This window comes from Enterobacter chuandaensis (genome assembly GCF_003594915.1).
GTDB classification, from domain to species: Bacteria; Pseudomonadota; Gammaproteobacteria; order Enterobacterales; family Enterobacteriaceae; genus Enterobacter; species Enterobacter chuandaensis.
In genome coordinates, this window is record NZ_QZCS01000005.1 from 172800 (window position 1) to 286891 (window position 114092).

A 114092-nucleotide genomic window follows, 5' to 3' on the forward strand; every position below is an offset into this window, starting at 1 on the left:
CCTGCATCATCTCTGCGCTGTCGCCCGGATCGCGGGAGCGCTTGTGCTGCACCGGCAGAAGATTCACGTAGCCTTCTTTCGCCATATCAAACTGATGTCCCTGCGGACAGGCATAACTTTTATCTGAGCGCGTCAGGGGCGCGTGGCAAAGGGGACAGCTGAAGGACATGGCAACTCCGGGACATAAACCAAAGGGCGAAGTGTACCGCTATTCGCCCCGCTATAAAACGACTCGATCACCGCATGACGATAAGGTGGTCAGAACCGGCCGGAAGGCCATCGGGTTTGATATTCTCCAGGCGCAGCACGTTACCCATGATTTCGCTGAAGACCGGCGCTGAAACCGCACCACCGTAGTAGGCCCCGTTTTGAGGATCGTTGATCACCACCACCAGGGCGAAACGCGGATCGCTGGCGGGCGCAACGCCCGCGGTGTAGGCGACGTATTTATCGACATATTTGCCGCTATCATCAATTTTCTTCGCCGTCCCGGTCTTCACCGCCACGCGATAGTCGCGCACGGCGGCCTTAACGCCGCCTCCACCGGGTAGCGCGACGCTCTCCATCATGTGCTCCACTTCATGCGCGATCTCCTCCGGCATAACGCGGTGCCCGATAACGGGCGGATCGATGCGGGTGATCGAGAGGGGGCGCTCAAGCCCGAAGCCGCCAATCGTCGCGTAAACGTGGGCCAGCTGGAGCGGCGTGACCATCAGGCCGTAACCAAAGGCAAAGGTTGCGCGGTCAAGCTGGCTCCAGTATTTACGCTGTGGCAACAACCCTGCGCTCTCGCCCGTCAAGCCCAGCCCCGTATTTGTGCCAAACCCGAAGTTTCGATAGGTATCAATCAGATGCTGGACAGGCATCGCCAGCGAGAGCCGGGAGACACCGGTGTCGCTCGATTTTTGCAGGATCCCGGTCATGGTCAGTTCAGGATAATAACCCACGTCGCGGATATGATGCCCGTCAAGTGTATACGGGTGGGTATCAATGACGCTGTCCGGCTGTACCAGCCCCTGCTGCAGAGCCGTCATCAGCACCAGCGGTTTGACGGTCGAACCGGGCTCGAACGTATCGCTGATCGCCCGGTTGCGAAAATCGTTTATCGTCGCGCCTTCCCGGTTATTGGGGTTGAAATCCGGGTAGCTCGCCATGGCGAGAATTTCCCCGGTGGGGATATTAATCAGCACCGAAGCCCCTGACTCGGCCTTGTTCCAGGCCACGGCGTTATCGAGCGCATCCTCGGTAATGGTTTGCAGACGCTCGTCAATACTCAACTGGATGTTATGCGCGGGCGTAGGCGCCACTTCCGTCAGGTTTTCAACCACGCGCCCGTAGCGATCCTCCCTGACCTGTCGGACACCCGCTTTGCCCGTCAGCTGAGTATTGAAGCTTTTCTCCACCCCTTCGATACCCTGCCCGTCAATATTGGTGAAGCCAATCAGGTTCGCCGCCACGTGGCCTGCCGGGTAAAAACGGCGGGATTCATCGCGCAAATTAATGCCGGGTAAATTGAGCTTATCAATCCACTTTGCCTGCGCAGGATCGACCTGACGCGCCAGGTAGATGAAGCGGCCCTGGGGGTTAGCGTTAATCCGTGATGAAAGGGTGCTCAACGAGAGATGCAGCGCGCTCGCCAGCGCCTGCCAGCGTTCATCAAACCCAACGCCCCCTTTTGCCAGCACCGTTTTTGGATCGGCCCATACGGCTCTGACGGGTACGCTGACCGCCAGCGGTCGGCCTTCACGATCCATAATCATTCCGCGCGGCGCATCAATCGCCAGCTGGCGGAGGGAGCGCATATCCTCCTGCTTCACCAGATTGTCAGGTTTGATGATTTGTAGCCAGGCAACACGGCCAAGCAAAAAGGCCAGACTGCAGAAAATAGCGAAACAGAGCAGCGCAAAACGCGCCGGCGTAAAATTGCCAGCGGTCATTATCAATTTCTTCTTCACCTGAACCCCAGGACTGTTAAACAACGCCCTGATTTAACGGGAAAAGATGCGCTGAGGGAGGCGAAACTGTGCTACTAACCTCGCAGCTTTGCAACAAGTTGCTAACAAGACGGGAGACAGTAATATTTTGAAAGATACGGAATAAAAAAGCCCCGCATTGCGCGAGGCTTTATGTCTGAGAGTGAAGTGCTATGCGCTTCAGTCAGCAGCGATTCGATCAGATAGCAGTTACGTTAACTGCAGCTGGGCCTTTCTGGCCGTCCTGAATTTCGAACTCAACGTTCTGGCCTTCAGCCAGAGTTTTGAAGCCGTTACCCTGGATTGCAGAGAAGTGTACGAACACGTCTTTGCTGCCATCAGCAGGAGTAATGAAACCAAAACCTTTAGACTCGTTGAACCACTTAACTTGACCTTTAATCTTTGCCATTTTGCAAAATTCCTTAGAGTGTTTTCTTAGCCCGCAGGCATTAACTGAGATAAAACTGAGACATTACTGCATGAGGCACTAATATAAGGTTCGGCAGAGAAGCGGTATTCAACGACAACGTGTTTACTCAGGACTTCTTTACTGAAAATGCCACACATAAACAGAACTGTACCTCGTTTGACCCAAAACGTGTTATCACACACTATGTTTAATATGGCAAGCCATTTTTAAACATGTCTCGATCCGCCGCACAAATTCGAACACTGTCTGTAAGGATTTGCACAATTATGCGCTCAACATACAGACGGCTTTACTCCCTTACACAGACTCAACGCTGCTTGCGCAAGCGCTGTAATCTAAGACTTTTTTAACATAGCTCAATCATTACAATGCGTCCAGCAGACGGGAAAAGAAATCTTAAGCATTGATTGAGTTAGAACAAATTGTGAAAACTTATGCTTAAATCATTGTAACGGAACTGTATTGTTTCAGAACGAATTCGGCGTTATTAGCATCGCCCGACTGTATTAAAATGCAGCGCTGAATAAACAGCGTTATGCACTAAAATAATGAAATTTTTATGACTCTGCATCAAAATAAGGCAAGCAAAACGTTTCGATAAAAATAAAACAAGCCCTTGCACGTTTACATACAAAATATATGCAACAATTACTCGCTTCGTTTATACGGGTAAATATTCGCCTGTTTTCAGTATACTGAAACTATTATTAACTGCTGCTACAGTATTCAGCGCGGCATAGGGCGTCTTTCCAGATGCGATTGAGAAGGCAGCTGATGGGCATCATCAGGAGATGACGAAAAACCTTTGAGGGTGATGGTTCAGGGAGGGGTCGTGCCGGGAAGGTTTCCACATCACAGCCACCTCCCCTCCAGTGACAATACGATTAGCGCTCAGCCACCAGGCGGATAAAATCGTCTTGATCGTTGTTATCTTCCGCGACAGTTTCTTTTGGCGCTTCTTTCTCTTCCGGCTCGTTCGCTTCGCACAGACGACGCAGCAGCGCATTCTGCCGCTTTTGCTGCTCAAGCAGCGCTTCCAGCAGTTCGATCTGCTCGTTCGTACGTGAACTGGCGCGGTTTACGAAAAACCAAATGACCAGACCCACAAGCAGAACAACTAAAGAGATCATCAGGGATGCCACATTTAGCAGCCCTGAATTCAGTAACTCACCCATTTCACCACCTCAATAAAAACGTCTATTTTACCACTGGCGCGAAGGAAGGAAATCATCTGAAGAAAAAATGCGTGTTACCACGGAATAAACTTATTGATTGCGCAAACGCCGCTAAAAAACTGTACATCCTGATCGCACATCACGTTGATAGTCTGCGTCCATAACACCACACACGCTATCAGCACGATAATCAGAATCACCCAGCGTATTTTTTTCACTCCACACTCCGTCTACATACCTGATGCAATCAGGTTATCACGGTTATCTTAAACAAGGACTAACTGTACCGCCATCGCGCCCTTTTCAGAATCCTGCACTTGTTTCATTACGTAAACCGTTTACGCTAGCGTTATGATAACAATGATAAAGAGGTGATGATGCGCGTAATTATTCGAACAATTATTGTACTGGTGATTCTCTGGATTGGGCTGCTGTTAACGGGCTACGGCGTGCTTGTGGGAAGCACCGAAAACGCCGCAGGGTTAGGCATTCAGTGTAAGTATTTAACCGCACAAGGCGTCAGCACGGCGCAGTATCTCCATTCGGATAGCGGGATCATTGGGTTGACCAACTGTCCGGTACTGCGTAAGACCTCCGTGGTGATTGATAATGGTTAATCTACAGGGGTAACGTCTGACAAAAAACGCCGCAATGAATGCGGCGTTTATTATGCTTCCCGGGATTAAAACGGATAGTCGTGATAACCCATCTGCTCAGAAATCTTACGCGCGGCAGTATGCAGGATAGCCACATATTCGTGCAGGCGCTCTTCCGAGAAACGCAGGGTTGGGAAAGAGATGCTCAAACCCGCGATCACCACGCCAAAGCGGTCAAAGACAGGGACGCCGATGCAGCGCAGCCCTTCTTCCTGCTCCTCGTTATCTTCGCCATACCCTTGTTCACGCACCTTGTCGAGCACCGTTAACAACTCATCGGTGTCGGTAATAGTGCGTTCAGTGCTGCGTTTATACTCCACGCCATCGAGGATCTGTTTCACCTCTTCACGATCGCGCCACGCCAGCAGAACCTTACCAATAGCCGTGCTGTAAAGCGGGTTGCGACGACCGATGCGTGAATACATGCGCAGGTTATACATGGAGTCAATTTTATGGATGTAAACAATGCTGTCCTCATCCAGTGCACCCAGGTGGATGGTCTCTTTGGTCAGGCGGGAGATCTCACGCATCTGGATATCCGCGCTACGGATCAGATCAACGTTTTGCAGTGCCCGGGCACCCAGTTCGAACAGTTTCAGCGTCAGAGAGTATTTTTCAGATTCGCCTTCCTGTGCAACATAGCCCAGCGACTTCATGGTTTGCAAAAAGCGATAAACGGTGCTTTTCGACATCATCACGCGCTGCGACAACTCTGTGATACCAATTTCACGCTCTTCTCCGAGCGCCTGTAAGATGCCAAACACCTTCAGCACGGAAGAAACAGAATCTGGCTGTTTATCCAAATCCGCAATTGCCATTTACCACCTCATAGAGAGTGTTTTATAAAAATCAGAACCGGTTTTTATTATAAATTCCCGTCATGTTACCTGCAATCAATCCGCGTTTACTTCGTTACAAATCTGCGACATAAAACGGCGTTAACGGTGCTAAAATAGTTACCCTGAGAATAATTTCACTTCGAGCTATTTATCCCTGATGGAAAAGTCCCTCTCCGATGGCCTGCCTTTACCCCAGCGGTATGGCGCAATTGCCACCATTATTATTGGTATCTCCATGGCCGTCCTTGATGGCGCCATTGCAAACGTTGCCCTTCCCACCATCGCCAGCGACCTGCATGCTTCACCCGCCAGTTCGATATGGATAGTTAACGCCTATCAGATTGCGATTGTGGTTTCCCTGCTCTCCTTCTCTTTTCTGGGCGATATGTTTGGCTACCGTCGGGTCTATCAGTGTGGCCTGGTGGTGTTTACCTTCACATCGCTGCTGTGCGCCCTTTCTGACTCTCTGCATACGCTGACGCTGGCGCGCATCGCGCAAGGTTTTGGCGGCGCGGCGCTAATGAGCGTCAACACGGCGTTAATCCGCTTAATCTACCCGCACCGCCATCTCGGGCGCGGCATGGGGATAAACTCGTTTATTGTCGCCGTCTCTTCGGCCGCCGGGCCAACGATTGCAGCGGCGATTCTTTCTGTCGCCTCGTGGCAGTGGCTGTTCGCCATAAACGTGCCGCTGGGTATCGTGGCCATCTTCTTTGCCCTGCGGTTTCTCCCCGCTAACGGCCCGAAAAGCACGATGCCGCGTTTTGACGTGGCAAGCGCAGTGATGAATGCGCTCACCTTTGGCCTGCTGATTACCGCCCTCAGCGGTTTTGCTCAGGGTCAGTCTCTGATGCTAACCGTCGCGGAGCTTGTTGCTCTACTGGTGACGGGCTTCTTCTTTGTTCGTCGCCAGCTTGCTCTGCCGGTTCCTTTACTGCCGGTCGATCTGTTGCGTATTCCTCTCTTTTCGCTCTCCATCTGCACGTCTATCTGCTCATTCTGCGCCCAGATGCTGGCCCTGGTTTCTCTGCCCTTCTTCCTGCAAAGCGTGATAGGACGTTCCGAAGTGGAGACAGGGCTGCTGTTAACCCCCTGGCCGCTGGCGACGATGGTGATGGCCCCGCTGGCAGGTTATTTAATTGAACGCGTTCATGCCGGTTTGTTGGGTGCGGTGGGGCTGGCAGTGATGGCAACAGGCCTTTTCGCGCTGGCTTTGCTTCCGTCATCACCAACCGATCTGGACATCATCTGGCGGATGATCCTGTGCGGAGCCGGGTTTGGTCTGTTTCAGTCGCCCAACAACCACACCATTATTACCTCTGCACCGCGTCACCGCAGCGGCGGGGCTAGCGGCATGCTGGGAACCGCGCGTCTGCTGGGGCAAAGCACCGGCGCGGCGCTGGTTGCCCTGATGTTTAACCTTGCCGGGCAAAACGGTAACCACGTTGCGCTTCTCACCGCAGGTGCGCTTGCCACCCTTGCAGCCGTTGTCAGCGGGCTGCGCGCGACTCAACCCGGCGTTCAGGCATAAAAAAAGCCGGGCGGAGACTTCTCCTGCCCGGCTTATTACTGCGCTTCGCGTTACTTCAGGTATTCCCCACTGCGCAGCGCTTCAATACGCTCATCCAGCGGCGGGTGAGACATAAACAGCTCGCTCAGCGACTTTGATTTGCCGTTGATGCAGAAGGCCATCATGCTGTTCGCTTCCTGCGGCTCGTAGCTGGTTTTCAGACGCTGCAGGGCTGCAATCATCTTCTCACGACCCACCAGCTTCGCAGAGCCGGCATCCGCGTGGAACTCACGGTGACGAGAGAACCACATGGTAATGATGCTTGCCAGAATACCGAATACCAGTTCCAGCACCATGGATACGGCGAAGTAGATCAGTGGGTTACCGTTGCTCTCTTCTCCTTCGTCACGGTTGCCGCCCATAAAGCCAGCCGCAATCTGCGCCAGGATACGGGAGATAAAGATAACGAAGGTATTCACCACGCCCTGAATCAGGGTCATAGTCACCATGTCACCGTTGGCGATATGGCTGATTTCGTGGGCGATAACCGCTTCGGCTTCGTCACGGCTCATGTTCTGCAACAATCCAGTGCTGACGGCAACCAGCGACGCATCACGACGGGCACCCGTAGCAAATGCGTTAATATCCGGGGCATGATAAATAGCCACCTGCGGCATGGCGATCCCGGCCTGACGGGATTGCTGAGCCACCGTATTCATTAGCCACTGTTCCATATCATTACGTGGCTGTTCGATAACTTCCCCACCTACTGATTTCAGGGCCATCCACTTTGACATCAGCAGGGAAATGAATGAGCCACCAAAACCAAACAGCAGCGCCATAATCAACAGACCCTGAACGCTGCTCGACTGAATTCCCGTCAGGCTTAGCACCAGCCCGAAAACCACCATTACCGCCAGGTTGGTGAGCAGGAAGAGCGCGATTCGCATCATAATTTTCTTTTAACCTCAGTTTAACAAAACGCACTATGCGATTACCCACATCGTATGGGTATTGCGGCTATTTTCAAGCATCCGGTAGCCGTAAGTCACCAGAAAGACACAACTTTACACAATTGGAAATCAGCCTGACGGAAGGATGAAAAACAAAAAGAAACAGGCACAATTTCTTGTGCCTGTTGGGAGATTATTTTGCCGGAGCGGGCTGTACGGCAGGCTTGTCTTTTTCCAGATTCGCCAGGTCGAGCGCGATATGCACCGTCTCGTCCAGGTATGGATCCGGCTCCTGGTAATCTTTTGGCAGATCGTCCAGTTTCTTGAGCAGAGGCTTACCTTCACGCTTAAAGCGATCGTTGATACGCGCCAGACGCGTTGCATCATCTTCGTTGTTCTCTTTTTCACGCTGAGCGTAATTAAGAGAAACGATATTCCGCTTATCTTTCAGGGCATTGAAACGCGCAATGTCCTTCATGATGTACTGGAATTCCGGATCTTTCGCGATGCGGTCATTATGCGCCTTCAGCAGTTCAGGGCCAAACTGCGTCATATCACCCGCTTTCACGTAGGTCGCGGCATTGATGCTGTCCCACGGCAGTGCGTTATCTTCAAACTTCTCGCCGGTTTCGGTCTCTTCCGTGCCTGTCGGCATCATGATATCCGGCGTTACGCCCTTACGCTGCGTACTGCCACCGTTAACACGGTAGAACTTCTGAATGGTGTACTGAACGGAGCCCAGCGCAGGCCATTCCGGACGCAGCATCTGATCGTAAATACGGTTCAGCGAGCGATACTGCTGAACGGTACCTTTACCGAAGGTGGGTTCACCCACGATCAGCGCACGGCCATAGTCCTGCATTGCAGCGGCAAAAATTTCAGATGCGGACGCACTGAAGCGGTCGACCAGGACCACCAGCGGGCCTTTGTAATAGACCACACCGTCGTTGTCAGCATCTTCACGAACTTTACCGTTGTTATCACGAACCTGAACCACCGGACCAGACGGGATAAACAGGCCAGAGAGCGACACCGCTTCCGTCAGCGCACCGCCACCGTTCGTGCGAAGGTCGATGATGACGCTGCTCACGTTCTGCTTCTCAAGTTTCTGTAGCTGAACTTTCACATCGTCAGTCAGCCCCACGTAGAAGCCAGGGATATCCAGGACCCCCACCTTCTCTTTACCCACGGTTTTCACCGACATTTTCACCGCGCGGTCTTCCAGACGGATACGCTCACGGGTCAGGGTAACGATACGGGTTTTCGTGCCTTTACCGGCAGGCAGAATTTCGAGACGAACTTTACTGCCTTTTGGCCCTTTGATCAGAGCAACCACATCGTCCAGACGCCAGCCAATGACATCCACCATGTTCTGGCCGGTTTGTCCTACACCCACAATGCGATCGCCTACGCTAATCGCTTTGCTTTTGGATGCCGGGCCGCCTGCGACCATGGAGTTGATCACCGTGTAATCATCGTCCATCTGCAGCACCGCGCCGATACCTTCCAGAGACAGGCTCATTTCGGTATTGAACTGTTCGGTGTTACGAGGAGAGAGGTAGTTGGTGTGCGGATCGATTTCGTGCGCAAAGGCAGTCATCGCCAGCGAGAAGACATCTTCACTGTTGGTCTGCGCCAGACGACGAATGGCAAATTTGTAGCGACGCGTTAGCGTATCGCGGTTCTCTTTTTCATCTTTGCCGGTCAGCTTGAGGCTAAGCTCGTCGTACTTAACCTTTCCGTCCCACAGCGCATTCAGCTCGGCTTCATTTTTCGGCCAGGGCGCTTTGCTGCGATCGAGGTTAAAGGTGTCATTGCCGGTGAAGTCCATTGGACGTTCCAGCACTTTCAACGCGTACTGATAGCGTTCAAAACGACGTTTTTGCGACAGGTTATAGAGATCGTAGAACAGGTCCAGCTTGCCTGACCGCAGCTCATCACCCACCTCGGATTTGCGCTTAGCGAACTGCTCGACATCGCTGGCGAGCAAAACGTTATGGCTGTAATCCAGCAAGTTCAGATAGCGGTCAAAGATTTTGGCCGAAAAGGCCTGATCGAGATCGAACTGACGATAATGCGAGCGGGTAAAACGTGAGGTCACGCGCTCGCTCACCGTCGCATGCTGCGTCTCTTCCTTGAGTACCGGAATTTGATCAACACGCGTGATATCGTCCACTGCGAAAGCGTGACCTGTTATGGCAAACAGACCCGCCAGCGCGGTGAGCTTAAAAAAAGTGTTCATGCCAGGCTTGGCCTCCGTTTCAGAACAACAAGTGTTCTGCGCGTACAATCATTGACATACCAGAAGTCAGCTGTACACGAACGCCATCTTTGGTGATTTCCAGTACGGTGGCGTCCATAGCATTGTTGCCTGCTTTTACCTTCAGCGCCTGACCCACGCTCAGAGCGTTGATGTCAGAAACCGGAGTATGACGCGGCTCTTCACGAGGCGCGCGCGGGGCTTTTGCTGCTGGTTTGTCTGCACGCGGTTTGCGATCGTTATTGTCGTGACGACGCGGCGCAGGACGTGGTTTACGTTCGCGACGAGGCGCTTCTTCCTGGCCGTTTGCCGCGGCGGCTTCGCGTTTTTTCGCCTGCTGTTCTGCACGTTGTGCCTGAACGCGTGCTTTGGCTTCTTCCAGCTGCTTGCGTGCGTGCTCAACGTGCTGCTCGTCCAGCTCACCGCAAGGGTTGCCGTCGAGATCCACACGGGTCGCGCCCGGTTTGATACCGTACAGGTAACGCCAGCTCGAAGTATAAAGACGTAAGGCGGAACGCAGCTGAGTTTTGCTGAGGTTCATTTCCCCTTCAACACGCGCCACCAGATCCTGAAAAATACCGACTTTCAGGGGACGAGCTTCACCTTCCGCGCTGAAGCACTGCGGGAAACGCTCGGCCAGAAATGCGATAACTTCTTTACTGCTATTCAACTTAGGTTGATTTTCCATGAAATTTCCTGATTACAACGGACGTTGCCAACAAGCGCAGGCATGAACAGGCGTCATTATAATGACGCTATCAGTAAATGCTACGTTATCCGTTGATTATCCTGCGACGCTCGCAAAGAATTTTTGATAATCGGTTGCAGCGAGGACGTTTTCAAGGTTCGCCACCAGCTCGCGCAGCCCCTGCTCGTCCTCGGTTGTAAAGCGGCTGAAGACCGTACTGTCGATATCCAGAACGCCAATAATCTGATTTTTTACCACCAGCGGCAGAACGATTTCAGAATTGCTGGCGGCATCACAGGCGATATGCCCGTCAAACGCATGCACATCTTCCACGCGCTGAACCTGATTCTCCGCCACCGCAGTGCCGCACACGCCGCGCCCTACCGGAATACGCACGCAGGCCAGTTTGCCCTGGAACGGCCCCAGCACCAGCGTATCACCTTCCAGAAGGTAGAAGCCGGCCCAGTTCACGTCAGCGAGACGTTCAAACAGCAATGCGCTAGTATTTGCCAGAGTGGCTAAGAAGCTGGTTTCACCCGCCATCAATGCCTTAAAATCGCGGTTCAGATCCGCGTAGAATTCTGTTTTGTTCATTATTCAATCACTTAGTTGTCTTACAAATTTACCGCATAGCCTATTAAAATAAGCAATAAATGCGCTCATGCTCAAGATGAATCCGTTCATGAGTTAATATAACGTTCAACAATACTTATTTGTGCGCAGCTAATGGCCTTAAAAACAACCAAAATCACGCCGACAAAAAAGATAACTGTCCGCACGGTAAGCGAGGCTTTGCCTCGTGCACATTATCAGCGTTGCCCCCAGTGCGATACGCTTTTTATGTTGCCGAAGATGAAATCGCACCAAAGCGCCTTTTGTCCCCGCTGCGATGCAAAAATTCGCGATGGCCGCGACTGGTCGTTAACCCGTCTTGCCGCCATGGCTGTTACCATGCTGCTGCTGATGCCCTTCGCCTGGACCGAACCGCTGCTCAAACTCTATCTGCTGGGCGTGCGCATTGATGCCAACGTCCTGCAGGGGATCTGGCAGATGACGCGCCAGGGCGATCCCCTCACCGCCGCCATGGTGCTGTTCTGCGTTGTCGGCGCGCCCCTGGTGTTGGTTGCGGCGATCGCCTACCTGTGGTTTGGTAACATTCTGGGGATGAACCTGCGCCCGGTCCTGCTGATGCTGGATAAACTCAAAGAGTGGGTCATGCTGGATATTTATCTGGTGGGCGTTGGCGTGGCGTCAATAAAAGTGCAGGACTATGCGTTTCTCCAGCCCGGCGTGGGGCTTTTTGCCTTTATCTGTCTGGTGCTACTCAGCATCCTGACCCTGATCCATCTCAACGTTGAGCAGCTCTGGGAGCGTTTTTACCCTCAGCGCCCGGCTACCCGCCCGGATGAGAATCTCCGCGTCTGTCTGGGATGCCACTACACCGGCCTGCCGGACGCGCGCGGTCGCTGCCCGCGCTGCCACATCCCGTTGAGGCTTCGACGCAACAATAGCCTGCAAAAATGCTGGGCGGCGCTGATTGCCTCACTGGTGTTTCTGATCCCAGCCAATACCTTACCGATCTCCATCATTTACGTGAACGGTGGTCGTCAGGAAGATACTATTCTCTCCGGGATTATCTCCCTTGCACACAGCAACGTTGGGGTGGCGGCCATCGTCTTTATCGCCAGTATCCTGGTTCCCTTTACCAAAGTGGTGGTGATGTTTACCCTGCTGGTCAGCATCCACTTTAAGTGTGAAGAAGGTTTACGGACCCGTATTCTGCTTCTGCGATTCGTCACCTGGATTGGCCGCTGGTCAATGCTGGATCTGTTTGTGATTTCGCTGATGATGTCGCTGATTAATCGCGACCAGCTACTTGCTTTTACTATGGGACCCGCAGCTTTTTATTTCGGCTCTGCGGTGATATTGACTATTCTTGCTGTGGAATGGCTGGATAGCCGCTTACTTTGGGATGCACATGAGTCAGGAAACCCCCGCTTCGCCGACTGAAGCGAGAATTAAAACAAAACGCCGCATTTCGCCATTCTGGTTGCTGCCCGTCATCGCCCTGATGATTGCAGGCTGGCTTATCTGGACGAGCTATGAAGATCGCGGGAGTACCGTCACCATTGACTTCCAGACCGCCGACGGCATTGTCGCCGGGCGAACGCCCGTTCGCTTCCAGGGGGTCGAAGTAGGTACGGTTCAGGACATCTCCCTTGGTAAAGGGCTGAACAAGATTCAGGTGCGTGTCAGCATAAAATCTGACATGCAGGATGCCCTGCGCAGCGAAACACAGTTCTGGCTGGTGACGCCAAAAGCCTCTCTGGCCGGCGTGTCCGGGCTGGATGCGCTGGTTGGCGGTAACTACATCGGTATGATGCCGGGCAAAGGTGAACCGCAGGATCACTTCGTCGCGCTGGATACGCAGCCGAAATATCGCCTGAATAACGGGGATCTGATGATCCACCTCCAGGCACCGGATTTGGGCTCGCTAAACAGCGGCTCGCTGGTCTACTTCCGTAAAATTCCCGTCGGCCGCGTGTATGATTACGCGATCAACCCGAACAAACAGGGCGTGACCATCGACGTGCTGATTGAACGTCGGTTCACCAATCTGGTGAAAAAAGGCAGCCGCTTCTGGAATGTCTCCGGCGTGGATGCCGACCTCAGCCTGAGCGGCGCGAAGGTGAAGCTGGAGAGCCTGGCCGCGCTGGTAAACGGTGCCATTGCCTTTGACTCCCCGGAAAATTCAAGCCCTGCCACGGCCGATGACACGTTTGGCCTGTATCCCGATCTGGCCCACAGCCAGCGTGGCGTGATCGTTAAGCTTGTTCTGCCTGATGCCAAAGGGCTGAAAGCGGGGTCAACGCCGCTGATGTACCAGGGGCTACAGGTCGGCCAGCTCACCAAAATGACGCTCAATCCGGGCGGTTCGGTCACCGGCGAAATGACGGTTGATCCAAGCGTTGTCGATCTCCTTCGCGAGAAAACGCGCATTGAGATGCGCAGTCCGAAGCTCTCTCTGAACGATGCCAGCCTCAGCACGTTGCTGACCGGAAATACTTTCGAGCTGATCCCCGGTGAGGGTCAGCCAAGCAATAGCTTCGTGATTGCCCCGGCAGACAAAGCGCTGCTGCAGAAACCGGGCGTGGTGACGGTTACACTCAAAGCGCCTGAAAGTTATGGCATTGAGGCCGGCCAGCCGCTGATTCTCCATGGCGTGCAGGTGGGCCAGGTGCTGGAGCGCACGCTCTCAGAAAATGGCGTGAGCTTCTCGGTTGCTATCGATCCGCAATACAGCAATCTCGTCCATGGTGACAGTAAGTTCGTGGTGAACAGCCGCGTCGATGTGAAGGTTGGCCTGGACGGCGTAGAGTTCCTCGGTGCCAGCGCCAGCGAATGGGTCAACGGCGGCATCCGCATTTTGCCCGGCGACAAGGGCCCCGTACGCGACAGCTATCCGCTGTACGCCAACCTGGATAAAGCCATTGAAAACAGCCTGAGCGATCTGCCGACCACCACCCTCACCTTAAGCGCCGAGACGCTGCCGGACGTACAGGCGGGATCCGTGGTGCTCTACCGCAAGTTTGAAGTTGGGGAGGTGATCACCGTTCGCCCGCGTGCCGACGCATTTGATATCGAACTGCATATCAAGCCGGAGTACCGAAAGCTGCTGACGCCAAACAGCGTCTTCTGGGCTGAAGGCGGCGCGAAGGTGCAGCTTAACGGCAACGGGTTGACGGTGCAGGCCTCCCCGCTCTCACGCGCGCTGCGCGGGGCGATCAGCTTCGATAACCTCAGCGGCGCGGGCGCGAACCTGCGCAAAGGCGATAAGCGAATTCTCTTCCCGTCCGAAACCGCCGCGCGTGCCGTGGGTGGGCAGATTACCCTGCATGCATTCGATGCTGGCAAGCTGGCGGAAGGCATGCCAATTCGCTACCTGGGTATTGATATCGGGCAGATCCAGAAGCTGACGCTGATCACCTCGCGTAACGAGGTGCAGGCCACAGCGGTGCTCTACCCGGAATACGTTCAGACCTTCGCCCGCTCGGGTTCCCGCTTCTCGGTGGTGACCCCGCAGATTTCGGCCGCAGGCGTTGAGCATCTCGACACCATTCTGCAGCCGTACATCAACGTCGAGCCCGGCCAGGGCAAAGCCCGTCGTGATTTCGAGCTGCAGGAAGCCACCATCACCGACTCGCGCTACCTCGGGGGCTTAAGCATTGTGGTGGAAGTGCCGGAAGCCGGCTCGCTTGGCATCGGTACGCCGGTACTGTTCCGCGGCATTGAGGTGGGTACGGTAACGGGTCTGACGCTCGGCACGCTTTCCGACCGCGTAATGGTGGCGTTACGCATCAGCGAACGTTACCAGCACCTGGTGCGTAATAACTCGGTGTTCTGGCTGGCATCCGGCTATTCGCTGGACTTTGGCCTGACGGGTGGCGTGGTGAAAACCGGCACCTTCAACCAGTTCATTCGCGGCGGTATCGCGTTTGCCACGCCGCCGGGAACGCCGCTGGCGCCAAAAGCGCAGCCGGGTAAACACTTCCTGCTGCTGGAAAGCGAACCGAAAGAGTGGCGCGAATGGGGAACGGCCCTGCCGCGTTAATCTGACAGGCTCTGGTGTCAACGCACCGGAGCCTTTATGTTACACTGCGCACCTGAACTTTTCCCTGTGGTGTGCCCGTGGCTCAAAACTCCGTATTTCTTCCTGAACAATTCCTGGCGCAGATGCGCGAGGCGCTTCCTTCTCACCTGTCGTTCGACGATTTTATCGCCGCCTGCCAGCGACCGTTACGCCGGAGTATCCGCGTCAACACGCTAAAAATCAACGTGGAGGATTTTTTGGCCCTGGTCTCTCCGTACGGCTGGCAGCTGACGCCGGTTCCGTGGTGTGAAGAGGGTTTCTGGATCGAGCGCGATGACGAAGACGCCGTGCCGCTGGGAAGTACGGCAGAACATCTGAGCGGCCTGTTTTATATTCAGGAAGCGAGTTCCATGCTGCCGGTTGCCGCCCTGTTCGCCGACGGCAACGCGCCCGAACGCGTGATGGATGTCGCCGCCGCGCCCGGCTCGAAAACCACGCAGATTGCCGCCCGGATGGGTAACCGCGGGGCGATCCTCGCCAACGAATTTTCCGCCAGCCGCGTGAAGGTGCTGCATGCCAATATCAGCCGCTGCGGTATTCACAATGTCGCTCTTACGCACTTCGACGGTCGCGTCTTTGGCGCCGCCCTGCCGGAAATGTTCGATGCCATCCTGCTGGACGCCCCCTGCTCCGGCGAAGGGGTGGTGCGTAAAGATCCCGATGCGTTAAAGAACTGGTCCGTGGAGAGCAATCTTGAGATCGCCGCCACGCAGCGCGAGCTGATCGACAGCGCGTTCCACGCCCTGCGCCCCGGCGGCACGCTGGTGTATTCAACGTGTACCCTCAACCGGGACGAAAACGAAGACGTCTGCCTGTGGCTGAAAGCGCAATACCCGGATGCCGTCGAGTTCCTGCCGCTCAACGATCTGTTTTCCTCGGCACAGGAGGCGGTCACGCCAGAAGGTTTCCTGCACGTATTCCCGCAAATTTACGACTGCGAAGGGTTCTTCGTGGCGCGCCTGCATAAAACGCAGGCAGTTGCTCCCCTGCCCGCCCCTAAATTTAAGGTGGGTAATTTCCCGTTTGCCCCCCTAAAAGGCCGCGATGCCGCACAGCTTGAAGCCGCAGCCAGCAAGGTTGGGCTGGAGTGGGATGAGAGCCTGCGCCCGTGGACGCGTGACAAAGAGATTTGGCTTTTCCCGGCAAATATTGAACCGCTGATTGGCAAAGTGCGCTTTTCCCGCATCGGGATCCGCCTGGCGGAGGTGCATAATAAGGGCTATCGCTGGCAGCATGAGGCGGTCATTGCGCTTGCCGGGCATGAGAATACGTTCGCCCTGACGCACCAGGAAGCCGAAGAGTGGTACCGTGGCCGCGATATTTATCCTGACAGCTCGCCTTCCGCCGATGAAGTGGTGGTGACCTATCAGGGATTCCCGCTGGGACTGGCTAAAAAAGTGGGCTCAAGGCTCAAAAACAGCTACCCGCGTGAACTGGTCCGCGATGGTCGGCTGTTTACCGGTAACGATCGCACCACCTGAAAAAGCGCATTTTTTTACTGGCGATTTCGCTCTCCTTGTCTACGATCAAAAATGGATGACCTTACTGGTCATACCAGATTTTGACAACCGACCCGGAGAGCACTATGACGAAAACCAGCGTGCGTATTGGCGCTTTTGAGATCGACGACGCAGAGCTGCGCGGCGAGGCACAAGGCGATCGAACGTTAAGTATTCCCTGCAAATCCGACCCGGATTTGTGCATGCAGCTTGATGCATGGGATGCGGACACCAGCGTCCCGGCAATACTTGATGGCGAACACTCTGTTCTTTACCGTGAGCATTACGACAGTAAAACCGATGCCTGGGTCTTGCGCCTTGCCTGACCTAAAGAGAACCCGCCCGAAGGCGGGTTATTTATTACTGCAGCTGTGCCAGCGTAAAGTACCCGTCAAAAACCGCCCCCGTATCAATATAGTGCAGGTTAGAAAAATCATACCGTCTGTCGACGGGCGTATGCCCGAACCAGAAGTGATCCGCCCCGCTAATTCCCTGCCCTTTGCCCACCATAAACCCCATCAGGCGGTCGCGATCCCATAGCACTCGCCGGGCGCTTACCGGTTTTTCCCAGTGGTATTCTTCCGCCGGGTAATCAGCGTGTGCAATAACGTTCAGCCCGTTCTCGCAGGTAATTTCGATAATATGCGGTAACGCGCGACAGGCGTTAAGTAACACGCGCGCCTGCTGCTGTTCCTCATGCCCGAGACGCGAAAACCACATTCCACCATTCATCGTCCAGAGGGCAAAATCATTATTATCCAGACTGTCGATAGCCATTTGCTCATGGTTACCCCGCACGGCACGAAACCATTTCTCATTGATAAGCTGCAACGATTTTACGCTGTCCGGACCGCGATCGATCAGATCGCCAACGGAAATAAGTAAATCCTCATAAGGATTGAAATGACGGCGTTTCAGCTCCTCCATGAGTCTCTGGTAACAGCCATGTATGTCGCTGACAACCCAGACGTGACGCCACTCTCCACCTTCTATTCGCTGATACATAAGGCCTCCCTTTAACAGTATAGTCGTCGTCAAAAGCGCAAGAAGACCGGCGAAGTTCTCACAAAGTAAAACAAACGGTAAACCAAAGAGAAATAAAGATCCGCGCGCTATTAATCCCTTTTTACTGGCTCCTTAGAATATGGGGAAATAAAAACGAGAGGTCTTCACGTGTCTAATACACAGCTACATAACGATGTTTTCTATCCGCATCGCACGAATATTATTTCCGAGCTGGTGAACGGCAAACGCGTCCCGGGGCCAATCTGGCGCAAACGCGATTACCGACTGAAGTTCCTTTTACGTTCCCTGCTATTCTGGTCTTCCACCCACCGCATGCTGGAAGCTCTTTCTGGTCGCGACGATTTCGATAAACTGCTTGCCTCGCAAATTACGTTGCCCAGCAAGACCCACCGGCAATATCTGATGCGCGGACTGACGGCAAACGATCGCGCTGACGCTATCGTTAACCATTACTACTGGATTGACAGCCTGAAAGAAAGCGGTCTCGCCCAGGCGATGACCAGCGCACAGGAACAACCCATTGTTCAGTTCCATGCAAAAGACGGTGTAACGTACACAGTCAATGCCTCCTCTGCAGGCAAAGCCGAGCGTGAGGGTGAAAGCACGCTGTGGCTGCGCGACAATGAGGATACGCTGCTGGCCAGCCTGACCTTCAGCGTTGCCCGCAGCCATGGTCAGCAGGTGCTGGTCATTGGCGGACTTCAGGGGCCACGTCGCTGCGTAACACGGGACGCAATTAAACAGGCGACCCGCGCCTGCCACGGTTTGTTCCCCAAGCGCGTGTTGATGGAAGTCGTTTTCCAGCTGGCCGCCCGGTCCTCTGTCCGGGCCATTTTTGCCGTCAGCGATGAGGGACACGTTTTCCGCGCGCTCCGCTATCGCCTCAGCAAAGGCCGCCATTTCCACGCCAGCTATGACGAATTCTGGGATTCTCTGGGCGGAAAAAAACTCTCCACCTTCTGCTGGCAGCTGCCGCTGCAGATGGAGCGTAAATCACTGGAAGAGATAGCCAGTAAAAAACGCGCAGAATATCGTCGTCGCTTTGAACTGCTTGATGAAATTGAGGCGTCCGTTAAATCCCGCTTTTAAAAACAGCTCTGACTTTTGCTGCCTACTCACAAAAATTTAACAAAACAGGCAAAAAGGGCTGGACTTCCGCATGCTGTGTTGTGTTATGTTTTACGAAGTCGCACAGGACGTATGCGCTGTATAGAGAAGATAACGGAGTTAAGTTATTCACTTTTATGCAGATAAAAAGAGACCGAATACGATTCCTGTATTCGGTCCAGGGAAATGGCTCTTGGGAGAGAGCCGTGCGCTAAAAGTTGGCATTAATGCAGGCTAAGTCGCCTTGCCTTTTAAGAATAGATGACGACGCCAGGTTTTCCAGTCCACAGCAAAAGTGGCCTGAAAAAAAGCGTCAGAGCATCATTAAAAGTAAAAAACCGCAGTGCTTTCGCGAGCATCTGCGGTTTTTTATTGGAAACCTGAACGTTAGCAGAGCTTGTCAGCGCGCTCGATAAACGGTGCCAGACTCATCTTCTGCCCAGGTTTGGCCGGGTCATCAATCTGAATCACGCTGATTGGCTGGCCGCTGCTCTTGCCGCTGGCGACCTGCTGCTCAGCGGTATCGTTTAGCGGGTACTGCACCAGCGTACTCGGGTTGATCGCATACAGCGCATGGCCCGGACGGCAGGTGAGCATCACCTCTTCACGATTGAACGCCCATTTGTCTTTGCCCACTTCAAAACGGCTGACGGTGATCACCTGCGGAGCCGCCAGAACGCTTCCCGCGCAGGTCAGCAATAAAAGAGAGAGTACTGTTTTTTTCATTTGATAGTTAACCTTGTCAGAAGGGTTCCCAGGTCGCGAACAGACTAACCGTTGCCAGAACCAGCGCGCCCAGCACCACTTCTGCCTGTGTCATCCTGATAAAAAACTGTTGCGCCCGACCGGAACCCGGACGAAACCGTGGCACCAGAAAATACCGATTTGCCAGCGCAATTGCCACCATCAACGCCACCAGCGCACATTTGAACAATAAAAACTGCACGTAGCCAGCCTGCCAGGGGATCCTGACCCCCAGTATCATGAGCGCATTAACAATACCGGTGAGCAGCACGCCCGCGACGGCATAATGCCCCACGCGCGAGAAACGCATCATGGTGTAAATAGCGGCGTTCTGCCAGCGTCCTTTCGCAAGGCGCATGCAGAACAGGAGCGGCAGCAATCCCCCCACCCAGGTTGCGGCGCACAGCAGGTGAACAGCATGATTGAGACGCTGCATCGCCCCCATCGGACCGTCGCTCATCGCCGCGTGACCTACCCCCGCCAGCAGGATAAGCTGGCCCATCGCGAGCAGCAGCAGCCGCGACCCTTTCAGCGGCGCGAGCCACGCGGCGGCAACGGTGATAACGGCGAGGATAATTTGCCACAGCCAGACGCCGCCAAACCGCGTGCCCAGCACGCTTTGCCAGACCTGCGGGTTAACCACATCGCCCCAGCCGTTGCCCATTAACCCGCCCTGAAGCATAAACATCAGAAGCGCAGCTGCCAGGCTAATGAGAGACGCCGCTCTCTGCTGTGACTGGAAACGGCGTGCCATCAGGCGGTGCAGCCCGGAGGGCGCAAACCAGACGCTGTAAAGCGCATTGCCAAAAACGAGCATCAGCGCCGCAAAATGGATGAAGCGCAACCCCACATATAACAGTGCCAGCATGCTATTTCACGCTAAAGTGATAGCTGCCCCTGGTTTTGTGGCCATCCACGGAAACCACATGCCAGTCCACCCGGTAAGTGCCAGGCACCAGCGTCTGTTCCAGCGGAACGGTCAGCTGCGCCTTGTTCTTTTCATCGCGCGAAGCGGTACCCGTTTTGATAACCTGCTTTTGTGCGTCCGTCACTACGACCCCGCTAAATCCAGGTTCAATACCTTCGGAGAAATTCAGCGTCAGTACCTGCGGAGCCGCCACCTGACTGTCTGCTACCGGGCTCTGCTGTTTAAGATGCGCATGCGCCAGTACTGAGGGTGAGGTTACCGTTGAGGCCAGAAAAATCAGTGCGCATACCGCGCGGGAAGCGGATAAACCCATCGCAATCATTCCTTTTTGTTATGTCTGTATGCTAAAGAATAACGCTGTATAATAAACGAGTCGAGGAACATCCCGCCTCCGCTTGTCATCGTCGCGCAATCGCGGTAACGTTGCCGCCGCATAATAAGGAGAAGGTAATGAAGATCAATCTGGCCGCCCTTCCTCAGGACGAGATGGATAAAGTGAATGTCGATCTCGCTGCCGCTGGCGTCGCTTTCAAAGAGCGTTATAACATGCCCATCGTGGCTGAAGTTGTGGAACGTGAACAACCCGTCCATCTGCGCGACTGGTTTCGCGAAAGGTTAATTGCCCACCGTCTCGCCTCGGTCAACCTCTCCCGCTTGCCGTACGAGCCAAAAGTTAAATAAGCTTAACGAGCCGTTACACTTCCTTACGTGGAATCTGGCAGGATAATAAAACCCTGATTAAATTAGGTGTATTCTTAAATCCCTGCGACTCAGTGTATAAGGAAGTCACGATGTCACATTGGAATATTGCGGCAGCCCAGTACGGCGGGCAGCACCCCAGCGTTGAGGACCATGTTGCGCACCATCTCCACTTCATTGCCGAAGCAGCGCAGCAGGCGTGCGATTTACTGGTCTTTCCTGAACTCTCACTAACCGGCACGGGCACGACGGCATTGCCGCCTCCGCCCGATGACGCGCTGCTCCTGCCATTACTAAAGGCGGCGCATTTTTACCGCATTACCCTTATTGCAGGCCTGCCCGTTGAACGAAACGGCCAGCGCCAGAAAGGCCTTGCGCTGTTTACCCCCTCTCGTAACTGCATTTTGCGCTACCCTCAGGGGAGCGGCGCCAGCCTGGTGCCCGGGGAGAAACAGCTCACGATCGTGGATGCGCAAAGCGATTCCCCGAATCTTGATCCGCAGGCGGCGCTGTTCACCAGCTGTCAGTCGGTAAGGGATTATCGCTGGCGGCAGTCCATCAGCACTCTGCAGCGCTTTGCTCACAGGTATGCCATCGCGGTGTTAATGGCGAATGCCAGCGCGGGCAGCGCGTTATGGGACGAAAAGGGCCAGCTGATCGTTCGGGCGGATAAAGGTGAGCTTCTTTTAACGGGCACGCGCAACAGACAGGGTTGGCAAGGCGATATCATTCCTTTAGGCTAAGCGTTTTAAGCTCAGGAGATTTTAATGCTGCGCGTCATTGATACCGAAACTTGCGATCTTCAGGGCGGAATTGTGGAAGTGGCCTCGGTCGACGTGGTTGACGGTAAAATCGTCAACCCGATGAGCCATCTGGTGCGCCCCGATCGCCCGATTAGCCCACAGGCCATGGCTATCCATCGCATCACAGAATCAATGGTGGCGGATAAACCCTGGATAGAAGACGTTATCCCGCACTACTATGGCAGCCCATGGTACGTTGCACACAACGCCAGCTTTGACCGTCGGGTACTTCCTGAAATGCCCGGGGAGTGGATTTGCACCATGAAGCTGGCGCGCCGCCTCTGGCCTGGGATCAAATACAGCAACATGGCGCTGTATAAATCCCGCAAGCTCAGCGTCAGGACGCCGGAAGGTCTGCACCATCACCGCGCCCTGTATGACTGCTATATCACCGCCGCGCTGCTCATAGACATTATGAATACCTCCGGCTGGACGCCTGATGATATGGCAACGATCACCGGGCGCCCTGCGCTGCTGACGACGTTCACCTTCGGCAAATACCGCGGGAAAGCGGTATCGGATATCGCGGATAAAGATCCGGGCTATCTGCGCTGGCTGTATAATAACCTCGACAAGATGAGCCCGGAGCTGCGCTTGACCCTGAAACATTACCTGGGCGAAGCTTAACGCTCAGTACGGCCTGGCAATGTGTCCTGCGCCAGGCCGATCAAAAAGGCATACTCCAGCGCCACCCCTTCGTAGGATTTGAATCGCCCCGATTTCCCCCCGTGTCCGGAGTCCATATCGGTACAGAGCAGCAACAGGTTATCATCGGTCTTTAGTTCTCGCAGTTTTGCCACCCACTTAGCCGGTTCCCAGTATTGCACCTGTGAATCGTGCAATCCGGTGGTGACCAGCATGTGCGGGTACGCTTTCGCTTCCACGTTGTCATACGGGCTGTACTCTTTCATATAGCGATAATAGGTTTCGTCCTGCGGGTTACCCCACTCTTCGAACTCCCCGGTCGTCAGCGGAATGGACTCATCGAGCATGGTGGTAACCACATCAACAAACGGAACCTGCGCAACAATGCCCTTAAAGCGATCCGGGCGCTGGTTGATGACGGCCCCCATCAGCATTCCGCCCGCGCTGCCGCCCATGCCAAAGCAGAGCTGCGGATCGCCATAGCCTTGTTCAATCAGCGCATCGCAGACGTCGAGATAGTCGTTGAAGGTATTTTTCTTTTTCAGGAATTTACCGTCTTCATACCAGTGCTGCCCCAGCTCGCCGCCGCCGCGAATATGGGCAATGGCGAAAACAAAGCCGCGGTCGAGCAGGCTTAATCTGCTGCTGCTGAAGTCGGCATCCATGCTGGAGCCATAGGAGCCGTAGCCGTAGACCAGGATCGGATTTTTCCCCTTCTGGAAATGTGCCTTGTGATAAACGAGTGAAACCGGCACCTCCACGCCATCGCGCGCGGTGACCCACAGGTGCTCGCTGCGGTAATTGTCGGAATCAAAGCCCTTCACTTCGGTTTGCTTAAGCACCTGGCGCTGCCCGGTGTCCATATCCAGCTCGAAGAGCGTATCCGGCGTGGTCATCGACGAGTAACCGTAGCGCAGCCGGGACGATTCAGGTTCAGGATTGAAGCCGATCCACGTGACGTAGGCCGGATCGTCGAATGCTATCCCTATCACCTCGCGCGTTTTACGGTTGATTTGCCGGATACTGGTCAGCCCCCGCTGGCGCTCCTCCACCACCAGCCAGTCGGTAAACAGCGTGAACCCTTCCAGCATTACCTGATCCCGCGCGGGAATGAGCACCTCCCACTTGCGCTCGTCGCGCACTTTGGTTTTGTAGAGGCCGAAGTTTTTGCCCTCGCGATTCGAGCGCAGATAAAAGCTGTGCTGGAAGTGATCCAGACTGTACTCGTGATCTTTGCGACGCGGCAGGAAGCAGAGCGGCTGGGCATCAGGCAGTTCGGCATCCAGCAGCAAGACTTCAGAGGTGGTGGCGCTGGCCAGAAAGATAATCACATAGTGACGCGAGGAAGTTTTATGCAGGCTGACATAAAACGTTTCATCCTTCTCTTCATAAACCAGCTCGTCATCGGCAGAGTCCGTGCCTACGGTATGGCGCCACACCTGATAAGGCAGCAGCGTGGAGGCGTGCTTTTTAACGTAGTAGACCGTCTCAGAATCGTTCGCCCAGACGAAATCCGGGGAGACGTTTTCCAGCATTTCCGGATACCAGTTGCCGGTTTCCAGATTGCGAAAACGCAGGCCGTACTGGCGACGGGAGAGATAATCCTCCGCCAGCGCCATAATGATATTGTCCGGAGAGATGGACATACCGCCCAGGGTATAAAACTCGCTGTGAGCTGCACGCTGGTTAGCATCCAGCAGAATGTCCCATTCATCCCACTCGGCGCTTAATACCGACTGTCGTTGATAAATCGGGTACTCATTGCCGGGCTCGTAAATATGGCGATAGCGATAGCCGTTTTTGGTCCAGGGCGCGGAGATGTCGCGTTGTGGAATACGCTGCACCATTTCATTCAGCAGCTGGTCCTGAAGCGCCTGCTGGCTGGCCATGACCCTGCGGCCATAGTCATTTTCCTCGTGCAGGTAGTCGAGCACCTCTGGCCGGGAACGTGAATCGTCCCGCAGCCAGTAATAGTTGTCTATACGCGTATCGCCATGCGTGGTGATCGCATAAGGAGTACGTCGGGCTTTCGGTGGCATGTCATCATTCTTTTGAGTTTTACACCCTATAAGGTTGGCAAAACCCACGCATGATGCAAGCGAAACATGACCATGAGGGCGCGAGTTAGCCCTGTAGCGCCTGTTTTTGCTCCCGGATATCTTTTTCTATCCCCTCGCGCACATCCTGAGGGATCTTCAGCGCGTCGCCGAGGGCGTTGAGATAGCTGCGCTCCATAAAGTGATCGATATCTATGGCGGCACAGCTAAGGAAATAGAGCTCCAGCGCCTCTTCCTCATTTTTCACGCTCAGTGCCAGACGCTGCGGATCGAGCGGCTGCTCAATGGCCTGCGCCACCAGCGTTCTGCCCTGCTCTTCAACACCCGCCTCGCGCAGCTGCTGTTCGATAGCCGCTCTTTCATTATCATCAATGTGCCCGTCGCTTTTCGCGGCAAACACCAGCGCCAGGATGAGCCGCTCCGTGCGCAGGTCCAGCGGCGAAGTCTCCTCCCCAAAGTGGGGTTCATCGCGGTGCGCTGCCCGCACCTTGTCCTTATATTTGTTCCACAGCACGGTGCCGGCGATAGCGCCGCCCCCGGCCAGCAGCGCGCCGGTACCGTACTTCGCCAGAAGCTTGCGTGAGGATTTATTGGCAACCAGCAGCCCTGCCAGCCCACCGAGCGCCCCCGGCACCAGCAGCTTGCTCAGCCCCTGGTCGCCGGAACCTGACGTTTTCTGCCCTAACATGGATTGCAGTTGATTTAACAAGCCTGACATGGTTTCCCTCACTTAACGGTTAACATGTTACCCAGCGTAAGCGAGCAGGCGTCAGGAAATGTCCATCAAGCCTAAAGAAGCGCAAATTTCTTATCCACCCATTTGCCCTGCGCAAGACAGACGCAAACGTTTTCGTTTATACTGCGCGCATCTTTTTCAGGGGGAATGTTATGACTCGTTTAGGAACCGCGCTGCGCCCTGCGGCGACGCGCGTGATGCTGTTGGGATCGGGCGAGCTGGGTAAAGAAGTTGCCATTGAGTGCCAGCGTTTAGGTGTGGAAGTGATTGCCGTAGACCGCTACGCCGACGCGCCCGCCATGCACGTTGCCCATCGTTCTTATGTGATTAACATGCTGGACGGTGATGCCCTGCGTACGCTCATTGCACAGGAGAAACCGGATTTTGTTGTGCCGGAAATTGAAGCTATCGCAACCGATACGCTGATCGCCCTTGAGCAGGAAGGCCAGCGCGTGGTGCCCTGTGCCAAAGCGGCAAAACTGACCATGAACCGTGAAGGCATTCGCCGCCTGGCAGCAGAAGAGCTGGGACTGCCCACCTCAGGCTACCGTTTTGCGGGCGATAAAGCCGCATTCCTGCAGGCCGTTGAAGAGATTGGCTACCCGTGCATCATTAAGCCGGTGATGAGCTCTTCCGGAAAAGGGCAAAGCTTTATCCGCGACAGCAGCACGCTGGACAGCGCATGGGATTATGCGCAACAGGGTGGCCGTGCCGGGGCCGGTCGCGTCATTGTCGAAGGCGTGGTGAAGTTTGATTTCGAAATCACTCTGCTCACCGTCAGCGCCGTGGACGGCGTCCATTTCTGCGACCCGATCGGTCACCGTCAGGAAGATGGCGATTACCGCGAATCCTGGCAGCCGCAGCAGATGAGCGCCCTGGCGCTGGAGCGTGCCCGGGAGATCGCCCGTAAAACCGTTCTGGCCCTGGGCGGTTACGGCCTGTTCGGCGTGGAGCTGTTCGTCTGCGGTGACGAGGTGATTTTCAGCGAAGTCTCCCCGCGCCCGCATGACACCGGCATGGTCACGCTGATTTCGCAGGATCTCTCCGAGTTCGCCCTGCACGTGCGCGCCTTCCTTGGGCTGCCGGTTGGCGGCATCCGTCAGTACGGCCCGGCGGCGTCTGCGGTGATCCTGCCGCAGCTGACCAGCCAGAATGTGACGTTTGATAACGTCGAAGGTGCGGTTGGCGCAGGCCTGCAGGTCCGTCTGTTCGGCAAGCCGGAGATCGATGGCACCCGTCGTCTGGGCGTGGCGTTAGCCACCGGGGATAGCGTTGACGAAGCCGTGGCAAGAGCAAAAGCGGCGGCTGCGAACGTTAAGGTAGCAGGATAAAAAAAACGGGCCGAAAGGCCCGTTTTTCATGCTGAGAATGAGTTACTGCTTCGCGCCTTCAACCGCTTCGCGAGCCAGTTTCGTGATGCGATCCCAGTCGCCCGCTTCCAGCGCATCCGCCGGAACCAGCCATGAACCGCCGATGCACAGCACGCTTTTCAGCGCCAGGTAGTCACGGTAGTTGGCCGGAGAGATACCGCCCGTCGGGCAGAAGCGTACCTGAGAGAATGGACCCGCAATTGCCTGCAGCGCTTTGGTGCCGCCGTTCGCTTCAGCCGGGAAGAATTTGAACTCTTTCAGACCGTAGTCCATGCCCAGCATCAGCTCAGAAACGGTGCTGATACCCGGGATGAGAGGAATAGTGCCTTCGGTTGCTGCTTTCAGCAGCGGTTCGGTCAGGCCCGGGCTGATAGCGAACTGTGCGCCCGCTTCGGTCACGTCCGCCAGCTGCTGCGCGTTGAGAACGGTACCTGCACCGATGATAGCGTCCGGCACTTCTTTAGCGATGGCGCGAATGGCATCCATTGCGCAGGCGGTACGCAGGGTCACTTCCAGAACGCGAACGCCGCCCGCAACCAGCGCTTTCGCCATTGGCACAGCGTGCTCCAGCTTGTTTACCACGATAACCGGCACGACAGGGCCAGTGGTCAGGATTGCTTCTGCACTTGTTTTCCAGTTTTTCATCAGAGTTCTCTCTCGCCAGATCGTTAAAATCAAGTCGTCTTAAAACGTAATACAGGTTGCGCCCTGCTCCGCACCGGAGAGTTTCTCACGCAGCGCGCTGAACATTTCGCGTCCGGTCCCCACGCGCGATGCGCTCAGGTCAGGAATATGGGGCTGACGTGCCGCCAGCTCGGCGTCATCCACCAGCAGGGTTAACTCACCTGTCTGGCCGTTCACGCGGATCATGTCACCGTCGCGCACTTTTGCCAGCAAACCGCCGTCGTAGGCTTCCGGCGTGACGTGGATGGCAGAAGGCACTTTACCGGATGCCCCGGAGAGGCGTCCATCGGTCACTAACGCAATTTTGAAACGGCGGTCCAATAATACACCAAGTGGTGGCATAAGTTTATGTAATTCTGGCATGCCGTTCGCTTTTGGCCCCTGATGACGCACCACCACCACACAGTCTTTATCAAGCAGACCGGCGTCAAAGGCGGGCAACACGTCATGCTGGCTTTCAAACACCACCGCCGGAGCCTCAATAACCTGGTTCTCTTCCGGTACGGCAGAGGTCTTCATCACCGCACGACCAAGGTTGCCGCTCAGTACTTTGGTGCCGCCGTGAGGAGAGAACGGTTTGTCGAAGGTGGCAATTACCTGCGCATCAAGAGACGCGCTTGCCCCGTCGCGCCAGTCCAGCTCGCCGTTGTTCAGCCACGGCTCCAGGGTGTAGCGCTTAAGGCCAAAGCCCGCTACGGTGTTGACATCCTCATGCAGCAGACCGCCTTTCAGCAGCTCGCGCATCAGCACCGGCACGCCGCCCGCGGCCTGGAAGTGGTTGATATCAGCCGGGCCGTTCGGGTACAGGCGCGCCATCAGCGGCACCACGGAGGAGATATCGGAGAAATCATCCCAGTTGATCAGGATGCCCGCCGCACGCGCCATCGCCACCAGGTGCATGGTGTGGTTGGTTGAACCGCCGGTCGCCAGCAGCGCAACGATACCGTTGACGATGACTTTTTCATCGACCATTTTGCCCATCGGCATCCATTCGTTGCCGTTTCCGGTCAGACGCGTCACCTGACGAGCCGCCGCTTCGGTCAGCGCCTGGCGCAGCGGCGCATCCGGCTGGATGAAGGATGAGCCCGGAAGCTGCATCCCCATAAACTCCACCACCATCTGGTTGGTGTTGGCCGTACCGTAGAACGTACAGGTTCCTGGCGCATGGTAGGACGCGGCTTCGGCTTCCAGCAGCGCCTGACGATCGGCTTTGCCTTCCGCATACAACTGGCGAATACGCACTTTTTCTTTGTTCGGCAGACCGCTGGCCATCGGGCCGGATGGCACGAAGATCGCAGGCAGGTGACCAAACGACAGCGCCGCCATCACCAGGCCCGGAACAATCTTGTCGCACACGCCGAGATACAGCGCGCCATCAAACATGTTGTGTGACAGCCCCACCGCCGCAGACATCGCAATCACTTCCCGGCTCAGCAACGAGAGCTCCATACCGTCCTGCCCCTGCGTCACGCCGTCGCACATGGCCGGGACGCCGCCCGCCACCTGCCCCACGGCATTCACGCTGTGCAGCGCTTGGCGAATGATGTTGGGATAAACCTCATACGGCTGGTGTGCGGAAAGCATATCGTTATAGGAGGTAATGATAGCGATATTGTTACGCAACATGCTTTTCAGCGAGGCTTTATCATCGGGCTGGCAAGCAGCGAAGCCGTGCGCCAGGTTCCCGCAGGCCAGCTGAGATCGGTGGACGGTGTTGCTCTTCGCCTGTTCAATGCGGGCGAGGTAGGCCGAACGGGTCTCTTTCGAGCGCTCGATAATGCGTTGTGTTACGCGTAACAATACAGGATTCATAAAAGCTCCTTTAATTTATCTGTCCGGGCTCGGGAGTTTACAAAGTCGCTGGCGGTTGTTAACAACGCTGAAACGCTTGCTGTCCGGAGCTCAGGGGCAAAATCACTTCCGGCAGTGTAATAAAAAAAGCCCCGCGGGTGAATCCACGCGGAGCTTAAAAGTATAAAAATTGTGCCACTAGCTGTGTTAGATCATGTTACCGGTAAAATAACACCTTCGGGCTAGAGGATTATCTTACTCAAACTCGTTCCAGGAGCGGCCATCACGGGTGATCATCGCCACGGAGGCGACAGGCCCCCAGGTGCCCGCCTGATACGGTTTTGGCGCATCCTGATCGGCAGCCCAGGCTTCGGTGATGGAGTCGACCCATTTCCACGCCTCTTCCACTTCATCGCGACGCACAAACAGCGCCTGGATACCGCGCATGGTTTCCAGCAGCAGACGCTCGTAGGCATCGGCCAGGTGCGTCTGGTTGAAGGTTTCGGAGTAGCTCAGATCCAGCTTGGTGGTCTGCAGGTTGTGCTTGTGATCCAGGCCCGGCACTTTGTTCAGGATCTGGATATCCACCCCTTCGTCCGGCTGCAGACGAATGGTCAGTTTGTTCTGCGGCAGCTCCTGCCAGGACTCTTTAAACAGGTTCAGCTCAGGGTTTTTGAAGTAAACGACAACTTCAGAGCATTTGGCTGGCAGACGTTTACCGGTACGCAGGTAGAAAGGCACACCCGCCCAACGCCAGTCGTCGATATCCACGCGGATTGCCACAAAGGTCTCGGTGTTGCTGGACTTGTTCGCGCCCTCTTCTTCCAGGTAGCCCGGCACTTTTTTGCCTTGCGCAAACCCGGCGGTGTACTGACCGCGAACGGTCTTCTCGCGCACGTTGGAGCGGTCAATGCGGCGCAACGACTTCAGCACTTTCACTTTGGCGTCGCGGATGCTGTCAGCCGTCAGGTCAGACGGTGGAGACATGGCAATCATGCACAGAATTTGCAGCAGGTGGTTCTGAATCATGTCGCGCATCTGGCCGGCCTGGTCAAAGTAACCCCAGCGACCTTCAATCCCCACCTCTTCCGCCACGGTAATTTCCACGTGGTCGATAGTACGGTTGTCCCAGTTATTCACAAACAGGGAGTTAGCGAAACGCAGCGCCAGCAGGTTCAGTACCGTTTCTTTACCCAGATAGTGGTCAATACGGTAGACCTGGCACTCTTCAAAGAACTCGCCCACCTGGTCGTTGATTTCACGCGAGGTTGCCAGCGACGTACCCAGCGGCTTCTCCATCACCACGCGCGCCGGTTTGGCGTTCAGTTTGGCTTCGCCCAAACCTTTGCAGATGGCGCCGAAGGTGCTTGGCGGCATAGCGAAATAGTTGATGGTGACACGATTTTTCTGATCCAGCATGGCACCCAGGCGGGAAAATGCGCTGACGTCATTGACGTCCAGGTTGCAGAAATCGAGACGACCGCTCAGGGTATCCCACAAACTTTCATCAATTTTTTCCTTCATGAAAGTTTCGAGCGCCTCGCGGACGACTTTGGTATAAGCGTCCTTGTCCCAGTCGGCGCGACCAACACCCAGGATACGGGTATCCGGATGAATTTGGCCCGCTTTCTCCAGTTGATACAGGGAAGGCAGCAATTTCCGGCGTGCAAGATCGCCTTTCGCGCCGAAAATGACCAGGTCACATGCCTGGGCTGTTTGCGTTACCGCCATGTCATTCTCCTCAGTTGGATCACCTGGTACTTCTGCCAGGTATCGTTGTAATTTTATTACAATGCACTGTACTGCTTTTACGTCATTCCCGAAACCATTAGCGCTTATCGTCTCGTGCGATACGGCGAATTTTCGCGCTTTAGCCAATTACGGCGGAGTAATGACGCAACAGCCGTCGATAATTTGCGCAACAGGGTCATAGCAAAACCCGACATCGATCAAGTAATGAAAAAAAACAACAACATTATCTTGTCGACTGTTACCCTTTATGGAAGCCACAGGGGTAATATCGGCTAAATCGAATCAAGATTTCATCTATAAATGAAATCGTTTCCACCCCCATGAGCGCCCTGTTAACAATGAACATGCTTGAAAAAATCCAGTTTCAACTGGAACACCTTAGCAAATCCGAGCGAAAAGTGGCTGAAGTCATTCTGGCCTCTCCCGCTCAGGCGATTCATTCAAGCATCGCCGCTCTGGCTCAGGAAGCGGGCGTCAGTGAACCGACGGTCAACCGCTTCTGCCGCAGCCTGGAAACGCGCGGCTTTCCCGATTTTAAACTGCATCTGGCACAAAGTCTGGCAAACGGCACCCCTTATGTTAATCGCAATGTGGATGAAGACGACAGCGTAGATGCCTATACGGCAAAAATATTTGAGTCGGCCATGGCCACGCTTGACCACGTTCGCCAGTCTCTGGATATGAGTTCCGTGAATCGCGCGGTGGATTTGCTCACCCAGGCCAAGCGCATTGCCTTCTTCGGTCTTGGCTCGTCAGCCGCCGTGGCGCACGACGCCATGAACAAATTCTTCCGCTTTAACGTGCCGGTTATTTATTCAGATGACATTGTGCTGCAACGCATGAGCTGTATGAATTGCAGTGAAGATGACGTCGTGGTACTGATTTCGCACACTGGCCGCACGAAAAGTCAGGTTGAGCTGGCGCAACTGGCCCGTGAAAACGATGCCATGGTGATCGCCCTCACCACCGCCGGCACGCCGCTGGCGCGAGAGGCGACCCTCGCCATTACGCTGGACGTACCTGAGGATACCGACATGTATATGCCAATGGTGTCCCGTCTGGCGCAGCTCACGGTAATCGACGTGCTGGCGACCGGCTTTACCTTACGCCGGGGCGCAAAATTCCGAGATAACTTGAAGCGAGTCAAGGAAGCGCTGAAGGAATCGCGTTTTGATAAAGAATTGCTTATAAAGAGCGATGTTCCCTGAAAGTAGATAACGAAGACGTAACCCATAATTAGATGTAACGATTTCCGGCATTCGGCCCCCTCTTTGCTGCCTTGCAGCAGATGAAGGCCGATTCAATGTTCACGCAACACCAAAGTTGTTTCAGTCAACGGAGTATTACATGTCCAGAAGGCTTCGCAGAACCAAGATCGTCACCACCTTAGGCCCGGCCACCGATCGCGATAATAACCTCGAAAAGATTATCGCCGCTGGCGCCAACGTGGTACGTATGAACTTCTCACACGGTACGCCAGAAGACCATAAATTACGTGCCGATAAAGTGCGTGAGATCGCAGCAAAACTGGGCCGCCACGTTGCCATTCTTGGTGACCTGCAGGGTCCTAAAATTCGCGTATCGACCTTTAAAGAGGGGAAAGTTTTCCTCAATATCGGCGACAAATTCCTGCTGGATGCCAACCTGGGCAAAGGTGAAGGCGATAAAGAGAAAGTCGGGATCGACTATAAAGGCCTGCCGGCTGACGTGGTGCCTGGCGATATCCTGCTGCTCGACGACGGCCGCGTACAGCTGAAGGTGCTGGAAGTTCAGGGCATGAAAGTGTTCACCGAAGTCACCGTCGGCGGCCCGCTCTCCAACAATAAAGGCATCAACAAACTGGGCGGCGGCCTCTCTGCGGAAGCGCTGACCGATAAAGACAAAGCGGACATCGTAACGGCTGCGCTGATCGGCGTCGACTACCTTGCCGTCTCTTTCCCGCGCTGCGGCGAAGATCTGAACTATGCGCGCCGTCTGGCACGTGACGCAGGCTGCGATGCCAAAATCGTTGCCAAAGTTGAACGTGCGGAAGCCGTGTGCGATCAGGATGCGATGGACGACGTGATTCTGGCGTCTGACGTGGTAATGGTTGCGCGCGGTGACCTGGGCGTGGAAATCGGCGATCCTGAGCTGGTCGGTATCCAGAAAGCGCTGATCCGTCGCGCGCGTCAGCTGAACCGCGCGGTGATCACCGCCACCCAGATGATGGAATCCATGATCACCAACCCAATGCCAACCCGTGCGGAAGTGATGGACGTCGCGAACGCCGTGCTGGACGGTACCGATGCGGTGATGCTGTCTGCAGAAACCGCGGCGGGCCAGTATCCGGCAGAAACCGTGGCCGCGATGGCGCGCGTCTGTCTGGGCGCTGAGAAGATCCCAAGCATCAACGTCTCTAAACACCGTCTGGACGTGCAGTTCGACAATGTGGAAGAAGCGATTGCGATGTCTGCCATGTACGCTGCTAACCACCTGAAAGGCGTTACGGCGATCATTACCATGACCGAATCCGGCCGTACCGCGCTGATGACTTCCCGTATCAGCTCTGGCCTGCCAATCTTCGCTATGTCCCGTCACGAGCGCACGTTGAACCTGACGGCGCTGTATCGCGGTGTTACCCCGGTACACTTCGACAGCACCAATGACGGCGTAGCCGCGGCGCACGATGCCGTAAACCTGCTGCGCGACAAAGGTTACCTGGTATCCGGTGATATCGTCATTGTGACCCAGGGTGATGTAATGAGCACCATCGGCTCAACCAATACCACCCGCGTAATGACCGTAGAGTAAGATCCGATCCCCTCTCCCCGATGGGGAGAGGGACAGGGTTAGGGGTTGTTTTTTTATTTCCTCGGGTAAAGTTCTTTGCGTTTGTAGGGCTCGGTTTCGCCTGGCTTACGCGTTTTCAGCAGCTTCAGTATCCACGTGTACTGTTCAGTATGCGGCCCCACCAGCAGTTCCACCTCTTCATTCATGCGACGCGCAATGGTGCGATCGTCTGCGGTCAGCAGGTCATCCATAGGCGGACGCACTTCAATACTCAGGCGATGCGTTTTACCGTCATAAATCGGGAAAAGTGGGATCACGCGTGCGCGGCAGACCTTCATCAGGCGACCAATCGCGGGAAGCGTGGCTTTGTAGGTCGCAAAGAAGTCGACAAACTCGCTGTGCTCGGGCCCATGGTCCTGATCCGGCAGATAGTAGCCCCAGTACCCCTGACGTACGGACTGAATAAACGGCTTTATACCATCGTTACGCGCGTGCAGGCGACCGCCAAAACGACGACGTACCGTATTCCAGACAAAATCATAGATTTTATTGCCCTGGTTATGGAACATCGCCGCCATTTTCTGCCCCTGCGATGCCATCAGCATCGCCGGGATATCCACGCCCCAGCCGTGCGGCACGAGGAAAATGACTTTCTCGTCATTGCGGCGCATCTCATCAATGATTTCCAGCCCTTTCCAGTCAACGCGGTCGATGATTTTTTCCGGCCCTTTCAGCGCCAGCTCCGCCATCATCGCCATCGCCTGTGGGGCAGTGGTATACATCGCGTCGATGATCGCCTCACGCTCGGCATCGCTTTTTTCAGGAAAACAATAATAGAGATTGATCTGCGCACGACGACGCGCGCTTTTACCTAACCGCCCGGCCAGACGGCCTATTTTGCCCAGGACGGGATCGCGCAGCGCGGCAGGCAGCATGGCGATCCCTGCGAAGGTATAAACGCCCAGCCAGGCGCCCCAGTTGCGCGGATGTCGGAAGGATTTTTCAAACTCAGGAATGTATTCAATATTATTTTTTTTTGTTTCCATGCTGGTTCCAGGGTCTGGTGACGCAAAAATTTATTCAATAGTGTAGCGAGGCAGCCGTCCACGCACAAAAGAAAAAGCCGGCGCATACTGACACCGGCTTTTTTCACAAAACAGAAGGCTTAGTTTAAGCTCAGCTGCGGTATCACCTCTTTCGCCTGCGCCAGGTAATCAGAACGATCTTTACCTGTCAGGCCTTCGGTGCGCGGCAGTTTCGCCGTCAGCGGGTTCACGGCTTGCTGGTTGATCCACACTTCATAGTGCAGGTGTGGTCCAGTAGAACGTCCGGTATTGCCGGAGAGCGCGATACGGTCGCCGCGTTTCACTTTCTGCCCCGGTTTGACCAGCAGCTTACGCAGGTGCATATAGCGGGTGGTGTAGGTGCGACCGTGACGGATAGCAACGTAATAACCCGCTGCGCCGCTGCGTTTTGCCATCACCACTTCGCCATCGCCAACCGACAGCACCGGCGTGCCCTGCGGCATCGCGAAGTCAACGCCACGGTGAGGCGCAACTCGCCCGGTAACCGGGTTCAGACGACGCGGATTGAAGTTAGAGGAAACGCGGAACTGTTTAGCCGTCGGGAAACGCAGGAAGCCTTTCGCAAGGCCTGTACCGCTGCGGTCATAGAACTTGCCGTCTTCAGCGCGAATGGCGTAGTAGTCTTTGCCCTCAGATCGCAGACGTACGCCCAGCAGTTGGCTCTGCTCGCGCTTGCCGTCCAGCATTTCGCGGGACATCAGCACGGAAAATTCGTCGCCTTTCTTCAGCTTACGGAAGTCCATCTGCCACTGCATGGCTTTGATTACCGCGCTGATTTCACCGCTGGTCAGGCCCGCATCACGGGCGCTGGAAACAAAGCTTCCACCCACGGTGCCTTTCAACACGCTGTTAACCCAGTCGCCTTTCTGCATTTCACTGGTCATTTTGAAACCGTTTGCAGTGCGGTCGTAGGTGCGGGTTTCGCGACGTGACATTTCCCAGGTCAAACGCTGGAGATCGCCATCCGCCGTTAATGTCCAGGAGAGCTGCTGCCCTATTTTCAGGTTACGCAGGTCTTTATCCGCCGCCGCCAGCTGGCTGATGTTACCCATGTCGATACCGTACTGGTTCAGCACGCTGCTCAGCGTGTCACCGGTAGAGACAACGTATTCGTGGATCCCTGCTTCGTTCTCGGTTTTATCGTCCAGCTCATCCTGCGGGATAGCTTCGTCTTCCTGGGCTGACTGGTCGATTGGCTCACTGGCTTCAGGTAGCAAAGAACGGATCTCGCTCTTTTCAAGCTCAATGGTTTTAATGATAGGGGCAGAACTCGGGTGGTACACATAGGGCCGCCAGACGGCGACCGCTAAGGTGAGAACTGTAAGCGACCCCAGCATAACGCGGTGGGGTCGAGGCAGATTGTTAAATGCCAGGGCGACAGAGCGGGCTATCTGTTGCACGTATTCACTTCCTCGTTAATCTCCTTTCAGGCAGCTCGCATACTGGTTCGCCAGTTGGCTGAGGAACTGCGAATAGCTCGCTTTGCTCAACTGGATATTCGTACCTAGCGGGTCAAGGGTTCCCATGCGCACGGATGTTCCCCTGGCCACGGCTTCTACGACCGCTGGCCTGAACTGTGGCTCAGCAAAAACGCATGTCGCTTTCTGCTCAACCAACTGTGTTCTGATTTCATGTAAACGCTGCGCACCAGGTTGAATTTCAGGGTTGACGGTAAAATACCCAAGCGGGGTCAGACCGTAGTGTTTTTCGTAATAGCCGTAGGCGTCATGAAAAACGAAATACCCTTTTCCTTTCAACGGTGCGAGCTCATTACCTACCTGCTTATCGGTTGCGGCTAATTGTGCCTCAAAATCCTTCAGGTTGGCGTCTAGTTTGGCTCGACTTTGCGGCATAAGTTCCACTAATTTGTCATGGATTGCAACCGCTGAAAGCCGCGCTATCTCTGGGGATAGCCAGAGATGCATGTTGTACTCGCCGTGATGGTGATCTCCATCACCTTTTTCACCCTCTGCAGCGTGATGGTCATGTTCGTCACCGTCATCATCCGCCCCTTTCATCAGCAGCGGTTTCACGCCGGGAAGCCCGGCAATCGCGACCTGTTTTTCACCGGCAATCTGTTTGGCCGACTTCTGCATGAAGGCTTCCATCTCCGGACCAATCCAGACAACTAAGTCTGCGTTTTGTAAGCGTTTTACATCAGACGGGCGCAGGGAGTAGTCATGCTCTGAAGCCCCGTCCGGGAGCAGAACCTGGGTTTCTGTTACCCCGTCGGCAATCGCCGACGCGATGAATCCAAGCGGTTTAAGCGAAGCGACAACAGCAGCGTTAACATCTTGTGCGGTTGTTCCCCAAAGGGCGGTGGATAATGCTGCGAAAAGAAGCGTATTTTTATGTAACATAATGCGACTGATCATCGTAGTGAATGCGTGGAATGTGATATTATAACATTCGTTGACTTCTTCAAGCTTAAATTGACATGACGACTCTGGTTTCTCTCGACAATATTTCGGTCTCCTTTGGCCAGCGCCGCGTCCTTTCTGACGTGTCGCTGGATTTGAAGCCCGGCAAAATTTTAACGCTGCTCGGCCCAAATGGCGCAGGTAAATCCACTCTGGTACGCGTGGTGCTGGGTCTGGTCACACCGGACGAAGGTGTGATTACGCGCGAGGAAAAATTGCGGATCGGCTATGTGCCGCAAAAATTACATCTGGACGCCACCCTGCCGCTGACGGTAAGTCGTTTTCTGCGCCTGCGTCCCGGCACACGAAAAGCCGATATTCTCCCGGCACTGAAGCGCGTGCAGGCGGGTCATCTTATCGACGCGCCGTTGCAGAAACTGTCCGGCGGTGAGACGCAGCGCGTTTTGCTGGCCCGTGCGCTATTGAGCAGCCCGCAACTGCTGGTGCTGGATGAACCCACCCAGGGCGTTGACGTCAATGGTCAGGTCGCGCTTTATGATTTGATCGACCAGCTGCGCCGCGAACTGAACTGCGCCGTGCTGATGGTCTCCCATGACCTGCATCTGGTGATGGCGAAAACTGACGAAGTGCTGTGCCTTAACCATCACATTTGCTGTTCCGGTACGCCTGAAGTGGTCTCAATGCACCCGGAATTTATCTCCATGTTTGGCCCTCGTGGCGCTGAACAGTTGGGCATCTACCGTCATCATCATAATCACCGCCATGATTTGCAGGGACGAATCGTTCTGCGTCGGGGAAATGGACACTCATGATTGAACTTTTACTGCCCGGCTGGCTGGCCGGGATTATGCTTGCCTGCGCCGCGGGCCCGCTCGGCTCGTTTGTGGTGTGGCGCAGAATGTCTTACTTCGGTGATACCCTGGCGCATGCGTCGCTGCTGGGCGTGGCTTTTGGTCTGCTGCTGGACGTAAATCCCTTTTATGCGGTGATTGTGGTCACGCTGCTGCTGGCGGCCGGTCTGGTCTGGCTGGAGAAGCGCCCTCACCTCGCGATTGATACGCTGCTTGGCATCATGGCGCACAGCGCCCTGTCGCTGGGTCTGGTGGTGGTCAGCCTGATGTCAAATATCCGCGTGGATCTGATGGCCTACCTGTTCGGCGATCTGCTGGCCGTCACGCCTGAAGATCTCATCGCTATCGCTACTGGCGTGGTGGTGGTGCTGGGCATTTTACTGTGGCAATGGCGGAATTTACTGGCGATGACCGTCAGCCCGGATCTGGCCTTTGTCGACGGCGTGAAGCTGCAGCGCGTCAAGCTGCTGCTGATGCTGGTGACGGCGTTAACGATTGGTGTCGCAATGAAGTTTGTCGGCGCGCTGATTATTACATCTCTGCTGATTATCCCTGCGGCCACGGCACGTCGCTTTGCCCGTACGCCGGAGCAGATGGCGGGTATTGCCGTAATTATCGGGATGATTGCCGTAACGGGCGGGTTAACCTTCTCGGCGTTTTATGACACGCCAGCGGGGCCGTCGGTGGTGCTAAGTGCGGCGGTGCTGTTTATTTTTAGTATGATGAAGAAGACCGCACAGTAGCGGGTATGTCCCCGGTGGCGCTTCGTTTACCGGGGCTACAAAAACGTTCCGTAGGCCGGGTAAGGCGTAGCCGCCACCCGGCATTATTTACGGCATTGCTGGCGGTGTTATTCCGAAATGATTCCACGCCCGCACCGTCGCCATTCGACCACGCGGCGTGCGCTGCAGGAAGCCCTGCTGGATCAGATACGGCTCCAGCACGTCCTCAATGGTTTCGCGTTCCTCGCCGATCGCCGCCGCCAGGTTATCCAGCCCGACCGGGCCACCAAAGAACTTATCCAGCACCGCCAGCAGCAGCTTGCGGTCCATATAGTCAAAGCCCTCGGCATCGACATTCAGCATATCCAGCGCCTGCGCGGCAATCTCTGCCGAAATAGTGCCATCGTGCTTCACTTCAGCGAAGTCACGCACGCGACGCAGCAGGCGGTTGGCAATACGCGGCGTTCCGCGCGAACGCTTCGCCACTTCAAATGCACCCTCTTCGCTCATGTCCAGCCCCATGTAGCGTGCGCTGCGGCCCACGATATGCTGGAGGTCAGGCACCTGATAAAACTCCAGACGCTGAACGATACCGAAGCGATCGCGCAGTGGAGAGGTTAACGATCCGGCACGCGTCGTGGCGCCAATCAGGGTAAACGGCGGCAGATCGATTTTGATGGAGCGCGCGGCCGGGCCTTCGCCGATCATGATATCCAGCTGGTAATCTTCCATCGCCGGATAGAGCACCTCTTCCACTATGGGCGACAGGCGGTGGATTTCGTCGATAAACAGCACGTCATGCGGTTCGAGGTTGGTCAGCATCGCAGCAAGGTCGCCCGCCTTCTCCAGCACCGGGCCCGAAGTGGTACGCAGGTTGACGCCCATTTCATTGGCGACGATATTAGCCAGCGTGGTTTTACCTAACCCCGGCGGGCCAAAAATCAGCAGGTGATCGAGCGCATCGCCGCGCAGCTTTGCCGCCTGGATGAAAATCTCCATCTGGGAACGAACCTGCGGCTGGCCGATATACTCATCAAGCAGCTTCGGGCGGATCGCACGATCCACCACGTCCTCTGCCTGAAGGGTGCCTGCCGATACCAGGCGATCTGCTTCAATCATCCTTTACCTCACAATGCAGCGCGCAGCGCTTCACGAATCAGGGTTTCACTGCTGGCGTCCGGTTTGGCAATTTTACTCACCATTCGGCTGGCCTCCTGAGGTTTATAGCCCAGCGCCACCAGCGCGGCAACCGCTTCCTGCTCGGCATCATCATCGGTCGCAGGGGCGCCTGGCGAGGTCAGTACCAAATCAGCAGCCGGGGTGAACAGATCGCCATGCAGACCTTTAAAGCGGTCTTTCATTTCGACGATCAAACGTTCTGCGGTTTTTTTACCGATGCCCGGAAGCTTAACCAGCGCAGCGGGATCTTCGCGCTCAACGGCATTCACAAACTGCGGAGCGGACATGCCGGACAGAATCGCCAGCGCCAGCTTCGGCCCCACACCGTTGGTTTTAATCAGCTCGCGGAAAAGGGTGCGTTCCTGCTTGTTGTTAAAACCGTACAGCAGCTGAGCATCTTCACGCACCACAAACTGAGTAAAGACAATCGCCTCTTTTCCCGCGTCCGGCAGCTCGTAGAAGCAGGTCATCGGCATATGGACTTCATAGCCCACGCCACCCACTTCCAGCAGCACTAACGGGGGTTGTTTTTCAATGATGATGCCTCTGAGTCTGCCTATCACGTGACGCTCCTGCGTTCTGGAAGAAATTAACTGCCGACATAATAAAAAAAGGCTGGATAAACATCCAGCCTGATTTCTGATTATCGTAACCTGCCTCGCGCCAGATTGAGCCGCGACTCGCTCATTTGCATCGCGTTCTGGCTGACGTGGCAGTGGGTAATCGCAATCGCCAGCGCATCGGCGGCGTCGGCCTGCGGGTTCGCGGGAAGCTTCAGCAGGGTGCGCACCATGTGCTGCACCTGGCTTTTCTCCGCGCTACCAATGCCCACCACCGTCTGTTTAACCTGACGTGCCGCGTATTCGAATACCGGCAGATCCTGGTTCACAGCGGCAACAATCGCCACGCCGCGCGCCTGACCGAGCTTCAGCGCCGAGTCCGCGTTCTTCGCCATAAAGACCTGCTCGATAGCGAAATAGTCCGGCTGGAACTGAGTGATAATCTCCGACACGCCCGCATAAATCAGCTTCAGGCGCGACGGCAGATCGTCAACTTTGGTGCGAATGCATCCACTGCCGAGGTAGGTTAGCTGGCGCCCAACCTGACGGATAACGCCATAGCCGGTGACGCGTGAGCCGGGGTCAATCCCGAGGATAATCGACATCACGCGTCTCCCGTAAACGGTTTACAGGCTCTCATCAGAGAGTCGCTGCAACCTCATCAGAGATTTCACCGTTGTGATACACTTCCTGCACGTCGTCGCAGTCTTCGAGCATGTCGATCAGACGCAGCAGTTTTGGTGCCGTTTCTGCATCCATGTCCGCTTTGGTGGACGGGATCATGGAGACTTCAGCGTTATCCGCTTTCAGGCCCGCCGCTTCCAGCGCATCGCGCACGGCACCCATCTCTTCCCAGGCGGTATAAACGTCGATAGCGCCGTCGTCGAAGGTCACTACGTCTTCCGCACCGGCTTCCAGCGCCGCTTCCATGATCGCATCTTCGTCGCCTTTCTCGAAGGAGATGACGCCTTTTTTGTTGAACAGGTAGGCTACGGAACCGTCAGTACCCAGGTTGCCACCGGTTTTGGTGAACGCGTGGCGCACTTCTGCAACGGTACGGTTACGGTTGTCAGACAGACACTCAACCATCACCGCAGTACCGCCAGGGCCGTAACCTTCATAAATGATGGTTTCCATGTTAGCGTCTTCGTCACCGCCCACGCCACGTGCGATCGCACGGTTCAGGGTGTCACGCGTCATGTTGTTAGACAGGGCTTTATCCACCGCCGCGCGCAGACGCGGGTTAGAAGCCGGATCGCCGCCGCCCAGACGCGCCGCTGTCACCAGCTCGCGAATGATTTTGGTAAAGATTTTACCGCGCTTGGCATCCTGTGCCGCTTTGCGGTGTTTGGTGTTGGCCCACTTACTATGACCTGCCATAAAAAGTTCTCCAAAAATCGCGCCTTTTCAGGCCGCGTTAATTACAAATTCTTCAATCGCCTGCCGGTTGCTCCACGACTTGGTCAGCGCGGCGGCATCCGCCGCGTTCACCCAGCGGTAGGTCAGGTGTTCAGTGAACACGATCTCCCGTTCGTGGGGGAGCGCGAGACAGAACCAGTATTCCGTATTGCGCTCAATACCCGGCGCATAGCGATGACGTAAATGGCTAAAAATTTCGAACTCCACCGTGCGCTGACAGTCCTTCAGGGTCAGTTGCTCGCGGGCAACGTCAATGGTGACCTCTTCCTTTACTTCACGCGCGGCGGCCTGCGGCGCAGTCTCCCCCTCTTCCAGGCTGCCGGTAACCGACTGCCAGAAATCAGGGTCATCGCGCCGCTGCAACATCAGCACCCGCTTCGTGTCTTCTGCATAAATGACCACCAGAACCGAAACGGGAAGCTTGTATGCCATATCAGTTTTTCTCTTCCTTTTTCACTACTTCAATGCCCAGCTCGGCCAGAGAGGCCGGGTTGGCAAAGCTTGGCGCTTCGGTCATCAGACACGCTGCGGCAGTGGTTTTCGGGAAGGCAATCACATCACGAATATTATCGGTACCGGTCAGCAGCATGGTCAGACGGTCAAGGCCGAAGGCCAGACCCGCATGCGGAGGCGTACCGTATTTCAGGGCGTCCAGCAGGAAGCCGAACTTCTCGCGCTGCTCCTGCTCGTTAATGCCGAGAATGCCAAACACGGTCTGCTGCATTTCGCCGCTGTGAATACGCACGGAACCGCCGCCCACTTCGTAGCCGTTGATGACCATATCGTAGGCGTTTGCCACAGCATCTTCCGGCGCGGCTTTCAGCTCTGCCGCCGTCATGTCTTTTGGCGAGGTGAACGGGTGGTGCATCGCGGTCAGGCCGCCTTCACCGTCGTCTTCAAACATTGGGAAGTCGATAACCCACAGCGGCGCCCATTTGCTCTCGTCGGTCAGGTTCAGGTCTTTGCCGAGCTTCAGACGCAGCGCGCCCATTGCATCCGCAACGACTTTCTTGTTGTCTGCACCGAAGAAAATCATGTCGCCGTCCTGCGCGCCGGTGCGCTCAAGGATCGCTTCCACGATCTCGGCGTTCAGGAATTTCGCCACCGGACTGGTGATCCCTTCCAGCCCTTTCGCACGCTCGGTCACTTTAATATAGGCCAGACCTTTCGCGCCGTAGATCTTAATAAAGTTGCCGTAATCGTCAATTTGCTTACGGCTCAGGGCAGCACCGCCCGGAACACGCAGCGCCGCGACGCGACCTTTCGGATCGTTAGCCGGGCCGGCGAATACCGCAAACTCAACGCCTTTCACCAGGTCTGCTACGTCCACCAGCTCCATCGGGTTACGCAGGTCCGGTTTGTCGGAGCCGTAACGGCGCTCGGCTTCGGCGAAGGTCATGATTGGGAAATCGCCCAGCTCAACGCCTTTAATGTCGTTCCACAGGCCGCGCACCAGCGCTTCCATCACTTCACGCACCTGTTCGGCGGTCATGAAGGAGGTTTCCACGTCGATCTGGGTAAATTCAGGCTGGCGGTCAGCGCGCAGGTCTTCGTCGCGGAAGCATTTTACGATCTGATAGTAGCGATCGAAGCCGGACATCATCAGCAGCTGTTTGAACAGCTGTGGAGACTGCGGCAGCGCGTAGAACTTGCCTTTATGAACGCGGGACGGGACCAGGTAGTCGCGTGCGCCTTCCGGCGTGGCTTTGGTCAGCATCGGGGTTTCGATATCGAGGAAACCGTGGTCATCCATAAAGCGACGCACCAGGCTGGTGATTTTCGCACGGGTTTTCAGGCGCTGGGCCATTTCCGGACGACGCAGATCCAGGTAGCGGTATTTCAGACGCGCTTCTTCAGTGTTGACGTGGTTGGAGTCCAGCGGCAGCGCTTCAGCACGGTTGATGATCACCAGATCGGAGGCCAGCACTTCGATAGCCCCCGTCGCCATGTCGGCGTTAACGTTTTTCTCGTCACGCGCGCGCACGGTGCCGGTGACCTGAATGCAGAACTCATTACGCAGCTCAGAGGCCAGCTTCAGCGCTTCTGCGCGATCCGGGTCGAAGAACACCTGAACGATACCTTCACGGTCGCGCATATCGATGAAGATAAGGCTACCAAGATCACGACGACGGTTGACCCAACCACACAGGGTGACCTGCTGTCCGACGTGGGACTGACGCAGCTGCCCGCAATATTCTGTACGCATGAGATATCCCTTAATTAGCCGCAGGCTAAATGTCGCCTGGTATGCAGGCTACTATGTCGCAGCTTTCTGTATGTCACAACTGGATGAAAAAAGGCGGCTATTATACTGGAAATTCCGCCGGACGATAAGAGCGAACCACCGCCAGACGGTCGTTTGCTGCACTCTTATTGCGCATTCTCACAAAAATTAACAAAATTATCCGACCGATAACAGGCCATCACGTCGTAAGGTGTTACGGAAGTGATTAATTTACCTGGAGTGACGATGTTAACACTTGATGCCCGCAAAACCGCGCTTGTGGTGATTGATTTACAGGAAGGGATCCTGCCCTTCGCCGGTGGCCCACACGCTGCGGATGATGTTGTCAGCCGCGCCGCTCGCCTGGCCGAGAAGTGCCGCGCCAGCGGTGCCACTGTGGTCATGGTGCGCGTCGGCTGGTCCGCTGATTTCGCCGAAGCGTTAAAACAGCCGGTTGACGCCCAGGCTCCCGCGCATGCTCTGCCGGAAAACTGGTGGACGTACCCGGTATCGCTCGGCAAGCGTGACGGCGACATCGAAGTGACCAAACGCCAGTGGGGCGCGTTCTACGGGACCGACCTTGAACTGCAGCTTCGCCGCCGCGGTATCGACACCCTTATTCTGTGCGGCATTTCCACCAACATCGGCGTGGAATCCACCGCCCGTAACGCCTGGGAGCTGGGCTTTAACCTGGTGATTGCGGAAGATGCGTGCAGCGCAGCCTCTGCGGATCAGCACCAGGGCAGCATGACCCACATCTTCCCGCGCATCGGACGCGTGCGCAGCACGGATGAGATTTTAAGCGCGCTATGATGTACGTGGGCCTGCCCCAGTGGTCGCACCCAAAATGGGTGCGCCTGGGCATTACCAGCCTTGAAGAGTATGCCCGACACTTCAATTGCGTCGAGGGTAACACCACGCTGTATGCGCTGCCCAAAGCCGAGATTGTCGAGCGCTGGCGGGAGCAAACAACGGACGATTTCCGTTTCTGCTTTAAATTCCCGGCGACCATTTCCCACCAGGCCGCGCTGCGCAACTGCGGTGACTTAACCGAAGAGTTTTTTACGCGCATGTCGCCGCTGGCGAACCGCATTGGTCAGTACTGGCTCCAGCTTCCCGCCACGTTTGGTCCGCGCGATCTGCCCGCACTGTGGCAGTTCCTCGATGCCCTGCCCCGCGATTTCACCTACGGCGTGGAAGTCCGACACCAGGACTTCTTCGCGAAGGGCGAAGCCGAAAAAGCGCTCAACCGCGGCCTGATCGATCGTTGCGTTAACCGTGTGATCCTCGACAGCCGTCCGGTACACAGCGCGGTACCCCATAACGAAGCCATCGTTGATGCGCAGCGTAAAAAACCGAAAGTGCCTGTCCACGCCATTGTGACCGCACAAAACCCGATGGTCAGATTCATCGGCAGCGATAACATGCAGCAAAATCAGGCGATGTTCGCCGTCTGGCTGCAAACATTAGCGAAGTGGGAACACGCCACCACGCCGTACCTCTTTTTGCATACGCCGGATATTGCGCAGGCGCCCGAACTGGTCGATGCTCTCTGGCAAGCCTTGCAGGCCGCGGTTCCGTCCGTGGGGAGCGCCCCTTCCATCCCACAACAATCTTCTCTTTTCTGATATCACCCCCTATCATAGTGAAGTGCCATCTGCCAAAAACAGGGAGTTAGTATGGTCAGCGCGCTGTATGCGGTGTTAGGTGCATTACTGCTGATTAAATTTTCATTTGATGTTGTGCGCCTCAGGATGCAGTACCGCGTCTCTTACGGCGACGGCGGTTTCTCCGAACTGCAAAGCGCTATCCGCATTCACGGTAATGCGGTTGAGTACATTCCCGTGGCCCTCATCCTGCTGCTGTTTATGGAGATGAATGGCGCGGAAACCTGGATGGTGCATATTTGCGGGCTACTGCTGATTGCTGGCAGGTTAATGCACTATTACGGCTTTCACCATCGCTTATTCCGCTGGCGTCGTTCCGGCATGAGCGCGACCTGGTGTGCGCTTTTGCTGATGGTGCTGGCTAACCTGTGGTATATGCCGTGGGAGTTGGTTTTCTCCCTCCATTAGCGCACAATACGCCACTTTATTTTTCCCGGATTTTTACGTTATGTCAGATCGCGACACGCTTTTTTCCGCGCCTATCGCCAGCCTGGGCGACTGGACCTTCGATGAACGGGTAGCCGAAGTCTTCCCGGATATGATCCAGCGCTCTGTTCCCGGTTATTCCAATATTATCTCCATGATCGGCATGCTGGCTGAGCGCTTCGTTCAACCCGGCACGCAGGTCTATGACCTGGGCTGCTCGCTCGGCGCGGCAACGCTGTCGGTTCGTCGTAACATTCACCACGAAGGCTGCCGGATCGTTGCCGTCGATAACTCCCCGGCCATGGTTGAACGCTGCCGTCGCCATATTGACGCGTATAAAGCGCCCGTTCCGGTGGACGTGGTGGAAGGTGATATCCGCGAGATCGAGATCAAAAACGCCTCGATGGTGGTGCTGAATTTCACCCTGCAGTTCCTGGTGCCTGAAGATCGCCAGCTGCTGCTGGACAAAATTTACCAGGGGCTGAATCCCGGCGGCGCGCTGGTGCTTTCTGAGAAATTCAGCTTTGAGGATGCCAAAGTAGGCGAACTGCTGTTCAACATGCACCACGATTTCAAACGGGCGAACGGCTACAGCGAGCTGGAGATCAGCCAGAAGCGCAGCATGCTCGAAAACGTGATGCTGACGGATTCCGTAGAAACCCACAAAGCGCGCCTGCGCAAAGCCGGATTTGAGCACAGCGAGCTGTGGTTCCAGTGCTTTAACTTTGGCTCTCTGGTGGCGCTGAAAGCGGGAGAATCCGCATGATCGAATTCAGTAATTTCTATCAGCTGATTGCCAAAAACCATCTTTCTCACTGGCTGGAAACCCTGCCAGCGCAGATTGCCGCCTGGCAGCGCGATCAGCAGCATGGGCTGTTAAAACAGTGGTCCAATGCCGTGGAGTATCTGCCGGAGCTGACGCCGCATCGTCTGGATTTACTGCACAGCGTGACGGCGGAAAGCGCAGAGCCGCTCCCTGCCGGGCAGATCAACCGCATCGAAACGCTGATGCGTAACCTGATGCCGTGGCGCAAAGGGCCGTTCTCGCTGTATGGCGTGAACATCAATACCGAATGGCGCTCAGACTGGAAGTGGGATCGCGTACTGCCGCACCTTTCCGACCTGACCGGGCGTACCATTCTGGACGTAGGCTGCGGCAGCGGTTACCACATGTGGCGCATGATTGGCGCGGGAGCCCATCTGGCGGTCGGCATCGACCCGATGCAGCTGTTCCTGTGCCAGTTTGAGGCGGTGCGTAAACTGCTCGGCAACGACCAGCGCGCGCACCTGCTGCCGCTGGGCATTGAGCAGCTCCCTGCCCTGAAAGCTTTTGATACCGTATTTTCCATGGGCGTGCTGTATCACCGTCGTTCCCCGCTTGAACACCTGTGGCAGCTGAAAGATCAGCTGGTCAGCGGCGGCGAACTGGTGCTGGAAACGCTGGTGATTGAAGGCGATGAGCATGCGGTTCTGGTGCCGGGCGATCGTTACGCGCAGATGCGCAACGTTTACTTCATCCCGTCCGCACTGGCGCTGAAAAACTGGCTGGAGAAATGCGGCTTTGTGGATGTGCGCATTGCCGATGTCTGCGTGACGTCTGTCGAAGAGCAGCGCCGCACCGACTGGATGATCACCGAATCGCTGGAGCAGTTCCTCGACCCGACCGACCACAGTAAAACCGTTGAAGGCTATCCTGCACCGATGCGTGCGGTGTTGATTGCGACCAAGCCGTAGCCTTTTAGCCGGGTGGCGGCTACGCCTTACCCGGCCTACGTGTTGCACGTTTTCTCCAAAATAGTTCAAGTTGCAGCAAGGCGGCAACGCAGCGAATCCCCGGGAGCTTACATCAGTAAGTGACCGGGGTGAGCGAGGCGGCCAACGCGGCTGCGGCTTGAAATATGAAGGAGAAAAAAAGGCCCCTGTGTAATTGGCAGGGGCCTGGTACAAGCAAGCATCATATTGGGCGACATGATGCGCGGTAAAAATCGGTACGTTGCTACACGTGATGACGCTCAATCAGCGACTTCATTTCCGCAACCGACTCTCCCTCTACGCCGTAGCGTGAATACTCATCCGCTTCGGCATCCGTCGACATTGACAGCCCTGTATTGCGATAACGCATGGGTGAAGGTATCCATTTACCCGCAGAGCTGTGAAGCTCTTCCACCCCGGCGTTTAAAAACCGTTCCAGATTGCTGGCACGGACTCCCGCACCCGCCATTATTATTGGAACACCGGAATGTGCTTTTAGTTCCGTAATTAATTGCAGACCTTTTTCAGCCGACGACTGCTGTCCCGACGTCAACACGCGCGCCACACCAAGTTCGGCAAGGGTATCAAACGCTTGCCGAGGATCTTTGCACATATCAAAGGCGCGGTGAAACGTGACGGCCATCCCTTTTGCGGCGTCCATGACCTGCCGCATGCGCGGCATATCGACATGTCCGTCCTCATCAAGCAGACCGGTCACCAGCCCGGGGAACCCCAGGTCGCGAACAAGGGCAATATCTTCAAGCATGGCACTGAACTCGCCCGCCGTGTAACAAAAATCGCCGCCGCGAGGACGAATGATTGGATGTACCGGAATGGTGACCGCCTGGCGGGCCAACTTCAACACGCCGTATGAGGGCGTTAACCCCCCTTCTTTCGGGGCGGCGCACAGCTCAATGCGGTCGGCTCCCTTCTGTTGCGCCGTTACGGCACATTCCACGCTGTAACAACAAATCTCCAGCAGCGCCATCTGCTTCTCCTTAAAATCAGCTTAACGCGCCATCATGGCACGCCTCTCGGTTCGGGTCTCAGCGACGAGTCACAACTCTCAGGCTTCGCTGGCAACAATCTGTTCAATGGTCCACGGATGAAATTTCACCGTAACCTGTCCATCAGTGACGGCCAGCGTCGGGTTAGGCAGACGCTCGCGCTTGCCTTTGGGGGAACTCGTCTTCACAAAAATTCCCGGCTGGCTTAACCCGTCGTCTGACAGCAGGGTCAGGGCGCGCGCGTTCAACGTCTCCGGCTCACCCGGCAGGACGATTTCGATATGCTCCCAGCCTTCGTGCGGATAGCGTTTCTCACCCGGCCACGGCAGTTCAACCACGGTGAACTGCCAGTGCGCCACGCTTACCGGTTCATGCAGTTTGAACAGGCAAATGGGGCGTCCATTGATGATGTTCTCAGAGAGCAGCTCGCCGCACTGCTCAAACCCGCGACGCCAGCGCTCGGCGGTGGCATTCTGGTGACAGCGCAAAGAGATGTGATCGGCCTCAAGCGGCGCGATATCCAGACCAAGACGGGTGGCAAGTTCTGTGAACGCCTGGGTGAAGCGCGGTAAATCTGCGGAAATATCATGCAGTTCGTCAATGGATTGCCAGTTCGCCATAAGTCAGTCTCTTTTCATGTCGCAAAGCCGCTAATTTACTCTGTTGCCCTGTTTTGACCAACCGCATAATCCAGCTTTTTATGACTGCATGATTATGCACGCTTTCTTAGCCTGGATTCTGAGCAATCTTCAGGCCCCGCGATGCTGACGCAAGAGGGCATTTGCAGTATACTCCCGCCCTAAATTCTATAACTGGCGCGGGTGGCTGTGAGCCCGCATCAAAAACGTAAGGTATCCAGGTGAATATTCAGGCTCTTCTCTCCGAAAAAGTCAGTCAGGCACTGATTGCCGCAGGCGCGCCTGCGGATTGCGAACCGCAGGTTCGTCAGTCAGCAAAAGTACAGTTTGGCGACTATCAGGCTAATGGCGTGATGGCAGTGGCTAAAAAACTGGGCATGCCGCCGCGACAGCTCGCTGAGCAGGTACTGACGCATCTGGATCTCACCGGCATTGCCAGCAAAACTGAAATCGCCGGTCCGGGCTTCATCAACATCTTCCTCGAGCCTGCGTTCCTGGCAAGCCACGTTGACGCGGCGCTGAAGTCAGACCGCCTGGGCGTGTCCCAGCCGGAAGCGCAGACCGTGGTGATCGACTACTCTGCCCCGAACGTGGCGAAAGAGATGCACGTTGGTCACCTGCGCTCCACCATCATCGGTGACGCCGCGGTGCGCACCCTTGAGTTCCTCGGTCACAAGGTGATCCGCGCGAACCACGTAGGCGACTGGGGTACCCAGTTCGGCATGCTGATTGCTTACCTTGAAAAACAGCAGCAGGAAAACGCGGGCGAGATGGCGCTCGCGGACCTGGAAGGGTTCTACCGCGAAGCCAAAAAACACTACGACGAAGACGAAGCCTTTGCCGAGCGCGCGCGCAGCTACGTGGTGAAGCTGCAGGGCGGCGATCAATACTTCCTTGAGATGTGGCGCAAGCTGGTTGATATCACCATGTCCCAGAATCAGCTTACCTACAACCGTCTGAACGTGACCCTGACCCGCGACGACGTGATGGGTGAAAGCCTCTACAACCCGATGCTGCCCGGCATTGTGGCGGACCTGAAAGCTAAACACCTGGCGGTGGAGAGCGAAGGCGCAACGGTGGTGTTCCTTGATGAGTACAAAAACAAGGAAGGCGAACCGATGGGCGTGATTATCCAGAAAAAGGATGGCGGCTACCTCTACACCACTACCGATATCGCCTGCGCGAAATACCGTTACGAAACCCTGCACGCCGACCGCGTGCTGTACTACATCGACTCCCGTCAGCACCAGCACCTGATGCAGGCGTGGACTATCGTGCGTAAAGCCGGTTACGTGCCGGACTGCGTGCCGCTGGAACACCACATGTTCGGCATGATGCTGGGTAAAGACGGCAAGCCGTTCAAAACCCGTGCGGGCGGTACCGTGAAGCTGTCCGATCTGCTGGACGAAGCACTGGAACGCGCGCGTCGCCTGGTGGCCGAGAAGAACCCGGATATGCCAGCAGACGAACTGGAAAAACTGGCCAACGCCGTGGGCATCGGCGCGGTTAAATACGCGGATCTTTCCAAGAACCGTACCACCGACTATATCTTCGACTGGGACAACATGCTGGCGTTCGAAGGCAACACCGCGCCGTACATGCAGTACGCCTATACCCGCGTGCTCTCCGTGTTCCGTAAAGCAAACATTGATGAAAGCGTGCTGGCGAATGCGGCAGTGACCATTACGGAAGATCGCGAAGCGCAGCTGGCGGCGCGTCTGCTGCAGTTCGAAGAGACGCTGACGGTTGTCGCGCGTGACGGTACGCCGCACGTAATGTGTGCATACCTGTACGATCTGGCGGGTCTGTTCTCCGGCTTCTACGAGCACTGCCCTATCCTGTCGGCAGAAAACGAATCGGTGCGCAACAGCCGCCTGAAGCTGGCACAGCTGACGGCGAAGACCCTGAAGCTGGGTCTGGATACCCTGGGTATCGAAACCGTAGAACGTATGTAATACAAAAAACCCGGCAAGCGCCGGGTTTTTTATTATCAGAAGTATTTTCGCAAATACTCTGTCAGACAGAGAATCGCCATCGCCTGTCCGTACGGCATTGAGGTCAGCGGGATCTGGCGATAAAACTCAAGATCGCTACCCATTCCCGTGCCGAACGAGGTTTGCAGTGACTCCCCTTCCGGCGAGATATTTTTCACGATGCCGCGAATCGCTTTTTCAGCAACGTCAGCATATTCAGGCTCAACATAGCGCTTGCGCACCGCTTTCAGGATCCCGTAGGCAAACCCGGCCGTAGCGGATGCCTCCAGGTACGAGTTCGGATCGTCCAGCAGCGTATGCCACAGGCCGCTTTCGTCCTGACATTTTGCCAGCGCGGCAACCTGCGCATTCAGCACCTGCACCAGATAACGGCGCACGGCGTTGTTTTCAGGCAGATCAACCAGTTCGAGGAAGTCGGGGATCACGATGGTGAGCCAGCTGTTGCCGCGCGCCCAGCGGGCACGGGCAAAGTTATGGTTACCGTCGTAGCTCCAGCCGTGGAACCACAGCCCGGTCTCCCGGTCCATCAGGTTCTGCACGTGTGCAGCAGGAACTGATACACCGCCTCTTCAACATACTCCGGTTTGTTCAGCAGCTTGCCGATTTTCGCCAGTGGTAGCACCGTCATCATCAGCGTGTCGTCCCACATCTGCTGATGATTCTCTTCCGCCAGTGTGATGTGCTGCATACCGCCGTGTTCGGTGCGCGGCATCTCATTCATCGCCCATTCCGCCCAGCTTTCCAGCCAAGGCAGCCAGGCCGGGTTTTTGGTCTCTTCGTAGCGACAGGCCAGCGTCAGGAACGGCGACATGGTATTGACGTTTTTGGTGGTGGCGCCTTCCGCAAAGCGGTCGGCAAACCAGCTGTCGATAATGTTACGCATTCCTTCGTCGCCGGTCTGGCAATAGTACTGCCAGATGCCATACAAACCGACGCCGTGCGTCCACTCCCATCCGGCCCAGCCTTTGGTGTCGATCACGCGCCCGTCGTCCAGCCGCAGCAAAAATTCGCCCGTTTTGTCGTGGATATTGACCAGGTTGTGCGTCACTTTTTGAATCAGCGATTTCAGCTCGTCCCGGGCGATAAAGCGCTCTGGCTGACGCAATAACGGGCTATGTTTGACAGGCCAAACTTTCATCATCTTAACCTCTGTTGTATGTCGAATTCAGTACCGCGCAATCTTTGAGCGAAGGTGCAGCAGGCTTATTGCGATTCAGATAACCGATGTTGTTATTGCCCCACAGTGATTCATAAGGCATACCGGCCAGCATCTCGACGGTGGCGCGGGCGTGTGGCGTCGCTGACTCAGGCATCGGATGTCCACACTCACGCATTTTCGCGGTCTCCTCGCGCAGCGTGCTGTGGGTCTGCAAATTAAGCCTGAAGCGCAGGGAAACGAGGAAGCCGCAGAACAGCACCAGGATGGTGCCCACGCTCAGGATCATCAAAATGGTATGGCTCACTTCCGCAGGCTGCACTTTCTGACCGCTGACAAAGCCGGACATTTGCATCACGATGCCCACCAGCATCACCGCACCGGCCTGAGACGCCTTACGGGTCAGGGTCATGATGCCCGCGAAGATCCCTTCCCTGCGCTGGCCAGTGATCACTTCATCCACGTCTGCAATGTAGGTGTAGGTATTCCATGGCACGTAGTTAATACCGCCGCGGCCGAGACCGGCAATGGCAGACACCAGCAGCAGCAGGGAATAGATATCGCTCAGTCCCGCATAATAAAGTACGGCGTAGGAAATAGAGGCCAGGCCAAAGAGCACCACCACCATGCGGTAGGAGGGCGCAGGTCCGAAGCGAATGCACAGCGGTATCATCCCGAACACGGCGAGAAACTGGAAGATTGCCATTGTGCCCAACAGGTTAGATGCCACTGATGCTTCCTGCATCAGCACAAACACCACATAGTAGGTGAATACCGCGTTAAACACATCCTGTGCGATGTAGCCGCCGAGGTACATGCCGAGATGCTGGCGGAAAATCTTGATACGCAGCGTAGAGCTTAACTCCACAAACAGACGGTTCATGCTCTGGCCCAGCGTGAGTTTCTTCTTCTCTTCTTCGGCACGTAATGCGGCTTCGGACCACGCCTCACGCGGGCGCTCCCAGGTAAAGAACCAGACAAAGGTCAGCATCAGGGCGCACAGCACGGAGAAGACCAGGCTTGCGTAAAAGAATGAGACGGCGTTGTCTTTACCGAAGTGGGTAAGCAGGACCCCCGGCAGGAAAGAGGCCAGAATCGCTGACATCTGCGCCATAGAAATACGCGCCCCGGAGAACTTGGTTTTCTGTTTAAAGTCGTCGGTCATTTCCGGCACCAGCGTCTCATAAGGCACCAGAATCATGGTGTAGACAATATCAAACACCAGATAGGTCAGCAGGTAGTACCAGAAATTCATGTCCCCCACCCACATCAACGAGTAGCTGAACACGCACGGAATACCCAGCAGGATAAAGAACTTACGGCGACCAAAGCGCTTTCCAGGCCAGGTCGTACCGAAGTTATCCGTCAAAAAGCCCATTAACGGGCTGACAACAGCATCCAGAACCCTCGCAGCGGCAAAGATGAAAGTTGCTTCAATCGGTGTGAGCCCACAGAAGGTGGTATAAAAATACAAAAGCCAGGCCGCCGTCAGGGCGGTCGTACCCGCCCCGAGAAAATCGCCTGCCCCGTAAGCAAGATAATTTGCCAGTCCAATTTTACGTGTTTTCATTGCCGTCAACCCTAATCAAATTTGGGAGACTCCCTGCAAGTAAGGCTCATCGGGGAGTTTTTACACGGCTACAGTAAATGCAACGACATCCTGATACCTTTCTGTTTCTGCCATCACGAGCAGGGTGAATGGCAAAAATGCAAAGAGTCGCGTCACGCGTGTCACTAATTTATAAAACAGCGTTTCTGTTGCATCAAAAGGCGAGGTCAATTTTGCGAGACAGCCATCAGAATTGACTGATGGCTGGTGAAAAAGGCAGGCAGCTAGCGGTAGTTGACGATGACAGAATTACTCTGCACCTTCAGCGCCGGGATCAAACGTCCTCCGCCCGGCACTTCCCAGATAAAACGCAACGGCTCTATGGCAGGAACACCGTTGAACGCCTGCGTTGTGCCATTTTCGCCGTCGATTTCCGTGCAGCGGCTCTGTGAGCAGAGGCGCACCCGCAGACCGGCTGGCGTTGGGCCAATCAGCTTGTAGTTCCACACCACGAGCCCCATCTGACCGGAAACCCCTTCAGAAGGCGACAGCGGATTAGAAGACATGGCGACACCCCGGTTGCTGAGGGTCACGCCCATGCTGCTTGCCTGCCAGCTCCCTTCCCCGGCCGCCTGAGCCGCCAGCGGGAAGAGCACAATCCATAGCCATTTACCCATTATTTTCCTCCAATCGTCGCGGTCATGCGGATATGACGGTTATCCGACAGCTCCAGATTCGACAGCACAACCAGCTGATTCAGGCTTCGGCGCAGGAAGCGCGACAGCAGCGGACGCAGCGCGTGGTTAACCAGCAGCACCGGCGGCGCGCCCAGCATCTCCTGACGCGCCAGCGCCTCCTGGGTCTGTTCCAGCAGGCGATCCGCCAGGCCAGGCTCGAGGCCGCCGCCGCCCTGCAGCGCCTGCAGCAGCAGACGCTCAAGGGGCGTATCGAGGCCAATAACCTGGACTTCGCCGGTTCCCGGGAACCACTGCTGGGTGATTGCCCGTCCCAGCGCCACGCGCACTACCGCCGTGAGCTCGTGCGGATCGCTCTGCAGCGGCGCGTGCTCGGCAAGGGTTTCCAGAATGGTACGCATATCGCGGATCGGCACCTTTTCCTCGAGCAGGTTTTGCAGCACCTTGTGCAACGTGGTTAACGTCAGCACGCCGGGCACCAGGTCTTCCGTCAGCTTCGGCATCTCCTGCGTCACGCGGTCGAGAAGCTGCTGCGCTTCCTGACGGCCAAACAGCTCTGCCGAGAATTGCCCAATCAGGTGATTAAGGTGGGTCGCCACCACGGTACTGGCTTCGACAACCGTATACCCCTGAATTTGCGCCTGCTCTTTCAGCGCACTTTCAATCCAGATGGCCGCCAGGCCAAAAGCAGGATCGACGGTCTGTTCGCCCGGCAGCGTGCCTGCTGCGGTGCCAGGGTTAATCGCCAGCCAGCGGCCCGGGTAAGCATCGCCGCTGCCAATTTCAACACCCTTCATCAGAATGCGGTAGCGCGCAGGCGGCAGATCCATATTGTCGCGGATGTGAACCACTGGCGGCAGGAAGCCCATGTCCTGGGCGAATTTTTTACGGATACTGCGGATACGGCCAAGCAGCTCGCCATCCTGCTGGAAATCCACCATTGGGATCAGGCGATACCCCACCTCCATTCCCAGGGAATCTTCCAGTTGAACGTCGTTCCACGTCGCCTCTACGGCCTGGTTGTTCTCCGGCATTTTCACCGGAACCGGATCCGCAGCCGGTTTGGCCTCACGGCCACGCATCCACCAGGCCAGGCCCAGCAACCCTGCCGTGAACAGCAGGAACACGAGGTTTGGCATCCCCGGCACCAGGCCGAGCAGGCCCAGAACAGCAGCCGCCAGCAGCATCACGCGCGGGTTACTGAAGAGCTGGCCAACCATCTGCTCGCCAACGTCCTGATCGGTACTCACGCGGGTCACAATTACACCCGCTGCAGTGGAGATCACCAGCGCCGGGATCTGCGCGACCAGACCGTCACCAATGGTCAGCAGCGTATAGCTTTCCGCCGCGTGGCCCATGTCCATACCGTGCTGCAGCACACCTACCAGCAGGCCGCCGACCACGTTAATCACCATGATCAGAATGCCCGCGATGGCATCACCGCGCACAAACTTACTCGCACCGTCCATGGAGCCGTAGAAGTCCGCTTCCTGGGTCACTTCCGCGCGGCGCTTCTTCGCCTCATCTTCGGCAATCAGCCCGGCGTTCAGGTCGGCGTCGATCGCCATCTGCTTGCCCGGCATCCCGTCCAGCACAAAACGCGCGCCCACTTCCGCGATACGCCCCGCACCTTTGGTGATAACCATAAAGTTGATGATAACGAGGATAACGAACACCACGATCCCGATAGCGAAGTTCCCGCCCACCAGGAAATGGCCGAAGGCCTCGACCACCTTACCCGCCGCTGCCGCACCGGTGTGGCCTTCCATCAGGATGATACGCGTGGAAGCCACGTTTAGCGCCAGTCGCAGCAAAGTGGTAAACAGCAGAATGGTCGGGAACGCGGCGAACTCCAGCGTGCGCTGGGTGAACATCGCCACCAGCAGCACCATAATGGACAGTGCAATATTGAAGGTGAAAAGCAGATCGAGGATGAACGCCGGGAGCGGCAGTACCATCATCGACAGAATCAACAGGATGAGGATCGGCCCGGCAAGGATCTGCCATTGAGTCGATTTCAGGTTGCCGGGCAGGCGCAACATTGCCACCAGATTAGCCATCAGTGTCCTTCTCGTTCATAAAATCCAGCGCGGCAGGCACCGGAAGGTTCTCAGGTTTGACGGGCCGTTGACCGCCGGCCAGACGCCAGCGCTTCAATTGCCATACCCAGGCCAGCACTTCCGCTACCGCGGCGTAGAGCTGTCCAGGGATTTGTTGTCCGATATCCGCGTGGCGGTAGAGGGCTCGCGCCAGCGGCGGGGCTTCCAGGATCGGCACGCGGTTTTCGGTGCCAATTTCCCGGATTCGCAGCGCAATCAGCCCTGCCCCTTTCGCCACCACTTTCGGCGCGCTCATTTTGTTTTCGTCGTAGCGCAGCGCCACGGAATAGTGTGTCGGGTTGGTAACGATGACGTCCGCCTTCGGCACATCTTCCATCATGCGACGACGGGCGGCGGCACGCTGCATCTGGCGGATGCGCCCCTTCACGTGCGGGTCACCTTCCATCTGCTTATATTCGTCGCGGATGTCCTGACGTGACATCCGCAGTTTCTTGAAGTGGGAATAGAGCTGGAAGATCACGTCAAAACCCACCATCGGGATAATGCTGAGCACCACCAGCAGCGCGCAGAGCCCGACCAGGTTCAGCGCATTGCTCATCGCGGTAAGGGGCGACTCGCTGATAAGGCGCATCATTTCTGGCCAGTGATACCAGAGGAAAAACCCTGCGGAACTGCCCATCAGCACCGATTTGAGAATGGCCTTGAGCAGCTCGGCCCCGGTTTGCGCAGAGAACATTTTTGCAATGCCCGGCAGCGGGTTCAGTTTCGAAAATTTGGGTTGCAGCGATTTCCCGCTAAAGACCAGGCCGCCCAGCATCACCGGAGAGACCAGCGCCACCAGCACCACGCCGGTAATCAGGGGCAGCAGCGCAACCATGGCCCCTTTTATCAGCTGAATAATCTGGCTGAGGATAAGATTAGGGTCGTTGACCATGCTGTGGTCAAAACGTAAGCCGGTGGAGAGCATCCCCGCCAGTTTGCGGGCGAGCGACTCCCCACCCCACCAGATAATGCACACCCCTACGATAAGGATCAGCAGGGAGGTCAATTCTCGGGATCGGGGTATCTGCCCTTCCTCACGCGCTTTTTCAAGTCGGTGGGGTGTGGGGGCTTCCGTTTTGTCGTCGTTCTCTTCTGCCACAGTGCATGCTCAGCCCATTACGTCACGGGTATCATGCCAGCGCAGCGGAAATCCAATGGCGGGAAAAGCCCGTTTATTCGGGCTCTTTTCGGTGATTTTGTCGTAAACCGCCTCAGGCGGCGTAAACCCCCTGAGGCGAAATGGACAATCAGAAGCCAAGGCTGTCCAGCAGGTCGTCCACCTGGTCCTGGCTTGCCACCACGCCCGCCTTGCTGGCGTCGAGCTGTGGACCATTGAGCAGACTTTCGTTCTCGCGTTTTGGACGGGCAGCCGGTTCCGGGATGTTCTCCAGCAGAACCATCAGCAGCTGGCGCTCTATCTCCTGGATAACATCCATCATGCGTTTGATCACCTGACCGGTCAGGTCCTGGAAATCCTGCGCCATCATGATGTCCAGCAGCTGGGCGTTGGTGAAGCTGGTGTGGCCCGGCACATCCCCCAGGTACTGACGGGTATCCGTAACCAGTTCGCGGGCATCCGCCAGCTCGATAGGGTTCTCAAACCACTCATCCCAGCGTTTGCTCAGCGCTTTCGCCCCCTTTTCCATCGCATCCTGGTGCGGCTGTGACGCTTCAACGCTGTTCAGCGCGCGTTCAGCCGCCTGAGCGGTCATCTGCACAACGTAGTCCAGACGGTCACGCGCGTCAGGAATGGCTTCCGCCGCTTCGGCAATGGCCTGATCCAGCCCCAGCTCGCGCAGGCTGTCACGCAGCATGCGCGTCAGGCTGCCGATGCGGACGATGATATCGCTCGGCGAGTGTTCTTCAACGGGTTTCATAGCAGGTTGCAACATTTCCATCACCTCACATGCCGAGTTTCTCGAAGATCTTGCCGAGCTTCTCTTCCAGGGTTGCCGCGGTGAATGGCTTCACCACGTAGCCGCTTGCGCCTGCCTGTGCAGCAGCAATGATGTTCTCTTTTTTCGCTTCTGCCGTGACCATGAGCACCGGCATAGAGGCCATACCCGCGTCTGCACGAATGGTTTTCAGCAGCTCCAGACCGTCCATGTTTGGCATGTTCCAGTCGGAGATCACAAAACCAAACCCGCCAGCCTGCAGTTTGTTCAACGCATCAACGCCGTCTTCTGCTTCTTCAACGTTGTTGAAGCCCAGCTCTTTCAGCAGGTTGCGCACAATGCGACGCATGGTGGAAAAGTCATCCACAACCAAAAACTTAAGCTCTTTATCCGCCATAAAATAATACTCCTGAGTCAAATACGTATTGCCTGTCCGGCACTGATTTTCGCCAGCATCTGCTGGCTTACCTGGCTAAGATCGACCACTTCGCTCACGCCACCCATATTGATGGCCTCGCGCGGCATGCCGAACACCACACAACTTGCTTCATTCTGCGCAATCGTCCAGGCGCCAGCCTGGTGCATTGCAAGCATTCCGGCGGCCCCGTCGTTGCCCATCCCCGTCAGGATCACCCCAACGGCGTTGCGCCCCGCATGTTTCGCCACCGAATGAAACAGCACATCCACCGACGGACGGTGCCGGTTAACCGGCGGTCCGTCATGAATTTTGATTTGATAGTTAGCGCCGCTGCGCGCCAGCTCCATATGCTTGTCCCCCGGCGCGATATACGCATGTCCCGGGAGAACACGCTCGCCGTCTTCCGCCTCTTTCACGCTGATCTGGCACAGCTTATTCAGGCGTTCGGCGAAGGAACGGGTAAAGCCAGGCGGCATATGTTGAGTGATCAGAATACCCGGACTTGAAAGCGGCAATGGCTGGAGTACATGACGAATTGCCTCTGTTCCTCCGGTTGACGCTCCAATGACCAGCAGTTTTTCCGAGCTGAGTAACGGTCCGGCCTTCAGGGTTGCCGGCGCGGCCATCGGTTTGTGGGCCGCGAGCTTCGCGCGCGATGCGGTACGGATTTTCTCCGCGATCATCTCGCTGTAGGCCAGCATCCCCTCGCGAATGCCGAGCTGCGGTTTGGTGACAAAATCCACCGCCCCCAGCTCCAGCGCGCGCAGGGTGATCTCCGATCCTTTCCCGGTCAGGGAGGAGACCATCACCACCGGCATGGGCCGCAGCCGCATCAATTTCTCCAGGAAATCTATGCCATCCATGCGCGGCATTTCGACATCCAGCGTTAGCACGTCGGGGTTATATTTTTTAATTAAATCCCGCGCTACCAGCGGATCTGGCGCTGTGGCCACCATCTCCATGTCGCTGTGGCTATTGATGATTTCAGTCATGATCTGACGCATCAGCGCTGAATCATCGACAGACAATACCCTGATTTTACTCATGCTTTTTCCTTACTCAGCGCATATACCGTTTGCCCACGCAGGCTAAACTCACGCGCGAGGTTGCTGAAGTTTTCCGAGTGCCCGGCAAACAGTAAACCGTCAGGCTTGAGCAACGGAACAAACCGACGCAGAATGTCCTGTTGCGTCGTTTTATCAAAATAAATCATGACGTTACGGCAAAAAATGGCGTCGAAAGGCCCCGGCACGTTGTACTGCTTATCCAGCAGGTTAACGGGCGCGAATTCGACGCAGTTCGCCAGCTCCTGGCGTACGCGTACCAGGCCTTCATGCGGGCCCGTCCCGCGCATGAAGTAACGCTGCAGCTGCTGCGGCGACAGCGTTTTCAGCTCGTCCTGGCGATACACGCCGTTACGCGCCTTCTCCAGCACCTCGGTGTCAATATCGCTGGCGTAGACTTTCCAGCGTCCCGGCACCATGCCCAGCGTATCGGCAAGGGTGATCGCCAGCGAGTACGGCTCTTCACCCGTCGAGGCGGCCGCACTCCAGACGCGATACTCCCCGGAACGACGGCGCGCATGATCTGCCAGTACCGGAAAGTGGTGAGCTTCACGGAAAAAGGCCGTCAGGTTGGTGGTTAACGAGTTAATAAAAGCCTGCCACTCTGCGCTGTTCTGGTTCGCTTCAAGCATGCTCAGATAGCGACCAAAATCATCCAGCCCCAGCGTACGCAAGCGCCGCACCAGTCGGTTGTAGACCATGTCGCGCTTATGATCCGCAAGCACGATCCCCGCACGCTGGTAGATTAACTGACATATCCGACGAAAATGCGCGTCGGACAGCGCGAGGCGCTGTGTCATCTGCAACAATAATGACGTTTGCCCAGGGGGCATTGGTGATGTCATAGCGCCTTCTTAATTACATTCAGGATACAACTGGCACGGCCTGCGACCGTCCGACTTCTGTTACTGCTTCAACGTGCTCTTTCACATTAAATACCGCGACCAGCCCGGTGAGACGATCCGCCTGGCTGGCCAGCTGATCGGTTGCCGCTGCCGCTTCCTCAACTAACGAGGCGTTCTGTTGCGTCACCTGATCCATCTGGCTGACGGCCTGAGCAACCTGCTCTATCCCCCGACGCTGTTCGTCCGACGCCGAGGCAATTTCGCCCATGATGTCGTTCACCCGCGTGACGGAGGTAACGATTTCGTGCATGGTATGCGCCGCCGTATCCACCAGGGCAGACCCCTGCTGAACGCGCGAGACCGACTCTTCGATCAGCACCTTAATCTCTTTCGCCGCGTTGGCGCTGCGGCTCGCCAGGTTACGCACTTCCCCCGCCACCACCGCAAATCCGCGCCCTTGCTCACCGGCGCGCGCCGCTTCAACGGCGGCATTCAGCGCCAGAATGTTGGTCTGGAACGCGATACCGTCAATCACGCTGATGATGTCACCAATCTTCTGCGAGCTGGCGGCGATCTCCTGCATGGTGCTGGCGACATGGGACGCCTGGTCGCCGCCTTTCTTCGCCGTCATCGCCGCCTGTTTTGACAGGTCAGACGCCTGACGCGCGTTATCGGCATTCTGGCTTACCGTCGCGGTCAGCTGTTCCATGCTGGCCGCCGTCTGCGCCAGCGAGGCCGCCTGCTGCTCAGTGCGGGATGAGAGATCGTTGTTACCCGCCGCAATCTCTGAGATCCCGGTGTGCATGGCATAGCTGCCCTGCCGCACGTCGCTCACCGTTTCGCGCAGCGACCCCTGCATCGCCTTCAGGCTGGCAAAGATCGCCGAAATTTCATTCTTGCCATACACGGCAACCGGACGCGCCAGATCGCCTTTTGCGATACTGTCGAAGTGGCTGCTGATGATGGCCAGCGGCTGCACGATCATTCTGCGCGCCCAAAGCAGCGCCCCGCCGGTCAGTAACCCCGCCAGAATCACGACGACGGCAAAGATTACGCCCGACATGTGATAGCTGGTACGGCTCGCTTCACCGGCGCGCAGAACCGACTGGTTAATGTCCTGCTGCCACGCGTCAAAGCTGCCGTCAAACGCCGCCTGAGACGCCTGGACCGGAGCGGTCATGAAGTCCGAAAGCTGGTTGTTCTCAAGCCAGGTCGCCTGGTGGTCCAGGTCGCCATACCACTGCTCAAAATTCTTCTTCATGGCGGCCTTCAGCGCTTTCTCTTTCTCGCTGTCGGCAGCCTGCGCCGTGAAGGCTTTAAACTGCGCGTCGGCCTGTTTCAGGCTCGCGCGGGCGGTTGCCATCAGCGCCTTAATGTCATCCGGCGGATAACTCAGCGCGGTTAAGGTTCCCGCCTTGTTCAGCGCCGTGCTTGCCTGTAACAGCACGGCACGCGTTTGTGCCAGTGCGGAGCGCTGTTGATTACTCGCCTCAACGTCCTGCAAATTCTGATAGCCATCGCGAAACGCCCAAAAAGACAACCCGTTACTGCCAACCTGCAACACACCGCAAAGGATCAGAATCAAAAACAGTGTGGTCGAGATACGAATACGATTTAACATCCACGCTCCCATCAAGCGGCAAGCAGCCGCGGTTTAATTGTCAGTCAAAATGTTTCCCAGTTTTCATCTTGTCCGGTCGTCGCGGTGCGGGTACGGTTTGCAGCCGGTTCAGCGGCTGGCGCGCGATACGTCGCCTGCGGGGTGACCGTGTTTCCAGCGAGTGAAGCGAGACGAAACGCCGAGACGGCCATCTTCAGACGGCTCGCCTGGTCTTCCAGCGCAGCGGCCGCCGCAGCGGACTCCTGCACCAGCGCGGCGTTTTGTTGTGTCACGCGGTCCATTTCCGATACCGCCAGGGCAACCTGGTCGATACCACGACTCTGCTCATCAGACGCAGAGGCGATTTCACCCATGATGTCCGTCACGCGGGTAACGGCATTCACGATGTCATTCATGGTTTCCCCGGCGCTTTCCACCAGCACGGAGCCGGTATCCACGCGGGAGACGGAATCTTCAATCAGGGATTTGATCTCTTTTGCCGCATTGGCGCTGCGGCTGGCCAGGTTGCGCACTTCCCCGGCCACCACGGCAAACCCGCGCCCCTGCTCTCCGGCACGCGCGGCTTCCACGGCGGCGTTGAGCGCGAGGATGTTGGTCTGGAAGGCAATGCCGTCGATGACGCTGATAATGTCAGCGATTTTCTTCGAGCTGTCGGCGATTTCATGCATGGTTTTCACCACGCCATCCACCACGCGACCGCCGCGCTGCGCGGTCTCGGAGGCGCTTTCCGCCAGCTGCGAGGCCTGACGGGCGTTATCGGCGTTCTGCTTCACGGTTGCGGTGAGCTGCTCCATGCTGGCGGCCGTCTCCTCCAGCGCAGAGGCCTGCTGCTCGGTACGGGAGGAGAGATCGTTATTCCCCATCGCGATTTCGCTGGTGCCGGTATAGATAGCCTCGGATCCGTTACGCACGTTGGCAACGGTCTCGATTAACGAGCGCTGCATGTGGTCAACGCTGTTGGCCAGCTCGGTGATCTCATTACGCCCGGTAGCGGTCAGCGTTTTGGTCAGATCGCCAGAGGCAATCTCGCGGATATGCGCAATCACGCGGCCAAGCGGGTTGAGAAGGATATGGCGAATGCCGTACCAGACCGCCACCAGCACAATGACCAGCGCCAGAGCCAGCACGGCCATCTGCCATTTCGCAAAACGGTAGTCATTCTGGCTTTCCGTAAAGGCCGAGTGGTACAGATCGCCGCTGGCCTTCGCGTATTCCCCCAGCGCCGCGCCGAGTGCGTTTTGCATCCCCTGCGTCGGCTGTGCGAAGTAGGCGTCCATGTTGCCGCTCTCCAGGAACTGGATCAGCTCCGTCAGCCCGGCATAGTAGGCGTTGTATTTTTCGTCAATGTTCTGGCTCACCTGCGCCATCGCGGGCTGCGGAGTGATTTTTTTAAAGGCATCGTAGTGTTTTGCCGCATCAGCCAGGGTGCCGCGCGCATTTTTCAGCAGATCGGTTTTCGCGCTGCTCTGCTGATTGTTCGGATCCATCATCATGCGCGCGGATGAACGGCTCAGGTTGATACGCGTTTGCAACATCAGATCCCACGTTGACGTGAGCTCACTCTGCTGCAAGCGGAGATCGTTCGAGGCCGCGAAGCTGTCCTGATTCTGTTTTAACGACGAGAAAAAAAGCCCGCCGGAGATAAGCTGAAGTAGTGCGAAAATGACCAGCACCATCATGAGCATTGTGACAACGCGGATACGGTTCAACATACAACACCTTCTCATAGATTTATTAACGGTGTTATCGGCACAGGCCACAGGAACTTTACATTTGCGAAAGGGAAAAGCGCGGGGTTAAAACGCGACGTCAACGATCAGCGTATCGGTGTAGGTGCCGGCGGGCGGCGTGGCCTGACTGGTCAGGACTTTGGCGGTGTAATTGTAGGTCCGCAGTAAACCGTCAGAGCTGACCTGCGAGGAGGTCGCGCTGGTCCAGCGCTCGGCGCCGCTGCCGCCCCAGCGGTTGGTTGTGGCTTCTTTATAGATGTCATAACTCAGGGTGTTACTGCCGCTTACCATCCGGCGGACATTATTGAGAGCATTGGCACCGTTATTAATGCCGATGGTGTAGGTGCTGCCTTTGGTGCAGGTGACGGCAATAGCCTGGGAAACAGTGGGGAAACTTTGCACCAGCGGCGCGCTGGTAAAGTTCACGTCCGGCGTGGTCATGGCGCTGCAGTCATTGGTGACGTTCATGTTAAGCAGAATGCTGGTCGTTGCAGTGCCCGACTGGGGAGATGTACACAGGCTTCCAAGACCGACGGCGCAGACGTTGTAGTTGATGCTGAAAGTCAGCAGCACCTGGTAGGGACCGGCAGATACGTTTTGTCCGGGGACGGTGCGAAAATAGAGCGGTATGTTGTACCGCTTTGACCCGAGCAACCCCAGCAGTGTGTTCCCGCTCCAGGTATACGCTTTGCTTATCTGCACCTCGCTGCTGCTCGCGCACCCGGATAATCCGCACAGCCGGGTGGGGATCACGTCCGTGATGGCCGCGTTATCCGTACGCTTCATGGTGGCGCGGCTGTTGCCCGAAACCGATGCCGAGGTGTAGTTCAGCGTCACCGAGTCGCTGGTCAGGATGTTGAGCACGGCATCACACGCCACCACCAGCGTGCCGGTGGTTTCCACCTCCCCGGTTCCGCTGAGCGCGAACGACGTGACGCTGCCAAACGACGCATTAACCGTACTAACGGTACACGCCGCCCAGCCACCGCCGGAGAACAGCAGCAGCATCAACAGCAGCAGGCGCGTCATGGTCCCTCCCGACAAACCAGCGGACCGTAGGTTTGCAGCTTATGTTCCGGATTGGCCCCCACCGTCAGGGTCGCCGTGCAGCGCTTCCCGCCAGGGGTAATCACCTCAAGCGGGTTCACATCGCTGAGGTTTTCCAGCCAGGCGATGCCGTCATACCCCACCACCGCATTGCTGCGCGACGCGCGTCGAACCTGGCTTCCCACCGGGATCGCCTGGCCCTGCGCATCGTGCAGAATGACGCTTGCCACCCGCTCCTGCTCCATCGGGAAGTCCACCAGATAGCCGCTGTGACGGCGAATGGCGATCCGCCGCTCGGTCTCTTTCAGCCGGGTATCCGCCGGCAGATTCAGCGTGTCGATCCGGTAGCTCGCCGGATAATAGGCCGATACCCCGCTGACCAGCAGGTAGCCGTTGTTATTCGTTTTGCCGACGGGCTGGTTCTCGTAGCTGACAGGCACGTCCGGGTGCCCGTCGGTGCTGATCACCACAAACGCATCGTTGATTTTGTTCGCCGCAAACAGCTCGCCGTCCATCAGCACAACGGCGCCCATCGCTTCGCCCCACCAGGTCATGGACTCTCTTTCACCATAGCCGCCGCCCTGCAGTTCAATGTTGTTATTGCGCCAGCCCAGGGTTCCCTGTTGATAATCACGCGAGCGCGACTGGTTGGCCCAGGCCATGTTCCAGCTAAACCCGCCGTCAGAAGGCATAGAGTGGTTGTAGTTAATGCGCTGCGTGCTGCCTGCATCTGGGGTGTTTTCAACGGTGACGGCAACGCTGTCCCGTACCCCCAACGGAACCTGCAGCGACAGCGCAACCGTCCAGTCCCCACGCTGCTGGTCCCGGCTGCCGGCCAGGTAAATGCTGCTCGCCCCCCACAGATTGCGGCTCCAGGAGAGATTGAGCAGCTCCGTTTTTTGGCTGTCAAAACTCTCCACGCCAATCCAGGCCGCGCCGATATTGCCGTACTGTCCCAGATTGAAGGTCAGAGAATACTGGTCCGTATTGCGGCTAAAGCTGGCGATAGGCCGGTTATTTTCGTCATACACCGTCGGCTGATCGTAGAGCGCCAGGTTGCCGAAGCCGCGATCGCGACGGGTGTGCTGGGTGGCGATGCTAAATTCGCTGGTGCTGTACTGATAACCCCAGTTAATTTGCCCGCCGTCGTCTCCGCGCATGCGGCTTTGTGAGTAAGCGGTATTCACCACGCCAAACCGCCCGAGTTTTATCACCGTCCCCGCCCCGCCCAGCGCCAGTTCTTCTGCTCCTTCGGCGTGGCCCTCCAGCGTCAGCCAGTCGGTTAGCCCGTAGCGATACGAACCGCTGCCTGCCGCAGGACCATAGTCAAAATTTCTGATGCCGTAATTCCGCCGCAGGCTGCCAAACGTCACGGCGCCGTCGCTCAGCCCCTGCTTAAGCAAATCGCTGGTGACGTAAAACGGCAGCGTGGTACTCACCTGACGCCCCAGCGCATCGGTGGTGACCAGTACCGCATCCCCCGCCCCGTTGATATAAGGCAAATTGGTCAGGGTGAAGGGGCCCGGCTGGAGCTGGGTGGAGCCGGAGCGATAGCCGTTGATGAAGAGATCCACCGAGGTAGGCACCGCCGCCTCTCCCGAGAACTCCGGCAGCGGCCATGTCACCAGGTCCGGGCGCAGGGAGAAATCGCGTCCGTAGCTAATGCCGCCCATCCGCACGCTGGAGCTCCAGCTCAGGGCATCGCTGATCACGTCACCGGCGCTCCAGGTGGTCGCATCATCTTCATTGGTGATCAGCAGCGTGGTGTCATAGCGGACATAGCCTTCCTGCTGGCCGTCGTTGCCGGTGAAATTTTTTCGGGCATAGCCGGTGGAGGAGAACGAGCCGTTCTCATTGAAGTAGCGGAACTCGTGCCAGAGCGACGCCTGACCGCCAATATGTTCCGCATGGTTGGTATAGAAATCATAATTGAGCAGCGCCCCGCGCCCGTAATGCGGTTTGGACTGCGCCGCTTGCGCGCCAAAAGGGGTCACGCGGGCGGTGACCCAGTCGCGGGGAACGGTCAGCAGGAGGCGCTGCGCGGCGCTGTCGTACTCCACCCGTACCTGACTAAGCGTGGTGAGATCCACCTCTCCGGCGGGCACATGCTCCGGGGGAAGCCCCGCGCGCAGCAAATCGGCGCTGGAGATAAAGAAAGCGCCTTGACGCTGCGTCACGGGCACCACCAGGCCGGTGTCGTAGTGGTTAAGCACGAGGGCAAGCTGAAACACTGCCTCATCGTTTAACGCCTGCGCCTGCGGAGGCGGTGGCAAACTGTCGTCACCGGGATCGGCCCAGGTCGTGGCGCTGACGCAAAGCAGTATCATTATTGCCGGCTTCAGTTGACGGGGGGCGACTGCCATTGTTCGTCCCTGGCATTAATCTGCGCGCTCATCCTGTCTGGCTGACGTACGCCAGCGGGTATCGGCCAGCTGCGCGTGCTGCCCGGAAGGACGTAACCCAGCAACCCTTCCGCGACGGTGCGTTTCTGTCCCCCCTGCTCCAGTGACACCTGGCTCAGTCTGACATGGACATCCCCCCGATTCCGGACTTCAAGTGCAGGCTGTCCCTCCGCTTGCGTCACCCGCCAGCTCAGGTTTTGGGTCTCCACCAGCGCGTGGTGCGCCCCCTCTTTTATTGTCGGGATCCCCTGCCCGTAGACAAACAGCGGGATGGAGTAACGCATCTGTAATTTGAGGCCTATGGAAGGTTCGGCCTTCGCGTCAGGCTGGGGAATTTCGTCCACGATGATGCGGTAGGCTTGCTCGACGCCCGCAGGCACCGCGCCCTGTTTAATCAAACGAATCAGCTGCTTATTGCCCTTCTGGATGGTGACAATCGGCGGGCTGGCGACCACATCCTGCTGCGCGCTATAGCGTTCATAACCGCCCTCCTGCTTCCAGCGCACAATGCGCACCTGCATGGTCGTCGCGCTGTTTCCCTGATTCTGGATCCATAGCTCCGTGGCTCTGGCGTCGGCGTCAAGCCACGGATCGATGGGCCAGAGCAGGATGGTCGCTGCCGCCTGCGCCTGTCCGGATGCTGCAATGCCTGCCAGAACACCCGCCAGACACAGACGCCTGATAAATGGCTTCATCGCCTCTCTCCCTTTATTACCATGACAAGGTCACGGTGAGCTGATCGGAATACGTTCCTGCCGGGCTAAATCCGGTCAGTAGCGCCACGCCAAAAAGCGGCAGCGCGATGTTATTGCTGTTGGTATAGGTCACCGGTATCGCCTGGTTGACACCAATTTCGCTGTTCGCCGCCAGCGAACTGCTGCTGTAGAGCCGATAGGGGACCATTTCCGTCCCGTTTGCGCGTTTCATTCGGCGAACGGATGAATAATTCTGACCGCCATTAATACTCATGCTCAGCGCCACGCCGGGCGTGCAGGCGATGGACAAAGCTCCGTTCGGCACAAAGCTGGTGCTCACCGGCGCGCTTTCTACGCCGTTATGAGTGCCAAAATCCAGCGTACCGAGAAGCCCCCCGCTGCCGGTAGCGACCGCGCAGCCCGGTACAATGATCGCGCTGACCTTAAACGACTGCGAGGTCACCGCGTTTGCCGGGGAAACCATCAATAGCCCGAGCACCAGCGCGGCAAAAGGCTGCACGGATCCCTCTGCGCAGTTGCGCAGACATATAAAAGATGCCCTCATGGCAGTGCTGGTCTAATAGGTCACGCTGACGTTAATCGTGTCGGTGTAAGTGCCCGGAACCACCGTCACGCTGTTACCGCCGCCGGTAATGCGTCCGTACAGGGTATAGCTGTCCACCCCGCCCGCCGTGGAAGTTATCGGCAGCGCAGCGTTATTCGCAATCACGGTATTAAACCCGCTATCGCTGTACAGGCTGTACGCCACGCCCTGCGCTGCGTTGGCCGTATTCACCAGATAGCGCTCTGGCGTACCGGGCGAGCCGACAACGGAGCCGGGCGCGGTGGAGTGGGTATTCCCGGTGATCGCCACCGTATAGCTGGCGGTCGTACATTGAATGGTGAAGGTGTTTCCGCCGCTGGCACCGCTCAGCTGCGTCGTAAGAGTGGAAAAGGTAGCCGGATGGGTACCGAAATCGAGCGTACCGAAGTTAATGCCGCTTTGCGCTGGCGATCCATTAATCAGGCAGCCGTTTGTCAGCGTCAGCGTGGCACCAATGGTGCCGTTGCTGGTGACCGCCAGCGCCTGATGGGCCGTTGTCGCAGTCAGCAACGCGCCTGCGCAGATCAAAAGAAGTTTTCTTTTCATTTACCACCCTCCAGAAGACGTCTCCGTTCCCTTGCGACATTTTATTTTTAACGTTCAAGATGTTAGCCCCGCTTAACGTTCCTCAGAGGGGGGTTACTGAGAATTTAGTTTACGGATATCGCTTCGACCACCCGCGACGCGCAGAGACAAACCAATGTCTTATTGACAGTTTTTTTGTTTAAAAATCAGAAAGTTAAAAAAGAAGAAAGAAAAAAACCACTGCGAAAACTGAGGATATATCCGCTAAAGTGTGATAAGCATCACAATATATCGTCACGCCAATAACAACAAAACTAATAAAAATTAAAAAGGAGTTGTATCCCCCTACGCTTTGCGTCAATTTATGTGCCGAATATTTTCCCGCGCAGTAATAAAAAATTTATATGTATCGGCGCGGGCTACATCTGAAGCGCATAGAGGGTCTTTTTTCGTGGCAAGTGCAAACAAACTCACACTCTTCATCGTGATATTCATGCTGGCGGGTATTCTTTCAGGGGCGGCAATTCACGAGTACGCATCTGCGGATGCCATCAAAGCCTGGTCGGATAATATTACCCTTCTGACCGATATTTTCCTCCGTCTGATCAAAATGGTCATTGCGCCGCTGGTCTTCAGCACGCTGACCGTAGGCATTATGAAGCTGGGTGAAACCTCTACCATTGGTCGTGTGGGCGGCAAAGCGATGGTGTGGTTTATCAGCTCATCCGTGCTTTCTATTCTGGTTGGTCTGTTTATCGTCACGCTGGAGCATCCCGGAAGCGGCCTGAACCTGACTATTCCAACCGAGGCGGTGGATACCGGTCTGGCCGTGGGCGGGATGACGCTGAAAGCGTTCCTGTCTCACACCATTCCAACCAGCATCGCAGGGGCGATGTCGAACAATGAGATCCTGCAGATTGTGGTGTTCTCAATGTTCTTCGGCATCGGCGGCGCATCGCTGGGGCAGAAATTCAACGCGCCGCTGGTTGCCGCGCTGGATGTGGTTTCGCATATCATGCTGAAGGTAACGGGTTACGTGATGTACGTTGCGCCGCTGGCCATCTTCGCGGCGATCTCCTCCGTCATTGCCACGCAGGGTCTGGGCATCCTGCTGAACTACGCCTCCTTTATTGGCGGCTACTATGTTGCCATCCTGCTCACCTGCATGGTGCTGCTGGCCGTAGGCTACATGGTATTGAAAAAAGAGGTGTTTCGCCTGGTCAGCATGCTGAAAGATCCGGTACTGGTTGCGTTCACCACCAGCAGTTCTGAAGCGGCCTACCCTAAAACGCTGGAACAGCTGGAGCGCTTTGGCTGCTCGCGCAATATTGCCTCTTTCGTTCTGCCGATTGGCTACTCCTTCAACCTGGTGGGGTCGATGGTGTACTGCTCTTTCGCCTCGATGTTTATCGCTCAGGCGTACAACATTCACCTGAGCTTCTCTGAGGTAACGGTGCTGATGTTGACCCTGATGCTGGCGTCGAAAGGGATTGCGGGCGTGCCGCGTTCTTCGCTGGTGGTGCTGGCCGCGACGATCCCGAGCTTTAACATTCCAGTGGCGGGCATTCTGCTGCTGATGGGGATTGACCACTTCCTGGATATGGGCCGTTCCGCAATTAACGTGCTGGGGAACGGGATAGCGACGGCGATGCTCTCGCAGAACGAAGGCGCTCGCGAAGCGGAAGCTGAGCTGGTAGAGCAGGAAGCGTAGGGCATGAAAAAGCCGGGTGGCGGCTTCGCCTTACCCGGCCTACAAATGGCTCGAACACGTAGGCCGGGTAAGCGTCAGCGCCACCCGGCTTTGTTTTACGCTACATGACTCGCCGCGATATCCAGCAGCGCCATCTCGTCGCTGTTCAGCAACTTCTCGATATTCACCAGAATCAGCATACGCTCGCCGAGCGCCCCCAGACCGGTCAGGTATTCCGTCGACAGCGTGACCGCAAACTCCGGCGCAGGGCGAATCTGATCGGAGGTCAGGGAGAGGACGTCAGATACGCCATCCACCACGATACCCACCACGCGCTGCCCCAGGTTCAGGACGATCACCACGGTGTTGTCGTTATAGTCAACGTCGCCCTGGCTGAACTTCACGCGCAGATCCACGATTGGCACAATGACGCCGCGCAGGTTGGTGACGCCTTTAATAAACGCAGGCGTGTTTGCGATGCGGGTAACCTGGTCGTAACCACGAATTTCCTGCACTTTCAGGATATCGATGCCGTACTCCTCATCGCCCAAAGTGAATACCAGGAACTCCTGCCCTGATGGCTCGCCCGCCAGTTTCGTTACATTACTCATACCGGTCATGTTATTACCTTCTACTTAATCAGGCGGCTGTGTACGCCACACGTTGTTCACGATTTAATCCCTGAAGCGCCGACACATCGACGATCAGCGCCACGCTACCATCCCCGAGAATGGTGGCAGCGGAAATACCCGGCACCTTGCGGTAGTTGCTTTCGAGGTTCTTCACCACCACCTGGTGCTGACCAATCAGCTGATCGACCAGCAGCGCGTAGCGACGGCCCGCACTTTGCAGGATCACCACAATCCCCTGCGTGGCCTCGGTTTTCGCCCCGTCCACTTCAAACACTTTCCACAGCTCGACCAGCGGCAGGTACTCGCCGCGCACTTCCAGCACGCGCTCGCCGCCCGCCAGAGGATGCAGATCTTCTTCACGCGGCTGGAGGGATTCCATCACCGCGTTCAGCGGCAGAATAAAGACTTCGTCCGCGACTTTGACTGACATGCCGTCGAGGATTGCCAGCGTCAGCGGCAGCAGGATGCGGATAGTGGTGCCGGAACCCTGTTTAGACTGGATCTCAACGTGGCCGCCCATCTCCTGGATGTTACGTTTCACCACGTCCATGCCGACGCCGCGCCCGGAAACGTCCGTCACCTGCTCGGCGGTCGAGAAGCCCGGCGCGAAGATCAGCATGCCCACTTCTTCGTCGGTCATGTTTTCATTGACCGCCATCCCCTGCGAAATGGCTTTTGCCAGGATGCGCTCGCGATTAAGACCGGCGCCGTCATCGGTCACTTCAATGCAGATATTCCCGCCCTGATGTTCCGCTGAGAGGATCAGGTTCCCGACCGGGGATTTTCCGGCGGCAATGCGGTTTTCCGGCAGTTCGATACCGTGGTCGAGGCTGTTACGCACCAGGTGCGTTAACGGGTCGATGATGCGCTCGATCAGGCTCTTATCCAGCTCCGTTGAGCTGCCCATCAGGGTCAGTTCAATCTGCTTATTCAGCTTGCTGGCAAGGTCGCGCACCAGACGCGGGAAGCGGCTGAAGACATATTCCATCGGCATCATACGGATGGACATGACCGATTCCTGCAGATCCCGGGCGTTACGCTGCAGCTGACCCATGCTGGTAATCAGATCGCCGTGCGTGACCGGGTCCAGTTCGTTAGAGCGCTGCGCCAGCATGGACTGGGTGATCACCAGTTCGCCAACCAGGTTAATCAGCTGGTCAACCTTCTCAACGGCAACGCGAATGCTGGTGGACTCGCTGGAGCGCGCGGCTGGTTTTTCCGCGCGGCCAGGCGCCGCGGGCTCTTTTGGCACCGCCTTCAGCGCCGGAGCCGCAACAGCTGGTGCCGCAGCCTGCGCGACGACGGCCACCTCTTCTTGCGCAGCTGGCGCTTCTGCCGGGGCGGTTTCCGTTTCGAAGGCAATCTGGTCGGCTTCAATCACAAAGCACAGCACCGCCACGATGTCGTCCTGATCGATTCCGTCATCCAGGGTCGCCGCGAGGCTGTCCTTACCTTTCACCACGTTAGTTAATTTCGCCAGGTTACCCAGCTCTTCTTCCAGCAGGTTAACTTCATTCTCTTTCAGGCGTGACAGCACAACGCGCAGTTTGCCTGCTTGTGCAGCGGCTGGCGCGGCCTCTTCGGCAGCGGATGCATCGACAACGCTCAGCTTCGCCGCAGGGACAACGGCTGCAGCGACTTCACCTTTCGCTTCCAGGGCGAGCTGGCGCAGCGCATTACAGATGTATTCAAAGCTGGCGGCATCAGGCTCTGCCGAGCTTTTATAGGCGTCGAGCTGTTCCTGCATAATATCTTTGGTTTCCAAAAACAGGTTGATAATGTCGGTATTGAGCTGCATCTCACCGCGTCGTGCTTCATCAAGCAGGTTTTCCATTAAGTGGGTGGTTTCCTGCAGGATGGTAAATCCAAACGTTCCGGCTCCGCCTTTAATGGAATGCGCCGCGCGGAAGATGGCATTGAGCTGCTCGGAGTCCGGTGCTTCGGGCACCAGATCGAGCAAATGTTGCTCCATATCCGCCAACAGTTCGTCGGCTTCATCAAAGAATGTCTGGTAAAAATCGCTAATATCCATGCTCACGCTATCACCTCGGATTGGCTGGTGGCGATGTTGGAACGGCAGCCGCAGGGACGGCCCCAGGCTGTTTTAAATCGTCCAGTGACTCATTCTGACTTTCGGCGTTTTCATGCAGGATGGCCTGCTCCGCCTGCTGGTTCAGCACTAAAAGACTGATACGACGGTTGATGGCGTCATCCGGCCCGCGGTCGGAGACGCGCATGGTTGCTGCCATGCCGACCACGCGCAGTACCTTGCCATCATCAAGCCCACCGGCCACCAGCTCGCGACGCGAGGCGTTGGCACGATCGGCAGAAAGCTCCCAGTTGCTGTATCCCTTCTCTCCACTGGCGTACGGGAAATCATCCGTGTGGCCCGAAAGGCTGATTCGGTTAGGAATGCCGTTCAGCACCGGGGCAATGGCGCGTAAAATATCGCGCATGTACGGTTCAACTTCCGCACTCCCGGTCTTAAACATCGGGCGGTTCTGGCTATCAATAATCTGAATACGCAGCCCTTCCTGAACCAGATCGATTTTCAGGTGCGGACGCAGCGCGCGCAGTTTGGGATCGGCTTCAATCAGCTGATCAAGATCGCCACGCAGTTTTTTCAGACGCGCCTGCTCCATCTTGCGTTTCAGCTCGTCGATGTTCGGCTCTTTTTTCACCTCACCCTTCTGCTGGGTGTAATCATCGCCGCCGCCAGGGATCGGGCTTTCGCTGTTAGAGATACGCGGCCCACCGGTCACTGCCGTCGCCAGCGGGGTACGGAAATATTCGGCAATCTGGATAAGCTCTTTCGGGCTGGAGATGGAGATCAACCACATCACCAGAAAGAACGCCATCATTGCGGTCATAAAGTCGGCGTACGCGATTTTCCAGGAGCCGTGAGAACCGTGTCCGCCGCCCTTGTGCTTGCGTTTTTTTACGATGACGATCGGATGGGACTGATTTTTCATGCGTCCTCAGTTGTCGTCTGTTGGTTTGGGTTTTTCACCGCGCGCACGTGTTCTTCAAGCTCGATAAACGACGGACGCTCGCTGGAGTAAAGCGTTTTACGGCCAAACTCAACCGCGATCGGTGGCGCATAACCGTTGAGGTTCGAGAGCAGCGTGATCTTCACGCACTGCATCATTTTGGTGGTTTCCGCGCTCTTCTGGCGCAGGACACTTGCCAGCGGAGAGATAAAACCGTACGCCAGCAAAATACCGAGGAAAGTACCGACCATCGCGTGGGCAATCAGTGCGCCCAGTTCAGCCGCCGGGCGGTCCGCCGAGGCCAGGGCATGTACTACCCCCATGACCGCCGCCACGATTCCGAACGCCGGAAGCGAGTCACCCACCAGCGCCAGGCTGTTGGCCGGCACTTCAGATTCGCTTTCGTGGGTTTCGATCTCTTCGTCCATCAGCGCTTCTATTTCGAAGGTATTCATATTGCCGCTGATGATGAGACGCAGGTAATCGACGATGAAATCCAGCATCATGGCGTCCGCCAGAATACGTGGATAGCTGGCAAAAATTTCGCTCTCTTTCGGGTTTTCGATATCCCGTTCAAGCGAGAACATCCCCTGTTGACGCGACTTCGCCATCAGGCGATAGAGGAGCGCCAGCAGATCCATATACATGCTTTTGGTGTATTTCGAGCGACGGAACAGCAATGGAATTGCTTTCAGCGTGCCCTTGATCGATTTACCGTTGTTACCAACGATAAAAGCCCCTACCCCTGCGCCGCCGATGATAATAAGTTCAGCCGGTTGATAGAGTGCTCCAAGGTGCCCGCCGGTCATCATGTAACCGCCGAAAACTGTACCGAGAACTACCAGGTAACCTAATAAGATAAGCACGACATCATCCTTCCGCTAGTGACTATGGCAAGGACGTTCAGTTCGCAGCGTTTACCGTTTGCGGGGTAAAAAAAAGCAGCGGTAATGGCTTACCGCTGCTGGAATCTTGCCCACACGTTCGGGTTAAACAGCTTGTTCGATCTGTTCATCCAGCAGTTGTGGAATAATATCGGCAGCATCCCGGGAAAGTTTACGTCTTTTTACTGCGCGGGATGGAGGCTGACATAAACTACAGGCGAAGCTGCCTGCAGGCTGATGAGCATGGGTAATAAAATTGCCGTCGCAGCAGTTGCAGCGCGACAGTTCAAGCATTCCGCTTTCGACAAAACGCACCAGCGTCCATGCACGAGTCAGCGCCAGCAGTGGCCCCTCTTCCTGCTGTGGACATTGTTCAAGGTAAAGTTTGTAGGCTTTGATCACGGCGTCAACGCCGCTGCATAAACCAGTTTTGAGGAGATACTGCCAGGCATTACAGAACATGGAAGCATGAATATTCTGCTCCCATGTCATAAACCAGTCCGTCGAGAACGGCAGCATGCCTTTCGGCGGGGGACTACCACGTAACTCTTTGTACAGCTTGATAAGACGACCACGACTCAGCTGAGTCTCGCTTTCCAGCATTTGTAAACGAGCACCCAGCGTAATCAGCTCCATGGCCAACTGTATGTCACGCGCTTCCTGAACAATGCTTTTCTCGCTCATTGCTAGGCCCTTTTCTTACGGGCTGCGTCATCAGGCTGGCTGATTTCGTGAAGCAAACGAGTGGAGAGCAGAATACCGGTATGGATCTGCTGCAGATCGTCAACGCGGGATTCCTGCGTCAGACGCGTGATCGTCTGCGGATTATCAAAACGGAACTGGCACACCAGTTGATTCGTTTCCGCCAGTTTTACCATCTGCGGGAGGGTTAACCCACCCAGCATGGTTGCCATTTCTTCGTTAATACCCAGACGAAACATCGCGGACGCCTTGTCCTGACTAATTAAACGCTGCGCGAGCAGTAAATACGACAAATTGATGTCATAGATATGTTTTAGCAACTCGGATGTATGCATTGTTCCCATCCCGAATAACCAACTATTATTTTTATGCGGAAAGACCGCACCCCGTGATGTCGCCGGGAAATCACCCGGTATAAAAAAGAAAAGGCTAAATGCATAGTTGAATCTAGGTTTGTATTCATCAAAACGTGACGGAGATGAAACGTGGTTACATCTCTTACATGTTTTATCATTTCTTACAAATAACTAAGATTTTTCCTAATTCGACGCAAACTCTACTCGTCAGATTTGACACATACAATGCAGCCACCCTCAAATTTAAAAAAAATGTGATCCACGTCACACAATTTAAGGTGAATGTTACCCATAAATCCATCAGTATGACTTCTAATTTGCTCGTTTTTTAAGCAATCAGCACTGTTTTGTATTCTTAATCGACGAATACTCATGCAGAAGCTTGAGAAAAAGTGGCACGCAACGTGCTTTTATCTGTCCGTGCGATATCAGCAATCGTTTACATCGCGCATGCGTCAGAGACACATTTTGATTACTTCGACAAAACATAGAGTTATGCATTTCCGGCAAAAAAATCGTTTCAATACGTGACCATTCGAAATGCGTTTATAACTTGTTAAAATGATTTAATGGCGAAAGCGTAGATTTGTGTGACTTACGTTAAGTTGTTAATTTTTTTCATTTAGGCGCATTTATCAGTTATTCTTCTTATAAGAATAATTAATGAATAATTATGATAAGCTTCACACTAATGTCGTATTCAAGTCTTGCGAAACCAGGAAATTCGCGGTAATGGTGATAAAACGCTGTTTGTCAGACATCTAAGGAGTGCGCCATGAGTTACTCCCATCTTCTTGTTTCTGTTGCTGTTTCCCCCGAAAGTCACCAGCTTGTCGCCCGGGCCGTATCCATCGCCCGACCGCATAATGCGCGCATCAGCCTCATCACCCTCGCGGCTGAGCCCGAGATGTACAATCAGCTGGCGGCCCCGATGCTGGAAGATATTCGTGAGGTTTTGCAGGAAGAAACGCAGCAGTTTCTGCGAGAGCTTGTCGAAAAAGCAGAGTACCCCATTCATGAAACCGTTATTGCGACGGGGGAACTCAATGCGCATATTCTTGATATGTGCCGCAAACAGAATATTGATTTAGTGATTTGCGGAAACCATAACCACAGCTTTATTTCGCGGGCTACCTGCGCGGCAAAATCTATTATCGCCTCGAGCCAGGTGGATGTGTTGCTGGTGCCTCTTGGGGGGAGCTAACCCCCCAGAGGAAAATCAGGCGAGTTTAGGGAAGGTCGCGATCTTTTTTTGCAGATCGCCTTCATGGCTTTGCGGAGTTATATCACGGAGATCCTGAATAAACTGCGCCTGCCAGTGATTAATATCGTTTTTACGGATCGTCTCCATCATTTCGGCATGGCGAGAAATACGCTCCGTCAGCGGCATGGTCAGGGCGCGGTTGAGGGCGTTTGCCACATCATCCCGATCGTAAGGGTTAACGAGAAGTGCTGAAGTTAGTTCGTTCGCGGCCCCGGCAAACTGAGAAAGCACCAGCACACCCGGATCGGCCGGGTCCTGCGCCGCCACATACTCTTTTGCCACCAGGTTCATCCCGTCACGCAGCGGCGTAACCAGCCCCACGTCCGCATAGCGGAAGACCTTCATCAGGATTTTACGGTCAAAATGCTGATTCAGGTAAAAGAGCGGCGTCCACCCCAGCTGACCGTAGCGTCCGTTGATGCGCCCCGCTTCTGTCTCAAGCTGATGACGAATATCCTGATACGCCTGTACCTCCCCGCGTGACGTTGGGGCGATCTGGGTATAGCGGATTTTACCGTGGTGCTGAGGGTATTTATCCAGCAACGTTTCATACGCCAGGAAGCGTTCCGGCAGCCCTTTGGAATAATCCAGACGCTCTACCGAGAAGATATTTTTTACGTGCTTGAGTTCATTCTTAAGCTGGGCCAGCTTCGGCGGCAGCGGACCGGAGGCCTGTTCCGCAATTTCGTCGGGTTCAATACCAATCGGGTAGACCTCGGTGTGGAAGGTTTTCCCCCACGCCGTATGGGTTTTGCCACCCCTGGTCGCCATGCGCGCTTTACCTGACACGGAGTCAAGGAACGCGAGGCGGTCATTTTCGGTCTGGAAGCCCAGCAGGTCGTAATCACACAGCGCTTCCAGCAGTTCTTCATGCGGCGGCAGCGCGGTGAAAATTTCCGGCGTCGGGAACGGAATGTGCAGGAAGAAGCCAATCCGGTTGTTGACACCTCTTTTACGCAGCTCTCTGGCGAAGGGAAGCAGATGATAATCGTGGATCCATAAAATATCGTCTTCCTCGATTAAAGGCAGCAGTTTATCCGCCAGCAGCGCATTCACCCGCGAGTAGCCCTCGAAGGATTCCCGCTGGAATTTTACCAGGTCGAGACGATAGTGAAACGCAGGCCACAGCACCGCGTTGGAGAACTGCGAGTAATACTCGTCATAGTCTTTCTCCTTTAGCGCAAAGGATGCCCACGTAATGTTCCCCCGCGTGACCTTTTTAAGCGGTTTCTCTTCTTCATTGATTTCACCACTCCAGCCAAACCACAGCCCGCCAGCAGCTTTTAAGGCACCTAATACCCCTACCGCCAGGCCACCTGCACTGGCTTTTTTATCATCAGGCGGTGCGATTCGGTTAGAGACGACGACTAAGCGACCCATAATGGTTTCCCCCTTTGTTTTGCGCTATTTGTTGTTGTTGCTGGTTAGCGATATCAGAAATCCACTGCCAGACGCTGGCGACATTCGCCAGACGCCATTCAGCGACAGTGTCACCAGGCCCCACCTTGACGGCGATCCCTCCGGCTTGTTTTACCACGCGAAACCCGGCCTCGTCGGTCAGGTCATCGCCAAAAAATACCGGTGTACGTCCCTTAAATGGCGGTTCCGCCATAAACGCCGCAATAGCGGCACCTTTATTAATGCCCTCAGGTTTTATCTCGACGACGCATTTCCCTGGCTGCAGCGCGAGCTGCGGGTGTGCATCGGCCACGCTGCGGGCAATCGCAAAGATTGCCGCTTCGTGATGCGGAGCCTGCCGATAGTGCAAGGCGAACGCCATGCCCTTCGCTTCCAGTTCCGTGCCCGGAAGCGACGCCAGCGCCGAGGAGAGTTCAGCGTGTAACGCCTGAATTAAAGTATCGGGGAGTGATACAACATGCAGTTGATCATGGATATCGCGGCGCTCCGCTCCGTGTACACCGGCCAGCGGAAAGTGGTAAGGACTGGCGAGCACATCCAGCTCGGCCATTGAGCGCCCTGAAATCAATGCCAATGCGCCCTCGTTCAGTCTGGAGAGCTGCTGCAAATTCTCTAGCACCGTATCCGGTACGACCACGTCGTCAGGATGCGGCTGGATCCCGGCGAGCGTCCCGTCGAGGTCAAAAAAGAAAGCATATTTTCCGGGCAGTACAGGCGGTGCGGTTAACAAGTCAGCCACCCTAATCCTCCTTACGGTTTACGAGAGGTAAACGCCTTTACCTCTTTCATAGCCATGTAAGTATAGACAGTGTGATGGGCCTCGCCATTTGACAACCGCCCCGCCAGCAAAACTGGCGAGGCGGTTCAGGGGTCAACTATGGTTATTAGTTGAGCAATAAAAAGTCAGCGCTGGGGTTACACGGTACGCTTCGCTTTTTGCTTGTAACGGTCGAAGATCACGGCTGCGAGCAGGATCAGACCACGCACGACGTACTGAGAGAACGGCGAAATATTCAGCAGGTTCATGGCGTTCTCAACGGTGCCCAAAATCAGGATACCGGCCACCACATATGAGATTTTTCCGATGCCGCCCTTGAGGGAAACGCCCCCTAAAACGCACGCCGAGATGACGATCAGCTCATAACCGATGGAGGTCATTGGCTGGCCGCTAGTCATACGCGACGCCAGAATAATCCCCGCCGCGGCGGAGACCAGCCCGGAGAGCACGAAGATAATAATCTTGGTGCGCACAACCGGCACCCCTGCAAGACGGGCCGCTTCTTCATTACCGCCGATCGCCAGCGTGTTACGGCCGAAAGTGGTGCGGTTCAGCAGGAAGCCGAACAGGATCAGGCAGGCCACGGTGAGCCAGATAGGCGCAGGCAGGCCCAGCCAGTTGGCGTAGCCCAGCGTAAAGAAGCGCTCGTCTTCAATCCCCACCGCTTTACCGTCGGAGATGATATAGGCCAGGCCACGGACTATCTGCATCGTCGCAAGCGTGGTAATCAGGGCGTTAATCTTCAGGCGCGCGATAACAAAACCGTTCACCAGACCGCTGATGACGCCGAGCAACAGACCGGCAAAAACGCCAATCCACAGGCTTTCCGTCATGTTGATCACCACCGCTGTGGTGACGCCCGCACAGGCGATAACCGAGGCCACCGACAGGTCGAAATCACCGGAGGCCAGGCAGAAGAGCATGCCGCAGGCCACCATGCCGGACATGGAAATCGCCAGCCCCAGCCCTTTCATATTAATGAAGGTGGCAAAATTAGGAACGAAGATCGCACAGGCGATGAAGAGTGCGGCAAAGACCACCAGCATGCCGTACTGATCCCAGATGCGTCCAAAACTAAAAGCCGACTTCGGCGCTCCGGATGTAGTAACAGAGGACATCATTAACTCCTTACTCAGGCGACAGCCTGGCTGACTTTAGGCATGGCGAGGTTCAACGCCTGTTGTTCATTCGCCTGTTCATGAAGTAATTCACCGGCGATTTCGCCTTCGCGCATCACCACAATGCGGTCGGCAACGCCAAGCACCTCAGGCAGATCGCTGGAGGCGAAAAGCACCGCCACGCCGCGTTTTGCCAGTTCATAGATCACGTTGTAAATCTCGTGCTTTGCGCCCACATCGATTCCGCGCGTCGGCTCGTCCAGCAAAATGACCTTCATATCCTCCGACAGCCAGCGGCCTAAAATGGCCTTCTGCTGGTTACCGCCTGACAGATTCATGATCAGCTGTTCCGGTCCCGGCGTTTTGATATTCAGCGAGCGAATATGGTGGTCGGCGTTGCTCGACTCCCAGCCGTCGTTTATCAGGCAACCCGCGCGGATAAACTTACGGCGGGCGGAAATGTTGATGTTGTCGCGCACCGAATGCACCGGAATGATCCCCTCCGCTTTGCGGTCTTCCGGGCAGAGCATCATCCCGGCCCTGATCGCGTGGGCAGGTTTCTGGATATCGACCTGCTCGCCGTCAATGGAGACCTGCCCTGCGGTAATGCGCGTACCGCCGAACAGCCCTTTCATCAGCTCGCTGCGCCCCGCCCCTACCAGGCCAAACAGTCCGACGATCTCACCGCTGCGTACGGATAACGAAACCGGCGTTCGCACGCCCGGCGCTTTGACGTTGTCCAGACGCAGACGCTCAGGGCCGTACTCGCGCGGTTTCCAGTGATAAATATCGCCCAGGTCGCGCCCGACCATCGCCTGAACAAGCTGGTCATGGTTAACCTGCTGCATATCGGTGAAGGTGCGCACATAGCGCCCATCTTTAAAGACGGTGATGGCATCGCTCAGGGCAAATATCTCCTCCATGCGGTGCGAGACATACAAAATGGTGCGGCCTTCCTGCCGCAACTCGCGGATCACGCGGAACAGGTTTTCGATTTCACGCGCGGAGAGCGAGCTGGTCGGTTCATCGAAGGCAATAACCCTGGCGTTACGCGCCAGCGCCTTGGCAATTTCAACCATCTGCCACTGGCCGATGGAGAGGTATTTCAGCGGCGTCTGCGGATCGACGTCCAGACCAAGATGCTTAAGCTGCAGCCCCGCTTCATAATTAAGTAGCGAACGATTTACCACGCCGCTTTTATGCGGAAGCTGGCCTAAATAGATATTTTCCGCCACCGTCATCTCAGGAATAAGGTGTAACTCCTGATAGATAATCGCCACCCCGGCATTGAGCGCCGCCGTGGTATCGGCAAAGGCCACCTCTTCGCCGCGCAGGGCCAGCGTGCCGGTCGTCGGCGCATAGTTGCCGCTGAGGATTTTCAACAACGTGGACTTTCCGGCACCGTTTTCCCCCATCAGGGCATGAACCTGGCCGGCATAGCAGTCGAAGCTGATATCGGTCAGCGCGTTAACACCGGGGAACGTTTTACCGATGCCGCGAAAAGAGAGATACGGATTAGACTGTTGCATAACGACTCCGTGATTCCTGTAGTGTGTACGTCTGGCCCCTTACGCGAGTAAGGGGCACAATCACAGCGTATTACTTACCGCCCAGTCCTTTTTTCGCCAGTTCCTCTTTGAAGTTGTCGCGGGTGATCAGCACCACGTCGGTGACTTCAGTAAATTTCGGCGGTTCAGCCCCTTTGGTTACCCAGTTGTAGAGCATTTCACTGGATTTGTAGCCGTGAACGTCCGGGCTTGGCAGCAGAGAGCCGTAGAAACCGGTAGCCTGCGCTTTGGACAGTTCGCTCACCGCATCCACGCCGTTGATGCCGATACCGATAACGTCAGGTGCCTTGAAGCCCTGGCCTTCCGTCGCGCGCACGCCGCCCAGCACGGTATTGTCGTTCATGCCGACCACCAGCCAGTGTTTCACTTCCGGGTGCTGGACCAGCATGGAGTTCGCGGCGTCAAAAGCACCGGGGATGTCGTTAGATTTGGTTGGGACTTTGTAGATCTGTTTTTCCGGGAAGCCAGCGGCTTTCAGCGCGTCCATTGAACCGGTCGTACGACGACGTGCGGTGTCCAGCTCATCAGCCGTAATGGCCATAACGGCAGTCTCTTTGACATCCCAGCCGCGTTTTTGCATCTCTTTATAGAGTTCCTGGCCCTGGCGTTCACCGATTTTGGTCGCCGCCATCATGACCAGCGGGACGCTGTCCATTGGTTTGCCTTTGGCGTTAACGAACTGATCGTCAACCGCAATGACCTTCATGTCGTAACCACGGGCTTTCGCCGCAATGGCCGATCCCAGTTTCGGGTCCGGAGTACAGATAACGAAACCTTTCGCGCCGCTGGCCGCCAGGCTGTCGATGGCGTTCAGGGTTTTTTCACCGTCCGGCACGGCGATTTTAATCACCTCAAAACCTAAATCTTTTCCGGCTTTATCAGCGAATTTCCACTCAGTCTGGAACCAGGGTTCTTCCGGCTGTTTTACCAAAAAACCGAGTTTTAAATTCTCAGCGATAGCGGATTGTGACATAACGGCAGCCAGACCGATGGCCGCCAGCGCTTTAGTAAATTTGTGCATGGTAAACTCCAGCTTTAACATTCTTTTCTGTAGGGAAGATTTGCGTGCTTCTTATTTAATCGGACTTAAAACAAGGCATTAGCGCTTACCTCGTCATAAGCGTTATTGCTGGTGATAGTTTTAGCGGGAAATTAATCATCCATAAGAGAGCCCCATCACACCGCAGAATTACAGTAATTGCGTACATAAATTCAGCGAAAAATGACATAAAAATGGCAGGAATTGTCAGACAAATGAAAGGGCGGTGAGCAGAATTATCCATAAGATTAGCTAAGAAATCCCTGATGCTGTCGGCTGGTCAGGCTGGGGCTCGCGGTTCAGGGGAGCTGCGTGCGTTTCGTCAAGAAACCAACATAATGATGAATATACGGTATTCCGTAAAAATTGATTTAGCGCAAATTTAATAACGCATCATATATTTGAAATAAATAATCTGTATTTACCTTTTTCACAGAGCTTTATTTCGGCTTAATATTCACGAAAGTAAAACAAAACAAAAAGAAGACAAATAACTGTTTATTTTCATCAAGTTAAATAAGTTTCAATCCGTGGCAATCTATTTGTATTTTTGTACTATATTAAACTTTGTAATGTATGGTAAACACAGCCCAATTAAGAGTTTTCTTAGTCCTAAGACAAAGGTATGCTTATTTATATCGAACACAGGAAGTGAATTTTCGATCGACTCAGTAACTGAAGAATCTGCATTTATGTATTTCTTCGCATTTGCCTGGCTGTCAGGTTAAGCAGCGGACATTACGTCCCACAGTCTATAAGGATATGAGTATGGCTACCCAAACGATGATGCAAAAACTTAACGCGCAGATGAACCTTGAGTTCTACGCCTCGAACCTGCACCTTCACTTAAGTGCCTGGTGTTCCGAAAAAAGCCTTACGGGCTCTGCTACGTTCTTTCGTTCGCAGGCACAAAGCAACGTTACCCATATGATGCGCGTCTTTAACTTCCTCAAAGCCGCGGGGGCGAACCCGGTTGTCAAAGCCCTTGATGGGATCAATGAAAATTACTCTTCTCTGGAAGAACTGTTCCAGAAAACGCTGAAAGAACATGAACAGCGCTGTACGACGCTCAACAAGCTGGCCGATGAAGCCAAAGCGCAGCATGACATCACCACCCTCAAATTTTTACGCGATATGGACAAAGAACAGCAGCAGGACGGCATGCTGCTGAAAACGCTGGCGGATGAGATCCACAATGCGCGCCAGGCCGGTTTACGCCCGGAGCAAGCCGACCGCCACCTGCTCGACCTTGTGACGGTGCAGCACCACTAAGCGTTTTAACCTGCCCTTGCCCTGGTTCAGGGGGGCAGGTTCCTTCTTATCTCCCCAACCCACTGCTTTTGCTGAAATTTAACAAATCAGATCTCGCTCTCAATGATTAACCTTGCAAAATGTAATGATTTATTTAATTACATAATCATTGACGAGGGAGCAGCATGATCACCATTGAGTTTATTGTCATTCTCCTCTGTCTGCTGACGGGTACACGTTTCGGCGGCATGGGGCTTGGGTTAATCAGCGGTATTGGCCTTTTTATTTTGTGTTTTGTCTTTGGGCTCCAGCCCGGCAAGCCTCCGGTTGACGTCATGTTGACCATTCTCGCGGTGATTGGTTGTGCCGCCACCCTGCAGACCGCGGGTGGCCTCAACGTCATGATGCAATTTGCTGAACGCCTGCTGCGCAGACACCCGCAGCACATCACGCTTCTCGCCCCTTTTACCACCTGGATGCTGACCTTTCTGTGCGGCACGGGGCATGTGGTTTACACCATGTTCCCCATCATTGCGGATATCGCCCTGAAAAAAGGGATCCGCCCGGAGCGCCCAATGGCGGTGGCCTCGGTGGCATCGCAGATGGCGATCACCGCATCGCCGGTTTCCGTCGCCGTCGTGTCGCTGGTCTCCATCCTGGCCGCGCAGCATGGGATTGGGCACGCGTGGGGGATCCTGGAAATCCTTGCCGTATCGGTGCCCGCTTCGCTTTTCGGCGTCGCGATTGCGGCCCTGTGGAGTTTACGCCGCGGAAAAGATTTGGCTGACGATAAGGAATTTCAGGAAAAACTGAAAGATCCTAAACAGCGCGAGTTTATCTATGGCGGCACGGAGACGTTAATGAACCAGCGTTTTCCGAAGCAGGCCTACTGGTCGACATGGATTTTCTTTGCCGGGATTGCGGTGGTGGTCCTGCTCGGGGCGTTCCCGGAACTGCGCCCTGCCTTCGAGCTGAAAGGTAAAATGACGGCGCTGTCGATGAACCTCGTTATTCAGATGATGATGCTCATTGCCGGTGCCGTGATGCTAATGGCCTGTAAGGTCAATGCTGCTTCGATTTCTAACGGCGCGGTATTCAAGGCGGGTATGGTGGCCATCTTCTCAGTGTTCGGGGTGGCGTGGATGAGCGATACCTTTTTCCAGGCGCATCTCGATGAGTTAAAACTGGCGCTGGAAGGGGTGGTGAAAAGCCATCCGTGGACGTATGCCATTGTGCTTTTCCTGGTGTCGAAGCTGGTGAACAGCCAGGCGGCGGCCCTGACAGCCGTGGCGCCGATGGGCCTGATGCTGGGTATCGATCCGAAAATGCTGATCGCCTTCTTCCCGGCATCCTACGGCTATTTTGTTCTGCCGACCTACCCGAGTGATTTAGCCTGCATCGGCTTTGACCGTTCGGGAACGACCCGCATCGGCAAATTCATTATTAACCACAGCTTTATTCTGCCGGGGCTAATTGGCGTGAGCTGCGCCTGCGCGGCGAGCTATCTGCTGGTCCAGACCTTTTTTTAACGTTTTCAACGGGCGACATCTGCTGTCGCCCGTTCGCCATTTTTAATGAGATTCGCCCTGCGGCGTAAAGCGCAGTTCAATAAGTGCGATGGCTTTCTGGATCGCGCGAAGCGTAACCGGGTCGGCAGCCGCGGGATGGCTGGCAAAATCGATGTTTTTCAGCTGAGTAGACATCTTCTCGCGCACTTCAACCGGTGCGATAACGTCCAGGACATCCAGAATTTGCTTAATAACCAGCTGGCAGGCGACAACGTCAGAGACCAGCTCCTGATCGGCGCTCAGGTTTTGTGACATGGGGCTTTCTCCTTATTCAAAGGCCGCCATAGTATCAAAACGCAGCCCCTGACATCTTCCCTTCCTCGCCTGCAGAGATAAAAAAACCTGCCGAAGCAGGTTTTTTTATCAGAACATGGCGCCCGGCGGCACGTCTTTGAAGGTGCGACAGTAATTGGCCCACATGCTTTTCAGGATTTTGCGCAGTTTCATTGTGATGCTCCATTAACTTGTTATACAACTTTATTGTCAATGTGCCTATAATATGACCATCGTCACAAAAATCAATATTTTTGTGACTCACATCACAATTTAATCTGCGCAATACGCATTAACCTACCATACCGCGAACAAAATCCTCGATCGCCTTATCCTGGCAATTTTCAAAGAAGCACTGCTGGAAACGTTGTCCGGAAACAGCGGTCTTCACCAGCTCAGGATCGATAGCGCGCAGCGTGTCCAGATAGTTTTCTTTCACCACGGCCGCTTTCACCTGGTTCAGAATCCCCGCGTTACGCACCTGGGGCTCTTTACGCTCTGGCGGGTAGCCTTCCCCCTTCCGGCCAGTGAAGGCCTTTTCAAAGATAAAGCGCACGTTCAGCTCCGCTCCCCAGCCAAAACCTTTGGCAAAAGGCAGCGAAAGCGCATTGCCGTTGTTGATCTGCGCGAAGAGAAACGCGTCGGCGGGATCGATGCAGTAGCCGCAAATGACGCCGGGGTGAATATTCAACGACATCATCGCGCCCTGCCCGGTGCCGCATCCGGTAACCACGAAATCTACCGCTTTCGCATTCAGCAGAATGCTTGCCATAATGCCCAGGTGGATGTAGGTCAGGTGATGATCGTTTTCGTCGCTCATACCCACGTTGTAAACCGGGAAGCCTTTCTCATCGGCTACCGTTTTCAGCTCTTTTAATATCACTGGGTTTTTAGCCGCCTGGCTGTTTTCCATCATCAGTGCAATTTTCATCTTGTCTCTCCAGAATGCGCTGCGGGCGCTCCCGCCATGGATACCTGTTCCCGTTCATTCTGGCATCAAACAAACAGACTTTCAAAGTTAATGAAATGGAGTTTTAAAAATTAAATGCGCGCTCACAATTTTTTGACGAGAAAGATCCACGCCGTCCGTTGCAAAGAGTGAGGGTAGATTGTCCGGCTATTCCTGGCATTGCAGCGGGCATCTGCGGGTACGATAACGTATTTCCATCCACCCAGAGCGAACCATGAAAACAGCCATCGTAGCCGGTACAGTCCTGCTGCTCGCGGGATGCAGCGTTAACCGCCAGGCGGAAATCAGCAGCCTCGACGCGCCGAACGGCATTGTCCGCCTCGACTACGGCCAGGCAGTGCTGCAAAACGCCTGGTCCGACGAATATGTTAATAACGGTACCGCAGTAAAAGCCTGTCAGAACATGGGCTATGCCACCGCTTCTGCCTACGGGCAGCCGGTCAAAACCTGTACCCTGACAAGCGGCTCTTTGTGCCTGAACGAGAGCGTAACTATCCAGTATAAATGCATGGGGTATGCCGTTAACCCTAAGGCAAATAACCCCTGGTATTAATCAAAGCCGCCAGCGATTGCTGGCGCTTTATTTAATTAAGAACAAAAACAATTCTCATTAATAGAAATAAAATATCGCCAATGCGTTTTATTCCCATTCGTATTTTGAACTGAGAAATATTTAATTTTACGTTTTGCAAATAATTAAATAACAAATTATAGTGTCGCTCATTGTGAACCAGAAATAATAACCCGGAGCGTCACCATGCTGAAAACTGAAATGATCGACAAGCTCAATGCGCAAATGAACCTTGAGCTCTATTCATCCCTTCTCTACCAGCAGATGAGCGCCTGGTGCAGCTACCATAGCTTTGAAGGTGCGGCCGCGTTTCTGCGTCGTCACGCTCAGGAAGAGATGAACCACATGCAGCGCCTGTTCGATTATCTGACCGATACGGGCAGCCTGCCGCGCATCGAGAACGTGGCATCACCTTTTGCCGAGTATAATTCTCTTGATGAACTGTTCCGCGCTACCTACGAGCACGAACAGCTGATCACCCAGAAAATTAACGAACTGGTTCATGCGGCAATGATCGGCCAGGATTATCCAACCTTTAATTTCCTGCAGTGGTACGTCGCGGAACAGCACGAAGAAGAGAAGCTGTTTAAATCCGTGCTGGATAAATTATCACTGGTGGGTAAATCCGGTGAAGGTCTTTACTTTATTGATAAAGAACTGTCGACTCTCGATACGCAGAATTAATATCAACGCGGTGCCGGAAACCGGCACCGCGTTTATTTACTTTCCCCCACATCAAAACACGCCTTTTATTCCCCGTACGCCTTGTTTACGTCACGCCTGAGTGTCGCCCCACTTAGTGTTGGCGGCAGCGCAACACGTAAAGCTTTTATTACACCCCTTGTAACGGTGGTTTGACGAATTACCGCTTTTGCCTTACTCTGCGCCGCAGATTTTGTTGCGGTTATGCGTCGTTGTAGAGGAAAGCGTGAAAAACAGAACCCTGGGAAGTATATTTATCGTCGCCGGAACGACGATTGGCGCAGGAATGCTGGCAATGCCTCTGGCTGCCGCAGGCGTGGGATTTGGGATGACCCTGCTGCTGCTTGGCACGCTCTGGGCATTAATGTGCTACACCGCACTGCTGCTGCTTGAGGTTTACCAGCATGTGCCCGCCGATACCGGTCTGGGTTCGCTTGCGGCGCGCTACCTGGGACGCTACGGCCAGTGGATCACCGGCTTTAGCATGATGTTCCTGATGTACGCTCTCACTGCTGCGTATATCAGCGGTGCCGGGGAGCTTATCGCCTCCAGCGTCAACGACTGGTTTGGTTCTGACATTACCCCTGCGACGGGGGCTATCTTCTTTGCGCTCATCGGCGGCGGTGTGGTCTGTGTGGGAACCTCGCTGGTCGATCTCTTTAACCGCTTTCTGTTCAGCGCCAAAATTTTGTTTCTGGTTATCATGCTGGCGCTGCTGGCGCCGCACGTGCACAAGGTGAACCTGCTGACGCTGCCGCTGGAACAAGGTCTGGCGCTTTCCGCCATCCCGGTCATTTTCACCTCGTTTGGTTTTCACGGCAGCGTACCGAGCATCGTCAGCTATATGAACGGCGATATCCGCAAGCTGCGTCGTGTGTTTGTTATCGGCAGCGCCATTCCGCTGATCGCCTATATTTTCTGGCAACTGGTAACGCTGGGCAGCATTGACGCTTCAACCTTCGTCGGGCTGATGGCGCAGCACGCTGGCCTGAACGGTTTCCTGCTATCTCTGCGCGAGGTGGTCACTTCGCCGCACGTGGAGCTGGCGGTTCACCTGTTTGCCGACCTGGCGCTGGCAACCTCGTTCCTGGGCGTGGCGCTCGGCCTGTTTGATTACCTGGCCGATCTGTTCCAGCGTCGCAATACCGCCGCCGGACGGTTACAGACCGGGGCCATCACCTTCGTGCCGCCGCTGGCCTTTGCGCTGTTTTACCCTCGTGGGTTTGTGATGGCGCTGGGCTACGCGGGGGTGGCGCTCTCTGTCCTGGCCCTGTTGCTCCCTTCCCTGCTGGCATGGAAGAGTCGCCAGCAGCATCCTCAGCAAGGATACCGCGTGGCAGGCGGGAAACCGCTGCTGTGCGTGGTGTTTGGCTGTGGGGTGGTGATTATTCTGGTGCAGGTGTTGATTGCAGCCGGGATGCTGCCTGAGGTGGGTTAAATATTAAAGGGGCTAGCATTAGCCCCTTTTTTATCAGTGCAGGCAGCAGCTCTTGAACTTCTTCCCGCTGCCGCAAGGACACGGATCGTTACGCCCCACCTTCGTGCCGTTCACGACAGGCTTCTTCGCTTCCGGCTGCTGCGGGTTCTCCACCCAGTAGTTATATAAACGCAGGGCCGCAGGCTGGATGCGCTCGATGCTGGCGATATACTCTTCTTCGGACAGTTCATCCAGCTTCTCGCTGTTCTCTTCCGTTCCGTGCAGGGCAATCGCGTCGAGATCGGCCTTCAGGGTTTCCGGCAGGGCCGACCAGTCCGTCAGCGCCACGCCGCGCATGTAGCCATAGCACCACTCTTCCACCACGGTGTAACTCTCACCGTCAACATCGTTATAGCCGAACATCGGCTCAAACTGATCCGGATATTCGCTCAGGCGCTCGGCAATGTCGTTCATATGCTTAAAGCAGAGATCGATAAAACGGTTCATCTCACGATCGTTTTTCCAGCGCGGGATGTACTTCTCCCCGCCCCACACCGCCACCAGCCAGGCATCTGGCTCAACGACAACAGGGCCGGAAAGCACTGCGGTAAGCATGCCGTCCAGTTCGGACACGTCAATCACGGATGCATCGTCATGGCCGTAAGACATTAACGTCTCTTCCAGCCACGCCATTTCGCTTTCATTTAATGGACCTTCCGTCATCGCTGACACTCCTGATAAAAAAAGGAAAGGATCCTACCACACATCGCACGTCTGCCCTGGCTGAAGTTTAGGTCTTTATTGCTGCAAAAGTGTGCAAATCGTGACCCTTGCACAACTTATGGGCTTTATTGTTAACGATGTGTGATCTCCGCTGTAATTTCTTCTCCTGCCGCCGGGCGTGATAACGCGGCGCTCTATACTCAAACATGTCATAACCCCCTCAAGGGGTTAACCATTCTGGCAACATTTTTGCTTGCTGTTCTTAGCGCTACGCTGCGCATGGAAACCTCGCCGTATCACGCAGGATGCCGTTTGTTTAGTGCATTTTGTTCTTGCTCGTGTTTTTGGATTGGCTGCGCCCTGGGCGTTCAGGTTTACGCCGTGGTGCAAAAACCTCTTTGCTAAGGAACATAATAATGTCGCTGAAATTTATCAAAACGCCTGTTTCTCTTGTACTGGCCGGTTGTCTGGTGACGGCATTTTCGGCCCGGGCCGATATCGTAATTGGTGTCGCCGGACCGTTCACGGGCCCCAATGCCACCTACGGCGATCAGTACTGGCATGGCGCAACGCAGGCCGCCGAAGATATTAACGCTGCAGGCGGTATTAACGGTGAGAAGATCAAACTGGTTCAGGGAGATGATGCGTGTGAGCCTAAGCAGGCGGTGGCCGTCGCCAACCGCTTAGTCGACCAGGATAAGGTCAACGCCGTGGTCGGCCATTTCTGCTCCTCTTCCACGATGCCCGCCTCCGAGGTGTATAGCGACGCAGGTATTATTGCGATTACCCCCGGCTCTACTAACCCGCTGATCACCGAACGCGGCATGAGCGACATGTTCCGCATGTGCGGCCGCGACGACCAGCAGGGTCAGGTCGCCAGCGACTTCATCATCGACAAGCTGAAAGCCAAACGCGTGGTCATCATTCACGATAAAGACACCTATGGACAAGGGCTGGCAGACGCCACCAAAGCGGCGCTGGCGAAACGCGGGGTCAAGGATGTGATGTATGAAGGCTTATCCCGCGGTGAAAAAGACTTTAACGCGCTGGTCACCAAGATCGGCGCGCAAAAACCGGATGTCGTGTTCTTCGGCGGCTGTCACCCGGAAGCCGGGCCGCTGGTTCGCCAGATGCGTGAACAGGGCGTGCAGGCGAAATTCTTCTCCGGCGACTGTATTGTCAACGAAGAGATGGTGACGGCAGCGGGCGGCCCACAGTACACCAACGGCATTTACATGACCTTCGGTAAAGATCCGCGCCTGATCCCGGACGGTAAGGCGGTTATCGAGAAATTCCGCGCCGGTAAATTCGAGCCGGAAGGATATACCCTCTACTCCTATGCTTCCGTACAGGCGATTGCCGCTGCTTTCAAGGCCACCGGCGGCAAGGACTCCGCTAAAGCCAGCGAGTGGCTGAAAGCCAATTCCGTCGACACGGTGATGGGCAAAAAAGCCTGGGACAGCAAGGGCGACCTGAAAGTCTCTGACTACGTGGTTTACCAGTGGGACGACAAAGGAAAATATAAGGAAGTGCAGTAACGGGACGGAGTCACGCTCAACGTCGGCGGGCTTGCCCGTCGGCGCGTAATAAACATCAGGCTGCGCGGCTCGCGCAGCCTATAAAACGAGCGCGCTAAGATGAGTACATTCTTCCTGCAACAGTTAATTAATGGCTTAACGCTGGGCTCCGTTTACGGCCTGATCGCCATCGGCTACACCATGGTGTACGGCATTATCGGGATGATCAACTTCGCCCACGGCGAAGTGTATATGATTTCCGCCTATCTCTGCGCCATCGGCCTGGCGCTGCTCTCGTTCTTCGGCCTCGAGTCCTTCCCCCTGCTGATCCTGGGTACGCTGGTGTTCACCATCGCGGTAACCGGGGTGTACGGCTGGACTATCGAGCGTATCGCCTACAAGCCGCTGCGTAACTCCACACGTCTGGCGCCGCTAATCTCCGCCATCGGGATGTCGCTTATCCTGCAAAACTACGCCCAGCTGAGCCAGGGCCCGCGCCAGCAAGGGGTGCCGACCATGCTCGACGGCGTGATTCGCCTGCATCTGGGCGACGGATTCGTGCAGATAACCTACACCAAAGTGTTTATTCTGCTCGCCTCGTTTGTCGGCATGCTGGTGCTTACGTGGATAATCAACCATACCCGGCTGGGCCGGATGTGCCGCGCGGTACAGCAGGATCGTAAGATGGCCTCGATTCTGGGCATTAACACCGACCGGATTATTTCGCTGGTCTTTGTCATCGGCGCGGCGATGGCCGGTCTGGCTGGCGTGCTCATCACCATGAATTACGGCACCTTTGATTTCTACGTCGGCTTTGTGATCGGCATTAAAGCCTTTACGGCTGCGGTCCTCGGCGGCATCGGTTCCCTCCCCGGCGCCATGCTCGGTGGCCTAATCCTTGGTGTCGCGGAAGCCCAGTTCTCAGGCATGGTGAACTCGGACTATAAAGACGTCTTCTCGTTCGGCCTGCTGGTCATGATCCTTATTTTCCGGCCTCAGGGGCTGCTCGGGCGTCCGGTTGTGGCCAAAGTGTGAGGGAGAGAATGATGACATCGCACTTTTTTTCGCTTAAGCGCTGCATTCTGGACGCCATTTTCTCCGGGCTGATTGCGCTGATTATCTTCGGCCCCATTGCTGGCGTGGTGCTGGACGGGTACAGCTTTAACTTCGCCGGACAGCGGCTGGCCTGGATAGTCGGCATTGTGATGCTGGGGCGTTTTCTGTTGAGCGCCTTTTTGGGTACGGCAGCGGGGACCCGTTTCCAGGCACGCTTCGAGGCTGAGAGCGCAGGCGTGTATGTCCGGCCACCGGAATACAAAAGCCGCATGCGCTGGATTCTTCCTCTGGTGATTGCGCTTGCGGTTTGCTTCCCGTTTGTCGCCACCAAATATGTGCTGACCGTCGCCATTCTCGGGCTAATCTACGTGCTTCTCGGCCTGGGTCTGAATATCGTCGTGGGGCTGGCCGGTCTGCTGGATCTGGGGTACGTCGCGTTCTATGCGATTGGCGCGTACGGTCTGGCGCTGGGGTACCAGTATCTCGGTTTAGGCTTCTGGAGCATGCTGCCGCTGGCGGCAATCATGGCCGCCGCCGCCGGTGCCCTGCTCGGTTTCCCGGTACTGCGCATGCACGGCGACTATCTGGCGATCGTCACCCTCGGGTTCGGAGAGATCATTCGCCTGATCCTGAACAACTGGCTGACCTTCACCGGGGGACCAAACGGCGTGTCGGCCCCTCCCCCCACCTTTTTCGGCCTGGAATTTGGACGACGCGCGAAAGAAGGCGGCGTGCCCTTTCACGAGTTTTTCCACCTGACCTACAACCCGAACATGAAGTTTATCTTTATCTATACCGTGCTGTTTCTGGTGGTGATGCTGGTGCTCTACATCAAGCATCGCCTGACGCGGATGCCGATTGGCCGGGCGTGGGAAGCCCTGCGAGAAGATGAAATTGCCTGCCGCTCAATGGGATTAAATCATGTGCTGGTCAAGCTCTCCGCCTTTACGCTGGGTGCGTCCACCGCAGGGATTGCCGGGGTATTCTTCGCAACCTATCAGGGATTCGTGAACCCGACCTCCTTTACCTTCTTTGAATCGGCGCTGATCCTCGCCATCGTGGTGCTGGGCGGTATGGGCTCTACGCTTGGTGTGGTGCTGGCCGCCTTTGTGCTTACGGTTACGCCGGAACTGCTGCGCAGTTTTGCCGAGTACCGCGTCCTGCTGTTTGGCATGCTGATGGTGGTGATGATGATCTGGCGTCCACGCGGTTTGATCCGCATTAATCGCAGCGGATTTGCCGTGCGTAAGGGCGTGGCGCCATGAACGAAACGATATTGCGCGTTGAACATCTGATGATGCACTTCGGCGGGATCAAGGCGCTAAACGACGTTAATCTGGACGTGCAGCGCGGCTCTATAACCGCCCTTATCGGGCCAAACGGGGCGGGCAAAACAACCGTGTTCAACTGCCTGACCGGTTTCTATAAGGCCTCGGGCGGCAACATTTTATTTGCTACCCGCAATAAGACCACCAACGTTATTCAGGTCCTTGGACAAAAATTCCAGCCGGGCGACTGGATTAACCCCGCGCAGCTCGGGCAGCGTCTGTTCTACAAAATGTTTGGCGGAACGCACCTGGTCAACCGCGCCGGGCTGGCGCGCACGTTTCAAAATATCCGTCTTTTTCGCGAGATGTCGGTCGTGGAAAATCTGCTGGTCGCGCAGCATATGCGCGTTAACCGCAATCTGCTTGCCGGGATTTTGAATACACCGGCATACCGGCGTGCGGAAAGCGACGCCCTGGACAGAGCCTTTTACTGGCTGGAGGTGGTGGATCTGGTGGAGTGCGCCAATCGCCTGGCGGGAGAGATGTCGTACGGCCAGCAGCGACGTCTGGAGATCGCGCGAGCAATGTGTACCGGGCCGGAGATGATCTGCCTGGATGAACCCGCCGCCGGGCTTAACCCGGTTGAAACGCACAAGCTGAGCAGCATTATTCGCTTTCTGCGGGATCGTCATGACATCACGGTATTACTGATTGAGCATGATATGGGGATGGTGATGGAGATTTCGGACGACATTATCGTGCTCGACCACGGGGATGTCATTGCCAGGGGAACGCCCGCGCAGATCCAGCATGATGAAAAGGTGATTGCTGCCTACCTGGGCACGGACGAAAGCGAGGTGACCCTATGAGCGAACCGCTGCTGGCCTTTCGCGAGGTGGATGTGTTCTACGGCGTCATCCAGGCGCTGAAGCAGGTCTCTCTTGAGGTTAATAAAGGTGAGACCGTGGCGCTGATTGGCGCAAACGGCGCGGGCAAATCGACGCTGCTGATGTCTATCTTTGGACAGCCGCGCATCCGCAGCGGGCAGATCCTTTTCAGTGGTGAAGACATCAGTCACAAATCTACCCACTACGTCGCGTCCGGCGGCATTGCGCAGGCGCCGGAAGGCAGACGAATCTTCCCGGATATGACCGTTGAAGAGAACCTGCTGATGGGGACCATCCCGATCGGCAACCAGTTTGCGGCTGAGGATATGCAAACCATGTTTGACCTTTTCCCTCGCCTCAAGGAGCGGCGCAAACAGCGCGCAATGACCATGTCCGGCGGGGAACAGCAGATGCTGGCAATCGCCCGGGCGCTGATGAGCCGTCCGAAGCTGCTGTTGCTGGATGAACCGAGCCTGGGCTTAGCCCCGATAGTGGTGAAGCAGATCTTCCAGACGCTGCGCGAACTGGCCCGCAACGGCATGACCATCTTTCTGGTAGAGCAGAATGCGCACCACGCGCTGAAGCTTTCCGACCGCGGATATGTGATGGTTAACGGGCAGATCCGGTTGAGCGGCAGCGGTGAGGAGCTGCTGGGGAATCAGGAGGTGAGGAAGGCGTATTTGGGCGGGGTGTGATCCGTAAATTTCATGCACAAAAAAACCACCCGTAGGTGGTTTCACGACACTGCTTATTGCTTTGATTATTCTTTGTTTCCCATGGTAGCCGGAGTGGGACTTGAACCCACACAGCGCGAACGCCGAGGGATTTTAAATCCCTTGTGTCTACCGATTCCACCATCCGGCCAGGGAAGAAAGTGGAGGCGCGTTCCGGAGTCGAACCGGACTAGACGGATTTGCAATCCGCTACATAACCGCTTTGCTAACGCGCCGTAAAACTTTTCAAGCTGACACCCGCTATTGCGCATGTCTTTAATCTGGAGCGGGAAACGAGACTCGAACTCGCGACCCCGACCTTGGCAAGGTCGTGCTCTACCAACTGAGCTATTCCCGCATGTCATCAAGTTAACTGCTAACTACTTGATTTCATTATCGTCCGGCTTGCTGTGCCGCCGTTCGATGCGTTGCATTCTACTGATATGACGTGATGAGTCAACGTTATTTTTTGCTTGTCTGGATCGTTTGCTGAAAATTACGGCGAAACGATCACTGATCAAGCAAATCCCCGCGCGCAGCGTTCAAATATTGCAGCATTGACCACAACGTCAGCACTGCCGCCACCCACAGGAGACCAATCCCTGCCCACTCGACCCAGGCGTTCGGGCGCCAGAGCATCCAGACCAGCGAAGCCATCTGGGCAGTTGTTTTCACTTTACCGATCCAGGACACCGCAACGCTGCTGCGTTTTCCCAGCTCCGCCATCCATTCACGCAGCGCAGAGATGATAATCTCGCGGCCGATCATGGTTGCCGCGGGCAGCGTTACCCACCAGGTATGATAGTGCTCAGCCACCAGCACCATCGCAATCGCCACCATCACTTTATCCGCAACCGGATCGAGAAACGCACCGAAACGGGTGCTCTGGTTCCAGCGGCGCGCCAGGTAACCATCAAACCAGTCCGTTACCGCAGCAATAAGGAAGATCAGTGCGCAGGCAAAGGGTGCCCAGACGACCGGCAGGTAAAACGCCAGCACAAAGAACGGAATGAGCACAACACGAAAGAGAGTGAGCAACGTAGGGATATTATATTGCATAGTGACGGTAACTATTTGTTGTCAGTAAAATTTAGCTCTATGTTGCTACAGAGCCCTCAATGTTTCAACGAGTAGTAGATCTTTTCTGCCAGCCCTTGCGAAATACCCGGCACTTTTGCAATTTCCTCCATACTGGCGTTGAGTAATCCTTGCAATCCGCCCATATACTTCAGCAGCATCTGGCGGCGTTTCGGTCCCACGCCCTCAATGGTCTCAAGCGTACTCGTGTTTTTGACCTTCGCCCGCTTTTTGCGGTGGCCGCTGATGGCATGGTCATGCGACTCATCGCGAATATGCTGGATGACATGCAGCGCCGGGGAATCCGGCGGCAGGCTAAAGCCCTCGCCTTCTGGCTCAAAGAAAAGCGTTTCCAGACCGGCCTTACGATCCGCCCCTTTCGCCACGCCTAACAGCAGCGGATGGTTTTTGTCCCACTCAACGTCGAGCGACTCAAAGACCGCTTTTGCCTGACCCAGCTGCCCTTTCCCGCCGTCGATAAGAATGACGTCCGGGATCTTGCTCTCTTCAATCGCTTTACCGTAGCGACGGCGCAGCACCTGATTCATGGCGGCATAGTCGTCACCCGGCGTGATGCCGGTGATATTGTAGCGGCGATATTCGGCGCGCAGCGGGCCGTTGGCGTCAAACACCACGCAGGACGCCACCGTCTGTTCCCCCATCGTATGGCTGATATCGAAACATTCCATACGTTTGACTTCCGGCAACTTCAGGAGCGTCGCCAGGGCGGTTAAACGCTGGCTGACCGTCGATTGCTGGGACAGTTTCGTGGTGAGCGCCGTCGCCGCGTTGGTCCGCGCCAGCTTCAGATAGCGTGCCCGGTCGCCGCGCGGTTTGGTTTGAACATTAACCCGACGTCCTGCCAGTTCGGAAAGCGAATCGGCCAGCAGGGTTTTGTCGTCAAGGCTAAAATCGAGCAGGATCTCAGAGGGCAGCGTTCGCATCTGGCTTCCCTGCAGATAAAACTGGCCGACAAAGGTTTCCACCACTTCTCCCAGCTCAGTGCCGCCAGGCACTTTCGGGAAATAGCTGCGGCTGCCGAGCACTTTGCCCTGGCGAATAAACAGCACATGCACGCAGGCCATTCCGGCGTCGAAGGCGACACCGATAACGTCGAGATCGTCACCGGTATTCGAGACAAACTGTTTCTCAGTGACTCTGCGCACCGCCTGAATTTGGTCGCGGATGCGCGCAGCCTCTTCAAACTCAAGGGCGGCACTGGCTTTTTCCATCCGTTCGATCAGCTGGGTTAAGACCTGATCGTCTTTGCCAGCTAAGAACAGGCGTACATACTCCACCTGCTGCGCATACTCGTCTTCACTGACCAGCCCCGCGACGCAAGGCCCCAGGCAGCGACCAATCTGGTACTGTAAACACGGGCGCGAGCGGTTGCGGTAGACGCTGTTTTCACACTGGCGGATCGGGAAGATTTTTTGCAGCAGCGCCAGCGTTTCACGCACGGCATAGCCGTTAGGGAACGGCCCGAAATATTCACCCTTTGCATGTTTAGCACCGCGGTGCATCGCCAGGCGCGGATGGGTGTCGCCACTTAGAAAGATAAAAGGATAGGATTTGTCGTCCCGCAGCAGCACGTTGTAGCGTGGCTGATAGAGCTTTATATAGTTGTGCTCAAGCAGCAGCGCTTCCGTCTCGGTATGCGTGACGGTGACATCAATATTCTGAATGAGTGCGACCAGCGCTTCGGTCTTACGGGAGGCAAGGTTGCTGCGAAAATAGCTGGAAAGGCGTTTTTTAAGATCTTTTGCCTTCCCCACATAGATAACCGTACCGCCAGCGTCATACATCCGATAGACGCCTGGCTGGCTGGTTACGGTTTTCAGAAATGCTTTTGAATCGAATACATCACTCACTGACTTAACAACGTCTCCGCGTTACACAAACCATGTCGGATGGCCAGATGAGTCAGTTCAACATCACCATGAATGTTCAGTTTACTGAACATTCGATAACGATAGCTGTTCACCGTTTTCGGGCTAAGATTCAGCTGTTCGGAAATCTCATTCACCTTCTGACCCTTGGTGATCATCAGCATAATCTGCAATTCACGCTCAGACAAACTGGAAAACGGCGATTCCGTTTTCTCGGGTTCGATCTGGCTCAGCGCCATCTGCTGGGCAATGTCAGAGGCGATATAACGCTGTCCGGCAAACACGGAACGGATAGCATTGACGACCTCCTGCGGGGCGGCGCCTTTGCTAAGGTAACCGGCTGCGCCCGCCTGCATCACCTTCGCGGGCAGCGGGTTTTCCGTGTGTACGGTCAGCATGATGACTTTCGTATCAACAAAGGTACGCGCGATTTTGCGTGTTGCCTCAAGACCACCGATGCCGGGCATGTTCATATCCATTAACACCACATCGGCCGAGTTCGTGCGGCACCATTTTACGGCATCTTCCCCACAGCACGCCTCACCGGCAACTTTAATACCTTTAATATCTTCAAGAATGCGTCGTATCCCTGCGCGCACCAGTTCGTGGTCATCAACAAGAAGGACGTTGATCAAAGGAAATGTCTCCAGAATAGGGATAACGCTACTGAGTGATAATTTGGTTTATATTAACGGTTTTCCTCACAAGATTAAAACGTTAAAAAACCGGCTATTCGATTTCGCTCTCGTTTTTGGAAATTAGCCTGTACAGTCCGTGGAAAGCGGGCCCGTACAAGCAGGGCTTTTGCTGCTATTTTTAAGCATCTGTATTCAAAAAGTTACAAAAAGCTTTCAGGCAATCCGCGCTAAAAAACAGTTCTCAAATTTTTGTAACAATAATTAACGGCAAGCGAACCGGGCTTAAACAATTAATAGTCATGGCTCGCCACAGTTTAGCGACAGGCTGTGTTTACGCAAATAAACAGCGGCGGAAAAGTACGAAAAACAACCACTGCATTTTTTGCTGCAGCTTGTGGTATACTCCGCCGCCTTGACTTTCGTCGTCGCGCTTTAGCGCCGTTTAATAATGAGGAAAATAAATGAGCACACCTGATTTTGCCACTGCGGAGAATAACCAGGAACTGGCACAGGAAGTAAACTGCCTTAAAGCGCTGCTAACGCTGATGCTGCAGGCGATGGGCCAGGCTGACGCTGGTCGTGTGATCATTAAAATGGAAAAACAAATCGCGCAGATGGAAGACCAGGCGGAATCGGCCGTATTTGCTAATACCGTCAAGCAAATCAAACAAGCCTACCGCCAGTAACAAAAAACGGCTGGATGCAGTGCATTCAGCCGTTCGTTCGTCTGTCACGCAGAACGTATTGTCTAATCAGATCATCCCCGTTGCCGCTGCGTAACAGGCAATCTGCGTCTTGTTCGGCGCATTAAATTTCTTCTGCATATTCTTCTGATGGAAGTTAACCGTATTCTCTGAAATGGAGAGAATGATGGCTATTTCCGCCGACGTCTTCCCTTCCGCGGTCCATTTCAGAATTTCACGCTCACGTTTGCTGAATTTCATTTCTGGCGGCATGACCATCTCATCTTCGAAACGCAACAGAGAGAGTAATGCCATTTGCACCAGCATCTGCAGCCTCAGTTCTATTTCTTCGCTGGAAAACGGTCCTTCCTGCGCGCTAGTACGGGAAACCGACAGGAAGCCAAGCGCATGATTAGGCAGCATCAGGCATTGCGTTATTCCCGTGCGTAAACCGTGGTCCTGTGCGCTGCTCCATAAATCCTGCGCATCGGCGAATAATGCGTCCGTCCAGGGCAAATGACCCTGAATGAAATTCTCCGGCTTTAACACGGGATCGATGGCGAAATAGTTCTCTGATTGATATTGCGCCTGCCACTGTTGCGGATAAGTGGTATGCACAGAAATTTTAGGTCGCGTAAACGGCACAGGATGGCGCACACAAAGTGCGTAATAATCGAATTCCAGCGCCTGAGTTTGTCGCTGAAGTTCCTGATATACCTCGTCGGCACAGGTCAATTCCTGAAACCGGAGGGAGCAATCCCGTCGCCAGGTGAAAAAGTCTGAATCCTTCATACTTACTAAAAGAAGCCTCTGAAAAGATAATCATTATTATGGTGAATATAACCTAACACATAAAACTTATTTCTAACTACAAAATATCGGCAATAGCACAATTAACTGCGCTATTGATAAGCTTTAAACGAGCCGGGTGGAATAAAAAAACACGCTTACGGGCGTAGAACGAGAATAATTTGCTCCAGAAGAACTTTCTGGAGCAAATGAGTGCAAAAATGCTACTGCATAAGGAATTTTTCAAGGAACTGGCGGGTTCGCGGCTGCTGAGGATTGGCAAACAGGCTTTTCGCCGGTCCTTGCTCCACAATCCGCCCCTGATCCATAAAGATGGCTCTGTCCGCCACGTCGCGCGCAAAGCTCATCTCATGGGTGACGATGACCATGGTGCGTTTTTCCTGCGCCAGCTGGCGGATGGTATTCAGCACCTCACCCACCAGCTCGGGATCGAGCGCGGAGGTCGGTTCATCAAACAGGATCACGTCAGGGCGCATCGCCAGCGCGCGTGCGATGGCCACGCGCTGCTGCTGCCCGCCCGACAGACGGCGCGGGTAGCTGGTCTCTTTCCCTGCCAGCCCAACTTTGGCGAGCAGTTCACGGGCGCGTGCCGTCGCCTCCTCTTTCGGCTCACCTTTTACGATGACCGGCCCTTCAATAATATTTTCCAGCACCGTGCGGTGCGGGAAAAGATTGAAGCTCTGAAACACAAAGCCAACATGCTGACGCAGACGGCGAATCAACCCTTTCTGCTGGCTGATGGATTTACCGGTATCAATGGTTATTTCTCCAACCCGAATGGTGCCCCCTTCCGGCTGTTCAAGCAGGTTAATACTGCGCAGCAGCGTGGTTTTTCCCGAACCGCTCGGCCCGATAATCGCCACCACTTCGCCCTGCTCGACTTCAAGATCGATCCCGTGCAGCACCGTTTGACCGTGGAATTTTTTCACCAGGTTTTTGACGTCGATAGCACTCATTTTGGATCACGCTCCTGGCGGTTAAGCTGGTTTTCAAAGTAGTTTTGCAGGGCAGACAACACCGTCGCCATCACCCAGTAGATCAGCGAGGCGGCCAGATACATGGTGAAGACTTCCAGGGTGCGGGAGGTAATAAGCTGCGCCTGACGGAACAGCTCCGGCACCTGAATGGTCGCCGCCAGGGAGGTATCTTTCACCAGGCTGATGAAGCTGTTGCTCAGCGGCGGAAGCGCCACGCGTGCCGCCTGCGGCAGAATGGCGCGACGCAGCGTCTGCCACGGCGTCATCCCGATACTGGCCGCCGCTTCCCACTGCCCTTTATCGATTGACGAGATCGCCGCTCGCAGGGTTTCGGACGTGTATGCCGCCGTATTAAGCGACAGGCCAATCATCGCTGCCGGGATGGGATCGAGCTCGATGCCGAACTGCGGCAAACCGTAGTAGATCATAAAGAGCTGAGCGATAAGCGGCGTGCCGCGAAACACGGAGATATAAAAGCGCGCCAGCCAGCGTACCGGCAGGATGGACGACATGCGCATCAGGGCCAGCACAAAGCCCAGCACCAGCCCGAAGAACATCCCGCCGATACTGAGCTGTAATGTAAACACCGCACCTTTCAGCAGGAACGGCAGGGAATCAATAACCAGTTGAATACTTTCTTGCATTATTATTTTTCGACCTGATTTTTAGACATGAGGATGATAAGCAAACAGCGCGGGCGCCCCGCCGGTGTGCACAAATAAAATCGGCCCTTCATCCTTAAAGCGTTTCTGCGCAATGCCATCGATAAGCCCGGCCATCGCTTTGCCCGTATAAACCGGATCAAGCAGTATACCCTCGAGGCGTGCCAGCAGCTTAACCGCTTCCATTCCCTCTTCGTTAGGCGTGCCGTAACCCGGTGCAAAATAGTCATCCCAGAGCAGGATATCGGCCTTTGCCGTCAGCTCCAGCTGTTCTGCGACCGCCTGCTGTAACGTGACCACTTTCGGTTTCTGATCCGCAACGCTGCGGGACACCGTCACGCCAATCAGCTCGACGTCCGGGAGCAGCTGCTCCAGCCCTACCGCCAGCCCGGCATGGGTGCCTGCGCTTCCGGAGGCAACCACCACGGACGAGAGGCTCACCGCCCCTTCACACTGCTGGGCGATTTCCAGCGCACTTTCCACATAGCCCAGCGCGCCCAGCGCATTCGAGCCGCCGACGGGAATGACATACGGACGAAAGCCCTGCGCTTCCAGGCGCGTGGCCAGATCGTCAAGCTGTGCGTTTGGGTCAGTCAACGCATCGACCATTTCAACCTGCACATTGAACAGATCCAGCAGCAGACGGTTACCGTTGGTCAGATAATTTTCTGCCTTCGTACCAATCGGGTTTTCCAGCAGGGCCACGCAGTGAAGGCCAAGCTTTGCCGCCACGGCCGCCGTCTGACGAACGTGGTTAGACTGAATTGCCCCGGCAGTAATAAGCGTATCCGCGCCTTCGCGCAGCGCGTCAGCCGCCAGAAACTCCAGCTTGCGCAGCTTATTGCCCCCCATCGCCATCGGCGTCACGTCATCGCGCTTAATAAAAATATCGCGTCCTAAATAATCAGAAAATCGCGGCAGATACTCCAGAGGCGTCGGCGCGCCGATAAACTCCAGACGGGGAAAGCGCGTTAAATTCTGTAGTGACATGGGTTCTCCGGTAACTCAGACAAAATGTGATATTTTTCATTATGCACGCAGACGCGTAAGAAATAAAAAAGGCGCTTTTAAAAGCGCCTTTTTTTCACGTCAGAGACTTATTTGGTGACGTCAGCCCCGAACCACTTCTCGGACAGCGCCTTCAGGCTTCCGTCTTTTTGCATATCGGCAATGGCGGCATCAATGGCTTTCACCAGATCCTCGTTACCTTTACGAACGGCCACGCCGGATTCCTGACGAGAGAAGGCATCACCCGCTACCGCCAGGGTATTGTTGGTTTTCTTGACCAGATCCAGTGCAGCCAGGCGGTCAACCAGAATGGCGTCGATACGGCCCACGCGCAGATCCTGATATTTCGTCGGGTCATCATCATAGGTGCGGATATCCACGCCCTGAACGTTCTGACGCAGCCACTCTTCGTAGTTGGTTCCCAGACCGACACCGACTTTTTTGCCTTTCAGATCGGCAGCGGATTTGATGGAGCCTTCGTTACCTTTCTTCACCAGCGCCTGGATACCGGACACGGTATACGGCGTGGAGAAGTCATATTTCTTCTTACGCTCGTCAGAAATGGTTACCTGGTTAATCACCACGTCAATGCGTTTGGAGTCCAGCGACGCCAGCATACCGTCCCATTTGGTCGGCTTCAGGGACGCTTTGACGCCGAGGTGTTTCGCCAGTTCTTCTGCAAATTCCACTTCAAAACCGGTCAGCTTGCCGTCATCACCCTGGAAGCTGAACGGAGGATAGGTTCCTTCCAGCCCGACCAGCAACGTACCGCGCTCTTTTACTTTATTCAGCAGGTTTTCAGCAGCGAACGTTTTCACGCTCATGCCCGCAACCAGCGCGACGGCCATAACTCCCATCAGCGCCTGACGACCCAGAAGTGCTAATTTCATAAATACCCCGATATAGTGGAATTTTTACGTAGTGTAGAGAAATCGCCTGCAACGTCAAAGGCGACTGCGCTACATCTTATTCTTTTTTAATATATATCAGAAGTTGTTCCGGCGAGCGCTTTCTGCTTCACGGCACCCGGCATTTGTACCTTATATTGCGCGTACTTGCGCAGCGCAATTCGGTAGTTGTTGGTGCTGGTTGCAGGCAGCCACGGCTCCAGATTCTCATCCAGATAGCCGGTTTTCAGCAGATCGCGAGAGATGTTGTTAACGGTCAGATGCTGCCCAAGGCGGCGCAGGCGAACGACATATTCGCGCACGGTGCCATGGCTCATTTCCGTTTGTTCAAACAGGAATTGTTTGAAGCCGATGATGTCGAAGAAGTCGCTTTGCTCTTTGCAGTGGAGATCGCCACAGAAACGGCAAAGCGCCACCCACTCTTTTTGCTCTTCGAGCCACGCGGTTTCATCCATCAACGTGTCGAGACGAGAGATCGCGATTTTATTCACGATCTCGCCGCGGCGAACCAGCGTGATACGATCGAGTAATTTATTACAGTGGGCGCAATGCGTCTGGCTGTGTTTAAAGTCTTTCAGGTAGCGGCTTAAAGGCCGTCTTTTAGATTGCTGCACCGTCATGATAACTCCTGGTTGTCAATACGTTGTGCGGCATTTTTCAGGTGAATCAATCACCTATAACTTACCCAGCTTGGTTCGTAAGCGTTTAATGGCCTGGCTGTGCAGCTGGCTCACCCGCGACTCTCCCACCTCCAGAACAGCGCCGATCTCTTTGAGGTTAAGCTCTTCCTGGTAATAAAGGGTCAATACCAGCTGCTCGCGTTCAGGCAGAGCCTCAATCGCTTCCATTACGCGCTGGCGTAAATTCCCTTCCATTAAATGGTGTAACGGGTTTTCCTGCTGGTGTTCATCCGTCACCAGCTCGATGCTATCGCCATGCTCTTCGCGCCACTCATCATAAGAGAAGAGTTGGCTATTATTGGTATCGAGCAACATCTGACGATACTCTTCAACAGCAATGCCAAGACGTTCCGCCACTTCTGTTTCCGTTGCGTTGCGTCCCAGTTCCTGTTCCAGCTGCCCCATCGCATGCGCCACTTCGCGCGCGTTGCGGCGAACGCTGCGCGGCACCCAGTCCCGGCTGCGCAGCTCGTCCAGCATCGCACCACGAATACGCTGAACTGCGTAAGTCGTAAATGCCGTTCCTTGCAGAGCGTCGTATCGGTCAACTGCATTCAATAACCCGATACCGCCCGCCTGTAGCAGATCGTCAAGTTCCACGCTCGCCGGCAAGCGCACCTGGAGGCGCAATGCTTCGTGACGCACCAGCGGGACATAACGCTGCCACAGCGAGTGTTTATCCATTACACCTTCAGCGGTATAGAGTGAATTCACGATAAACAGCCCTGCGTTAGTTGAGTTATCGGCATGATTATCCGATTCTGCAGGGCGTTCAATTGGATGAAAAAGGGGGATAAAGTGAGGTTATTCTGAGGTTGCCCACAGCTGGGGCAACTTTCCTGGCTAAATTAACAGTTGCAACAATGAAAGATCGTCGCCCAGTTTGACGCTATCTATATGTTGATGAAAGAGCTTTCCGGCTTCCTGATTATGCTGGCTCAGGGAGTGGAAACTGTAAATAACGTCAATAATATTGTCTTGTTCAATTTTCCCCGCGACGATGGCCTGCCCGGCAAGCAGCGATTTGAGGAAATAGAACTCCGCAACGATTAAATAAAGATTATTCAACATGCTGCGGCCATTGTTCTGCGGGAAGCCCTGCTGCCAGAGCTTGTATTTAAAAAAGTTTTTAAACAGGTGATCGTTTTCCGCCAGGTAACTGCCCGCCACATCGCGCCAGACGGACTCGATATTTTCCATCACTTTTTCTGCCGGAAGGGTGTCATCGACAGAGTTAAACTGTTTATAAAGCTGATCAAAATAACGGTTTAATACGGCGCCACCGCGGGCCGTCGCTTTCTTCGTAAAGTAGCTTTGGATGAGCGAGATTAATGCGAATTTCAGGCTGTAGTTCTGATTAAACCCGCCTAACTCCGTCTTGATTTTGCCGCTCACCAGCTCGTTCACCAGCGAAAAATATACCGTTTCGAGCGTGCTGATATTCTCTTCCAGTTTTTCGAGCTTTTCAGCCACCATCAGGAATTTCACCACGGCATAGACTTGTTCTTCAACGCTCACCGCCTCAACGCTGAATAGGTTCTGGCAGAAGAGATTGATGACCTTAATCTTCAAATCCATCGCTGGCGCATTATTCACGTCCTGCTGAACGCTGACGAATTCCATCATCGCCATCGACTCTCGATCGTTCAGCAGCAGACGGGTCACTTCCGGACACGAGAGGTTGAGGGATTTTTCGATTTCGGTTTTATAGACCCGGTTTGTCCGGGGAAATGACGAACAGGTCGGGCTTAAGGCCTGAGCGCCCATCGCGCCATGAATTGAGCAGAGCTTATCGGTATCCATAAACGGGCAGTTTTTACTCTCCGTATGGAAAATCACCTCACCCCAGTGGCCGTACTGTTTTTTGGTAACTTTAATTCCCGTCTTCGCCGTCTGGCGAATTGCCGCGTTTTTACTGTTGAGATAGCGGTTGACGGAGGATTTATCGAACGCGATGGTCCAGCCCTGACAACAATGTTAACGGCATTCCCCACCGACACAGGAAAAATCTGCGACCAGTTTAGGCTGGGTAATAACGATCTGTTTCACGGGCGGATCCTCAAAATTCAGAGACAAAAAAACCCCGCCGAAGCGGGGCTTGATGCGTAAAATTAACGCAGCAGAGACAGAACGGTCTGTGGAACCTGGTTTGCCTGAGCCAGAACAGAAGTACCAGCCTGCTGCAGGATCTGCGCGCGGGACATGTTGGAAACTTCAGTTGCGTAGTCAGCGTCCTGGATACGGGACTGAGCAGCAGACAGGTTGTTAGAGGTGTTGTTCAGGTTGTTAATTGCTGAAGTGAAGCGGTTCTGCACAGCACCCAGACCGGAACGTGCTTTATCAACTTTAGCGATCGCATCGTCGATAGTTTTCAGCTCACCACCAGCCAGCGCTGAGAGATCGATACCTTTCACGCCCAATTCGGTAGTATCGGCTTTGGCACCCTTCAGGTCCAGATCGATGGTGTCGCCGTCGTTCACGCCAACCTGAATTTTAACCACACCAGCAGTACCTGCAGTACCGTCCAGCAGTTTGATGCCGTTGAAGTCAGTTTTGCCCGCAACACGGTCGATTTCATCCAGACGAGCTTTAACTTCGTCCTGCAGAGAGGCCAGGTCAGTCGAGCTATTAGTACCGTTTGTTGCCTGAACAGCCAGTTCACGAATGCGCTGCAAGTTGCTGTTGATTTCGTTCAGGGAACCTTCAGCAGTCTGCGCCATGGAGATACCGTCGTTGGCGTTACGCGCTGCCTGGTTCATGCCTTTGATCTGGGAGGTCATGCGGTTTGCAATCGCCTGGCCAGCGGCATCGTCTTTCGCGCTGTTGATACGCAGACCTGAAGACAGACGCTCAATAGCAGTGCCCAGAGAAGACTGAGATTTGTTCAGGTTGTTCTGAGTAGTCAGGGACAACAGGTTAGTATTGATAACTGCCATAATTTTCTTTCCTTCAAAAATTGGGTTTTAGGTCCGGTGCCTAACACTCACAGCGTCTCTCACCGTCAACAAGGTTATCGACGGGTCCTGAAAAGACTTTAGAATCAATTTTGAAAAAATTATAACCTCATGATTAATAATATTTTTATTTTTAAAAAATCAATTAAGGTTCATCATAACGTTATTATTTACGGCTTTTTATTACGCAGGATACGACAAAAAAGGCACACACTTACCCGTGTTATTGACGCACTAAAAATTATCCCAAAGTGCAATCGTTTCATTTACCGCGCCAGGACATGCCTATTTTTTGGATTATTTTTTTCTCACCATCGTAAACTTTTACTATTCGAGGCCGATAAGAGTCCTGAACTACTTTCGTATTTAAGGAAAATATGCATGGCTACTATCAGTAACCTCGGGATAGGTTCTGCAGGACTCGGGGAATTATATAATCAGTTGGATGCAGCAGAACGATCCAAGCTGACGACGATTACTACCCAGCAATCAACGTATAACGCACAGTTAAGCGCGTACGGCAAGCTGCAGAGTGCCATGACCTCGCTGCAGACTGCGACCGCTGCGCTGGGTAAAGCGACCACATGGAACTCAACCGCCGTAAGCAGCACCAACACGGCCTTTACGGCAACCACGACCGCAGACGCATCCGTCGGCTCTTATGTGGTTAACGTCAACCAGGTGGCAAAAGCACAGGCGCTCACGACGGGCTCCTATACCACCAACACGGAGCTGCTGGGCGATACGACCGGCACGACGCGTAAAATTACGATTACCCAGCCGGGGACTAAAACGCCTTTAGAGGTGAACCTGGCCGATGGCGATACGTCGCTTGCCGGGATCGCCAGCGCGATCAATAAAGCGAACGGCAACGTCACCGCCAGCGTAATCAAGGCGAAAGACGGCGATTACCGCCTGATGCTCTCCTCGAAAACCACCGGTACGGATGGCGAGATGACCATCAGCGTCACCGGGGACGACAAGCTGCAAAGCGCCATCGGCTACGACTCAACCGCCAAAACCGGCGCGCTGACGGTGAATACCGCGGCACAGAACGCGATTGTCGTCGTGAACGACATCAAGATTGAGCGTCAATCGAACACCATCTCCGATGCGCTGCCGGGGATGACCTTCACCGTGAAGGCAGAAAGTAAAGCGGATGAAATGCTGGAAGTGACGCGCGCCACGGATGCGAACCAGAAAGCCGTAACGGATTGGGTAACCGCATATAACTCGCTGCAGTCCACCATTAACAGCCTGACCAAATATGTGCCGGTCGACGCGGGTGCAGGCGGCCAGTCAACGAGCAACGGCGCGCTGGTCGGTGATGCAAACGTGCGCGGGATCCAGTCTCAGCTACGCGGTCTGCTGACCGAAGTCCAGGCCGGCTCCGTTCAGATCATGGCTCAGCTGGGGATTACCCAGGATCCAGTCAAAGGCGCAGACGGTACGGTCGGTAACCTCAAAGTGGATACCGATAAGCTGAAAAAAGCGCTGACCGACAACCCGACTGCCGTGCAGCAGTACTTTATCGGCGACGGAAAGAAAACCGGTCTGGCGACCCAGATGAACAACACGCTGACCACCATGCTCAGCACCAGTACCGGCAGCGCGGGTGTGATCCAGAATGCGAAAGACGGTATCAACAAAACGCTGAAAACCCTGGGCGAACGTTACGATTCTATGGAAGCCTCTATTGATGCCACCATGGCGCGTTACAAAGCGCAGTTCACCAGTCTGGACGTATTAGTCACCAAAATGACCAGTACGGCCAACTACCTGACCCAACAGTTCTCACAGAAATAGTCGTAGCCTTCAGGAGTGGATATGTATAAGACCTCTGGTGTTCAATCCTATCAGCAGATAGGAGTCGAAAGCGCAGTTATGAATGCCAGTCCACACCAGCTGATTGTCATGTTGTTCGACGGGGCGCATAGCGCCCTCGTCCGCGCGCGTTTGTTCATGGAAGCCGGACAAATTCGTGAAAAAGGCGAAGCGTTAACGAAAGCCATTAACATCATCGACAACGGTTTAAAAGCAGGACTGAACATGGAGGTTGAGAGCGAGCTGTCCAGTAATCTTGCCTCCTTGTACGAATATATGGTTCGACGTTTATTACTGGCAAACGTCAGTAATGATGTAGACGCAATTGTTGAAGTCGAGGGTTTATTAAACAACATTGCGGATGCGTGGAAGCAAATCGGCCCCAATGCGTCCTCTATTTCAGGATAATTTTGATGAATAATCCCAGCGCAGCGCTTAGCCACTGGCAGGCGTTACATGCTCAGAGCATTGCTATGCTAAATCTCGCACATTCTGGTCAATGGGATGCGCTTATCGAGCAGGAAATGCATTACGTTCAACTGGTGGAAAGGATCTCGCAAACGCCCATCATGTCATGTCCTCCGGCTCAGGTTGATCAAGCGCGTGCGCTGCTGGAAATGATCCTCGACAATGAGAATACGTTAAAGGCGCTGCTGAAAGTGCGGATGGACGAACTGCGTAATCTCATCGACCAGACCGGCAAACAGCAATCCATCACCTCTACCTATGGAAAGCTGTCAGGGAATATTCTTTATCCAGAAAGTGTTACCCGCGACACACAATTATGATTTCTTCATCCATACTCCAGAAGTCTGCCAAATGGCTTCTGGAGCACGGACGATGAAAAACCCCACCCTGTTACAATGCTTTCACTGGTATTACCCCGCTGGCGGTGAATTGTGGCGAGAAGTCGCGGCGTTAGCCCCCAATCTCAATGAAATCGGCATCAACATGATCTGGCTGCCGCCCGCGTATAAAGGGGCTTCCGGCGGGTATTCGGTTGGCTATGACTCTTACGATCTGTTCGATCTCGGCGAGTTTGATCAGAAAGGCAGCATCGCCACAAAATATGGTGACAAAGCGCAGCTGCTGGAGGCCATCGACGCCCTCAAAAGCAACGACATTGCCGTACTGCTGGACGTGGTGGTCAACCATAAAATGGGGGCAGATGAGAAAGAGTCTGTCCGCGTACAGCGCGTAAATGAACAGGACCGCACGCAAATCGCTGATGAGATCGTTGAGTGTGAAGCATGGACACGCTACACTTTCCCTGCCCGCGCCGGGCAATATTCGCAGTTTATCTGGGATTACAAATGCTTCAGCGGTATCGATCATATTGAAAACCCCGATGAAGACGGCATTTTTAAAATCGTCAACGACTACACCGGCGAAGGCTGGAACGACCAGGTCGATGACGAGATGGGTAACTTCGATTATCTGATGGGCGAAAACATCGACTTTCGCAACCATGCCGTCACCGAGGAGATAAAATACTGGGCCCGCTGGGTCATGGAACAGACGGGCTGCGACGGTTTTCGTCTGGACGCCGTCAAGCATATTCCCGCCTGGTTTTACAAAGAGTGGATAGAGCACGTTCAGGAGGTCGCCGACCAGCCGTTGTTTATCGTGGCGGAATACTGGTCTCACGAGGTGGACAAACTGCAGGCCTATATTGACCAGGTCGAGGGCAAAACCATGCTGTTTGATGCCCCGCTGCAGATGAAATTCCACGAGGCGTCGCGCCAGGGGCGGGATTACGACATGAGCCAGATCTTCACCGGTACGCTGGTGGAGGCCGACCCGTTCCATGCGGTCACCCTCGTCGCGAACCACGACACCCAACCTTTGCAGGCGCTCGAAGCGCCGGTCGAAGCCTGGTTCAAGCCGCTGGCCTACGCGCTGATCCTGCTGCGGGAAAATGGCGTGCCGAGCGTCTTTTATCCGGATCTCTTCGGTGCCAGCTATGACGATACGGGAGGCGACGGCGAAACCTACCACATTGATATGCCGGTGATTGAGCAGCTACACGAGCTGATCCTCGCCCGCCAGCGTTTTGCCCACGGCGTACAGACGCTATTTTTCGATCATCCAAACTGCATCGCTTTCAGCCGCAGCGGCACCGAGGACGATCCCGGCTGCGTGGTGGTCATGTCGAACGGCGACGACGGAGAGAAGGTGATTTGCCTGGGGGAAAACTACGGCAACAAAACGTGGCGTGATTTCCTTGGCAATCGCGAAGAAACGGTCACCACCGCGGCGGATGGCGAAGGCACCTTTACCTGTAAAGGGGGAAGCCTGAGCGTGTGGGTGATTGAGGATGCGTTGTAGTAATGGAAAAGGTGCGGCCTGGTCCCCTCACCCCGCCCCTCTCCCTTTGGGAGAGGGTGCAAACACCAAAAACGGCAACGAGGTTGCCGTTTTGCGTTTACCATCAGTCCCGTAGGCCGGGTAAGCGTCAGCGCCACCCGGCAAAAAACGGCTACGGTAGTTTACTCTCCAGCGGATTTTTGCTCAGGTAATCAGCACATTCCACCGTTGGGCGGTCAACCTTTTGCAGCTCCATCCCGTCATACTCAAGCGTTGCACCGTCGCGATCCAGCGGATAGATATCCAACTTACGCGTGACGT

General features: G+C 55.3%; 111 protein-coding genes, 3 tRNA genes and 3 pseudogenes (2 of these 117 cut by a window edge). 39 read left to right on the forward strand and 78 right to left on the reverse strand.

Going from position 1 to position 114092, the window contains the following annotated elements; genetic code table 11:
* The 6 genes and pseudogenes from rlmA to mgrB all read right to left on the reverse strand — a co-directional run.
* A protein-coding gene (rlmA, locus tag D5066_RS10380; RefSeq protein WP_119915889.1) for a 23S rRNA (guanine(745)-N(1))-methyltransferase crosses the window boundary here: on the reverse strand, positions 1–169 show its 5' portion. It extends 647 nt beyond the left edge of the window; only the first 169 of its 816 coding nucleotides appear in the window; the start codon lies at positions 167–169; its stop codon lies off the left edge, out of view.
* 67 nt (positions 170–236) lie between these two features.
* Positions 237–1955: a peptidoglycan DD-transpeptidase FtsI2/PBP3(PARA) gene (gene ftsI2 / locus D5066_RS10385; RefSeq protein WP_503487653.1), complete on the reverse strand. Its 1719-nt coding sequence runs from the start codon at positions 1953–1955 to the stop codon at positions 237–239.
* 217 nt (positions 1956–2172) lie between these two features.
* Positions 2173–2382: a transcription antiterminator/RNA stability regulator CspE gene (gene cspE / locus D5066_RS10390; protein ID WP_001062678.1), complete on the reverse strand. Its 210-nt coding sequence runs from the start codon at positions 2380–2382 to the stop codon at positions 2173–2175.
* 13 nt (positions 2383–2395) lie between these two features.
* Positions 2396–2540: pseudogene (locus D5066_RS10395) on the reverse strand (DUF2627 domain-containing protein).
* A 747-nt stretch (positions 2541–3287) separates the two neighbouring features.
* Complete coding sequence (locus tag D5066_RS10400; protein ID WP_080329444.1) at positions 3288–3578, reverse strand: YebO family protein; 291 nt, start codon at positions 3576–3578, stop codon at positions 3288–3290.
* A 74-nt stretch (positions 3579–3652) separates the two neighbouring features.
* A complete protein-coding gene (gene mgrB, locus D5066_RS10405; RefSeq protein ID WP_006175995.1) occupies positions 3653–3796 on the reverse strand; it encodes a PhoP/PhoQ regulatory lipoprotein MgrB in 144 nt (47 codons plus the stop codon).
* Between the two features lie 159 nt (positions 3797–3955).
* On the opposite strand from mgrB, the gene D5066_RS10410 reads away from it, so the two are divergent.
* Positions 3956–4195 carry a YobH family protein gene (locus D5066_RS10410; RefSeq protein WP_080329714.1) on the forward strand — a complete coding sequence of 80 codons (240 nt, stop codon included), beginning with the start codon at positions 3956–3958 and terminating at the stop codon, positions 4193–4195.
* A 65-nt stretch (positions 4196–4260) separates the two neighbouring features.
* On the opposite strand, the gene kdgR is transcribed toward D5066_RS10410, so the two are convergent.
* On the reverse strand, positions 4261–5052 hold the full coding sequence (kdgR, locus tag D5066_RS10415; protein WP_047367805.1) for a DNA-binding transcriptional regulator KdgR: 792 nt from the start codon (positions 5050–5052) through the stop codon (positions 4261–4263).
* A gap of 178 nt (positions 5053–5230) precedes the next feature.
* Between kdgR and D5066_RS10420 the strand changes: the two genes are divergently transcribed.
* A complete protein-coding gene (locus tag D5066_RS10420) occupies positions 5231–6604 on the forward strand; it encodes an MFS transporter (RefSeq protein ID WP_119915891.1) in 1374 nt (457 codons plus the stop codon).
* A 50-nt stretch (positions 6605–6654) separates the two neighbouring features.
* On the opposite strand, the gene htpX is transcribed toward D5066_RS10420, so the two are convergent.
* The 4 genes from htpX to msrC form a co-directional block, all read right to left on the reverse strand.
* A complete protein-coding gene (gene htpX / locus D5066_RS10425; protein ID WP_119915892.1) occupies positions 6655–7536 on the reverse strand; it encodes a protease HtpX in 882 nt (293 codons plus the stop codon).
* A 193-nt stretch (positions 7537–7729) separates the two neighbouring features.
* Positions 7730–9778, reverse strand: a complete 2049-nt coding sequence (gene prc / locus D5066_RS10430; RefSeq protein WP_119915893.1) for a carboxy terminal-processing peptidase — start codon at positions 9776–9778, stop codon at positions 7730–7732.
* A 19-nt stretch (positions 9779–9797) separates the two neighbouring features.
* Positions 9798–10484 (reverse strand): RNA chaperone ProQ, encoded by a 687-nt coding sequence (proQ, locus tag D5066_RS10435; RefSeq protein WP_014884292.1) that lies wholly within the window; start codon positions 10482–10484, stop codon positions 9798–9800.
* Between the two features lie 96 nt (positions 10485–10580).
* Positions 10581–11078 (reverse strand): free L-methionine (R)-S-oxide reductase MsrC, encoded by a 498-nt coding sequence (msrC, locus tag D5066_RS10440; protein WP_119915894.1) that lies wholly within the window; start codon positions 11076–11078, stop codon positions 10581–10583.
* A 132-nt stretch (positions 11079–11210) separates the two neighbouring features.
* Between msrC and yebS the strand changes: the two genes are divergently transcribed.
* The 4 genes from yebS to D5066_RS10460 all read left to right on the forward strand — a co-directional run bounded on the left by yebS (position 11211) and on the right by D5066_RS10460 (position 16960).
* Entirely contained in the window at positions 11211–12494 is a 1284-nt protein-coding gene (yebS, locus tag D5066_RS10445; protein ID WP_119915895.1) for a membrane integrity lipid transport subunit YebS, read from the forward strand.
* Complete coding sequence (locus D5066_RS10450) at positions 12463–15096, forward strand: PqiB family protein (protein WP_080329450.1); 2634 nt, start codon at positions 12463–12465, stop codon at positions 15094–15096. The genes yebS and D5066_RS10450 overlap by 32 nt, the downstream gene beginning before the upstream one ends.
* Positions 15097–15173: 77 nt before the next feature.
* Positions 15174–16616, forward strand: a complete 1443-nt coding sequence (gene rsmF / locus D5066_RS10455) for a 16S rRNA (cytosine(1407)-C(5))-methyltransferase RsmF (RefSeq protein ID WP_119915897.1) — start codon at positions 15174–15176, stop codon at positions 16614–16616.
* 104 nt (positions 16617–16720) lie between these two features.
* Complete coding sequence (locus tag D5066_RS10460) at positions 16721–16960, forward strand: YebV family protein (RefSeq protein WP_006176013.1); 240 nt, start codon at positions 16721–16723, stop codon at positions 16958–16960.
* A 34-nt stretch (positions 16961–16994) separates the two neighbouring features.
* Here the strand turns inward: D5066_RS10460 and pphA are convergent, their stop codons facing one another.
* Positions 16995–17639 (reverse strand): protein-serine/threonine phosphatase, encoded by a 645-nt coding sequence (pphA, locus tag D5066_RS10465; RefSeq protein WP_119915898.1) that lies wholly within the window; start codon positions 17637–17639, stop codon positions 16995–16997.
* A 168-nt stretch (positions 17640–17807) separates the two neighbouring features.
* Here pphA and D5066_RS10470 point away from each other — a divergent pair, with 168 nt between their 5' ends.
* Positions 17808–18749, forward strand: a complete 942-nt coding sequence (locus D5066_RS10470) for a VirK/YbjX family protein (RefSeq protein WP_119915899.1) — start codon at positions 17808–17810, stop codon at positions 18747–18749.
* Between the two features lie 405 nt (positions 18750–19154).
* Here D5066_RS10470 and D5066_RS10475 read toward each other — a convergent pair whose 3' ends face one another.
* From D5066_RS10475 to yobA, 3 genes are read right to left on the reverse strand one after another with little or no spacing between them, the layout of a single operon-like run.
* Positions 19155–19493, reverse strand: a complete 339-nt coding sequence (locus D5066_RS10475; protein ID WP_119915900.1) for a YebY family protein — start codon at positions 19491–19493, stop codon at positions 19155–19157.
* A 16-nt stretch (positions 19494–19509) separates the two neighbouring features.
* Positions 19510–20379, reverse strand: coding sequence for a copper homeostasis membrane protein CopD (copD, locus tag D5066_RS10480; protein ID WP_119915901.1), 870 nt, complete (start codon positions 20377–20379; stop codon positions 19510–19512).
* Position 20380: 1 nt separating this feature from the next.
* Positions 20381–20752, reverse strand: a complete 372-nt coding sequence (gene yobA, locus D5066_RS10485; protein WP_119915902.1) for a CopC domain-containing protein YobA — start codon at positions 20750–20752, stop codon at positions 20381–20383.
* Positions 20753–20889: 137 nt separating this feature from the next.
* Between yobA and D5066_RS10490 the strand changes: the two genes are divergently transcribed.
* From D5066_RS10490 to exoX, 3 genes are all read left to right on the forward strand, one after another.
* Positions 20890–21120, forward strand: a complete 231-nt coding sequence (locus D5066_RS10490) for a DNA polymerase III subunit theta (RefSeq protein ID WP_119915903.1) — start codon at positions 20890–20892, stop codon at positions 21118–21120.
* Between the two features lie 110 nt (positions 21121–21230).
* Complete coding sequence (locus D5066_RS10495) at positions 21231–21881, forward strand: nitrilase-related carbon-nitrogen hydrolase (protein ID WP_119915904.1); 651 nt, start codon at positions 21231–21233, stop codon at positions 21879–21881.
* Positions 21882–21905: 24 nt separating this feature from the next.
* Complete coding sequence (exoX, locus tag D5066_RS10500; RefSeq protein WP_119915905.1) at positions 21906–22568, forward strand: exodeoxyribonuclease X; 663 nt, start codon at positions 21906–21908, stop codon at positions 22566–22568.
* On the opposite strand, the gene ptrB is transcribed toward exoX, so the two are convergent.
* Positions 22565–24625: an oligopeptidase B gene (gene ptrB, locus D5066_RS10505; protein WP_119915906.1), complete on the reverse strand. Its 2061-nt coding sequence runs from the start codon at positions 24623–24625 to the stop codon at positions 22565–22567. The genes exoX and ptrB overlap by 4 nt on opposite strands.
* Positions 24626–24710: 85 nt before the next feature.
* A complete protein-coding gene (locus D5066_RS10510; protein ID WP_119915907.1) occupies positions 24711–25361 on the reverse strand; it encodes a tellurite resistance TerB family protein in 651 nt (216 codons plus the stop codon).
* Positions 25362–25531: 170 nt separating this feature from the next.
* On the opposite strand from D5066_RS10510, the gene purT reads away from it, so the two are divergent.
* Positions 25532–26710 (forward strand): formate-dependent phosphoribosylglycinamide formyltransferase, encoded by a 1179-nt coding sequence (gene purT / locus D5066_RS10515; RefSeq protein WP_119915908.1) that lies wholly within the window; start codon positions 25532–25534, stop codon positions 26708–26710.
* 42 nt (positions 26711–26752) lie between these two features.
* Here purT and kdgA read toward each other — a convergent pair whose 3' ends face one another.
* The 3 genes from kdgA to zwf form a co-directional block, all read right to left on the reverse strand.
* Positions 26753–27394: a bifunctional 4-hydroxy-2-oxoglutarate aldolase/2-dehydro-3-deoxy-phosphogluconate aldolase gene (gene kdgA / locus D5066_RS10520; RefSeq protein WP_006176036.1), complete on the reverse strand. Its 642-nt coding sequence runs from the start codon at positions 27392–27394 to the stop codon at positions 26753–26755.
* Between the two features lie 39 nt (positions 27395–27433).
* Complete coding sequence (gene edd / locus D5066_RS10525; RefSeq protein WP_119915909.1) at positions 27434–29245, reverse strand: phosphogluconate dehydratase; 1812 nt, start codon at positions 29243–29245, stop codon at positions 27434–27436.
* Positions 29246–29479: 234 nt separating this feature from the next.
* Positions 29480–30955, reverse strand: coding sequence for a glucose-6-phosphate dehydrogenase (zwf, locus tag D5066_RS10530; RefSeq protein ID WP_025756917.1), 1476 nt, complete (start codon positions 30953–30955; stop codon positions 29480–29482).
* Positions 30956–31314: 359 nt separating this feature from the next.
* On the opposite strand from zwf, the gene D5066_RS10535 reads away from it, so the two are divergent.
* Positions 31315–32184, forward strand: a complete 870-nt coding sequence (locus tag D5066_RS10535; RefSeq protein ID WP_080329715.1) for a MurR/RpiR family transcriptional regulator — start codon at positions 31315–31317, stop codon at positions 32182–32184.
* 139 nt (positions 32185–32323) lie between these two features.
* Positions 32324–33766, forward strand: coding sequence for a pyruvate kinase (pyk, locus tag D5066_RS10540; RefSeq protein ID WP_008500455.1), 1443 nt, complete (start codon positions 32324–32326; stop codon positions 33764–33766).
* A gap of 53 nt (positions 33767–33819) precedes the next feature.
* Here pyk and lpxM read toward each other — a convergent pair whose 3' ends face one another.
* The 3 genes from lpxM to znuA all read right to left on the reverse strand — a co-directional run bounded on the left by lpxM (position 33820) and on the right by znuA (position 37190).
* Entirely contained in the window at positions 33820–34791 is a 972-nt protein-coding gene (gene lpxM, locus D5066_RS10545; RefSeq protein WP_119915910.1) for a lauroyl-Kdo(2)-lipid IV(A) myristoyltransferase, read from the reverse strand.
* A gap of 119 nt (positions 34792–34910) precedes the next feature.
* Positions 34911–36230, reverse strand: a complete 1320-nt coding sequence (mepM, locus tag D5066_RS10550; RefSeq protein ID WP_080329462.1) for a murein DD-endopeptidase MepM — start codon at positions 36228–36230, stop codon at positions 34911–34913.
* A 15-nt stretch (positions 36231–36245) separates the two neighbouring features.
* Positions 36246–37190, reverse strand: coding sequence for a zinc ABC transporter substrate-binding protein ZnuA (znuA, locus tag D5066_RS10555; RefSeq protein WP_133300909.1), 945 nt, complete (start codon positions 37188–37190; stop codon positions 36246–36248).
* Positions 37191–37267: 77 nt separating this feature from the next.
* Between znuA and znuC the strand changes: the two genes are divergently transcribed.
* Entirely contained in the window at positions 37268–38023 is a 756-nt protein-coding gene (znuC, locus tag D5066_RS10560) for a zinc ABC transporter ATP-binding protein ZnuC (RefSeq protein ID WP_014884314.1), read from the forward strand.
* Positions 38020–38805: a zinc ABC transporter permease subunit ZnuB gene (znuB, locus tag D5066_RS10565; protein WP_119915912.1), complete on the forward strand. Its 786-nt coding sequence runs from the start codon at positions 38020–38022 to the stop codon at positions 38803–38805. The genes znuC and znuB overlap by 4 nt, the downstream gene beginning before the upstream one ends.
* A gap of 87 nt (positions 38806–38892) precedes the next feature.
* Here the strand turns inward: znuB and ruvB are convergent, their stop codons facing one another.
* From ruvB to aspS, 6 genes are all read right to left on the reverse strand, one after another.
* A complete protein-coding gene (ruvB, locus tag D5066_RS10570; RefSeq protein ID WP_061097874.1) occupies positions 38893–39903 on the reverse strand; it encodes a Holliday junction branch migration DNA helicase RuvB in 1011 nt (336 codons plus the stop codon).
* An 8-nt stretch (positions 39904–39911) separates the two neighbouring features.
* Positions 39912–40526: a Holliday junction branch migration protein RuvA gene (gene ruvA / locus D5066_RS10575; RefSeq protein ID WP_080329466.1), complete on the reverse strand. Its 615-nt coding sequence runs from the start codon at positions 40524–40526 to the stop codon at positions 39912–39914.
* An 80-nt stretch (positions 40527–40606) separates the two neighbouring features.
* Positions 40607–41128, reverse strand: coding sequence for a crossover junction endodeoxyribonuclease RuvC (ruvC, locus tag D5066_RS10580; RefSeq protein ID WP_003859749.1), 522 nt, complete (start codon positions 41126–41128; stop codon positions 40607–40609).
* A 34-nt stretch (positions 41129–41162) separates the two neighbouring features.
* Positions 41163–41903, reverse strand: coding sequence for a YebC/PmpR family DNA-binding transcriptional regulator (locus D5066_RS10585; RefSeq protein ID WP_119915913.1), 741 nt, complete (start codon positions 41901–41903; stop codon positions 41163–41165).
* 27 nt (positions 41904–41930) lie between these two features.
* Positions 41931–42374, reverse strand: coding sequence for a dihydroneopterin triphosphate diphosphatase (nudB, locus tag D5066_RS10590; protein ID WP_080329467.1), 444 nt, complete (start codon positions 42372–42374; stop codon positions 41931–41933).
* 1 nt (position 42375) lies between these two features.
* Positions 42376–44148, reverse strand: coding sequence for an aspartate--tRNA ligase (gene aspS / locus D5066_RS10595; RefSeq protein WP_119915914.1), 1773 nt, complete (start codon positions 44146–44148; stop codon positions 42376–42378).
* 264 nt (positions 44149–44412) lie between these two features.
* Here aspS and D5066_RS10605 point away from each other — a divergent pair, with 264 nt between their 5' ends.
* Genes D5066_RS10605 through cmoB form a run of 5 tightly spaced genes read left to right on the forward strand, consistent with a single transcriptional unit; the run spans position 44413 to position 47993 of the window.
* Complete coding sequence (locus D5066_RS10605) at positions 44413–44979, forward strand: hydrolase (RefSeq protein WP_080329469.1); 567 nt, start codon at positions 44413–44415, stop codon at positions 44977–44979.
* Positions 44976–45794, forward strand: coding sequence for a DUF72 domain-containing protein (locus D5066_RS10610; RefSeq protein WP_119915915.1), 819 nt, complete (start codon positions 44976–44978; stop codon positions 45792–45794). The genes D5066_RS10605 and D5066_RS10610 overlap by 4 nt, the downstream gene beginning before the upstream one ends.
* A 51-nt stretch (positions 45795–45845) precedes the next feature.
* Positions 45846–46241, forward strand: a complete 396-nt coding sequence (locus tag D5066_RS10615; RefSeq protein ID WP_080329471.1) for an MAPEG family protein — start codon at positions 45846–45848, stop codon at positions 46239–46241.
* A 40-nt stretch (positions 46242–46281) separates the two neighbouring features.
* Entirely contained in the window at positions 46282–47025 is a 744-nt protein-coding gene (gene cmoA, locus D5066_RS10620; protein WP_119915916.1) for a carboxy-S-adenosyl-L-methionine synthase CmoA, read from the forward strand.
* Positions 47022–47993 (forward strand): tRNA 5-methoxyuridine(34)/uridine 5-oxyacetic acid(34) synthase CmoB, encoded by a 972-nt coding sequence (gene cmoB / locus D5066_RS10625; protein WP_080329473.1) that lies wholly within the window; start codon positions 47022–47024, stop codon positions 47991–47993. Before cmoA ends, cmoB begins: the two co-directional genes overlap by 4 nt.
* A 262-nt stretch (positions 47994–48255) precedes the next feature.
* Here cmoB and cutC read toward each other — a convergent pair whose 3' ends face one another.
* A complete protein-coding gene (gene cutC, locus D5066_RS10630; protein WP_119915917.1) occupies positions 48256–48999 on the reverse strand; it encodes a copper homeostasis protein CutC in 744 nt (247 codons plus the stop codon).
* 78 nt (positions 49000–49077) lie between these two features.
* The gene (locus D5066_RS10635) at positions 49078–49638 is read right to left on the reverse strand and encodes a VOC family protein (protein ID WP_119915918.1); all 561 of its coding nucleotides are present in this window, start codon (positions 49636–49638) and stop codon (positions 49078–49080) included.
* Between the two features lie 239 nt (positions 49639–49877).
* Here D5066_RS10635 and argS point away from each other — a divergent pair, with 239 nt between their 5' ends.
* Entirely contained in the window at positions 49878–51611 is a 1734-nt protein-coding gene (gene argS / locus D5066_RS10640) for an arginine--tRNA ligase (protein ID WP_080329476.1), read from the forward strand.
* 35 nt (positions 51612–51646) lie between these two features.
* On the opposite strand, the pseudogene bglB reads toward argS, so the two are convergent.
* From bglB to D5066_RS10720, 16 genes and pseudogenes are all read right to left on the reverse strand, one after another.
* Positions 51647–52788, reverse strand: a pseudogene (gene bglB, locus D5066_RS10645) (beta-galactosidase BglB).
* A 4-nt stretch (positions 52789–52792) separates the two neighbouring features.
* Complete coding sequence (locus tag D5066_RS10650) at positions 52793–54376, reverse strand: MFS transporter (protein ID WP_119915919.1); 1584 nt, start codon at positions 54374–54376, stop codon at positions 52793–52795.
* Between the two features lie 263 nt (positions 54377–54639).
* Positions 54640–55032, reverse strand: coding sequence for a flagellar protein FlhE (flhE, locus tag D5066_RS10655; protein WP_080329478.1), 393 nt, complete (start codon positions 55030–55032; stop codon positions 54640–54642).
* On the reverse strand, positions 55032–57110 hold the full coding sequence (gene flhA, locus D5066_RS10660) for a flagellar biosynthesis protein FlhA (RefSeq protein ID WP_080329479.1): 2079 nt from the start codon (positions 57108–57110) through the stop codon (positions 55032–55034). The genes flhE and flhA overlap by 1 nt, the downstream gene beginning before the upstream one ends.
* Entirely contained in the window at positions 57103–58251 is a 1149-nt protein-coding gene (gene flhB, locus D5066_RS10665; protein WP_041909432.1) for a flagellar biosynthesis protein FlhB, read from the reverse strand. The genes flhA and flhB overlap by 8 nt, the downstream gene beginning before the upstream one ends.
* 148 nt (positions 58252–58399) lie before the next feature.
* A complete protein-coding gene (cheZ, locus tag D5066_RS10670) occupies positions 58400–59044 on the reverse strand; it encodes a protein phosphatase CheZ (protein ID WP_023312251.1) in 645 nt (214 codons plus the stop codon).
* Between the two features lie 10 nt (positions 59045–59054).
* Positions 59055–59444, reverse strand: coding sequence for a chemotaxis response regulator CheY (gene cheY / locus D5066_RS10675; RefSeq protein WP_008500431.1), 390 nt, complete (start codon positions 59442–59444; stop codon positions 59055–59057).
* A gap of 17 nt (positions 59445–59461) precedes the next feature.
* Complete coding sequence (locus D5066_RS10680; protein WP_014884341.1) at positions 59462–60511, reverse strand: protein-glutamate methylesterase/protein-glutamine glutaminase; 1050 nt, start codon at positions 60509–60511, stop codon at positions 59462–59464.
* Positions 60508–61374 (reverse strand): protein-glutamate O-methyltransferase CheR, encoded by an 867-nt coding sequence (gene cheR, locus D5066_RS10685; protein WP_119915920.1) that lies wholly within the window; start codon positions 61372–61374, stop codon positions 60508–60510. The genes D5066_RS10680 and cheR overlap by 4 nt, the downstream gene beginning before the upstream one ends.
* 19 nt (positions 61375–61393) lie before the next feature.
* Positions 61394–62995 (reverse strand): methyl-accepting chemotaxis protein IV, encoded by a 1602-nt coding sequence (tap, locus tag D5066_RS10690; RefSeq protein ID WP_119915921.1) that lies wholly within the window; start codon positions 62993–62995, stop codon positions 61394–61396.
* Positions 62996–63039: 44 nt separating this feature from the next.
* Positions 63040–64707, reverse strand: coding sequence for a methyl-accepting chemotaxis protein II (tar, locus tag D5066_RS10695; protein WP_119915922.1), 1668 nt, complete (start codon positions 64705–64707; stop codon positions 63040–63042).
* Positions 64708–64791: 84 nt separating this feature from the next.
* A complete protein-coding gene (locus D5066_RS10700; RefSeq protein WP_080329487.1) occupies positions 64792–65754 on the reverse strand; it encodes a Csu type fimbrial protein in 963 nt (320 codons plus the stop codon).
* Complete coding sequence (locus D5066_RS10705) at positions 65751–68135, reverse strand: fimbria/pilus outer membrane usher protein (protein WP_119915923.1); 2385 nt, start codon at positions 68133–68135, stop codon at positions 65751–65753. The genes D5066_RS10700 and D5066_RS10705 overlap by 4 nt, the downstream gene beginning before the upstream one ends.
* Positions 68111–68869: a fimbrial biogenesis chaperone gene (locus D5066_RS10710; protein WP_119915924.1), complete on the reverse strand. Its 759-nt coding sequence runs from the start codon at positions 68867–68869 to the stop codon at positions 68111–68113. The genes D5066_RS10705 and D5066_RS10710 overlap by 25 nt, the downstream gene beginning before the upstream one ends.
* Before the next feature lie 16 nt (positions 68870–68885).
* Entirely contained in the window at positions 68886–69434 is a 549-nt protein-coding gene (locus D5066_RS10715) for a Csu type fimbrial protein (RefSeq protein ID WP_119915925.1), read from the reverse strand.
* A 12-nt stretch (positions 69435–69446) separates the two neighbouring features.
* Positions 69447–70019 (reverse strand): Csu type fimbrial protein, encoded by a 573-nt coding sequence (locus D5066_RS10720; protein ID WP_080329491.1) that lies wholly within the window; start codon positions 70017–70019, stop codon positions 69447–69449.
* 430 nt (positions 70020–70449) lie between these two features.
* Between D5066_RS10720 and D5066_RS10725 the strand changes: the two genes are divergently transcribed.
* The gene (locus D5066_RS10725) at positions 70450–71709 is read left to right on the forward strand and encodes a dicarboxylate/amino acid:cation symporter (protein ID WP_028018606.1); all 1260 of its coding nucleotides are present in this window, start codon (positions 70450–70452) and stop codon (positions 71707–71709) included.
* 95 nt (positions 71710–71804) lie between these two features.
* Here D5066_RS10725 and cheW read toward each other — a convergent pair whose 3' ends face one another.
* From cheW to flhD, 6 genes are all read right to left on the reverse strand, one after another.
* Positions 71805–72308, reverse strand: coding sequence for a chemotaxis protein CheW (cheW, locus tag D5066_RS10730; RefSeq protein WP_008500420.1), 504 nt, complete (start codon positions 72306–72308; stop codon positions 71805–71807).
* Positions 72309–72327: 19 nt separating this feature from the next.
* On the reverse strand, positions 72328–74358 hold the full coding sequence (gene cheA, locus D5066_RS10735; protein ID WP_080329492.1) for a chemotaxis protein CheA: 2031 nt from the start codon (positions 74356–74358) through the stop codon (positions 72328–72330).
* A gap of 4 nt (positions 74359–74362) precedes the next feature.
* Positions 74363–75292: a flagellar motor protein MotB gene (gene motB, locus D5066_RS10740; RefSeq protein WP_028013653.1), complete on the reverse strand. Its 930-nt coding sequence runs from the start codon at positions 75290–75292 to the stop codon at positions 74363–74365.
* Positions 75289–76176 carry a flagellar motor stator protein MotA gene (motA, locus tag D5066_RS10745; protein ID WP_008500417.1) on the reverse strand — a complete coding sequence of 296 codons (888 nt, stop codon included), beginning with the start codon at positions 76174–76176 and terminating at the stop codon, positions 75289–75291. The genes motB and motA overlap by 4 nt, the downstream gene beginning before the upstream one ends.
* Positions 76177–76299: 123 nt before the next feature.
* Complete coding sequence (flhC, locus tag D5066_RS10750) at positions 76300–76878, reverse strand: flagellar transcriptional regulator FlhC (protein WP_013096051.1); 579 nt, start codon at positions 76876–76878, stop codon at positions 76300–76302.
* Between the two features lie 2 nt (positions 76879–76880).
* Positions 76881–77231, reverse strand: a complete 351-nt coding sequence (gene flhD, locus D5066_RS10755) for a flagellar transcriptional regulator FlhD (RefSeq protein ID WP_208861682.1) — start codon at positions 77229–77231, stop codon at positions 76881–76883.
* 796 nt (positions 77232–78027) lie between these two features.
* Between flhD and uspC the strand changes: the two genes are divergently transcribed.
* Complete coding sequence (gene uspC / locus D5066_RS10765) at positions 78028–78456, forward strand: universal stress protein UspC (RefSeq protein WP_080329494.1); 429 nt, start codon at positions 78028–78030, stop codon at positions 78454–78456.
* Between the two features lie 15 nt (positions 78457–78471).
* Here uspC and otsA read toward each other — a convergent pair whose 3' ends face one another.
* The 5 genes from otsA to araF all read right to left on the reverse strand — a co-directional run bounded on the left by otsA (position 78472) and on the right by araF (position 84420).
* Positions 78472–79896 carry an alpha,alpha-trehalose-phosphate synthase gene (gene otsA / locus D5066_RS10770; RefSeq protein WP_119915927.1) on the reverse strand — a complete coding sequence of 475 codons (1425 nt, stop codon included), beginning with the start codon at positions 79894–79896 and terminating at the stop codon, positions 78472–78474.
* The gene (gene otsB, locus D5066_RS10775; protein WP_119915928.1) at positions 79871–80674 is read right to left on the reverse strand and encodes a trehalose-phosphatase; all 804 of its coding nucleotides are present in this window, start codon (positions 80672–80674) and stop codon (positions 79871–79873) included. Before otsB ends, otsA begins: the two co-directional genes overlap by 26 nt.
* Before the next feature lie 176 nt (positions 80675–80850).
* Positions 80851–81831 carry an arabinose ABC transporter permease AraH gene (gene araH / locus D5066_RS10780; RefSeq protein ID WP_032644894.1) on the reverse strand — a complete coding sequence of 327 codons (981 nt, stop codon included), beginning with the start codon at positions 81829–81831 and terminating at the stop codon, positions 80851–80853.
* 14 nt (positions 81832–81845) lie between these two features.
* On the reverse strand, positions 81846–83360 hold the full coding sequence (gene araG / locus D5066_RS10785) for an L-arabinose ABC transporter ATP-binding protein AraG (RefSeq protein WP_119915929.1): 1515 nt from the start codon (positions 83358–83360) through the stop codon (positions 81846–81848).
* Between the two features lie 70 nt (positions 83361–83430).
* Positions 83431–84420, reverse strand: a complete 990-nt coding sequence (araF, locus tag D5066_RS10790) for an arabinose ABC transporter substrate-binding protein AraF (RefSeq protein WP_008500409.1) — start codon at positions 84418–84420, stop codon at positions 83431–83433.
* Positions 84421–85206: 786 nt separating this feature from the next.
* On the opposite strand from araF, the gene D5066_RS10800 reads away from it, so the two are divergent.
* Together D5066_RS10800 and D5066_RS10805 are read left to right on the forward strand one after the other, a co-directional pair.
* Positions 85207–85710 (forward strand): non-heme ferritin-like protein, encoded by a 504-nt coding sequence (locus D5066_RS10800; RefSeq protein ID WP_080329499.1) that lies wholly within the window; start codon positions 85207–85209, stop codon positions 85708–85710.
* A gap of 164 nt (positions 85711–85874) precedes the next feature.
* Complete coding sequence (locus D5066_RS10805; protein WP_080329500.1) at positions 85875–87218, forward strand: anaerobic C4-dicarboxylate transporter; 1344 nt, start codon at positions 85875–85877, stop codon at positions 87216–87218.
* A gap of 42 nt (positions 87219–87260) precedes the next feature.
* Here D5066_RS10805 and D5066_RS10810 read toward each other — a convergent pair whose 3' ends face one another.
* From D5066_RS10810 to D5066_RS10820, 3 genes are all read right to left on the reverse strand, one after another.
* Positions 87261–87512 (reverse strand): DUF2766 family protein, encoded by a 252-nt coding sequence (locus D5066_RS10810; RefSeq protein ID WP_008500405.1) that lies wholly within the window; start codon positions 87510–87512, stop codon positions 87261–87263.
* A 108-nt stretch (positions 87513–87620) separates the two neighbouring features.
* Positions 87621–87704, reverse strand: a complete 84-nt coding sequence (gene azuC, locus D5066_RS10815) for a stress response protein AzuC (RefSeq protein ID WP_014884364.1) — start codon at positions 87702–87704, stop codon at positions 87621–87623.
* Positions 87705–87822: 118 nt separating this feature from the next.
* Positions 87823–88461, reverse strand: coding sequence for an RpiB/LacA/LacB family sugar-phosphate isomerase (locus D5066_RS10820; protein ID WP_080329501.1), 639 nt, complete (start codon positions 88459–88461; stop codon positions 87823–87825).
* A gap of 253 nt (positions 88462–88714) precedes the next feature.
* Here D5066_RS10820 and yecR point away from each other — a divergent pair, with 253 nt between their 5' ends.
* The 3 genes from yecR to tyrP all read left to right on the forward strand — a co-directional run bounded on the left by yecR (position 88715) and on the right by tyrP (position 91211).
* On the forward strand, positions 88715–89053 hold the full coding sequence (gene yecR, locus D5066_RS10825) for a YecR family lipoprotein (protein ID WP_080329502.1): 339 nt from the start codon (positions 88715–88717) through the stop codon (positions 89051–89053).
* Positions 89054–89257: 204 nt separating this feature from the next.
* Positions 89258–89755, forward strand: coding sequence for a non-heme ferritin (ftnA, locus tag D5066_RS10830; protein ID WP_119915931.1), 498 nt, complete (start codon positions 89258–89260; stop codon positions 89753–89755).
* A 244-nt stretch (positions 89756–89999) separates the two neighbouring features.
* Positions 90000–91211, forward strand: coding sequence for a tyrosine transporter TyrP (tyrP, locus tag D5066_RS10835; protein WP_119915977.1), 1212 nt, complete (start codon positions 90000–90002; stop codon positions 91209–91211).
* Between the two features lie 33 nt (positions 91212–91244).
* Here tyrP and D5066_RS10840 read toward each other — a convergent pair whose 3' ends face one another.
* On the reverse strand, positions 91245–91913 hold the full coding sequence (locus D5066_RS10840) for a YecA/YgfB family protein (protein WP_119915932.1): 669 nt from the start codon (positions 91911–91913) through the stop codon (positions 91245–91247).
* Between the two features lie 416 nt (positions 91914–92329).
* Between D5066_RS10840 and D5066_RS10845 the strand changes: the two genes are divergently transcribed.
* The 5 genes from D5066_RS10845 to D5066_RS10865 all read left to right on the forward strand — a co-directional run bounded on the left by D5066_RS10845 (position 92330) and on the right by D5066_RS10865 (position 97336).
* On the forward strand, positions 92330–93451 hold the full coding sequence (locus tag D5066_RS10845) for a branched-chain amino acid ABC transporter substrate-binding protein (RefSeq protein WP_080329505.1): 1122 nt from the start codon (positions 92330–92332) through the stop codon (positions 93449–93451).
* A 99-nt stretch (positions 93452–93550) separates the two neighbouring features.
* Positions 93551–94465 carry an ABC transporter permease subunit gene (locus D5066_RS10850; protein ID WP_119915933.1) on the forward strand — a complete coding sequence of 305 codons (915 nt, stop codon included), beginning with the start codon at positions 93551–93553 and terminating at the stop codon, positions 94463–94465.
* A gap of 11 nt (positions 94466–94476) precedes the next feature.
* Positions 94477–95751, forward strand: a complete 1275-nt coding sequence (gene livM / locus D5066_RS10855) for a high-affinity branched-chain amino acid ABC transporter permease LivM (RefSeq protein ID WP_119915934.1) — start codon at positions 94477–94479, stop codon at positions 95749–95751.
* Positions 95748–96623, forward strand: a complete 876-nt coding sequence (locus tag D5066_RS10860) for an ABC transporter ATP-binding protein (RefSeq protein ID WP_119915935.1) — start codon at positions 95748–95750, stop codon at positions 96621–96623. Before livM ends, D5066_RS10860 begins: the two co-directional genes overlap by 4 nt.
* Positions 96620–97336: an ABC transporter ATP-binding protein gene (locus D5066_RS10865; RefSeq protein WP_119915936.1), complete on the forward strand. Its 717-nt coding sequence runs from the start codon at positions 96620–96622 to the stop codon at positions 97334–97336. The genes D5066_RS10860 and D5066_RS10865 overlap by 4 nt, the downstream gene beginning before the upstream one ends.
* An 82-nt stretch (positions 97337–97418) precedes the next feature.
* Here the strand turns inward: D5066_RS10865 and D5066_RS10870 are convergent.
* The 6 genes from D5066_RS10870 to uvrY all read right to left on the reverse strand — a co-directional run bounded on the left by D5066_RS10870 (position 97419) and on the right by uvrY (position 100955).
* Positions 97419–97505 (reverse strand) — tRNA-Leu (locus tag D5066_RS10870).
* A gap of 11 nt (positions 97506–97516) precedes the next feature.
* Positions 97517–97590, reverse strand: a tRNA-Cys gene (locus D5066_RS10875).
* 46 nt (positions 97591–97636) lie between these two features.
* Positions 97637–97712: transfer RNA gene (locus D5066_RS10880), tRNA-Gly, on the reverse strand.
* Positions 97713–97864: 152 nt separating this feature from the next.
* Positions 97865–98413 carry a CDP-diacylglycerol--glycerol-3-phosphate 3-phosphatidyltransferase gene (gene pgsA, locus D5066_RS10885; protein WP_041909393.1) on the reverse strand — a complete coding sequence of 183 codons (549 nt, stop codon included), beginning with the start codon at positions 98411–98413 and terminating at the stop codon, positions 97865–97867.
* Between the two features lie 56 nt (positions 98414–98469).
* A complete protein-coding gene (gene uvrC, locus D5066_RS10890; RefSeq protein WP_119915937.1) occupies positions 98470–100302 on the reverse strand; it encodes an excinuclease ABC subunit UvrC in 1833 nt (610 codons plus the stop codon).
* Positions 100299–100955 (reverse strand): UvrY/SirA/GacA family response regulator transcription factor, encoded by a 657-nt coding sequence (uvrY, locus tag D5066_RS10895; protein ID WP_119915938.1) that lies wholly within the window; start codon positions 100953–100955, stop codon positions 100299–100301. The genes uvrC and uvrY overlap by 4 nt, the downstream gene beginning before the upstream one ends.
* A gap of 358 nt (positions 100956–101313) precedes the next feature.
* On the opposite strand from uvrY, the pseudogene D5066_RS23335 reads away from it, so the two are divergent.
* Positions 101314–101394: pseudogene (locus tag D5066_RS23335) on the forward strand (hypothetical protein); the annotation flags it as partial.
* Positions 101395–101419: 25 nt separating this feature from the next.
* Entirely contained in the window at positions 101420–101644 is a 225-nt protein-coding gene (locus D5066_RS10900) for a DUF2594 family protein (protein ID WP_080329513.1), read from the forward strand.
* Positions 101645–101710: 66 nt separating this feature from the next.
* Here the strand turns inward: D5066_RS10900 and sdiA are convergent, their stop codons facing one another.
* The 9 genes from sdiA to D5066_RS10950 form a co-directional block, all read right to left on the reverse strand.
* On the reverse strand, positions 101711–102433 hold the full coding sequence (sdiA, locus tag D5066_RS10905; protein WP_080329514.1) for a quorum-sensing transcriptional regulator SdiA: 723 nt from the start codon (positions 102431–102433) through the stop codon (positions 101711–101713).
* A 221-nt stretch (positions 102434–102654) separates the two neighbouring features.
* A complete protein-coding gene (tcyN, locus tag D5066_RS10910; protein WP_041909387.1) occupies positions 102655–103407 on the reverse strand; it encodes an L-cystine ABC transporter ATP-binding protein TcyN in 753 nt (250 codons plus the stop codon).
* Complete coding sequence (gene tcyL / locus D5066_RS10915; RefSeq protein WP_119915939.1) at positions 103404–104072, reverse strand: cystine ABC transporter permease; 669 nt, start codon at positions 104070–104072, stop codon at positions 103404–103406. Before tcyL ends, tcyN begins: the two co-directional genes overlap by 4 nt.
* 21 nt (positions 104073–104093) lie before the next feature.
* Positions 104094–105080, reverse strand: a complete 987-nt coding sequence (gene dcyD / locus D5066_RS10920; protein ID WP_119915940.1) for a D-cysteine desulfhydrase — start codon at positions 105078–105080, stop codon at positions 104094–104096.
* A 107-nt stretch (positions 105081–105187) separates the two neighbouring features.
* On the reverse strand, positions 105188–105988 hold the full coding sequence (gene tcyJ, locus D5066_RS10925; protein WP_119915941.1) for a cystine ABC transporter substrate-binding protein: 801 nt from the start codon (positions 105986–105988) through the stop codon (positions 105188–105190).
* A gap of 86 nt (positions 105989–106074) precedes the next feature.
* The gene (gene fliZ / locus D5066_RS10930) at positions 106075–106626 is read right to left on the reverse strand and encodes a flagella biosynthesis regulatory protein FliZ (protein WP_080329517.1); all 552 of its coding nucleotides are present in this window, start codon (positions 106624–106626) and stop codon (positions 106075–106077) included.
* A 54-nt stretch (positions 106627–106680) separates the two neighbouring features.
* Entirely contained in the window at positions 106681–107400 is a 720-nt protein-coding gene (locus tag D5066_RS10935; RefSeq protein WP_014170714.1) for an RNA polymerase sigma factor FliA, read from the reverse strand.
* A 129-nt stretch (positions 107401–107529) separates the two neighbouring features.
* Entirely contained in the window at positions 107530–108642 is a 1113-nt protein-coding gene (fliB, locus tag D5066_RS10940; protein ID WP_208861683.1) for a flagellin lysine-N-methylase, read from the reverse strand.
* Positions 108643–108797: 155 nt separating this feature from the next.
* A complete protein-coding gene (locus D5066_RS10950; protein WP_045260344.1) occupies positions 108798–109622 on the reverse strand; it encodes a flagellin N-terminal helical domain-containing protein in 825 nt (274 codons plus the stop codon).
* A gap of 399 nt (positions 109623–110021) precedes the next feature.
* Between D5066_RS10950 and fliD the strand changes: the two genes are divergently transcribed.
* The 4 genes from fliD to amyA are packed head-to-tail and all read left to right on the forward strand — an operon-like array spanning position 110022 to position 113792.
* A complete protein-coding gene (gene fliD, locus D5066_RS10955) occupies positions 110022–111446 on the forward strand; it encodes a flagellar filament capping protein FliD (RefSeq protein WP_119915944.1) in 1425 nt (474 codons plus the stop codon).
* A gap of 21 nt (positions 111447–111467) precedes the next feature.
* On the forward strand, positions 111468–111872 hold the full coding sequence (fliS, locus tag D5066_RS10960; protein WP_061097763.1) for a flagellar export chaperone FliS: 405 nt from the start codon (positions 111468–111470) through the stop codon (positions 111870–111872).
* Between the two features lie 5 nt (positions 111873–111877).
* A complete protein-coding gene (fliT, locus tag D5066_RS10965; protein WP_080329521.1) occupies positions 111878–112252 on the forward strand; it encodes a flagella biosynthesis regulatory protein FliT in 375 nt (124 codons plus the stop codon).
* 52 nt (positions 112253–112304) lie between these two features.
* Positions 112305–113792 (forward strand): alpha-amylase, encoded by a 1488-nt coding sequence (gene amyA, locus D5066_RS10970; RefSeq protein WP_119915945.1) that lies wholly within the window; start codon positions 112305–112307, stop codon positions 113790–113792.
* Between the two features lie 151 nt (positions 113793–113943).
* Here the strand turns inward: amyA and yedD are convergent, their stop codons facing one another.
* Positions 113944–114092, reverse strand: partial view of a lipoprotein YedD gene (yedD, locus tag D5066_RS10975; RefSeq protein ID WP_080329523.1) — the 3' end only. Its footprint extends 265 nt past the window's final position; 149 of the gene's 414 nt are visible here — the last part of the coding sequence; its start codon lies off the right edge, out of view — the gene reads right to left on this strand; its stop codon occupies positions 113944–113946.

What these genes read in the sequence shown, in the direction of transcription:
- cspE (WP_001062678.1), bottom strand. Translation starts at nt 2,382, where the DNA reads ATGGCAAAGATTAAAGGTCAAGTTAAGTGGTTCAACGAGTCTAAAGGT.
- D5066_RS10400 (WP_080329444.1), bottom strand. Translation starts at nt 3,578, where the DNA reads ATGGGTGAGTTACTGAATTCAGGGCTGCTAAATGTGGCATCCCTGATG.
- D5066_RS10410 (WP_080329714.1), top strand. Translation starts at nt 3,956, where the DNA reads ATGCGCGTAATTATTCGAACAATTATTGTACTGGTGATTCTCTGGATT.
- kdgR (WP_047367805.1), bottom strand. Translation starts at nt 5,052, where the DNA reads ATGGCAATTGCGGATTTGGATAAACAGCCAGATTCTGTTTCTTCCGTG.
- D5066_RS10420 (WP_119915891.1), top strand. Translation starts at nt 5,231, where the DNA reads ATGGAAAAGTCCCTCTCCGATGGCCTGCCTTTACCCCAGCGGTATGGC.
- htpX (WP_119915892.1), bottom strand. Translation starts at nt 7,536, where the DNA reads ATGATGCGAATCGCGCTCTTCCTGCTCACCAACCTGGCGGTAATGGTG.
- prc (WP_119915893.1), bottom strand. Translation starts at nt 9,778, where the DNA reads ATGAACACTTTTTTTAAGCTCACCGCGCTGGCGGGTCTGTTTGCCATA.
- proQ (WP_014884292.1), bottom strand. Translation starts at nt 10,484, where the DNA reads ATGGAAAATCAACCTAAGTTGAATAGCAGTAAAGAAGTTATCGCATTT.
- msrC (WP_119915894.1), bottom strand. Translation starts at nt 11,078, where the DNA reads ATGAACAAAACAGAATTCTACGCGGATCTGAACCGCGATTTTAAGGCA.
- yebS (WP_119915895.1), top strand. Translation starts at nt 11,211, where the DNA reads ATGGCCTTAAAAACAACCAAAATCACGCCGACAAAAAAGATAACTGTC.
- D5066_RS10450 (WP_080329450.1), top strand. Translation starts at nt 12,463, where the DNA reads ATGAGTCAGGAAACCCCCGCTTCGCCGACTGAAGCGAGAATTAAAACA.
- D5066_RS10460 (WP_006176013.1), top strand. Translation starts at nt 16,721, where the DNA reads ATGACGAAAACCAGCGTGCGTATTGGCGCTTTTGAGATCGACGACGCA.
- pphA (WP_119915898.1), bottom strand. Translation starts at nt 17,639, where the DNA reads ATGTATCAGCGAATAGAAGGTGGAGAGTGGCGTCACGTCTGGGTTGTC.
- D5066_RS10475 (WP_119915900.1), bottom strand. Translation starts at nt 19,493, where the DNA reads ATGAAAAAAACAGTACTCTCTCTTTTATTGCTGACCTGCGCGGGAAGC.
- copD (WP_119915901.1), bottom strand. Translation starts at nt 20,379, where the DNA reads ATGCTGGCACTGTTATATGTGGGGTTGCGCTTCATCCATTTTGCGGCG.
- yobA (WP_119915902.1), bottom strand. Translation starts at nt 20,752, where the DNA reads ATGGGTTTATCCGCTTCCCGCGCGGTATGCGCACTGATTTTTCTGGCC.
- D5066_RS10490 (WP_119915903.1), top strand. Translation starts at nt 20,890, where the DNA reads ATGAAGATCAATCTGGCCGCCCTTCCTCAGGACGAGATGGATAAAGTG.
- D5066_RS10495 (WP_119915904.1), top strand. Translation starts at nt 21,231, where the DNA reads ATGTCACATTGGAATATTGCGGCAGCCCAGTACGGCGGGCAGCACCCC.
- exoX (WP_119915905.1), top strand. Translation starts at nt 21,906, where the DNA reads ATGCTGCGCGTCATTGATACCGAAACTTGCGATCTTCAGGGCGGAATT.
- ptrB (WP_119915906.1), bottom strand. Translation starts at nt 24,625, where the DNA reads ATGCCACCGAAAGCCCGACGTACTCCTTATGCGATCACCACGCATGGC.
- D5066_RS10510 (WP_119915907.1), bottom strand. Translation starts at nt 25,361, where the DNA reads ATGTCAGGCTTGTTAAATCAACTGCAATCCATGTTAGGGCAGAAAACG.
- purT (WP_119915908.1), top strand. Translation starts at nt 25,532, where the DNA reads ATGACTCGTTTAGGAACCGCGCTGCGCCCTGCGGCGACGCGCGTGATG.
- kdgA (WP_006176036.1), bottom strand. Translation starts at nt 27,394, where the DNA reads ATGAAAAACTGGAAAACAAGTGCAGAAGCAATCCTGACCACTGGCCCT.
- edd (WP_119915909.1), bottom strand. Translation starts at nt 29,245, where the DNA reads ATGAATCCTGTATTGTTACGCGTAACACAACGCATTATCGAGCGCTCG.
- zwf (WP_025756917.1), bottom strand. Translation starts at nt 30,955, where the DNA reads ATGGCGGTAACGCAAACAGCCCAGGCATGTGACCTGGTCATTTTCGGC.
- D5066_RS10535 (WP_080329715.1), top strand. Translation starts at nt 31,315, where the DNA reads ATGAACATGCTTGAAAAAATCCAGTTTCAACTGGAACACCTTAGCAAA.
- pyk (WP_008500455.1), top strand. Translation starts at nt 32,324, where the DNA reads ATGTCCAGAAGGCTTCGCAGAACCAAGATCGTCACCACCTTAGGCCCG.
- lpxM (WP_119915910.1), bottom strand. Translation starts at nt 34,791, where the DNA reads ATGGAAACAAAAAAAAATAATATTGAATACATTCCTGAGTTTGAAAAA.
- znuA (WP_133300909.1), bottom strand. Translation starts at nt 37,190, where the DNA reads ATGTTACATAAAAATACGCTTCTTTTCGCAGCATTATCCACCGCCCTT.
- znuC (WP_014884314.1), top strand. Translation starts at nt 37,268, where the DNA reads ATGACGACTCTGGTTTCTCTCGACAATATTTCGGTCTCCTTTGGCCAG.
- znuB (WP_119915912.1), top strand. Translation starts at nt 38,020, where the DNA reads ATGATTGAACTTTTACTGCCCGGCTGGCTGGCCGGGATTATGCTTGCC.
- ruvB (WP_061097874.1), bottom strand. Translation starts at nt 39,903, where the DNA reads ATGATTGAAGCAGATCGCCTGGTATCGGCAGGCACCCTTCAGGCAGAG.
- ruvC (WP_003859749.1), bottom strand. Translation starts at nt 41,128, where the DNA reads ATGTCGATTATCCTCGGGATTGACCCCGGCTCACGCGTCACCGGCTAT.
- D5066_RS10585 (WP_119915913.1), bottom strand. Translation starts at nt 41,903, where the DNA reads ATGGCAGGTCATAGTAAGTGGGCCAACACCAAACACCGCAAAGCGGCA.
- nudB (WP_080329467.1), bottom strand. Translation starts at nt 42,374, where the DNA reads ATGGCATACAAGCTTCCCGTTTCGGTTCTGGTGGTCATTTATGCAGAA.
- aspS (WP_119915914.1), bottom strand. Translation starts at nt 44,148, where the DNA reads ATGCGTACAGAATATTGCGGGCAGCTGCGTCAGTCCCACGTCGGACAG.
- D5066_RS10605 (WP_080329469.1), top strand. Translation starts at nt 44,413, where the DNA reads ATGTTAACACTTGATGCCCGCAAAACCGCGCTTGTGGTGATTGATTTA.
- D5066_RS10610 (WP_119915915.1), top strand. Translation starts at nt 44,976, where the DNA reads ATGATGTACGTGGGCCTGCCCCAGTGGTCGCACCCAAAATGGGTGCGC.
- D5066_RS10615 (WP_080329471.1), top strand. Translation starts at nt 45,846, where the DNA reads ATGGTCAGCGCGCTGTATGCGGTGTTAGGTGCATTACTGCTGATTAAA.
- cmoA (WP_119915916.1), top strand. Translation starts at nt 46,282, where the DNA reads ATGTCAGATCGCGACACGCTTTTTTCCGCGCCTATCGCCAGCCTGGGC.
- cmoB (WP_080329473.1), top strand. Translation starts at nt 47,022, where the DNA reads ATGATCGAATTCAGTAATTTCTATCAGCTGATTGCCAAAAACCATCTT.
- cutC (WP_119915917.1), bottom strand. Translation starts at nt 48,999, where the DNA reads ATGGCGCTGCTGGAGATTTGTTGTTACAGCGTGGAATGTGCCGTAACG.
- D5066_RS10635 (WP_119915918.1), bottom strand. Translation starts at nt 49,638, where the DNA reads ATGGCGAACTGGCAATCCATTGACGAACTGCATGATATTTCCGCAGAT.
- D5066_RS10650 (WP_119915919.1), bottom strand. Translation starts at nt 54,376, where the DNA reads ATGAAAACACGTAAAATTGGACTGGCAAATTATCTTGCTTACGGGGCA.
- flhE (WP_080329478.1), bottom strand. Translation starts at nt 55,032, where the DNA reads ATGGGTAAATGGCTATGGATTGTGCTCTTCCCGCTGGCGGCTCAGGCG.
- flhA (WP_080329479.1), bottom strand. Translation starts at nt 57,110, where the DNA reads ATGGCTAATCTGGTGGCAATGTTGCGCCTGCCCGGCAACCTGAAATCG.
- cheZ (WP_023312251.1), bottom strand. Translation starts at nt 59,044, where the DNA reads ATGTTGCAACCTGCTATGAAACCCGTTGAAGAACACTCGCCGAGCGAT.
- cheY (WP_008500431.1), bottom strand. Translation starts at nt 59,444, where the DNA reads ATGGCGGATAAAGAGCTTAAGTTTTTGGTTGTGGATGACTTTTCCACC.
- D5066_RS10680 (WP_014884341.1), bottom strand. Translation starts at nt 60,511, where the DNA reads ATGAGTAAAATCAGGGTATTGTCTGTCGATGATTCAGCGCTGATGCGT.
- cheR (WP_119915920.1), bottom strand. Translation starts at nt 61,374, where the DNA reads ATGACATCACCAATGCCCCCTGGGCAAACGTCATTATTGTTGCAGATG.
- tap (WP_119915921.1), bottom strand. Translation starts at nt 62,995, where the DNA reads ATGTTAAATCGTATTCGTATCTCGACCACACTGTTTTTGATTCTGATC.
- tar (WP_119915922.1), bottom strand. Translation starts at nt 64,707, where the DNA reads ATGTTGAACCGTATCCGCGTTGTCACAATGCTCATGATGGTGCTGGTC.
- D5066_RS10700 (WP_080329487.1), bottom strand. Translation starts at nt 65,754, where the DNA reads ATGACGCGCCTGCTGCTGTTGATGCTGCTGCTGTTCTCCGGCGGTGGC.
- D5066_RS10705 (WP_119915923.1), bottom strand. Translation starts at nt 68,135, where the DNA reads ATGGCAGTCGCCCCCCGTCAACTGAAGCCGGCAATAATGATACTGCTT.
- D5066_RS10710 (WP_119915924.1), bottom strand. Translation starts at nt 68,869, where the DNA reads ATGAAGCCATTTATCAGGCGTCTGTGTCTGGCGGGTGTTCTGGCAGGC.
- D5066_RS10715 (WP_119915925.1), bottom strand. Translation starts at nt 69,434, where the DNA reads ATGAGGGCATCTTTTATATGTCTGCGCAACTGCGCAGAGGGATCCGTG.
- D5066_RS10720 (WP_080329491.1), bottom strand. Translation starts at nt 70,019, where the DNA reads ATGAAAAGAAAACTTCTTTTGATCTGCGCAGGCGCGTTGCTGACTGCG.
- cheW (WP_008500420.1), bottom strand. Translation starts at nt 72,308, where the DNA reads ATGACCGGTATGAGTAATGTAACGAAACTGGCGGGCGAGCCATCAGGG.
- motB (WP_028013653.1), bottom strand. Translation starts at nt 75,292, where the DNA reads ATGAAAAATCAGTCCCATCCGATCGTCATCGTAAAAAAACGCAAGCAC.
- flhC (WP_013096051.1), bottom strand. Translation starts at nt 76,878, where the DNA reads ATGAGCGAGAAAAGCATTGTTCAGGAAGCGCGTGACATACAGTTGGCC.
- flhD (WP_208861682.1), bottom strand. Translation starts at nt 77,231, where the DNA reads ATGCATACATCCGAGTTGCTAAAACATATCTATGACATCAATTTGTCG.
- uspC (WP_080329494.1), top strand. Translation starts at nt 78,028, where the DNA reads ATGAGTTACTCCCATCTTCTTGTTTCTGTTGCTGTTTCCCCCGAAAGT.
- otsA (WP_119915927.1), bottom strand. Translation starts at nt 79,896, where the DNA reads ATGGGTCGCTTAGTCGTCGTCTCTAACCGAATCGCACCGCCTGATGAT.
- araH (WP_032644894.1), bottom strand. Translation starts at nt 81,831, where the DNA reads ATGTCCTCTGTTACTACATCCGGAGCGCCGAAGTCGGCTTTTAGTTTT.
- araG (WP_119915929.1), bottom strand. Translation starts at nt 83,360, where the DNA reads ATGCAACAGTCTAATCCGTATCTCTCTTTTCGCGGCATCGGTAAAACG.
- araF (WP_008500409.1), bottom strand. Translation starts at nt 84,420, where the DNA reads ATGCACAAATTTACTAAAGCGCTGGCGGCCATCGGTCTGGCTGCCGTT.
- D5066_RS10800 (WP_080329499.1), top strand. Translation starts at nt 85,207, where the DNA reads ATGGCTACCCAAACGATGATGCAAAAACTTAACGCGCAGATGAACCTT.
- D5066_RS10805 (WP_080329500.1), top strand. Translation starts at nt 85,875, where the DNA reads ATGATCACCATTGAGTTTATTGTCATTCTCCTCTGTCTGCTGACGGGT.
- D5066_RS10810 (WP_008500405.1), bottom strand. Translation starts at nt 87,512, where the DNA reads ATGTCACAAAACCTGAGCGCCGATCAGGAGCTGGTCTCTGACGTTGTC.
- azuC (WP_014884364.1), bottom strand. Translation starts at nt 87,704, where the DNA reads ATGAAACTGCGCAAAATCCTGAAAAGCATGTGGGCCAATTACTGTCGC.
- D5066_RS10820 (WP_080329501.1), bottom strand. Translation starts at nt 88,461, where the DNA reads ATGAAAATTGCACTGATGATGGAAAACAGCCAGGCGGCTAAAAACCCA.
- yecR (WP_080329502.1), top strand. Translation starts at nt 88,715, where the DNA reads ATGAAAACAGCCATCGTAGCCGGTACAGTCCTGCTGCTCGCGGGATGC.
- ftnA (WP_119915931.1), top strand. Translation starts at nt 89,258, where the DNA reads ATGCTGAAAACTGAAATGATCGACAAGCTCAATGCGCAAATGAACCTT.
- D5066_RS10840 (WP_119915932.1), bottom strand. Translation starts at nt 91,913, where the DNA reads ATGACGGAAGGTCCATTAAATGAAAGCGAAATGGCGTGGCTGGAAGAG.
- D5066_RS10845 (WP_080329505.1), top strand. Translation starts at nt 92,330, where the DNA reads ATGTCGCTGAAATTTATCAAAACGCCTGTTTCTCTTGTACTGGCCGGT.
- D5066_RS10850 (WP_119915933.1), top strand. Translation starts at nt 93,551, where the DNA reads ATGAGTACATTCTTCCTGCAACAGTTAATTAATGGCTTAACGCTGGGC.
- livM (WP_119915934.1), top strand. Translation starts at nt 94,477, where the DNA reads ATGACATCGCACTTTTTTTCGCTTAAGCGCTGCATTCTGGACGCCATT.
- D5066_RS10860 (WP_119915935.1), top strand. Translation starts at nt 95,748, where the DNA reads ATGAACGAAACGATATTGCGCGTTGAACATCTGATGATGCACTTCGGC.
- D5066_RS10865 (WP_119915936.1), top strand. Translation starts at nt 96,620, where the DNA reads ATGAGCGAACCGCTGCTGGCCTTTCGCGAGGTGGATGTGTTCTACGGC.
- pgsA (WP_041909393.1), bottom strand. Translation starts at nt 98,413, where the DNA reads ATGCAATATAATATCCCTACGTTGCTCACTCTCTTTCGTGTTGTGCTC.
- D5066_RS10900 (WP_080329513.1), top strand. Translation starts at nt 101,420, where the DNA reads ATGAGCACACCTGATTTTGCCACTGCGGAGAATAACCAGGAACTGGCA.
- sdiA (WP_080329514.1), bottom strand. Translation starts at nt 102,433, where the DNA reads ATGAAGGATTCAGACTTTTTCACCTGGCGACGGGATTGCTCCCTCCGG.
- tcyN (WP_041909387.1), bottom strand. Translation starts at nt 103,407, where the DNA reads ATGAGTGCTATCGACGTCAAAAACCTGGTGAAAAAATTCCACGGTCAA.
- tcyL (WP_119915939.1), bottom strand. Translation starts at nt 104,072, where the DNA reads ATGCAAGAAAGTATTCAACTGGTTATTGATTCCCTGCCGTTCCTGCTG.
- dcyD (WP_119915940.1), bottom strand. Translation starts at nt 105,080, where the DNA reads ATGTCACTACAGAATTTAACGCGCTTTCCCCGTCTGGAGTTTATCGGC.
- tcyJ (WP_119915941.1), bottom strand. Translation starts at nt 105,988, where the DNA reads ATGAAATTAGCACTTCTGGGTCGTCAGGCGCTGATGGGAGTTATGGCC.
- fliZ (WP_080329517.1), bottom strand. Translation starts at nt 106,626, where the DNA reads ATGACGGTGCAGCAATCTAAAAGACGGCCTTTAAGCCGCTACCTGAAA.
- D5066_RS10950 (WP_045260344.1), bottom strand. Translation starts at nt 109,622, where the DNA reads ATGGCAGTTATCAATACTAACCTGTTGTCCCTGACTACTCAGAACAAC.
- fliD (WP_119915944.1), top strand. Translation starts at nt 110,022, where the DNA reads ATGGCTACTATCAGTAACCTCGGGATAGGTTCTGCAGGACTCGGGGAA.
- fliS (WP_061097763.1), top strand. Translation starts at nt 111,468, where the DNA reads ATGTATAAGACCTCTGGTGTTCAATCCTATCAGCAGATAGGAGTCGAA.
- fliT (WP_080329521.1), top strand. Translation starts at nt 111,878, where the DNA reads ATGAATAATCCCAGCGCAGCGCTTAGCCACTGGCAGGCGTTACATGCT.
- amyA (WP_119915945.1), top strand. Translation starts at nt 112,305, where the DNA reads ATGAAAAACCCCACCCTGTTACAATGCTTTCACTGGTATTACCCCGCT.